This is a genomic window from Nitrospirota bacterium (genome assembly GCA_015233895.1).
Classification (GTDB): Bacteria; Nitrospirota; Thermodesulfovibrionia; order Thermodesulfovibrionales; family Magnetobacteriaceae; genus Magnetomonas.
Genome location: JADFXG010000002.1, coordinates 230685 through 331225 on the forward strand (window position 1 = coordinate 230685; position 100541 = coordinate 331225).

At 42.2% G+C, this 100541-nt stretch carries 94 protein-coding genes; 37 read left to right on the forward strand and 57 right to left on the reverse strand.

Annotation, left to right across the window (positions count from 1 at the left end; genetic code table 11):
- Window positions 1-67 precede the first annotated feature (67 nt).
- From HQK88_03230 to ilvC, 10 genes are all read left to right on the forward strand, one after another.
- Window positions 68-796, forward strand: coding sequence for a competence/damage-inducible protein A (locus HQK88_03230; GenBank protein ID MBF0615813.1), 729 nt, complete (start codon window positions 68-70; stop codon window positions 794-796).
- 14 nt (window positions 797-810) lie between these two features.
- Window positions 811-1332, forward strand: a complete 522-nt coding sequence (gene hpt, locus HQK88_03235; GenBank protein ID MBF0615814.1) for a hypoxanthine phosphoribosyltransferase — start codon at window positions 811-813, stop codon at window positions 1330-1332.
- A gap of 12 nt (window positions 1333-1344) precedes the next feature.
- Entirely contained in the window at window positions 1345-1716 is a 372-nt protein-coding gene (queD, locus tag HQK88_03240) for a 6-carboxytetrahydropterin synthase QueD (protein ID MBF0615815.1), read from the forward strand.
- A gap of 1 nt (window position 1717) precedes the next feature.
- Window positions 1718-3061: a TldD/PmbA family protein gene (locus HQK88_03245; protein MBF0615816.1), complete on the forward strand. Its 1344-nt coding sequence runs from the start codon at window positions 1718-1720 to the stop codon at window positions 3059-3061.
- Window positions 3062-3154: 93 nt separating this feature from the next.
- A complete protein-coding gene (locus HQK88_03250; protein MBF0615817.1) occupies window positions 3155-4312 on the forward strand; it encodes an acyl-CoA dehydrogenase family protein in 1158 nt (385 codons plus the stop codon).
- A gap of 7 nt (window positions 4313-4319) precedes the next feature.
- A complete protein-coding gene (locus HQK88_03255; protein ID MBF0615818.1) occupies window positions 4320-4562 on the forward strand; it encodes a hypothetical protein in 243 nt (80 codons plus the stop codon).
- A 13-nt stretch (window positions 4563-4575) separates the two neighbouring features.
- Window positions 4576-5358 carry an electron transfer flavoprotein subunit beta/FixA family protein gene (locus tag HQK88_03260; protein ID MBF0615819.1) on the forward strand — a complete coding sequence of 261 codons (783 nt, stop codon included), beginning with the start codon at window positions 4576-4578 and terminating at the stop codon, window positions 5356-5358.
- Window positions 5359-5599: 241 nt separating this feature from the next.
- Window positions 5600-6799, forward strand: a complete 1200-nt coding sequence (locus HQK88_03265) for a 4Fe-4S binding protein (GenBank protein ID MBF0615820.1) — start codon at window positions 5600-5602, stop codon at window positions 6797-6799.
- Window positions 6799-7731, forward strand: a complete 933-nt coding sequence (gene fabD / locus HQK88_03270) for an ACP S-malonyltransferase (protein MBF0615821.1) — start codon at window positions 6799-6801, stop codon at window positions 7729-7731. Before HQK88_03265 ends, fabD begins: the two co-directional genes overlap by 1 nt.
- A gap of 30 nt (window positions 7732-7761) precedes the next feature.
- On the forward strand, window positions 7762-8775 hold the full coding sequence (gene ilvC, locus HQK88_03275) for a ketol-acid reductoisomerase (protein MBF0615822.1): 1014 nt from the start codon (window positions 7762-7764) through the stop codon (window positions 8773-8775).
- Between the two features lie 306 nt (window positions 8776-9081).
- Here ilvC and HQK88_03280 read toward each other — a convergent pair whose 3' ends face one another.
- The 8 genes from HQK88_03280 to HQK88_03315 form a co-directional block, all read right to left on the reverse strand.
- Window positions 9082-10839 (reverse strand): PAS domain S-box protein, encoded by a 1758-nt coding sequence (locus HQK88_03280; GenBank protein ID MBF0615823.1) that lies wholly within the window; start codon window positions 10837-10839, stop codon window positions 9082-9084.
- Window positions 10840-10965: 126 nt separating this feature from the next.
- On the reverse strand, window positions 10966-11733 hold the full coding sequence (locus HQK88_03285; protein ID MBF0615824.1) for a transporter substrate-binding domain-containing protein: 768 nt from the start codon (window positions 11731-11733) through the stop codon (window positions 10966-10968).
- A gap of 49 nt (window positions 11734-11782) precedes the next feature.
- The gene (locus tag HQK88_03290) at window positions 11783-13222 is read right to left on the reverse strand and encodes a PAS domain S-box protein (GenBank protein ID MBF0615825.1); all 1440 of its coding nucleotides are present in this window, start codon (window positions 13220-13222) and stop codon (window positions 11783-11785) included.
- Between the two features lie 41 nt (window positions 13223-13263).
- Window positions 13264-15681, reverse strand: a complete 2418-nt coding sequence (locus HQK88_03295) for a PAS domain S-box protein (protein MBF0615826.1) — start codon at window positions 15679-15681, stop codon at window positions 13264-13266.
- Window positions 15681-17324, reverse strand: a complete 1644-nt coding sequence (locus HQK88_03300; GenBank protein ID MBF0615827.1) for a PAS domain-containing sensor histidine kinase — start codon at window positions 17322-17324, stop codon at window positions 15681-15683. Before HQK88_03300 ends, HQK88_03295 begins: the two co-directional genes overlap by 1 nt.
- 177 nt (window positions 17325-17501) lie before the next feature.
- A complete protein-coding gene (locus tag HQK88_03305; GenBank protein ID MBF0615828.1) occupies window positions 17502-18128 on the reverse strand; it encodes an MEDS domain-containing protein in 627 nt (208 codons plus the stop codon).
- A 306-nt stretch (window positions 18129-18434) separates the two neighbouring features.
- Window positions 18435-18632 (reverse strand): hypothetical protein, encoded by a 198-nt coding sequence (locus HQK88_03310; protein MBF0615829.1) that lies wholly within the window; start codon window positions 18630-18632, stop codon window positions 18435-18437.
- Window positions 18587-19384 (reverse strand): Rpn family recombination-promoting nuclease/putative transposase, encoded by a 798-nt coding sequence (locus HQK88_03315; protein ID MBF0615830.1) that lies wholly within the window; start codon window positions 19382-19384, stop codon window positions 18587-18589. The genes HQK88_03310 and HQK88_03315 overlap by 46 nt, the downstream gene beginning before the upstream one ends.
- Window positions 19385-19535: 151 nt before the next feature.
- Between HQK88_03315 and HQK88_03320 the strand changes: the two genes are divergently transcribed.
- Genes HQK88_03320 through HQK88_03345 form a run of 6 tightly spaced genes read left to right on the forward strand, consistent with a single transcriptional unit; the run spans window position 19536 to window position 25415 of the window.
- Entirely contained in the window at window positions 19536-19964 is a 429-nt protein-coding gene (locus tag HQK88_03320) for a DUF3842 family protein (GenBank protein MBF0615831.1), read from the forward strand.
- Window positions 19957-20148: a CooT family nickel-binding protein gene (locus HQK88_03325; protein ID MBF0615832.1), complete on the forward strand. Its 192-nt coding sequence runs from the start codon at window positions 19957-19959 to the stop codon at window positions 20146-20148. The genes HQK88_03320 and HQK88_03325 overlap by 8 nt, the downstream gene beginning before the upstream one ends.
- A 21-nt stretch (window positions 20149-20169) precedes the next feature.
- Window positions 20170-20940, forward strand: a complete 771-nt coding sequence (locus HQK88_03330; protein MBF0615833.1) for a TIGR00159 family protein — start codon at window positions 20170-20172, stop codon at window positions 20938-20940.
- A complete protein-coding gene (locus tag HQK88_03335) occupies window positions 20933-21583 on the forward strand; it encodes a hypothetical protein (GenBank protein ID MBF0615834.1) in 651 nt (216 codons plus the stop codon). Before HQK88_03330 ends, HQK88_03335 begins: the two co-directional genes overlap by 8 nt.
- Window positions 21580-22926: a phosphoglucosamine mutase gene (locus tag HQK88_03340; GenBank protein ID MBF0615835.1), complete on the forward strand. Its 1347-nt coding sequence runs from the start codon at window positions 21580-21582 to the stop codon at window positions 22924-22926. Before HQK88_03335 ends, HQK88_03340 begins: the two co-directional genes overlap by 4 nt.
- On the forward strand, window positions 22926-25415 hold the full coding sequence (locus tag HQK88_03345) for a DNA internalization-related competence protein ComEC/Rec2 (GenBank protein MBF0615836.1): 2490 nt from the start codon (window positions 22926-22928) through the stop codon (window positions 25413-25415). Before HQK88_03340 ends, HQK88_03345 begins: the two co-directional genes overlap by 1 nt.
- An 8-nt stretch (window positions 25416-25423) precedes the next feature.
- Here HQK88_03345 and HQK88_03350 read toward each other — a convergent pair whose 3' ends face one another.
- Complete coding sequence (locus tag HQK88_03350; GenBank protein MBF0615837.1) at window positions 25424-26893, reverse strand: glycogen synthase; 1470 nt, start codon at window positions 26891-26893, stop codon at window positions 25424-25426.
- A gap of 145 nt (window positions 26894-27038) precedes the next feature.
- Here HQK88_03350 and HQK88_03355 point away from each other — a divergent pair, with 145 nt between their 5' ends.
- The 8 genes from HQK88_03355 to HQK88_03390 all read left to right on the forward strand — a co-directional run bounded on the left by HQK88_03355 (window position 27039) and on the right by HQK88_03390 (window position 35008).
- Window positions 27039-27212 (forward strand): tetratricopeptide repeat protein, encoded by a 174-nt coding sequence (locus HQK88_03355; protein ID MBF0615838.1) that lies wholly within the window; start codon window positions 27039-27041, stop codon window positions 27210-27212.
- 470 nt (window positions 27213-27682) lie between these two features.
- Window positions 27683-28033, forward strand: coding sequence for a DUF4189 domain-containing protein (locus HQK88_03360; protein MBF0615839.1), 351 nt, complete (start codon window positions 27683-27685; stop codon window positions 28031-28033).
- A 161-nt stretch (window positions 28034-28194) separates the two neighbouring features.
- Window positions 28195-29571, forward strand: a complete 1377-nt coding sequence (locus tag HQK88_03365) for a radical SAM protein (GenBank protein ID MBF0615840.1) — start codon at window positions 28195-28197, stop codon at window positions 29569-29571.
- A 100-nt stretch (window positions 29572-29671) separates the two neighbouring features.
- Window positions 29672-30202, forward strand: a complete 531-nt coding sequence (locus HQK88_03370; GenBank protein MBF0615841.1) for a cyclic nucleotide-binding domain-containing protein — start codon at window positions 29672-29674, stop codon at window positions 30200-30202.
- Window positions 30203-30213: 11 nt separating this feature from the next.
- A complete protein-coding gene (locus HQK88_03375) occupies window positions 30214-30744 on the forward strand; it encodes a cyclic nucleotide-binding domain-containing protein (protein ID MBF0615842.1) in 531 nt (176 codons plus the stop codon).
- A 222-nt stretch (window positions 30745-30966) separates the two neighbouring features.
- Entirely contained in the window at window positions 30967-32436 is a 1470-nt protein-coding gene (locus HQK88_03380; GenBank protein ID MBF0615843.1) for a glycogen synthase, read from the forward strand.
- Between the two features lie 77 nt (window positions 32437-32513).
- Window positions 32514-33398: a DUF4912 domain-containing protein gene (locus HQK88_03385; protein ID MBF0615844.1), complete on the forward strand. Its 885-nt coding sequence runs from the start codon at window positions 32514-32516 to the stop codon at window positions 33396-33398.
- Entirely contained in the window at window positions 33398-35008 is a 1611-nt protein-coding gene (locus HQK88_03390; protein ID MBF0615845.1) for a DUF1957 domain-containing protein, read from the forward strand. Before HQK88_03385 ends, HQK88_03390 begins: the two co-directional genes overlap by 1 nt.
- A gap of 95 nt (window positions 35009-35103) precedes the next feature.
- Here the strand turns inward: HQK88_03390 and HQK88_03395 are convergent, their stop codons facing one another.
- From HQK88_03395 to mraZ, 32 genes are all read right to left on the reverse strand, one after another.
- Window positions 35104-35628: a pyridoxamine 5'-phosphate oxidase family protein gene (locus HQK88_03395; protein ID MBF0615846.1), complete on the reverse strand. Its 525-nt coding sequence runs from the start codon at window positions 35626-35628 to the stop codon at window positions 35104-35106.
- Window positions 35612-37150: a methyl-accepting chemotaxis protein gene (locus tag HQK88_03400; GenBank protein ID MBF0615847.1), complete on the reverse strand. Its 1539-nt coding sequence runs from the start codon at window positions 37148-37150 to the stop codon at window positions 35612-35614. Before HQK88_03400 ends, HQK88_03395 begins: the two co-directional genes overlap by 17 nt.
- A 55-nt stretch (window positions 37151-37205) precedes the next feature.
- The gene (locus HQK88_03405; GenBank protein ID MBF0615848.1) at window positions 37206-38894 is read right to left on the reverse strand and encodes an MCP four helix bundle domain-containing protein; all 1689 of its coding nucleotides are present in this window, start codon (window positions 38892-38894) and stop codon (window positions 37206-37208) included.
- 194 nt (window positions 38895-39088) lie between these two features.
- A complete protein-coding gene (locus HQK88_03410; GenBank protein MBF0615849.1) occupies window positions 39089-39568 on the reverse strand; it encodes a purine-binding chemotaxis protein CheW in 480 nt (159 codons plus the stop codon).
- Window positions 39569-39588: 20 nt separating this feature from the next.
- Complete coding sequence (locus tag HQK88_03415; protein MBF0615850.1) at window positions 39589-41280, reverse strand: MCP four helix bundle domain-containing protein; 1692 nt, start codon at window positions 41278-41280, stop codon at window positions 39589-39591.
- A gap of 322 nt (window positions 41281-41602) precedes the next feature.
- A complete protein-coding gene (gene recJ, locus HQK88_03420; GenBank protein MBF0615851.1) occupies window positions 41603-43318 on the reverse strand; it encodes a single-stranded-DNA-specific exonuclease RecJ in 1716 nt (571 codons plus the stop codon).
- Window positions 43319-43326: 8 nt separating this feature from the next.
- Entirely contained in the window at window positions 43327-44265 is a 939-nt protein-coding gene (gene secF, locus HQK88_03425) for a protein translocase subunit SecF (protein MBF0615852.1), read from the reverse strand.
- Window positions 44262-45884, reverse strand: a complete 1623-nt coding sequence (gene secD / locus HQK88_03430) for a protein translocase subunit SecD (GenBank protein ID MBF0615853.1) — start codon at window positions 45882-45884, stop codon at window positions 44262-44264. Before secD ends, secF begins: the two co-directional genes overlap by 4 nt.
- A gap of 24 nt (window positions 45885-45908) precedes the next feature.
- Window positions 45909-46238, reverse strand: coding sequence for a preprotein translocase subunit YajC (gene yajC, locus HQK88_03435; GenBank protein ID MBF0615854.1), 330 nt, complete (start codon window positions 46236-46238; stop codon window positions 45909-45911).
- A gap of 96 nt (window positions 46239-46334) precedes the next feature.
- Window positions 46335-48482 (reverse strand): AAA family ATPase, encoded by a 2148-nt coding sequence (locus tag HQK88_03440; protein ID MBF0615855.1) that lies wholly within the window; start codon window positions 48480-48482, stop codon window positions 46335-46337.
- 1 nt (window position 48483) lies between these two features.
- Window positions 48484-49746, reverse strand: coding sequence for an ATP-binding protein (locus tag HQK88_03445; protein MBF0615856.1), 1263 nt, complete (start codon window positions 49744-49746; stop codon window positions 48484-48486).
- A 546-nt stretch (window positions 49747-50292) separates the two neighbouring features.
- A complete protein-coding gene (locus HQK88_03450; protein MBF0615857.1) occupies window positions 50293-51228 on the reverse strand; it encodes a lysophospholipid acyltransferase family protein in 936 nt (311 codons plus the stop codon).
- Between the two features lie 16 nt (window positions 51229-51244).
- On the reverse strand, window positions 51245-52246 hold the full coding sequence (gene obgE, locus HQK88_03455) for a GTPase ObgE (GenBank protein MBF0615858.1): 1002 nt from the start codon (window positions 52244-52246) through the stop codon (window positions 51245-51247).
- A gap of 81 nt (window positions 52247-52327) precedes the next feature.
- Entirely contained in the window at window positions 52328-52597 is a 270-nt protein-coding gene (gene rpmA / locus HQK88_03460; protein MBF0615859.1) for a 50S ribosomal protein L27, read from the reverse strand.
- A gap of 5 nt (window positions 52598-52602) precedes the next feature.
- A complete protein-coding gene (rplU, locus tag HQK88_03465; GenBank protein ID MBF0615860.1) occupies window positions 52603-52917 on the reverse strand; it encodes a 50S ribosomal protein L21 in 315 nt (104 codons plus the stop codon).
- A 226-nt stretch (window positions 52918-53143) separates the two neighbouring features.
- Window positions 53144-53872, reverse strand: coding sequence for a hypothetical protein (locus HQK88_03470; protein MBF0615861.1), 729 nt, complete (start codon window positions 53870-53872; stop codon window positions 53144-53146).
- Between the two features lie 362 nt (window positions 53873-54234).
- Complete coding sequence (ftsZ, locus tag HQK88_03475; protein ID MBF0615862.1) at window positions 54235-55407, reverse strand: cell division protein FtsZ; 1173 nt, start codon at window positions 55405-55407, stop codon at window positions 54235-54237.
- A gap of 27 nt (window positions 55408-55434) precedes the next feature.
- Entirely contained in the window at window positions 55435-56661 is a 1227-nt protein-coding gene (gene ftsA, locus HQK88_03480) for a cell division protein FtsA (GenBank protein ID MBF0615863.1), read from the reverse strand.
- Window positions 56661-57413: an FtsQ-type POTRA domain-containing protein gene (locus tag HQK88_03485; GenBank protein ID MBF0615864.1), complete on the reverse strand. Its 753-nt coding sequence runs from the start codon at window positions 57411-57413 to the stop codon at window positions 56661-56663. The genes ftsA and HQK88_03485 overlap by 1 nt, the downstream gene beginning before the upstream one ends.
- Before the next feature lie 24 nt (window positions 57414-57437).
- Window positions 57438-58388, reverse strand: a complete 951-nt coding sequence (locus HQK88_03490; GenBank protein MBF0615865.1) for a D-alanine--D-alanine ligase — start codon at window positions 58386-58388, stop codon at window positions 57438-57440.
- Complete coding sequence (locus HQK88_03495; protein MBF0615866.1) at window positions 58388-59749, reverse strand: UDP-N-acetylmuramate--L-alanine ligase; 1362 nt, start codon at window positions 59747-59749, stop codon at window positions 58388-58390. Before HQK88_03495 ends, HQK88_03490 begins: the two co-directional genes overlap by 1 nt.
- A complete protein-coding gene (gene murG, locus HQK88_03500) occupies window positions 59728-60891 on the reverse strand; it encodes an undecaprenyldiphospho-muramoylpentapeptide beta-N-acetylglucosaminyltransferase (protein ID MBF0615867.1) in 1164 nt (387 codons plus the stop codon). Before murG ends, HQK88_03495 begins: the two co-directional genes overlap by 22 nt.
- Window positions 60872-62116, reverse strand: a complete 1245-nt coding sequence (ftsW, locus tag HQK88_03505) for a putative lipid II flippase FtsW (GenBank protein ID MBF0615868.1) — start codon at window positions 62114-62116, stop codon at window positions 60872-60874. Before ftsW ends, murG begins: the two co-directional genes overlap by 20 nt.
- Before the next feature lie 30 nt (window positions 62117-62146).
- Window positions 62147-63613: a UDP-N-acetylmuramoyl-L-alanine--D-glutamate ligase gene (gene murD, locus HQK88_03510; GenBank protein MBF0615869.1), complete on the reverse strand. Its 1467-nt coding sequence runs from the start codon at window positions 63611-63613 to the stop codon at window positions 62147-62149.
- 34 nt (window positions 63614-63647) lie between these two features.
- Entirely contained in the window at window positions 63648-64961 is a 1314-nt protein-coding gene (locus HQK88_03515; protein MBF0615870.1) for a serine hydrolase, read from the reverse strand.
- Window positions 64962-64965: 4 nt separating this feature from the next.
- A complete protein-coding gene (locus HQK88_03520; GenBank protein MBF0615871.1) occupies window positions 64966-66048 on the reverse strand; it encodes a phospho-N-acetylmuramoyl-pentapeptide-transferase in 1083 nt (360 codons plus the stop codon).
- Window positions 66048-67409 carry a UDP-N-acetylmuramoyl-tripeptide--D-alanyl-D-alanine ligase gene (locus HQK88_03525; GenBank protein ID MBF0615872.1) on the reverse strand — a complete coding sequence of 454 codons (1362 nt, stop codon included), beginning with the start codon at window positions 67407-67409 and terminating at the stop codon, window positions 66048-66050. The genes HQK88_03520 and HQK88_03525 overlap by 1 nt, the downstream gene beginning before the upstream one ends.
- A gap of 9 nt (window positions 67410-67418) precedes the next feature.
- Window positions 67419-68894: a UDP-N-acetylmuramoyl-L-alanyl-D-glutamate--2,6-diaminopimelate ligase gene (locus tag HQK88_03530; GenBank protein ID MBF0615873.1), complete on the reverse strand. Its 1476-nt coding sequence runs from the start codon at window positions 68892-68894 to the stop codon at window positions 67419-67421.
- A 23-nt stretch (window positions 68895-68917) separates the two neighbouring features.
- Window positions 68918-70642, reverse strand: a complete 1725-nt coding sequence (locus HQK88_03535) for a penicillin-binding protein 2 (GenBank protein ID MBF0615874.1) — start codon at window positions 70640-70642, stop codon at window positions 68918-68920.
- A 25-nt stretch (window positions 70643-70667) separates the two neighbouring features.
- Window positions 70668-70964, reverse strand: a complete 297-nt coding sequence (locus HQK88_03540; protein MBF0615875.1) for a hypothetical protein — start codon at window positions 70962-70964, stop codon at window positions 70668-70670.
- A complete protein-coding gene (rsmH, locus tag HQK88_03545; GenBank protein ID MBF0615876.1) occupies window positions 70961-71830 on the reverse strand; it encodes a 16S rRNA (cytosine(1402)-N(4))-methyltransferase RsmH in 870 nt (289 codons plus the stop codon). The genes HQK88_03540 and rsmH overlap by 4 nt, the downstream gene beginning before the upstream one ends.
- A 16-nt stretch (window positions 71831-71846) precedes the next feature.
- Window positions 71847-72305 carry a division/cell wall cluster transcriptional repressor MraZ gene (gene mraZ, locus HQK88_03550; GenBank protein MBF0615877.1) on the reverse strand — a complete coding sequence of 153 codons (459 nt, stop codon included), beginning with the start codon at window positions 72303-72305 and terminating at the stop codon, window positions 71847-71849.
- Window positions 72306-72584: 279 nt separating this feature from the next.
- On the opposite strand from mraZ, the gene HQK88_03555 reads away from it, so the two are divergent.
- Window positions 72585-74084 (forward strand): leucyl aminopeptidase, encoded by a 1500-nt coding sequence (locus HQK88_03555; GenBank protein ID MBF0615878.1) that lies wholly within the window; start codon window positions 72585-72587, stop codon window positions 74082-74084.
- The gene (locus HQK88_03560; protein ID MBF0615879.1) at window positions 74085-74459 is read left to right on the forward strand and encodes a cupin domain-containing protein; all 375 of its coding nucleotides are present in this window, start codon (window positions 74085-74087) and stop codon (window positions 74457-74459) included.
- 42 nt (window positions 74460-74501) lie between these two features.
- Here the strand turns inward: HQK88_03560 and HQK88_03565 are convergent, their stop codons facing one another.
- The gene (locus HQK88_03565; protein MBF0615880.1) at window positions 74502-75188 is read right to left on the reverse strand and encodes a hypothetical protein; all 687 of its coding nucleotides are present in this window, start codon (window positions 75186-75188) and stop codon (window positions 74502-74504) included.
- Between the two features lie 743 nt (window positions 75189-75931).
- On the opposite strand from HQK88_03565, the gene HQK88_03570 reads away from it, so the two are divergent.
- Window positions 75932-77170 carry a DUF3391 domain-containing protein gene (locus HQK88_03570; GenBank protein MBF0615881.1) on the forward strand — a complete coding sequence of 413 codons (1239 nt, stop codon included), beginning with the start codon at window positions 75932-75934 and terminating at the stop codon, window positions 77168-77170.
- A gap of 22 nt (window positions 77171-77192) precedes the next feature.
- On the opposite strand, the gene HQK88_03575 is transcribed toward HQK88_03570, so the two are convergent.
- Window positions 77193-78158 carry an MBL fold metallo-hydrolase gene (locus HQK88_03575; GenBank protein ID MBF0615882.1) on the reverse strand — a complete coding sequence of 322 codons (966 nt, stop codon included), beginning with the start codon at window positions 78156-78158 and terminating at the stop codon, window positions 77193-77195.
- A 147-nt stretch (window positions 78159-78305) separates the two neighbouring features.
- Between HQK88_03575 and HQK88_03580 the strand changes: the two genes are divergently transcribed.
- From HQK88_03580 to HQK88_03610, 7 genes are all read left to right on the forward strand, one after another.
- Window positions 78306-78686, forward strand: coding sequence for a helix-turn-helix transcriptional regulator (locus tag HQK88_03580; GenBank protein MBF0615883.1), 381 nt, complete (start codon window positions 78306-78308; stop codon window positions 78684-78686).
- 39 nt (window positions 78687-78725) lie between these two features.
- Window positions 78726-78926, forward strand: a complete 201-nt coding sequence (locus tag HQK88_03585) for a hypothetical protein (protein MBF0615884.1) — start codon at window positions 78726-78728, stop codon at window positions 78924-78926.
- A gap of 51 nt (window positions 78927-78977) precedes the next feature.
- Window positions 78978-79196 (forward strand): hypothetical protein, encoded by a 219-nt coding sequence (locus tag HQK88_03590; GenBank protein ID MBF0615885.1) that lies wholly within the window; start codon window positions 78978-78980, stop codon window positions 79194-79196.
- A gap of 136 nt (window positions 79197-79332) precedes the next feature.
- The gene (locus HQK88_03595) at window positions 79333-79572 is read left to right on the forward strand and encodes a hypothetical protein (GenBank protein MBF0615886.1); all 240 of its coding nucleotides are present in this window, start codon (window positions 79333-79335) and stop codon (window positions 79570-79572) included.
- Window positions 79573-79616: 44 nt separating this feature from the next.
- Window positions 79617-80549: a hypothetical protein gene (locus tag HQK88_03600; GenBank protein MBF0615887.1), complete on the forward strand. Its 933-nt coding sequence runs from the start codon at window positions 79617-79619 to the stop codon at window positions 80547-80549.
- Entirely contained in the window at window positions 80546-81040 is a 495-nt protein-coding gene (locus tag HQK88_03605; GenBank protein ID MBF0615888.1) for a phosphatase PAP2 family protein, read from the forward strand. The genes HQK88_03600 and HQK88_03605 overlap by 4 nt, the downstream gene beginning before the upstream one ends.
- A 121-nt stretch (window positions 81041-81161) precedes the next feature.
- Window positions 81162-82871, forward strand: a complete 1710-nt coding sequence (locus tag HQK88_03610) for a hypothetical protein (GenBank protein MBF0615889.1) — start codon at window positions 81162-81164, stop codon at window positions 82869-82871.
- 29 nt (window positions 82872-82900) lie between these two features.
- Here HQK88_03610 and HQK88_03615 read toward each other — a convergent pair whose 3' ends face one another.
- From HQK88_03615 to HQK88_03680, 14 genes are all read right to left on the reverse strand, one after another.
- Window positions 82901-84496: a HAMP domain-containing histidine kinase gene (locus HQK88_03615; GenBank protein ID MBF0615890.1), complete on the reverse strand. Its 1596-nt coding sequence runs from the start codon at window positions 84494-84496 to the stop codon at window positions 82901-82903.
- Entirely contained in the window at window positions 84493-84897 is a 405-nt protein-coding gene (locus HQK88_03620; GenBank protein MBF0615891.1) for a response regulator, read from the reverse strand. Before HQK88_03620 ends, HQK88_03615 begins: the two co-directional genes overlap by 4 nt.
- A 156-nt stretch (window positions 84898-85053) precedes the next feature.
- Complete coding sequence (bfr, locus tag HQK88_03625) at window positions 85054-85527, reverse strand: bacterioferritin (protein MBF0615892.1); 474 nt, start codon at window positions 85525-85527, stop codon at window positions 85054-85056.
- A gap of 85 nt (window positions 85528-85612) precedes the next feature.
- Window positions 85613-86464, reverse strand: coding sequence for a 2-oxoacid:ferredoxin oxidoreductase subunit beta (locus tag HQK88_03630; protein ID MBF0615893.1), 852 nt, complete (start codon window positions 86462-86464; stop codon window positions 85613-85615).
- Window positions 86442-88172, reverse strand: coding sequence for a 2-oxoacid:acceptor oxidoreductase subunit alpha (locus HQK88_03635; protein ID MBF0615894.1), 1731 nt, complete (start codon window positions 88170-88172; stop codon window positions 86442-86444). Before HQK88_03635 ends, HQK88_03630 begins: the two co-directional genes overlap by 23 nt.
- 82 nt (window positions 88173-88254) lie before the next feature.
- Entirely contained in the window at window positions 88255-88539 is a 285-nt protein-coding gene (locus HQK88_03640) for a hypothetical protein (GenBank protein MBF0615895.1), read from the reverse strand.
- A gap of 109 nt (window positions 88540-88648) precedes the next feature.
- Window positions 88649-89143, reverse strand: coding sequence for a hypothetical protein (locus HQK88_03645; GenBank protein ID MBF0615896.1), 495 nt, complete (start codon window positions 89141-89143; stop codon window positions 88649-88651).
- A gap of 196 nt (window positions 89144-89339) precedes the next feature.
- On the reverse strand, window positions 89340-89522 hold the full coding sequence (locus HQK88_03650) for a hypothetical protein (GenBank protein ID MBF0615897.1): 183 nt from the start codon (window positions 89520-89522) through the stop codon (window positions 89340-89342).
- Window positions 89519-89713 (reverse strand): hypothetical protein, encoded by a 195-nt coding sequence (locus HQK88_03655; protein ID MBF0615898.1) that lies wholly within the window; start codon window positions 89711-89713, stop codon window positions 89519-89521. Before HQK88_03655 ends, HQK88_03650 begins: the two co-directional genes overlap by 4 nt.
- Before the next feature lie 210 nt (window positions 89714-89923).
- Complete coding sequence (locus tag HQK88_03660) at window positions 89924-90565, reverse strand: response regulator transcription factor (protein ID MBF0615899.1); 642 nt, start codon at window positions 90563-90565, stop codon at window positions 89924-89926.
- Between the two features lie 14 nt (window positions 90566-90579).
- The gene (locus HQK88_03665; GenBank protein ID MBF0615900.1) at window positions 90580-93723 is read right to left on the reverse strand and encodes a PAS domain S-box protein; all 3144 of its coding nucleotides are present in this window, start codon (window positions 93721-93723) and stop codon (window positions 90580-90582) included.
- Window positions 93724-93852: 129 nt separating this feature from the next.
- Window positions 93853-93978 (reverse strand): desulfoferrodoxin FeS4 iron-binding domain-containing protein, encoded by a 126-nt coding sequence (locus tag HQK88_03670; protein MBF0615901.1) that lies wholly within the window; start codon window positions 93976-93978, stop codon window positions 93853-93855.
- A gap of 118 nt (window positions 93979-94096) precedes the next feature.
- Window positions 94097-94477, reverse strand: coding sequence for a class II SORL domain-containing protein (locus HQK88_03675; protein ID MBF0615902.1), 381 nt, complete (start codon window positions 94475-94477; stop codon window positions 94097-94099).
- 42 nt (window positions 94478-94519) lie between these two features.
- The gene (locus HQK88_03680) at window positions 94520-94900 is read right to left on the reverse strand and encodes a cupin domain-containing protein (protein MBF0615903.1); all 381 of its coding nucleotides are present in this window, start codon (window positions 94898-94900) and stop codon (window positions 94520-94522) included.
- 572 nt (window positions 94901-95472) lie between these two features.
- Here HQK88_03680 and HQK88_03685 point away from each other — a divergent pair.
- The 3 genes from HQK88_03685 to HQK88_03695 form a co-directional block, all read left to right on the forward strand.
- A complete protein-coding gene (locus HQK88_03685; protein MBF0615904.1) occupies window positions 95473-96084 on the forward strand; it encodes a TetR/AcrR family transcriptional regulator in 612 nt (203 codons plus the stop codon).
- Between the two features lie 522 nt (window positions 96085-96606).
- On the forward strand, window positions 96607-97797 hold the full coding sequence (locus HQK88_03690; protein ID MBF0615905.1) for an efflux RND transporter periplasmic adaptor subunit: 1191 nt from the start codon (window positions 96607-96609) through the stop codon (window positions 97795-97797).
- 12 nt (window positions 97798-97809) lie between these two features.
- On the forward strand, window positions 97810-100541 hold a 2732-nt coding region (locus HQK88_03695), incomplete at its 3' end, for an efflux RND transporter permease subunit (protein ID MBF0615906.1).

Consider the following 100541-nt stretch of genomic DNA (forward strand, 5'->3'; position numbering starts at 1 on the left):
TATAATTGAGTGTTCCTTTTTTAAACCATAACTATAGTGAATTATACAGGAGATGAGTGATAAGCGAATGCCTAAGACAGCCGGTATAGTGATTATAGGGGATGAGGTACTCTCCGGTAAAGTGGAGGAGTGTAATGCCTACTATATGGCAAAGGGGCTCAGGGCTAAGGGAATAATCGTAAGGCGTATCAGCGTTATCCCTGATGAGGTGCCAGTCATTGCCGGGGAGGTAAAAAAGTTTGCAGCCGACTATGACATCGTGTTTACCTCTGGCGGACTTGGGCCCACACATGACGATGTCACTATCGAGGGTATTGCTAAAGGCTTTGGCGTGCACGTGGTAACTGAACATTCCCTGCACACTTTCCTCTACAACCGGTACGGCAGCAAGCTGACCCCCGAAAGAAGCAAGATGGCTGAGGTTCCGGAGGGAGCCACCGTGATTTCACATGAGGATATACGTTTTCCTCTCATAAAGTTTAAAAACATTTATATACTACCAGGACTCCCTGAGTTTCTCAGAGACAAGTTTGACGTCATAATATCCTATTACAACGAAAATCCAATAGCGCTGAAGAAAGTATATTTCAACGAGTATGAATCGGAACTAGCGCCGTTTATTAATGAAGTCGTATCTAAAAATCCGGATGTTAAAATCGGCTCTTATCCGGTTTTAAATGAAGAGAGCTATATGGTTTATCTGACCTTAGAGTCTTTTGATTCCAGTGCCGTTGACCGCGCCGTTGACATGATCACACAGAGCAAGTACCGTGACAAGATTGTCCAAATAAAGTAACATAAGGGGGGTGAGTGCAGGTGACTAAATTGAAACCTTTTTTAACCGAAGAGCAGATCGCAATTAAAGTGAAAGAACTCGCAGCAGAGATAAATAAAGACTTCGGAACTGAACACTTTATAGCCATAGGAATACTAAAAGGCGCCTTTATGTTCTTTGCCGACTTGATTCGCCATATAAAAGCGCCTCTTTCGATTGATTTTATAATTTCATCAAGCTATGTGGATACCAGCACATCTGGTGAGGTTACAATTCACTCTGACATCAGAGCGGACATTGCAGGTAAGGACGTCCTGCTAATTGAAGATATCGTTGATACGGGGATATCGCTTAACAAAATCCGTGAAAGAATTCTGCAAAAGTCTCCCAAAACACTTAAAACGTGCGTGCTCTTAGATAAAAAAGACAGACGCATTGTTGACGTTCCGGTTGATTACACCGGATTTGTCATCCCTGATGAGTTTGTAATTGGCTACGGTGTTGATTACAACGACAGTTATAGAAATCTTCCCTACATAGGGATTTTAAAACACTAAGAAAGAGGAACTATGTTTGAACTATCCGTAGAGTCCACCTTTGCAGCGGCACATCAACTGCGCGGGTATAAGGGCAAGTGCGAGGCCCTACACGGCCACAACTGGCGCGTACAGGTTGTCGTGCAGGCCGATAAACTTAACGAAATTGATATCGCTGTTGATTTCCACGATATTAAAAAGCTCACAAAAGATGTGACCTCTCAACTTGACCATGCGTTTCTGAACGACATCTTTCCGTTTACTCAGATAAACCCATCCTCTGAAAACATAGCCAAGTGGATTTACGATACGTTAAGAAAAAAAATATCAACCGAGCACGCTCGGCTGCTCTCAGTTACCGTGTGGGAATCTGAAACCGCCGCCGCCACCTACTACGAGGATTGATGTGCCGAACTCAGAGTTTATAAACAAAATCCTTGATGCCGCAAAATCCAAAGGCGGGGTAAAGTGTGAGGTGTTTGCTGCCTCCGGAACAAGCATTGAGGCAGAGGCTAAAGAGGGTGAGGTGGAAAGTCTGGAACGCGCCCAAAGCTCAGGGTTTTCTATACGCATACTTAAAGACTTTAGACAGGGGCTTGCGTATTCCACAGACTTTGAAAAATGGCCGGAGGTGCTTGACAACGCTCTTGAAGCCGCAAAGTGGACTCAAAGAGACGAAAACATAGAGTTTTCCCCGCATCAGCACTACACTGATGTTGACATATATGATAAAAACATTGTCTCAGTTAAAGAAGATAGTGTTATAGCAATGGCTATGGATATTGAAAGAGCCGCCATTAACGAAAGTGCTAGGATAAAACGCGTAAGAAATGCCTCGGCCTCTGTTGCCGTCTCAGAGATACAAATAGCAAACACTGAGGGGCTCTCCGGCTTTTACAGTTCAACACAATGCAGCTTTTCAGTTATGGCTATGGCTGAGGAAAATGGTGACACTCAATCGGGCTGGCACTATGAAACAAACCGATACCTGCCTGAGGCTTCAATTGCCGCAAGTGTCGGAAAAACCGCTGCACTCAAAGCTCTTGAGCTCCTTGGCGCAAAAGCGTTTAAATCACTAAAAACCTCAATTGTTATGGATAACTCAGTGGCGGTGGATTTCTTAAGTCTCATCGCATCCTCCCTGTCTTCTGAAAACGTACAAAAAGGGAAATCCATGCTTTCAGGTAAACTCTCTCAGGCAATCATTTCTAAACACGTTAATATAATAGATGACGCAACAATGCCCAAAAACTCTGCAAGCCGTCCCTTTGACAGCGAGGGTGTGCCGTCTCAGCGGACTGTACTGATTAACGAGGGAACTCTTAAAGGTTACCTGTATAATCTCTATACAGCTAAAAAGGACAATGTAAGATCAACCGGAAATGCCGCAAGAGGCGGAATAAAGGGGTTTCCACTGGTGGGTTCGTCAAATCTATACATTGAGCCGGCAGGAGAAAAATATAAATATAAAAACCTTGATGAAATGTTTAAAGAAATGGGAACAGGACTTTACATAACGGACGCTATGGGAGTGCACATGGCTAACCGCATAACCGGAGATTTTTCGGTAGGAGTAAGCGGCATCCTGATAGAAAACGGAGTCCGGGCATTTCCTTTTAAGGAGGCTGTGATGAGCGGTAATTTACTTGATTTTTTTAAAAACATTGAGGCATTCACCTCTGAAATAAAATTCTATGGGCGATACGGCAGCCCCTCATTACTCATAAAGGACGTGGATATAAGCGGCTAGGAGTCAGCGACTCCAGGCAGGTGGTCAGCGACCACTGGGGAGTCGGCGACTCCATGCAATTAGAGAATGATTAAAACGATATTGGAGGGATAAATGGATTATTTCTTTACAGAAGAGCAAATTATGATAAGGGATTTGGCACGGCAAATCGCAGAGGAGAGAGTGGTTCCTGTGCGTGCGGAGTTGGATGAAAAAGAGGAATTCCCAAGAGACATTATGAAAGTAATTGCGCAGGCTGACCTTTTTGGATTATTTGTGCCGGAGCAATACGGAGGGCTTGGTAAGGGGGCGGTAGAGCTTTGCATAGCGGTAGAGGAATTAAGCCGGGCATGTCTTGGCGTTTCAACAAGTTATGCCGCTAATGCGCTCGGCACTTTTCCGATTCTCCTTTTTGGCACAGATACTCAAAAGAACACATATCTGCCTGATATTGCTGCCGGTAAAAAACTGGTGGCGTTTGGCCTTACCGAGGCCAATGCCGGAAGCGATGCCGCAGGGATTCAAACAACCGCTGTAAAAGACGGCGATGATTACATATTAAACGGCACCAAGCAGTGGATAACCAATGGCAGTGAGGCCGAGATATACACAATAATTGCCATGACAGATAAAGCCAAGGGAGCTAGAGGCGCATCCGCCTTCATCGTTGAAAAGGGAACGCCAGGATTCACTTTCGGAAAGAAAGAAAAGAAGATGGGGATAAGAGCCTCAGTCACATGTGAGCTTGTGTTTGACAATTGCAGAGTGCCTAAGGAAAACATTCTTGGCAAAGAGGGTATGGGCTTTATTGTAGCCATGAAGACACTCGATCAGTCAAGAATCGGAGTGGGAGCTCAGGGACTTGGCGTTGCTCAGGGGGCTTTTGAGGAGGCTGTAAAATTTGCGAAAACCCGTATTCAGTTTGAAAAACCCATTATAAGTTTTCAGGCAATTCAGCACATGATTGCAGATATGGCAATTGAGATAGAGGCCGCACGCGCATTGATTTATTCTGTGGCCAGATTTATAGATAGCGGAGCTAAAGACATCACAAAACCCTCAGCTATGGCCAAAACTTTTGCTACCGACATTGGGATGAAGGTTACAACTAATGCGCTTCAGGTTATGGGCGGCTCCGGTTACATGCGCGACTATCCGGTTGAAAAAATGATGCGGGACGCTAAGATTTTACAAATCTATGAGGGCACTAACCAAATTCAAAGAAATGTCATCTGCCAAAACCTGATTAAAGAGTTTTCACGGATGAAATAAATTGGTGATGATGAATTTTAATTATATCCGTTGCCAAAAGTATGATAGTGTAGATTCTGGTAAGGAGGAGATTGCCACACCCCCTGCGGGGGTTCGCAATGACGGCATGGAGCAGTGCTCCCTATCCGTCATTACGAGGAGCGTCAGCGACGTAGTAATCTCTTCCTTTTCTTTATCCGTCAGTATAAAGAGCGGAGGCGGCATGGAAATGTCAGCTTTGACAAGTAAAGCATTAACAAATAAAACATGAGAAAGGTATAAACATGAAAATAGTCGTATGTATTAAGCAGGTGCCGGATACGGCTGAGGTAAAGATTAATCCTCAAACTAATACGCTTATGAGAGACGGGGTGCCAAGTATCATAAACCCTTACGATTTACACGCAATCGAGGCTGCGGTTGCAATTAAAGAGGTGATGGATGCAACGGTTACCGTGCTTACGATGGGACCTCCTCAGGCTGAGGTTGCGCTTCGGGAATCAATTGCAATGGGAGCTGACGAGGCAGTGCTGCTTAGCGACAGAGCGTTTGCTGGCTCAGACACATGGGCTACCGCCTACACACTTTCCGGCGCCCTAAAAAAACTCGGGTTTGATTTAATCTTTTGCGGTAAACAAGCCATTGACGGCGACACCGCTCAGGTGGGGCCCGCTATGGCGGAGTTTCTCGATATTCCGCATGTAGCGTATGTAAGCAAAATTAACTCCATCTCTGATACCAGCGTTGAGGTGCGGCGGATGATGGATGATGGCTACGATGTCGTTGAGACCTCCGTCCCTGTGCTCTTTACCGTTGTAAGGGAACTTAATCAGCCGCGGTTTGCCTCGCTTAAGGGAAAGATGCGGGCTAAAAATGCCCAAATAAAAAAACTCACCCATGCCGATATTGGATTAGATGAAAAAGACCTGGGGCTTTCCGGCTCCCCCACCCAGGTAAAAAACATCTTTGCGCCTGAGATGAAAAAGGAACGCGTTGTGTTTGAAGGTAAGCCAGAGGAACAGGTCACAGAACTTCATAACGTACTGAAATCTGTTAAATGTATATAAATGGAAAAATGCTTATTCCTTTAGATCAGGAAAACTTATTAAACAATGAAAATAAAGGATAAAAGATGAGATTGCCACGGGATTTCATCCCTCGCAATGACAACAACTCCGCGCCGTCTTTGCGAGGAGCGACAGCGACCAGGGGAATCACCTGTAGGGGAGGGCAATCTCATCATTATTGCCTGAGTTAAGTGAATAAGCGTTTAATGGAAAACCAATATAAATCTAATGTGGAGTGGATATGCAAATAAAGGTAGATAGAGATCTATGCAGCAGTTGTGAAACCTGTATAGCCTCCTGTCCGTATGAGGCAATTGTGTTACAGGAGGGCAAGGCCTTTGTTAATGAGTACTGTCAGATATGCCGGATTTGTCTGAGCGTTTGTCCTGAGGGCGCAATAAAAGAAGTACCGGATGCGCAGGATAGTAAAGATACGGTTACTGACATCTCTGCGTACAAAGGGGTAATGGTGTTTGCTGAGCAGCGTGAGGGAAAAGTTTCTCAGGTAGCGTTTGAACTTCTTTCAGCTGGTCGCCGCCTTGCCGATAAATTATCGGTTGAGTTATTTGCCGTGCTTTTAGGCGCACCGGAGTCTGAGGCCAATGAACTAATAAAGTGGGGAGCCGATAAGGTGTTTTTATGCAGCAGCGACTCACTGACAAGTTTTAATGATGAGCCTTACACCAATATTGTTTCAAAAATCATAAAGGAGCATAAACCTGAAATTGTGCTTACAGGAGCTACGGCAATAGGACGGTCGTTTTTCCCGCGCGTTGCTGCCCGTCTTCATGCGGGGCTGACTGCCGACTGCACATCTTTGGAAATCGAGGATGGAGGGCGCAACCTGCTTGCCATAAGGCCGGCTTTTGGCGGAAACATCATGGCAACTATAATGTGCCCCGACACCCGCCCTCAAATGGCCACTGTGCGGCCAAAGGTAATGAAAAAGTGCGCTTGCAGCGCTAACCACACAGGGACTATTGTTAATATTGAAGTTCCCACTAACGGTAAATGCAGAACCAAAGTGCTTGAAACAACAAAGGATGCTGATTTCTGTTCCATTAACATCCAGGAGGCTGAGGTAATAGTATCAGGTGGCAGAGGGCTCGGTAACCCTAAAGGATTTGAGATGCTCAAAGAGCTTGCCGAACTGGTAAACGGTACACTGGGCGCTTCAAGGGCAGCCGTTGATGAGGGCTGGATTCCTTATAACCATCAGGTTGGCCAAACCGGTAAGACAGTCTGCCCAAAGATTTACATCGCCTGCGGCATATCTGGTGCTGTGCAGCACATGGTAGGAATGCAATCATCGGATATTATTATAGCCATAAACAAAAACGCCGAGGCACCGATATTCAGTATCGCCAATTACGGGATAGTGGGCGACCTGTATGAAATCATACCGAGGTTGATTAAGCGAATAAAAGAGGAGAGAGGTTGATGAAAAAAGCAGCCGTTGTGTTTCCAGGGCAAGGGTCTCAGGGTGTGGGGATGGGACTTGACCTCTTTGAAAAATTTGAAGAGGCAAGAGAGGTTTACAAAGAGGTCTCCACGGCTCTGAACTATGATATAGCAAAGTTATGCTTTAGCGGTCCAAAGGAGGAATTAAATAAAACCTACAGGACACAGCCAGCGCTTTTAACAACAAGCATAGCAGCCTACAGAGTGCTTCTGTCAAAGGGTATAAAACCGGAGGTACTGGCAGGACACAGCCTTGGGGAGTATTCAGCACTTGTTGCTGCAGGTGTTTTGACTCTTACTGCTGCAACCAAGCTTACTGAAATGCGTGGCAGGTTTATGCAGGATGCGGTGCCAGAGGGCCAAGGGCTTATGGCGGCTATATTGGGGCTTAACAGAGAGATTGTAGATAATATCTGTTTAGCGGTAAAGTCCGGCTACGTTGCACCGGCCAATTATAATTGCCCTGAGCAGACTGTCATAGCAGGCGAAAAGCCGGCAGTTGAGGAGGCAATGATACTTGCCAGAAGTGCCGGAGCCAAAAGAGCAGTGCCACTTGCCGTTAGTGTTCCTTCTCACTGTACGCTTATGGTCAGCGCCTCCGAAAAGTTAAGTAAATACTTTGATGGCGTTGAATTTAAAAACGCTGAAATTCCCATTGTTAATAATGCGGACGCTATGCTTCTGGTTACGGCAGACCAAATAAGGTCAGCGCTTATCAGACAACTAAACAGCCCGCTTCTTTGGGAGGACTCGGTGAGAAAGATGGTTGACACCGGTGTAGAGGTGTTTATCGAGGTTGGCCCAATAACGGTTCTGTCAGGACTAATTAAACGGATAGACTCTACTGTTACACTTTTAAATGTGCAGGATAGCGCCTCATTGGATCGAACCGTGGCTGCACTAAATAACTAATACCAAGTTTAGGAGGATTGTTTTAAGATGATCAAGATTTACTACGACAAAGACGCAAACTTAAATGCTTTGAAGGGAAAAAAGATAGTGATAATGGGCTATGGGAGCCAGGGACACGCTCACGCCAATAACCTTAAAGAAAGCGGCATGGATGTAACCATAGGAATCAGACAGGGCAGCAGCTGGAACAAGGCAAAAGAGGCCGGATTTAACGTGATGATTCCCTCGGAGGCGGCAAAAATAGCTGACGTTATAATGATTCTGCTTCCCGATGAGATACAAGGAGACACATATAAAGCAGAGATAGCGCCCAACATGAAAAAATCCGTGTATTTAGCTTTTGCACACGGATTCAATATCCACTTTGGACAGATTGTACCTCCGGAGGATGCAAACGTGTTTATGGCAGCCCCTAAGGGACCCGGGCATCTTGTGCGCAGTGAGTATCTGCGTGGAAGCGGTGTGCCTTGCTTAATCGCAATACATCAGGACCCGGCGGGTAACACAAAAGACATAGCACTTGCCTATGCTTCAGCTATCGGAGGCGGCAGGGCCGGAGTGATTGAGACCTCTTTCAGAGAGGAGACCGAGACCGACCTTTTTGGCGAACAGGTGGTTCTTTGCGGCGGCTTAACATCGTTGATTATGGCAGCATATGAAACATTAACAGAGGCCGGATATGCTCCTGAGATGGCATACTTTGAATGTCTGCATGAGGTCAAACTAATTACAGATTTAATTTATGAGGGCGGAATTGCCAATATGCGGTACTCAATAAGTAACACCGCTCAGTACGGCGATCTGACGCGCGGCCCGCGTGTTATCACTGATGAGACAAAAAAAGAAATGAAGAGAATCCTGTCAGAAATTCAGGACGGATACTTTGCTAAGGAATGGATGCTTGAGTGTAAGGCTAATAAGCCGGTCTTTAATGCGCTGACTAAAAAAGGCGAGGCGCACAGTATCGAGGAGGTAGGGCAAAAACTCCGCTCCATGATGCCGTGGTTGAAGAAGGGTAAATTGGTAGATAAGTCTAAAGCATAATAAAAATTTATACTGAGTAGAAATCTAAATAGAATATCAAAGAGGAGATTACGACGTCGCTGTCGCTCCTCGTAATGACGGATGGGCGCCCCCATACACAGCAGCCCCACGCCGTCATTGCGAACCCCTTTAAGGGGTGTGGCAATCTCCTCTTTTTACTATGACATTTAGTTTTATCTTTAAACGCAACACGGTAATAATCAGCAGTTGGCACAGATTTCCTCAGATTTGAATTTTTCTTTCATCTGCGTTTATCTGCGCCATCTGCGGAAAAAAGTCTTATTCTGTCAGATTAAGAGATTTACATCATATCTCTATCCTGAATTCACACCAACCATCTATGTTTCTGACAGAAATGGTGCCTTTCATGTTTTGCTCCACTATTACTTTTGCCATGTATAACCCCATTCCTGTTCTCAGTGCTATATCCCTGGTGGTAAAGTATGGGTCAAACACTTTGTTTATTATATCATTAGGGATTTCACCACCATTATCCGAAACAGATATAATTACCTTGCCAGTAGTACTGTCCTTATTTAACTTTACTTTGATAATCCCATCAGTATTTTTTCTTTCTTCAAATTTATCCTTGGCGTTTGTCAGAATATTTAAAATTACATGGGCAAACTCATTCGGAAATCCTTGTATTGTCAAATTCTCGTCTAATTCTTTATCAATGACAATCCCCTTATCTCTGACGTATCCTGACAGAAGCGATTCGGCTCTGTTTATCTCATCAGCTATGTTAAATTCCGTTTGTTCTTCCTCCTGGATATAGAAATTTCTAAAATTATCTATTGTCTCAGATAATTTTATTAGTTCAGACATCGAATTGTTAACATTATTAGTTATATACAGTTCATCTAAATCGCCATGCAGGTATGCATCTTTTATATCCTGAATTGAAACTCCGATTGCACATAGTGGCTGTCTCCAGTGGTGTGAGATATTCATCAGCAACTCACTCATTGAGATATATTTAGATTGCTCAAACATTAACTGATCCTTAGCACGGTTTTTTGATACCTCTTCATCAACTCTCTTTTGCAGGTTCAGGTTAATTGTCTTTATTTCATCCTCCATTTGTTTACGTTGTGTTATATCCCGAAAAACCAGTACGACTCTTTTGATCTCACCTTTTTTATTCTTAATGGGAGCAACACTATATTCAATATAGAGATCCTTTAAACGGCTTTTGAGCATTGAAATATTTCCATTTGCACCGATACTTTTTCCCTGAGCGACACATTGCTCAACAGGATTAATAACAGGAACACTCATATCCTCATTAACAACACTAAACACTTCACTTAAATCCCTGCCTGCTGCCTCCTGTAATGGCCAGCCTGTTAACTGTTCAGCAACCGGATTTAAAAGCTCAATACGGCTGTCAATGTTAGTAATAATTACTCCATCACCAATAGACATTAATGTAACCTGGATACGTTCTTTTTCCTGCTCGAGCTGTTTTTTAGATACGAGTGTACGCAACCGTAATTCATTAAAGGTAAAAACTAGTTGCTCCAGTTCATCATCCTCCGCCATAAAGTGTTTATTACGTATCAGCTTAAGAGGTTTTTGCCATTCATTAGTTTTCAGATTTGCAATGTATGCAGATATATCCTTTAAATACCTGCCCACTAACTTATGAAACAAAAAAATAATAAAAAAGGAAACTAAAAATGTTTTGACTGTCTGTGTCACCAATATAACCACGATTTTTTCTTTCAGACTTTGATAAACCCTGTCAAGAGTGGCTACCACAAGCAGTTGTCCTACATAGACCTGTTTTCCCCGATGCAAATATTCGATTTTAAAGGTATGGCTTATGATATGTTTTTCCTGAGGCCTGCCTACAGCCAGTAACACTTTACCTTCATCTGATTTAATTTCAAGGTACTGCATATCGGGAAGGTTTTTGATACCCTCCATGTTAATTTCTAAATCCTTTACACTGTTGACCCATAAGCTATATGACAGACTGGGTAAGTAACTGGTTTCAATTTGGCTTATCCTGGTTTCAATGAGAGTCACAGACTGATAGTAATCCAAAGCTAATTGCATAACTGTACCCACTAACGTAAAAATAGAACTGAACATGAGAATATAGACGGCAAAACGATAACCTATACCTTTTTTCTCTGACCTGAGAAGTGATTTTATATTCCAGTTCAACAAGGCCCATAATTCCTATAAAGCATACCTTGTAAGTACCTCAGTCTGAATTCGTTCATAAGTGCCATCTTCTTTTATCGCTTTTATAGCCTCCGCAAACTTTGGGACTAATGCTTCATGTTTTTTATTAAGGTAAGGGTACCAGTAGCCTGAAAGAAACGGGGTGCTGAGCATCCTGGCGTTTTTGACTCCTGAATCCTTCATTAACTTCATTCCAATCATTCTCTCAATAATCGCGATATCTATACGTTTTTTCCCCAGCATAGTAAAGAGTTGCTCACCTTTTTCAACTGAAACAACCGAATGGGCCATGGTGGTGTTACGCTCTAAAATCTTCCACCCGGTAACAATCCCCACGTCATAAGGTTGCAAATCCTTTGGTTCATTTACTACAACATCTGATTTATTGGTAAAAATCATCATCTGAAATTGCATTATCTTTTCAGGTACTCGTACAAGATTGGGATATTCACCTTTAGCGTTTATCGCATATATACGGCAGATGTCACCATCTTCTATGCCGCGGTCGGCGTTTTTTATTGCCCGCTCAGAGGGTAAGTACTGAATGATGATTTCTATGCCCATCCGCTTTGCTAACTCTTTGTATATAAGGTCGAGGAAACCTGTTTTATCCGGTGATGTGAGTGTTGTACGGAAGGATGAGTTAAGTATCAGCGTTTGTTTCTGTTGTGCACAAGCGGTGTCTCTGCATGGGACACAGAAAAGTACGCCAAACACAATAATGGCTGATAACAGGAACTTTATAACCGGTTGTTTTCTCATCTGTTGTGTCCCCCTGTTTAGTTCTACAATGTGTATAACAATTCACAAACTACTCTGCCGCATTCAACATTATCAAAAACTCCGCACCGCCGTCCACATTTTTTACCGTCAAGGTGCCACTCATATTTGTCTCAATAATTGTCTTGGACATGTAGAGTCCCAGCCCTGTTCCTTTTTCCTCTGATTTCGTTGAAACGTAAGGCTCATAAATCTTATCAATGACATCCACCGGTATGCCGCCTCCGTTATCTCTTATATTAACATATATTTTATTATCCGAATGTGAAAGCTCTATCTTAATGTCTCCTATGAATTTTTTCCCTGAAGACTCGGCTCTGCTTACTATCGCATCACTTGAATTGTTGATTAAATTCAATATCACTTGTTTAAACTCGTTTGGGAAACCGATAGTTGTAAAATTAGATTCCGGAGTTGTAGTTTCAATGATGATTTCTATGTTATTCTTCTTTTTATATAAAGAGCCAAACATTCCAACTATATCCTCTATCGCTTTTTTTATGTCGAAGGGGCGTTGTGTTCTTGAGGGTATTAAAAAAGTCCTGAAGTCATCTATTGTCTTTGACATAAACCCAACCTGCTGCATTACCGCTGTATTAGCTCTGCGCACATAATCTTTATCTATTTCACCAAAATCAGAGGCATCTTGCAAATCCTCAACGGTAAGAGATATTGCATTCAGCGGTTGTTTCCACTGATGGGCTATCATTCCTACAACCTCTCCCATTGATGCCTGCTTTGACTGTTGAATTAGCAACTGCTCCTGCTGCCGGCGTTTTTTTACCTCCTCATCAACCATAATAGTAAGATTTTTATTCATTCTTTCAAGAATATATGATTTCACTCTTAACTCTTTTTCTACTTGCTTAAGTTCACTTATATCCTTTGCAATATGAACGGAATATAAGAAGTTTCCATCTTTGTCAAATACAGGTGAAACGCTTACCAATAGCGAAAGAGAAGTTCTCTCATCCTCAATTTCAAGTATTTCATGTTCCCTTGATTTCAGGCATCTTTCATGCGGGCAGTTACAAAAAGGTTGATTTGTACCATGTACTAATGTATAACACCTGCGCCCTGTCACATCATCACGATTCATCCCTGTAAACTTCAGAAACGATTCATTGGCTTTCTTAATAATGAAATTACTATCATGTATTGAAACCATATCAGTGATTGAGTTAAAAATTGTATCCCATTCTTCCTCTGATTTTTTTATGATACCAGCCATACGGGTACGTTCTTTAATTTGAGCGATTAGAGGTTTAAATGTTAAAAAATATAAAAACGGATACACAAGGACAACCAAAATAGAACTATCCATTAAATTAATTAATACGAAAGAAGATATATTCCATTTATTATGAAGCCAATCCAGCAGCGTCATATCAACAAACTCAGCGATAAAAATAGCCAGCATGACGGCTGTAAACAGATAAGCCGGACTATGGCGTTTAGTAAATACCTTCATTTTTTATCCTTGTTTTTCAAATATTTTAGCGATTACAGGCTTTATATCTCTATCCTGAACTCCGCACCACCATTATAATTTCTTACCGTGATAGTGCCTTTCATACTCTTTTCCACTATTAATCTTGTAATATATAAACCAAGCCCGGTTCCCCTGAGTTTATCTTTGGTAGTAAAATATGGTTCAAAGATTCTGCCAATAATATCCTCACCCACTCCTCCGCCATTGTCAGCAATGGTTATTACTGATTTTTTGGTGACAGGTTCCTTGTATGTCTTTATCTTAACAATACGGTTAGCAATATGCTTGTGTTTAAAAACATCCCTGACGTTTGCTAATATGTTCATAACAACCTGAGCAAATTCACTTGGAACTACAGTTACCGTCAACTCTTCATCAAGTTCCTTATCTATCAAAATATCCTTCAACTCAAAATACCCACTCATAACCTCTAACGCATTGTTTATCACTTCTTTTATTTTCACTTTTTCTTTTTGTAGATTGCTCAGATAGAAATCTTTGAAACCATCAATCGTGTTAGACAATCCCATAAGTTCTGACATGATGTTTGTGATATTTTTATCCAGATACTCAGCATTCAATTCTCTAAACGAGTACGCATCTTTTAAATCCTGCACTAAAACCCCAATTGAGGCCAGAGGTTGTCTCCATTGATGTGCAATATTGACCAGCAGCTCACCTATTGCCATGTGTCTGGACTGTTCATACATGAGCTGGTCTTTTAACCTGTTTTTTTCAATTTCTTCTTTTACCCTGCTCTCAAGAGTCAGTGCAATTTGTCTTAATTCATCCTCCAAACGTATTCGTTCTGTTATATCACGTGATATTACACACAACACCTTGTGTCCTCTATAGATAAATGCTCCTACGCTCAGTTCCACGGAAAACACTTTTCCATTCTTGTTTTTATGAAATCTATGGCGTACTTTTGCACTTCCTGTGATTTCAGCAATACTCATTGTTTCTATTGTTTTGTCGGGTTCTGCTGACAGAATAATTGTGCTTTTTCCTTTCATCTCATCTTTAGTGTATCCATACAGATTGCACCAGGCATTATTTGAATCTATAAATTCCAGCGTCTCGGCATCACAAAGATATATGGCATCATTTTCATTAGTAAAAAGCAGCCGGTATTTCTCTTCACTGTCATGCAGCGCTATTTCCATTGTTTTAAGTTCTGAGATATCTGTTCCCACTCCTGTCAGGCAGTCATTACCATCAACCTCTATCCGCTTCCCGGTAAAATAATAAGGGATGTCTTGTCCATCCTTTGTATGAAAATTGACATCTATAACAGCTTCGCCACTTTTAAATACTGTTTCTATTGCTATATTTAGTCTGTCTCTGTCAGCCACTGTAAAAAAATCAAAAGGTGTCATGTTTGAAATCTCTTCATGAGAATAACCTGAAACTATCTCTAAATTTTTATTCCATAATAAAAACTTGCCGGTTCTGTCAATAAGATAAAACAACCCAGGTAATGTATTTATTATCGTCTCTGAAAACATTTTCTCTTTTAATACGGCCTCCTCTAAGGCTTTTCTTTTTGTTATATCCCGATGAATAGATATCCAAACCGTACCGCATTCCTTGTGTTCAAATGTTGATACATTAGCATTGCTCCAGAAGAGGGTCCCATCCTTTTTAACATTTAAAATCTCACCTTGCCATAAGCCGGTTTCATTCAGCTCTGACATAATTTGCTTTGCTTTATCATCGGGTGAAACATCAACAGGAGCATTTAGTATAGAAACATGTTTGTCTATAAGCTCATCTCCTTTATAGCCAAATATGCTGTTAAATTTAGGATTAGTGTAGGCAATTTTGCCATCTGAGGCCTTTATAATAATAACTCCTTCGTCTATATTAGATAGTATTTCACTTTGCAGACGCATCTTATTTTCTGACATCTCCAGAGCTCTCTTCTTTGACAATCCGGTTACACCCGTAAGGCTGGCAAGACGCAGCAGAAATTCCATTAAAACTTTTATATGTTCTTCTGTAAATATTGGGATTTTTGACAGTGCCTCAAGGTACTCTTCTTTGTCAAAACCAGACACCTCAGCTTGTTTAATAAAATAGTCTTTATCCGGGGGTTCAAGAAAGAACTGGCCTGTAAAAAGATTACCCAGGTGCATTCCATCTATAACTATGGGGACAGCGGCATCTACCAGCCCATTTCTACATTTATAGACATTGTATCGCTGCCCTGCGTTTAGTTTACTTGCAAGTACTGTATCACTTTCCCTGCACCGTGCTGCTGTTACAGGGTTAACACGATGAAACTTAGAACAGAGCGTTTGCATAGGGCTAACAGCAAGTATATCACCTTCCAAATCAAGAACGGCTATTACAGCGCCTGTCAGCCTGGTAAAGCTCTCGGTGAGTTCCTGAAGCTCTCCGATATTTAAAATATCTAATAGTTTATAGTTCATCATTAAACACTATCGCTTTTACACGCCACCAAACTTATCACAAATTCTGCACCACCGTCAACATTTCTCACAGTCAGGCTCCCACTCATATTTGTCTCAATTATAGTCTTTGACATGTAAAGTCCCAGCCCGGTACCCTCCGTTTCTTTTGTTGTGAAGTAGGGTTCAAATATTTTTTCTATTGCTTCCTCAGGAATTCCACCACCGTTATCTTTTATTGAAACAACAACTTTAGAGTTGTACTCGGGTATGTTACCGATATTGATTTCTATATTCCCCATAATACTGTCATCAGTTTTACGTTTTGAGAGTATTGCATCCCTGGAGTTAGTCAGAATATTGAGCACAACCTGTTTAAATTCATTTGGAAAGCCTTCTGTAAGGAATAACTCATCTTGTTTAGCTTTCACGGAAATATCAATATTGCTTTTACTAAATATGTGTATAAACATTGACAGCAGTTCATCTATGGCTGACTTCAAACTAAAAATAATTTTTTCTTTTGATGGAATAAAGAAATTTCTGAAATCATCTATAGTCTTTGCCATAAATTCTATTTGCTGCATCGAGGAATCAACCATTTTTTCAATATATATTTCATCAACTTCATCGTATGTATAAGCATCCTTTAAGTCCTGTATTTTTAACCCTATAGCGTTAATTGGCTGTTTCCATTGGTGGGCTATTAATCCAATCATTTCACCCATGGATGCCATTTTAGATTGTTGAATCAGCATTTGCTCTTGTGTTCTTCTTTTTTTAATTTCTGATATTACCATTGTCTCAAGATTCTTATTTAGATTTCTTAGTTCATCTTCAATGTGTTTGCGGTCGGTGATATCAATAATGGATCCTCTTAATCTGATAATCTTATAGTCAGCACTTAAAACAGGTTCACAGATAATGTTAATTATTCTTTCAGTTTTATCAGGTCGGTTAATGCGTATATCTAAGTCATAAGGTTTACCAATTTTTATTGCTTCTTTTACAGCTTCATTAAATCGCTGATAATCATCAGGATGGATATATTTTATAAGTACATTATAAAGCGGTGGAACAAGGGTTGGATCCAAACCAAATATTTTAAACGTTTCCAATGACCATTTCGATTTTTGACTGACAGGGTCATAAGTCCATGTGCCAAAGTGTGCTTTATTCTGTGCCTCTGTTACATCACGTTCAAGGCATTGCTTTGCATACTGAAGCTCTTCTATAGTCTCTTTTAGTCTTGCAGTTATATGCCTGTTTTCAAGTATTCTTGTCATAACATTACTAATATTTCCCAGAAACGGCTCATAAGCAGCATATTCCTCATGATTACTGATATTTACTAAGATATATCCGTAGGAATTATTAATTGTTCTTAAACTGAGCTGTTTAAAACCTCTGCTTTTGGCTAATGCACAATCGCTATCCTTATGTGAAGTAATTTTACATAAGGAACAGCAGGAGACAGGAAAATCTGTTTTATCGGTTATGAAAACATCACCTTCATAGCAAATATATAATGATTTTACACCTATTATTTCAGTGAGTGCTCTGTTAAGAAACTCAGCCATACCTTTAACCGTGGGTATTACGTCCAGACTACTTGAGATGACTAACATCTTACCAAGAGTACCAGCTTGTAGTGCAGAATCTTGCATAATTAACACCCCGGTTTCAATTGTTCAAATTCAAATGCTTCTGCAGCTAAAACACCCTGCCTCACCTTTACAAAAAAGAATAAGTTAAAAAAGAGAATAATTACAACCCTCCTTCAGATCAATTGGCATCGGAATAAGACCAAAAGATACCCCGCAGCTCTTTGGCGTAGAGTTTAATTAATCGAAATGTGTTGCCATAAATTCATCAGGCTGCACGTAGTATGGATTCCGGAGAATCTGACCTTGAACTATCATAAGCGGATGAACGTTTAGAACATCAAACAAAGTAGCACCGTCATATATATTGGCATCATACTGACAAATTACCCCGCTAAACGGATATTCAACAAGTAGTTTGTTTATAAGAGACTCGTACATAAACCAGTTCTCTACCCCAGGCACCCCTTCTTTAATCCACACGGGCTCACCAGTACCCCGCAAACCTGTATAACCCTCTTCGTCAGCTTTTTTATAATAGCTCCTTAACGTATTGAGCATTCTCTCCACGTCAAACCTGCCGTCAGGACAGTATCCCTTCCTTGCAGGTTCAACAAACAGTTGTCCGCTTTGCCTGTACTTCAATACATCAAGACCCAATTGTTCAAAATAACCGTCTATATCCGCATCTGTAGCTACATCTGCAAGGTAAATGAATTTTTCCTTTGCGCTCAGGCCACTCTCTACAAACTTTGACATTACCTTTCTACGTGCTTCACTACTACTATAAATAAAACAGATGTGTGTACCCATAGGAAAACTCTCCGGCGTGAAACCATAATCTACATTGTAGTTTAGCTTTTCCATCTTTCCCACCTCCGTTTTCAATAACTCGATTTTTAAACGGGATGCCTTCACTACATTGTCTTAATATATGCCTGTTAACCCGGCATATTATCTATTTTTAAGAACAATAACCCACTGGTTGATCTTTACACCTCTTTATAGAAGAATAACACAAAACCATATCGCTTGTCAAATAACTATGCAAGACAGATCAGGTTGATCAGAAACGCGCGTGTTGGCAGATACATACACAGCATTAACGTCATTGTGAAACAAACAGCAAAAACTCAGGAGCAAATACACTAAATATAAACACCATGTGGTGTCTTATACACTCCTGGCCAGAAACTCCTTCAGTTCATCTATTGAATCAGCTTTTTTGATAAGGTTTTTAAAATCCTCTAATTTATCGATAGTATTTATAGCCCTAACTATATTCATCAGTTCAAGTCCGGCAAAACTATATTTGAGTTCAAGTCCTAACTCAATACCCTCAAGTAATCCCTCCTGCTTACCCTTAAACAATCCCTTCTCAATCCCTCTCTCAATCCCTCTCTCAATCCCTCTCTCAATCCCTCTTTCCATTCCTCTTTCCATTCCTCTTTCCATCCCTTTTCCATTCCTTGTTTGTACCTGACATCACGTTCTATATCATATACCAAAGCCATTTCACTTACCTCCTTGCATACGTTTTCCTGTAAATCTCTGAGTTGCGCCAGTATCTCTAACTGTCTTATGTACTTTAAACGACTAACCTCCTCTTTTACGGTTTCCATTATTTTGCTTAACAGGGTCTTTATTACTATTGTATCATCTTCTGAGCCGAAATTACATAAAATCCCAAGTATCACCTCAGCAGGTGTATTGGAACTTATGAATTTTTCACAGTCTATGCTCCTGAAGTCTATTATGTCATATTCAAAGGCCAAATTTTCGTCTTTGATATAATTTTTCATTCTGAGTGGTTTTCTGCCGACATAAAACAGCACCTGTTTTACCGGTTTTCCATACGTCTGACTAATATAAATACGGTACCGGAGCATTCTATATGGCATGTTGCTGTCATTTGTGGCCTGGAATTCTATATGCAAAATGTATGTGCTGCCATCGTGTAAGGTAACCTCAAGTAAGAAATCGGCTTCTCTTTCGTCAGTGATTTGTAGTTTAGTTTTCAGTGGCTTTATTGATATTGCATTTATTCCCAACACCTCAGAAATTAACACATGGAGCACACCGCGCAGACTCTCTTTTAATATTTTATCGTATCGCCCTGACATTTAAATCTCACAGTAACACAATTGTGCGAAACCATTCAAGTTATTTTGGATGAACAAAAAATGCTTGTAACATTTGACAGTATGAGTTTTTTAATTTATACTTAAACATCATTAAATTAGCACGGAAATGAAAGAGACGATTGACAAACAAATGTTAAAAGTGGCAGTGGTGGACGGACAAGGAGGAGGTATTGGCTCTGTGGTAGTGAGGCGATTGCGTGAGGAGTTTGATGAGGCTATTGAGATTATAGCGCTGGGTACAAACTCTGCCGCTACGACCTCTATGCTAAGAGCTAAAGCCAACAAAGGCGCTACCGGCGAAAACGCAATTGCACTTAACGCCGGGCGTGTGGATGTGATAACAGGCCCCCTAAGCATAGTCATAGCTAACTCCATGATGGGTGAGCTTACCCCCATAATGGCACAGGCAATAGCACATTCACAGGCTAAAAAAATCCTTCTTCACTTAAACCAGGAGGGTGTGGAAATAGTGGGCATCGCACGGGAGCCACTGCCACATTTGGTTGATTGTCTGATAGAAAAGATAAAGAATCTTGTTGGAGGTCAAACCCATGTGTGAAGCTAATGTGTATGTAAGGGAAAAGGACGGCACTGAATCGCTCTATCTGGAAAACGTTGATTTGCTGCGCCCGGAGGACGGCAGGCTTTTCATGAAAAACCTCTTTGGCGAACAGAAGTTTTTTGACGGAGACATTGGAGAGATTTCGCTAATTAAACACAAAATAATACTAACAAGGCGGTAACGCACCGTTAATACAACGTTTATTATGGACATAATCAGGCGGATAAGATGGCAGGATATCGTAGATGTTCTGTTGATATGGTTGATATTTTACAGGCTCTTTTTGCTGATAAAAGGAACACGGGCCGTGCAGATGCTTATTGGCATAGGAGTGCTCCTTTTAACGTCAATGGTCTCAGGGTATTTGAAGATATACACTTTGGACTGGATAATACAGAGCTTCTGGACATACATAATAGTATCAATTGTTGTGCTGTTTCAGCCTGAAATTCGGCGCGCATTGGCACAGATGGGAAAAGCCCCTTTTTTGCCTTTTACTCCTGCAGAGGAACTTAAGTCTATAGATGAGGTTGTTAAGTCAGCGGCATCTCTGTCGGCACGAAAAATAGGCGCACTTGTGGTCATAGAACGTGAAACATCACTTAAGGACTACATTGAAATCGGCACCTACCTTGAGGCTAGGGTTAGCAGAGAGCTTCTGCTTAGTATCTTTCATCCCACATCTCCAATACACGACGGAGCAGTGGTAATTAAAGCAAATAAGATACTTGCCGCAGGGTGTTTTCTGCCTATCTCCTTCCGGCCCGACATTGATAAAATGCTTGGCACCCGCCACAGAGCAGCCCTTGCCATCACTGAGGAGACAGACGCTGTGGCTGTCATCGTGTCTGAGGAAACAGGAGATATTTCCATATCTGTAGGAGGAGATTTCATTAAAAAGATTGATATGAACCAGCTGAGAGTGGAACTTACCAATTTATTCACACAGAGCTCAGGCAGGGATAATGATTAAGCGATTTATAACGCAAAACTGGGAGATAAAACTCATTTCTCTTGTGCTTTCTGTCTTACTCTGGTCATTTGTCACATTCAGAGGACAGTCTGAGGTAATACTTGAGCTTCCTGTAGAATTTAAAAATGTCCCGGTTGGATATGAGCTTTCCAGTACAAGCACAAACACGGTAAATGTCAGCATTTCCGGACAGGAACGAATAATCAAGGCAATAAGCCCTCAGGATATGAGCGTTTATGTGGATGTGGATAAGGTTAAGCCAGGGGAGAGTATTGTATATCTTAAAAACAGCAACATAAAACTGCCACCCTCTCTTACAATTAAAAACATATCCCCCTCCTACGTAATTCTCCACATAGAGGAGCTCCTGACTAAGACCGTCTCCGTAAAACCGGTTATAAAGGGAACCCCACGGAAAGGCTATGTAATCTCTGAAATCACTGTTAACCCCGATAATGTATCCGTTACCGGAACCAAACAGTCACTTGCCAAAAGGACAAACATAGAAACCGAACCGGTAGATATAAAAGGCGCAGCCACAACCGTGGAAAAAACGGTACCAATCATACTAAGAAATTACACTGTTGCCACACAAAAAGACACAGTAAAGGTGACAGTTGTTATAACAGGAGAGAATAAATGAAATTATTTGGTACAGACGGTATAAGGGGTGCGGTAAACACGCACCCTATGACTCCGGAGACTGTCGTACGGGTTGGAATGGCAATTGGACAGATTCTTCACAGAAACAATGGCAAAAACATGATACTCATTGGAAAAGATACGCGGCTTTCCGGCTACACAATAGAGAGCGCTCTGACCTCAGGAATTTGTGCAATGGGGATGAATGTGACACTGGTCGGCCCCCTGCCCACTCCCGGCGTTGCTTACTTAACTAAATCCCTGCGTTTTGATGCAGGCATCGTTATTTCAGCCTCACATAACCCATTTGAGGACAATGGCATAAAGATTTTTGACAGGGATGGTTTTAAACTCTCAGACACTATCGAGCAGACTATCGAATCACTGGTAATTAATACCAAAAACGGCCTTACCCTCCCTCATGCCGGCAAAATTGGAAAAGCGTACAGATTAGAGGATGCAACGGCACGGTACATAGAGTACGTGAAGTCAACAATATCACGGGATGTGGACTTTGAAGGCTTAAAAGTTGTAGTTGACTCGGCAAACGGAGCAGCTTATAAGGTTACTCCCCTTTTGCTTGCCGAACTGGGTGCTGAGGTCATAAGCCTGAATGACGACCCTGACGGGAAAAACATAAATGACCACTGCGGCTCCCTGTATCTTGAAAATTTGTCTAAAGCGGTAATTAGCCACAGGGCACACGTGGGTATTGCTCATGACGGAGACGCCGACAGAACCCTTATGTGTGATGAGTTTGGAAACACAATAGACGGCGACCTTATTATGGCTATATGGGCAAAAGAACTCCAGGCACAGGGAAAGCTGCGAAATTCCACAGTGGTTTCTACCGTAATGAGCAATTTGGGACTCGAACACTATCTTAACAGGGAGGGAATAACCCTTCTGCGCACTAAAGTCGGAGACAGATATGTGGTAGAGAAAATGCTTGAGGGTAATTTTAACTTTGGCGGTGAGCAGTCAGGCCACATAATTTCCCTTGCCCACAGCACAACCGGAGACGGCCCTATAACGGCTATACAAATTCTTGACATTGCATGGAAATCGAAAAAACCACTGTCAGAGCTTGTCTCAGAAGTTACACTCTATCCTCAGGTTTTAAAAAATGTACGTGTTGCCCGAATGCAGGATTTTAGAAGTTTTCCCGAAATAGTCAGCGCCATTGCTGTGGCTGAATCAGAGCTAAACGGTACGGGGAGAATCCTTGTGAGGCCATCCGGCACAGAGCCTAAGATACGCATCATGGTTGAGGGGCAAAACAAAGCACTCGTTGATGATATTGCAGAGAGAGTCTCAGGGATGGTTGAAAGGCTTATGGCCTGATGTATCTGTTTGCTCCGTTTATAATCGGGGTATTGTTTTTTTATTCATATCTGTATTTTCCTTATTTAACTGCGTTGGCCATTGGCAGCTCTGCGCTGTTTTTTCTATTTAGCTTGAAAGAGAAAATATCTGTTTTTCTACTAATATTTTTTGTGGCAGCAGCCGGATTTTTCTATAGCGCTCTTAGATACGAACCGGAAAGCTCTGTGCCTTTCTCCAATCCGGTTGAAATCAGCGAGGCCACGGGAGTGTTCACATCAAGACCAGTGGTGATAAAAACAACATCTTCACTTTCCGGTAAGGAGACGACTTTTATCCGGCAGGATTTCACAATTAATTCCATGAAGTCATATCGTGTGTTGCCATGTAAACACATCAAACAATACATCGGACAGCAGAAAATAATGCCCCACTTTGAACCTCTGCCGGTAACGGTTTTTTTCTACGATAACCAAACCATGGTTAATGCCGGAGTTGAGGCCGTAGTGGATATTAAGATTAACTATGACAAGAGACTTTTCAATCCCGGCTCATACGCATTTCCTTACAAACCCGTTGCCACAATACAAAAAATCTATTCACTAAAAGAGTCTGACTCACTTGTCTGGACATTTCCGAAACTGAGAAAGAAACTCTCCGATGCAATAGAGAGGAAATTTAAGGGCGATGCCGCAGACCTCGTTAAAGCGCTGACTATTGGGGATACATCGTCAATCTCAGATCATGTAAATGAGATATTCAGACGCACCGGACTTACTCACCTTCTAAGTGTTTCAGGCAGCCACTTTGCAATGCTTACACTTGCAGCTTTTCTGGGTATAAGGTTTTTACTTAACCTGCTGCCCTTTAGAATGATTGTTAAAATCACCACATACCTGAGTTTAATTCAGCTGTCAGCGCTGATAGCCATTCCCTTTATAGCTTCATATTTTTTTATATCCGAGCTGACGATTCCTGCTTACAGATCATTTGTCACAATCGGAATCTATATGGCTGCCTTGCTTTTGGGCAGAAAGGGTATATGGTGGAACAGCCTCCTGTTTGCCGCATTTGTGATAGAGCTAACCGATCCGGCTTCAATATTCAATGTGTCTTTTCTTCTTTCATTTAATGCCGTGATGTTTATAGGGCTTGCAAATGACAGGGTATTGAACAACATCATACAACCTGAAGACGGTGAAAAGACTGTTAAAAAAAAGCCTGACACATCTAAGGTTGGCCTTAAAAATCACATTTACGATAAACTGAAAACGGGACTCCAATACTTGTATGTTAACCTGGTGATAACATTAGCTATAATAGCCGGAACTCTGCCTATAACAATATCATACTTTTACAACATCTCGCTCATATCGGTAGTTGCAAACTCAGTAGTTGTGCCAGTGGTCTGTGTGTTAGCAATGCCTTTGATTGCAGCATCAGTGTTTACATTTCTTTTAACCGGATATATGCCGTTTGTTTCAGTAATTTCAGAAATACTGCGCTTTTCGATAAAACTAATGGAGTTTTTTTCAGGGTTTTCGTTTGCAGCAACAGGCATAAGTGCGTTTCCACCACTATTTGTGATTGTACTCTACATTAATGTTTTGTACTTTTTTAAAAACAAAAAAAGAGCACTTCTATGTTTGATCTTAACGGTTTCCAGTATGGTGGCTTACAGTATTTATCAAAATCATAGTAACCTAAGAGTCACATTTCTTGATGTTGGTCAGAGTGATTCAATGGTGATAGAGACGCAGTCGGGAAAAATCATTGTCGTTGATACCGGGAAAACGGGACGGGAGCTTGAGAGCTTTTTACGCTATCGTGGTGCCAATACAATAGAGGCCGTGTTTCTCACCCACGGTGACAGCGACCATGTGGGCGGATTTGTACCCATTTCCAATAAGTTTGAAATCAAAGCGATATTTGACAATGGCGCTATAAATTATAGCGCATCAATTTTAAAACGCATGGGAAACAAAATTGTTCATCTGACAAAGGGCGATTCAATCAACATTGACGGTGCTGAAATAAAGGTGTTCCATCCGTTTTTGAATTATTCATCTGATAAGGGACGCCTTGTAAACAACACATCACTTGTTTTTCAACTAAAGGGACATAACCGGACATTTCTATTTACCGGAGATATTGAGCAGGAGGGTGAGTGGGCTATGGATAGCCTTGGGGATTACCTTAAAAGCGATGTGTTAAAGGTGGCGCATCACGGGAGCGCTACATCATCAGATTTTAGTTTTTTGTCACACGTGTCACCAAAAATTTCGGTCATAAGTGTTGGCAAATGCAATTCATACGGCCATCCATCCGAGGATGTGATACAAAGGCTTAACAACTCACTCATCTTAAGAACCGACACAGAGGGAGCAGTTAAGATTACCGAAAGTGACGATGGCATAAAACTGGAAACCTATGCACAAACGAAACTCAAAAAAGCATTTGATTTACAAAGCGAGATTGAAAACATAAAAAAGCTTTACAGGATGTGGTAAAGGCAATCCTACTTATTCCGTATAAACTCGTATATATCGAGATAATGTTTTCCGGGCCAGTTCCACGACCAGTCATACCCCATAGCATTTGTTATAAGTTGCCTGAAATCCCCCGGGTAGGAGTACCAAAGTCCGGTTGCCCTGTGCATGGCGTCCTCCAGCGAGCCGTAATCTGTCCCGTAAAAGACAAAGCCGTTTCTTTCATTAAACGGTCTCTCTGAGTAATTAGCATCATAGACTGTGTTGGATAACCCACCTGTGCTCCTTACTATAGGAATAGTGCCGTATTTCATAGCTATCATTTGTGTTAGGCCGCAGGGTTCAAACAGACTTGGTATCAAAAGCATGTCAGACCCGGCGTATATTAAATGCGCCAGTTCGTCGTTGTATCCGATTTCCAGATGGCAATCAGGATTATCGTTAAGTTGTTGTTTTATGTGCATAAATTCATCATTTAATGCTTTGTCTGTACTTGAGCCAAGAAGGATAAACTGCCAGCCGTTTTGTAGTGCGTAATACATAGCGTGTCTGATTAGATGCACACCCTTTTGGTGGTCAAGGCGTCCGATTGCACAGATTATGGGTTTAAGGTCTTGCCTTAAGAGCAGCCGGTGGCGCAGTGCCTCCTTATTTTTATACTTATCGTCTATGTTTGCAGGACCATACTTAAACGGGATATGCGGGTCAATCTCCGGGTTCCAAACCTCGTAGTCAACGCCGTTTAGAATGCCTCCAAATTTACTCTGATGCATGTGCAGTGTGTGCCCCAGTCCAAAGCCCTGGTCAGATGTCCGAACATCCCATGCGTATTGAGGCGAAACAGTGGTTACAAAGTTAGAGTAAACAATGCCGCCTTTCATAAGGTTAACAGCATGTGGGTTGTGGTCATCCTGCAACCGCTCATTATTGATTAGTTTGTTGCCGTCAAGTCCAACCTCACGGAGAGCATACTCACCAGCGATACCCTGATGCTTTAAATTGTGCAACGTGTAAATTACTCTTGGATGGCTCATCCCAATGTGCTGATATATTTCATATAACAGAACCGGTACAAGCGCCGTTTGCCAATCGTGGCAGTGTATGATGTCTGGGTTTTTACCGGATTTATACATAAATTCAAGAGCAGCGCGGCAAAAAAACGCAAATCGTTCGTTATCATCCCCATGGCCGTAAAATACACCGCGGCTGAAAAAGTTTTTGTCAGAATGTGAATCTATAAAAAAACACTTCCTGCCGTGCACGAAACCAAAAAACACCGTACAATGTACCCACGTATTGTAATAAGGCACCCAAAGTCCCTCATATACGACTTGAAGGTTATATATCTGATCGTACCACATGCAGTCATACTTAGGCAGGATGATTTCCACGGAATTGCCTCTGATTTCAAGCTCACGGGAAAGCCCAAACACAACATCAGCAAGCCCCCCAACCTTTGCTACCGGCGCTATCTCCGGCGTTACCATAACTACATACATGAACTACACTCCTATTTTTAAGTAAATCTCAACAACAGCCTTTATTGTAGCATATTGGCACACAAAAAATCAGCAAGTTTGTTGTTTATATCACTTTAAGAATTTCGGCGATAACCACCCTGATGTTGCATGCGACCTTAACAATATGGGATTAGCTTATTATTATCATCTTGGTAATTATGAAAAAGCAATTCCATTGTTTAAGCAGAGTTTAAGTATATATGAGGAAAAATTAGGGGTTAACCATCCTTACACAAAAGGTACAAGGGATTCTTTAAAAAGAGCAGAGGAGAAGTTAGCGGGTTCAGGCACGAGATGAGGATTTAGCGGGCGTTGGCTTTTGAACAGCCCGTGTTTGTTCAATCAGCATGATTATTTGTAGGGGCGAATAATTATTCGCCCATCTGTATCTGCGAACATCTGTGCAATCTGCGGATAAAAAATTCTTTAAAAGATATCTATCCGCAGAGACGCAGATAAACGCATATGAAAGGATTATTTACATAACAATACAAAGAGGAAACACTGTGGTGCAATCAGCATGATTGCACCAACGGGTGTTACAAGTGTGCTATGCGACTGCTGTAATCGAGGATGTAACAGATGTATAGCGGGTTTTGATATGGTTGCAAAAAGTGCCACCAATTGATTCAATCAAATTATAGAATGGTTGTATAAAATCAATTGGTGAAAAAATATCTTGACTTTTTGTTACAAATCATTTATACTAAATCGGGTTTGTTTCAAATTGGCGGCTTAGCTGCCTTAGAATAGTATCAGGGGGAAATCATGAAAAAGTTAGTGTATTTGTTGGCCTTAGTGTTAATTGTTGTCTTTAGCTATTCAGAGAAGGTCTATGCAACAGGAGCAATAGCAATTTCTGATGAAGATGAACTGTATGGTGTTTGTACTGGTGCCAGCGATAAAGACCAGGCTAAATCATGTTCTATTAAGGCGTGTGAAGATCACGGTGGCACAGATTGTAAGTTCCGCGTGTGGTTTGAAAAATGCGGTGCTGTTGCTTACAGTAATAAATACTTTGGAATCGGATGGGGCAAAGATAAAAATACAGCAGAGTCAAAAGCCCTCGATGATTGCGCTCATAATTGTGTGATAGTCGCATCAGAATGTGAAAAATAAAGGTTTCTACAGGTAGGGTAAGGGTTCCTTGAGCTCTTTCCCACCTGGAAACCGTATCTGTAGGGTGATTAAAAACTCCAACTTTTAAGAAATTTCAAAAACCACATTTTCAACGTAATTTATACTTCAAACGTGTTACAATAACAAAGGTTGCAAAATTTATGGATATAAAGAGAGTATCGTTTATAGAGGTCAGATCGCCTGAGTCATATATATTCAGGCGATTTCCCATTCCGCGTGTGGGAAGTGTGCTGCTTTCCACAATTTTAAGCAAGATGGGCTGTGAGGTTAAAGTCTTTATAGAAGACATTAGCCAGCCGGATTGGAATTTTGTTGAAAGCTCTGACGTCGTCTGTATATCCACGATTACATCCACTGTCAGCACTGCATATAAAACGGTGCTGAGATTAAAAAAACTTGGCATACCTGTGATTATGGGAGGAGCCCACCCGTCTTTTGTTCCCGATGAGTGTCTTGGCTTTGCCGATTTTGTCGTCAGAGGCGAGGGAGATATTGCACTCCCTGCCCTTATCAATTATATGAGAACAGGCACACCAGATATCAGCACAATTGCCGGAGTATCATACAAAACCCCTGACGGCACAATCAAACATAATCCCACCGGGGAGTTCATCCAGGACCTCGACGCTTTACCGGATGTTGATTTCTCCCTCATATATAAATGGAAACACTCAAACATTCACCCTGTGGCTACAATGCGCGGGTGCGCCTACAACTGCCGGTTTTGTCTGGTCTCTCCCATGTTTGGCAGAAAATACCGGTTTAGATCGGTTAAAAGTGTCACGGATGAGTTAAAGCGGATTGCCTCAGTATCAAGTTCGCCGCTGTTTTTTGTGGATGACAACTTTGCCGCTAACAGAACCCGCACAAAGCAGATTATCCGCTTTATGCTTGACGAAAAAATCACACCCCGTTGGTCTGCCATGATGAGGCCAAACGTTGTCAAAGATGAGGAGCTGCTTACACTTATGGCTCAGGCCGGAAAATTTACCGCCTGTCTTGGGTTTGAATCAATAACTCCGGAAAGTCTTATTGCTTATGAGAAAAAACAAACCCATCAGGATAACATCGCAAGCGTTAAGGCTCTCAAAGAGCATGGGATAAAAGTTCACGGGATGTTTGTCTTTGGGGCAGACACCGATACAATTGAAAGCATCAAAAGAACTGTGGATTTTGCCGCCAACTCCGGTATTGATTCGGTGCAGTTTATGATATTAACCCCTCTTCCCGGAACCGCCGTCTATGAAGACTTAAAGACCGCAGGCAGAATCCTTCACACTCAGTGGGATAAGTACGACATCCACCACACCGTGTTCAGACCGGCACAGATGACCCCCTCAGAACTTCATATGGAAACTCTCTACGCCATGAAAAGATTTTATTCGTGGAAATATGTCTTTAAACGCATCATGTCGCTTGATCTGTTTTATGGTGCTTTCGGCCTATACAGTAAAAGCATCATCCGCCATGCGGTAAAAGAGTCTGAAAAGTACGTTAAAGACTTTAAGTTAGAATAATTTAGGGTTAAATAAAATAGCTGTTGACAAACTTGTTTTTCATTTAATATAATTAGATGGCAAGAATGATTAAGAAGTTGAAAGGAAAATTGGCACAAGCATGTCCTTAGTAGATGATTTAAAAAGGCAGATTCTGCTCGATGGTATTGAAGGCGCTGAGCTGGAGAAGATTGCCGGGATGGTAGATACGTTTAAGGTGTCAAAGGGTGATCCGATATTCAGGGAAAATGAGCAAACCCGCGGTATTTACATGATAAACACAGGGGAGGTAGAAATCACAAAGAAACTTCCCATAGATTTAAAAACAAAGATGCTGATAACTATGCGTAATATGCAAAACTGCTGTCAAATCAGGAAAACCCCCTTTGGATGGAGACAGTTGTTTGCATCATTAATAGAGGGACAGTACTTTGGTGAGCTCTCCGTGATTGAGGGTAAAAAGAAACACGGGGCGGATGCCGATGCTGTGACCGATTGTGAGTTTTACTTACTTAGTCCGGACAAATTCGCAGTGATTGAGGCGACAAGTCCTGAGACTATCCTGAAAATGCTTAAAACTATAGCGAGAGTTTCCTCTAAAAACCTTAGGTATCTGGACAGGCAGCTTTTGAAATTGCTTATAGGAATTTAAAAGGAGCGAATATGAAGCCTGATATAGAGGATTTAAAAAAACAAGTGCTTTTTGAGAGCCTTGATGACAACGAACTGCAAATAGTGATGAGTATTCTTCGGGTTGTAGAGTTTTCAAAAGAAGGTTTTATTTTTCAGGAAAATGACCCCACAAAAGGCCTCTATCTTATACACTCAGGAAAAGTTGAGATAAAAAGAAAACTGCAACTTGATACTAAAAGCAAGATGCTTGTTATGCTCAGAAACATAAAAAGTGATGAAATCCGACACACAGCTCATGGCTGGGAAAATCGTTTTGCTGTCTTGGAAAAAGGGAATTTTTTCGGTGAGCTTTCTGTAATAGAGAGCAGGAGGAAGCACAGTGCAGAATGTGTAGCTTTGGAGGACACTGTCTTGTTGCTTTTACCTTCTGAGGATTTTTTAAAACTTGAAGAGACGAATGTTTATATTGTTGTTAAAATTTTGAAATCTATTGCTAAAGTGACATCCGGCAATGTTCGTCAATTGGATAGAAGAATACTGAAAGCTTTGATGGGTACCTAACTCAATATTATTGGCTCCGGCACAGTTTAATCTGAAAGTGTTGAAGTGATTTTTCCTGTTTAAGCAGACGTTGTGGGTGGTGGGTGATGGGTTGTAGGTGACTGGGGATTAGTTAGGTATGAGTGAGTCTGCATTGTTCCGAAGTTCAGCAGTGGTTTTTATAATTTGGCAAATTATTGTGAATAAATATAATCTTGTGACAGTATCTCTTGGAGGTCTATAATGTACATTATAATGATAGCCTCGGAATGCGCACCTGTATCTAAAGTAGGCGGTCTTGCCGATGTTGTTGATGGCTTAAGCTGCGAACTTCTCAGAAAGGGCCATAACGTGGAAATAATCCTGCCTTACTATGATTGCATGAACCATTCGCTTGTTGAAAATATTCAGGGTAATCCTGTAGAACTTTACGTACCATTTAAAGGCAAACAAATTAAATGTACCATCCACACGGGCATGGTACATGGCAATGTGTGTTATTTTATTAAATCTCATTCCGGGGAAAAGTATTTTGACAGGGGCAGTTTTTACGGGGCGGGGGATGATGAGGAGCGTTTCGCACTGTTTTCAGTGGCAGCAGTGGAGTTTATGCTTAAGGCTGGTAAACAGCCGGATGTCATTCACTGCCATGACTGGCAAACTGCTCTCATTACGGTACTTTTGCGTTACAGATATAAAAATTCGTTTTTGTCTAATACGAAACTTTGCTACACTATACACAACATAAAGCATCAGGGCAAGGTAACCCACAAACTGATGGATACGGCAGGGCTTAATCCGTCAGTTTTCACTGAACTTGATGCTATGGCAGATACGTTATCTCCGAGTTACATGAACTTAATGAAAGGCGGCATTGTTTACTCCGACTATATTACCACCGTTTCCCCCAAATATGCCATGGAGACAAGGACATCTGAACTTGGCGAGGGCCTTGAGAGTGTGCTGTCTGCTAATGCGTCAAAATATGAGGGAATAATTAATGGTGTTGAGTATGATGTCTGGAGCCCGGAAAAGGACCATAACATACCGGTTAATTACAGCGTTGATACGATTGACGATAAATATAAAAATAAGGAACAACTCAGAAAGAAACTGTCCCTGAGGAATGTGTTTAAGCCTATAGTGGCTGTTGTAGGCCGGCTTGACGCACAAAAGGGGGTTCATCTTATAAGACACGCTCTGCTGTACTGCCTCAACAAGGGAATGCAGTTTGTCCTTCTGGGATCGTCTCCGGATAATGAAATAGACGAGTATTTTCATCATCTCAAACACTACCTCAGGCGAAATTCCGATTGCTGTCTGAATCTTAGTTACGATGAAGAACTCTCGCACCTTATATATGCAGGCTCCGATATGATACTGATACCAAGCCTTTATGAACCCTGCGGCCTTACTCAGATGATAGCCATGAGATACGGCACAGTACCTATAGCCAGAAACACCGGCGGGTTAAGTGATACAGTGTTTGATCTTGAACTTTCCCAAAAACCGCTTATCGAACGAAACGGTTTTACTTTTGAGGACTTTACATATGAAGCCATAGAGTCGGCTCTGACGAGGGCTCAGTTTGTATGGAACGAAAAGCCCTATACTTTCAGAGAAGTCATGATAACCGGCATGAAAACAGATTATTCCTGGACGTTATCTGCTGACAGATACCTTGGCATTTACAGCAAGATGTTAGGCAGGTAAGAATTAACAGTAAGTGAACCGTGCAGTTAGTGTAGATGCACGTTTGAGTGGCAAATACACCTTAACAAGGAGAATATATGGAAGCAACTTCCGTTAACATTGCTTTAGGAGAGGCTAAAAAGCCAGAGGACGGCCACGGGATAGGTTTTTTTGTATCCGGTTCCATAAAGTATCCAATAGTTGAACAGTACGAGATTCCCTCTAAATATAATATTGATACCTTAGTGTTGTTACCTGTAAATGAGCATAGTATTTTTCTTTATTGGGAATTAACTGGCAAACTGTTGGAGGCAAATTCGATAGATCCTGATACTGTACAATTTATAATAAAGGTTTATGAGATAAAAGCTGTACAAAAGAAAAGCGATGACAGAAAACAGATATACTCTGCGGCAGTCAGCGGTCGGCTGGGTGAGTTTCATGCCACAGTGCCTGACGCTTTTAAACCGATGTCTGCGGCAATAGGGGTAGAAATCGGAGGCACGTTTAGGGAGCTGGTTGAATCAAACCATGTAAACATCCCTTCTTTTGCTGTGCTGGGGCTGAAAGATGATTTCTTTAGTACCGGAACAATAACGCTTCAGACGGAAAAACCTAAAGAGGAAGAGGAGGCGTTTAAAGGGCAGTCTGAGGCTTTCAATAAAGAAATCGAGATAGCCTCCCAACTTTTGGATATAAGAAGCAAGGATACACAAAGCATAGAGCTGCTTATGGGGCTATTGGAAAAATTTCGTAATTTCTCCAGTGAAGACAGAGCGCTACTTGACATTATAAAACGGTTTTATGAGGCACGTGCTGAAGACGTGAGGTTATTGCAGATGTTCCTTGAGTTTCTTAAAATGTTGGGACTTAAGGACGGTAACAAAAAGTCGATACTTGAGTACTTTGAGAGGCTAAAAGATTCATCCGCAGCCTCCGGCTCAAGCGGGTCATTGTCTAAGGATAAGGAGGCAGGCAAGTGATAAAAGGCTACTGGCTACCCGTATTACATTGTCATTTACCATTTGTTAAACATCCGGAATTTGATTATTTCTTAGAAGAGCACTGGCTGTTTGAGGCTATCTCAGAAACGTATATACCACTTCTGATGAGATTAAAGAAGTTTGAGGCCGAAAATGTGGACTTTCGTCTGACCGTATCTGTCTCTCCGCCTCTTGCCGAGATGTTTGCAGACGAGTATTTGACTGAACAGTTCATAAAGTATATGGACAAGCTGATTGAGCTTTCGCAAAAAGAGATGAGACGTCTCAAAACCGATGAAGGGCTGCTTCCGGTTGCAGAGTATTATAATAAGCGGTTTTTAGAAATTAAATCATTTTTTACTGATGTTTTAGACAGCAGTGTGTTAAATGGTTACAAGTATTTCTCCCAAAAAGGGCAGCTTGAGATAATTACCTGCGGGGCAACTCATGGCTACTTACCACTGTTAAGAACGTCTGTCAAGGCGGTAGAAGCTCAAATAGATATAGCTGTACAGTGTCATAGCCGCAGGTTTGGCAAAGCTCCGGATGGTATATGGCTGCCTGAGTGTGCCTACTATGAGGATTTAGATGAGATCCTTAAAAAGTATGGCATAAAGTATTTCTTTATGGAGTCTCATGGGGTAGCTAACGGAGTGCCAGCGCCAAAACACTCAGTTCATGCTGCTGTGCACACATTAAACGGGCTTGCTGCTTTTGCCAGAGACCCTGAGACGTCACGTCAGGTTTGGAGCTCTGAGGCAGGATATCCGGGAGCTCCTGAGTACCGTGATTTCTATCGTGACATTGGTTATGATTTAGACATAGACTACATTGGGCCATACATATCACCAGATGGTAACCGTGTGTTTACAGGAATAAAATATTATAAAATCACCGGGGAAACTGAAGACAAATTGCCATATGATCCGCATTCGGCTTTTCATAAGACAAAGTTCCATGCCGAGCATTTTTGTATGGCACGGTATAAGCAAGCGGATGAGCTTGCCGCAGTTATGGACAGGCCGTCACTTATCGTGTCGCCTTATGATGCTGAGCTTTTTGGCCACTGGTGGTTTGAAGGCCCTGATTTCATCTATAATGTGATGTCTCAGTTTATAAAAGATGGCGCTATAAGACCCATAACAGCTATAGATTATCTCAGTGATTATCCTAAAAATCAGACAGTATCCCCAAGACCCTCATCGTGGGGAGAAAACGGTTACTATGAGATATGGTTAAATAAAGACAACGGGTGGATATACAGGCATCTACATTACATGGCAGATACGATGGAAAAACTTGCCAATGAGTACTACAGTATGAACGATTATGAATCAGAGGAAACAATACTGAAAGCCAGGGTGTTAAATCAACTACTCAGGGAGCTTCTCCTGGCCCAAAGCAGTGACTGGGCGTTTTTGATAACTCAGGGCACAGCGATAGAGTATTCGGAAAAAAGAACAAAAGAACATATTTCAAACTTCAACGCACTGCTGAAAAGTTTCAACGAAAACAATGTTGACCTAGAGTTTATAAACTGGCTTGAGTACAAAAATTCAATATTTGAGTTTCTGGACTTTAGGGTGTATGCTGATATAACGAACTCTTAAAAAAGAGCAATCCGCAGATGACACAGATTAACACAGATGGGAAATTACAGATCTGCGAGAATCTGCGGAAAAATCCTTTTCCCAATATCCTTGACTTACAACTCTGGCGGAGTTGCGTGGTCCTTTATATACTTTTCAATGGTGTTATCCAGAGATTTTTTAAGAGCCCAGTCTCTTACACCAGCTCTTTCACCACTGTATTGCATGTAGGGCACCGACTTTCCACAGCTTGTCTCAACCGCGTATATCCGGTATATGATGAATCTTCTTATAGCAGCGGGACTGGCTTCTCTAAAATTGCCTGCAGCCTCTAAAAATCCCTCCGTGTTTCTTTCTATTAACTCTCCCTGACAAAACAGTCTTAGGATTTTGGCAGTTTCCGTAAAAGATGTAAACATCAGTGTAACCTGTCCGTTATTTCTTATATCTCTTGCCGTTCTGTCACCGCTGCCAGGGTAATCCATATATAAAAGCGTATTAGAATCTATAATTTTAAGGCTCTCATATCCCTTTGGCGAAAGATTCACCTCTTTGCCGCTTGATGAGGCAACAAAAAACACCCTCTGCTCCTTAATGAAATCTATATCCTCAGTTTTTAACGACTTATACTGTGTTCCCAATGCGTAATCTCCCACTATTTGTGCCCTCAGTGCCGGTTCTGAAAAACGATATTGCACTTTGCAATTGCTCAGCCTGAGAGGAAAGCTCCCCGGAGGTTGATGCCATCTCCTCAGCAGCCGAGGCGTTTTGTTGAATCACCTGATCAAGCTCCGTTATAGCCTTGTTTATCTGAGAGGCGCCTGTGTTCTGTTCATTACTTGCAGCACTTATTTCCTGAACCAACTCTGCCGTCTTTTGAATATCAGGGACTAATTGTTTAAGCATTTTGCCTGCTTTTTCAGATACCGTTACCGTTGTAGCTGACAGGGTGCTGATTTCACCTGCCGCTTTTTGGCTTCTTTCCGCAAGTTTTCTCACCTCTGAAGCCACAACCGCAAACCCCTTACCATGCTCTCCGGCACGGGCGGCTTCAATTGCGGCGTTAAGCGCTAAAAGATTGGTTTGTCTTGCAATTTCTTCTATAATTGAGATTTTGCTTGCAATTTCTCTCATTGCAGTGACTGCCTCATCCACAGCTTTTCCGCTTTCTTGTGCGTCCTGAGCTGCCTTGGCAGACATCCGTTCAGTTTGATTGGAGTTATCGGAGTTTTGTTTAATGTTAGAGGCCATCTCCTCCATTGATGAGGATACCTCCTCAACTGAGGCCGCCTGCGCTGTGGCACCCTCAGATAGTTGCCGTGCGCTTGAATTTAACTCTCCACTACCGTTTGTTACCTGCCCTGAGACCTGTCTGACCTCACTCACAATGCTTTTTAATTTCTCAAGCATCGTTTTCATTGCAAGCAGTATGCCGGTTTCTTTCTTGCCGGAATCCATTCTCACTGTAAGGTCACCATTAGCAATGCTTTCAGCTATGCTCATAATGTAGTTGGGATCCCCTCCCATCTGCTTTAATAATGTCAAAGTTATCAAGTGGGCTATTAATGAGATCGTAAGTACTATAATGAAACCTGCAGCAAATGTTTTTATTTTGATGTTCTTCACAGTTATACCAGATGTCGTATTGATTTCGTTACCGTGCTTTGTCTGAATGTCAATCAGCTTATTTAGGGCCTCGACGCTTCCAGCTCCGGAAATGAGGATTGTTTTTGCTCGAAACGCTGCAGCATCCTCAGTTTTTCCTGCCTCCATCAGTTCAAACCATTTAGGACGTGCCTCTTTGTACTGCCCAAAGATGTCGTTCATTGCTTGCAGGGCGGATTTAGCTTCGTCTGTTAGTTTTGTGCCGGAGTAGAGTTTTAGATTCTCATCCATAAGGTTATACCATTTTGGACTCTCCGCTATTATCTTTTTTCTGCTCTCACGGTCAGGCACGGCTAAGTACTGAGAAATGCCAAAACGAAGACGCCACATAGCGTCCTGGGCAGCGGCAAGGTATCGCGTAGCCAGCACACTGTCCTTGTGCATATCGTTAACAATTGATGACAGAGTAGAAACACTCATAAAAGCTATAAAGACCATCAATGTTGTAAAAACAACTACCATCACTGCTAATAATAACATCTTTGCCTTAACGGTCATGTCCTTCATTAGTTTCTCCTTTTTTTTAATATCAAATCCTAACAGCCATCTGGGTCTAATATTTTTCAAACTCCGAGTCATCTGAAGAACCTCTGGGGTTATCAGAAAGATCAATTGAGCTTGGTTTCGCAACCAGTTTGTGAACAGCCGCTCTTGGCTCATGAGTCAGGCGCTGTGTGACAGCCGCTGGTTTCTGAGATTGTGGTTTTCCCATGCCTGATTGAGCGCTTCTTACAGCATGTGTGCTCTCTGAGCCGGTTCTGAAAAACGATATTGTGTTTTGTAGTTGCTCAGCTTGATGTGTCAGCTCCTCAGAGGTTGATGCCATCTCCTCAGAGGCTGAGGCATTTTGCTGAATCACCTGATCAAGTTGTATTATTGCTTTGTTTATCTGTTCGGCGCCTGAGTTTTGTTCATTACTTGCCGCACTGATTTCCTGAACCAGCTCTGCCGTCTTTTGAATATCAGGTACTAATTGTTTAAGCATAGTGCCTGCTTTTTCCGAGACTGTTACCGTATTTGATGACAGGGTACTGATTTCACCGGCTGCTTTTTGGCTTCTTTCCGCAAGTTTTCTTACTTCTGAGGCCACAACCGCAAAACCCTTACCGTGCTCTCCGGCACGGGCGGCTTCAATAGCAGCGTTAAGCGCTAAGAGGTTGGTTTGTCTTGCAATTTCTTCTATAATTGAGATTTTGCTTGCAATTTCTCTCATAGCAGTAACTGCCTCATCCACGGCTTTTCCGCTTTCTTGTGCGTCTTGAGCTGCTTTAGCAGACATCCGCTCTGTTTGGTGGGAGTTATCAGCATTTTGCTTAATATTAGAAGCCATCTCCTGCATTGATGAGGATACCTCCTCAACTGCTGCCGCCTGTTCGGTAGCGCCCTCGGAAAGTTGCTGAGCGCTTGAGTTTAACTCTCCGCTGCCGGTTGTTACTTGTCCTGAGGCCTGCCTTATATCACACACGATGTTTTTTAACTTTTCAAGCAATGTTTTCATTGCTAAACAAAGCTCTCCTGTCTCGTCTTTTGATGTAACTTTAATATCCATTGTTAGATCACCTTGTGTCATCTGATTAGATATATCCACGGCTATTTTTAAAGGAATGGTAATGCTGCGGCTAATCCAAATAGTGACTATAATGCAAATAACTAAAATAATCGCTATAATCAGCAATACGTTTACAAGTGTCGAATCTAATACATTTACGATACCGTATGTTTTTTCCTTGATTTCTGTAACCTGTTCATCCCTGAAGCCTCCGGATTTTTTTTGTAGCTCGTCGGATATTTTATCAAAATCCTCCATTATTTTGTTTCCGGCATCTATTCCCTGATTAACGTAGGCAGCTGCCATCTTCTTACCCAAATCATAGTAGCGGGTAAATAAATCTTTTAATTCCTCCATTTTCTTTTGTGACTTAGTATTACCTTCAGCTCTGTACATCCCAATGACTTTATCTATATCTTCATTAAACTTTGTTGCCGACTCTTGTGCATCCTTATAACCGTCTGCATTATGTGTTGCAGATACATCTGTTAAAAATTGCTGTACCTGAGTTATGTTTAAAACCATATCGTCAGCAATAAGAGCATACGGCAGACTCTCGTCTTTGACTTGTGTGACGTTTTGTTTTATCTTATTGAATCCAATATAAACGCCTCCGGCTATGACTAATATAAGCAGCATAACTATGCCAAAAGCACCGCCTATTCTTTTTGCAATTTTTAAATTTTTAAACATTGTTGCGCTCCTTTGTAATATGGTGTTCATTATTATGTTACAATTTTTTGTAGTATAAACTCAAATTGCGCTAACGGCTGAAAAAAAAAGACGGGAATGAAAAAAAACCTCTTTTTACCATTCTGTGCTGCCTGGGGTTTTTAACCCCCAGGAATCCTATTCTTTGTTTGCGGAATTAACTAAAAGGCATTATGTTAGACTAAAGAGATGGCCTCCAGGTCTTTTGTCAAAAATATTCTGTCAATCTCTAAAATTATAATAAACACTTCATCTCTTTTGCCCATTCCTTTGATAAATTCGGTATCCAGCTTTACACCTATGCTTGGAGCTGGTTCAATACTCTCCGGTTCAAGCTCTATTACCTCTTCTACGGAGTCAACCAGAGCGCCAAGAATGATATTGTCGTTTTCAACCTTGACCTCCACTATTATGACGCACGTGTTGACAGTCTTTTCACCCTTAGTCATTCCAAACTTTATACGCATATCAACAACCGGCACCACGTTGCCCCTGATATTGATGACCCCTATGATGTAGTGCGGCATTTTGGGTACTGTTGTAACTGATGTAAATTCAAGCACCTCACGCACTTTGGAAATATCAATAGCAAACACCTCGCCATCGAGATTAAACGTTAAGTACTGTGTTGTCTCAGTAACCGATGCTACTGCCATGTTTTACCTCCATCTGCGGCTTAATATTTTTCAAACTCTGAGTCATCTGAAGAGGACCCCCTGTGCCCGTCATCGAGATCTATTGACCTTGCTTTAGGTGTTGTTTTATGTACAGCCGCTCTTGGCTCATGAGTCAGGCGCTGCGGAGCAGCCGCTAGTTTCTTAGGTTGTGGTCTGGCTGTGCTGGGTTTAGATCTTCTTGCGGTAGACATACCATCTGAGCTGGTTCTGAAAAATGATATAGCATCTTGCAGTTGCTGTGCCTGAGATGTCAGCTCCTCAGAGGTTGAGGCCATCTCCTCAGAGGCTGAGGCGTTTTGTTGAATTACCTGGTCAAGCTGTGTTATAGCCTTGTTTATCTGCTCAGCGCCTATATTTTGTTCATTACTTGCCGCACTGATTTCCTGAACCAACTCTGCCGTTCTTTGTATGTCCGGCACTAACTGTTTAAGCATAGTGCCTGCTTTTTCAGAGACCGTTACTGTTGTAGATGACAAAGTGCTGATTTCACCGGCTGCTTTTTGGCTGCGTTCAGCAAGTTTTCTAACTTCTGAGGCCACAACGGCAAAACCTTTACCGTGCTCTCCGGCACGTGCTGCCTCAATGGCAGCGTTAAGTGCAAGAAGGTTAGTCTGGCGTGCGATTTCCTCTATAATGGATATTTTACTTGCAATTTCTCTCATTGCCGTTACTGCCTCATCGACGGCCTTTCCGCTCTCCTGCGCATCCTGAGCTGCTTTTGCCGCCATACGCTCCGTCTGCTGGGAATTATCGGCGTTTTGTTTGATGTTGGACGCCATCTCCTCCATTGACGAGGATACCTCCTCAACTGAGGCCGCCTGCTCTGTGGCTCCCTGTGAAATCACCTGAGCCGTGCTGCTTAGTTCCATACTGCCAGAGGAGACGTTATCTGAAGATACATTTACCTCTCCCACTATGCTTGTTAATTTTTCAAGCATGTTTTTCATAGCTAAAAAAATGCCGGTTTCTTTTTTACCTGACTCTAACCTGATTGTAAGGTCTCCGCCAGCAATGCTTTCAGCTATGCTCATAATGTAGTTGGGCTCTCCTCCCAACTGCTTTAGTAATGTCATAGTTATCCACAGAGCTATCACCACTGCAAAGACTATTGCTATGACAGATAAAAATATGATCATTGTGCGGGCAGATTTATAAGCATCCTCGGCCAGCTTAGATTTTTTATCCATACCATCTTCCTGGTGTTTTTTTAACTTTTCAATGGCATCGAAATAGGTGTTCTGCAATGCTCTTACCTTCGTTAAAAGAAACTCTTTTGCTTCGGCCTGCTTGCCATCAGCCGCAAGTTTTAGAAATTCGTCCTGGCTAAGAACATAAGGAGTCCTTGCATCAATTATGGCCTTTAGTCCCGCCTTGCCAGTTTCGCTTTTGACAAGTGGGGTAAGTTTGTCTAAATCAGAGGTGATTTTTTTTCTTGCCTCCTGAACTCTATCCACCTCTTTCTGTATCTCTTCCTTTTTTTCCAGTAACAGCGTATTACGCATAGCACGTGCTATCAGATTTATTTGAGCAAGCCAGTCGTTGCAATACGCTACCTTCGGATATTCCACTTTGACTATCTGAGACATCTCATCGTTAAGTTCAGCAAGCCTGCTTACGCCCATAATAGCTACCACTAAGAGCAAAACTACAACGATACCAAAAGCAAGCGCTAACCGTGTGCCAGTTTTCATGTTCTGAAGCATCTTTATCCTCCATCAAGTCTTGTTTTATTTGATTTTTTCTATTTTACTTAAACGCGCAAACATCCGGGCTGTTAATGCACGTATAACCATCCTGTGTAAACACAATACAAGTGTACACTTGAGAAAAAAAAAAGTCAATAGCCGGTTAGTGGTAATTGTGAAACAGGCCATGCAGGGGGGCACGGCCTGTTCTTTGAGGAGGTGTGAAGTAAAGGAGAAATTTAATCATATCACACCATTTTGCGTTTGTCAAGTTTTTTTACAATCTATGTGATTTTTAATCATAGAAGAAAGAATTACAAACCTTTTTCTATACTACGGCACTTTTTCTGATAGCTTTTATATTTAATTGCAGGGTCCTAGAGCCGTTAAATTCATTTAAGGTTGGAGTGACAACGGCATCCACTCTGCCGGTGCCTAATACCATAGGGAGGTGATCGCCTAAGTCAAACCCGATAGCGTCAAATTGCATGCCTTTGTCGCCAAGTTTTAATTTCAGATGATTTTTCCCCACTATTTTGGGTGAATATGGGGTAAGGCCTCTGATACCAAAAAAAGGCTCCGGATTCCCATAACCATAAGGAGCAAGCATAGAGAGTTCGTTAAGAAGTTTAAAGTTAATATCCTTAATAGAGCAGTCGGCATCTATCATTATCATAGACTGTGAAGCGGAATCAGACGATGTCCGCTTTATGGCTTCATTCAGAGCAATAATAAATTGCGGTATCATATCCAGTTTTAGTTTAAGTCCAGCCGCCTGTTTGTGCCCTCCAAACTGCATTAAGTACTGAGAACATTCAGAGAGGACTTTGTGTATATCAACCTCCGGCACTCCTCGTGCTGAGCCCTTTGCTACTGTATCCTTAACAGTCAGCACAAATGCAGGCACACCAAACTTATCAACAAGCTTAGAGGCTACAATGCCAAGCACTCCCTCATGCCAATCCTCATCATAAATCACAATCGCTCTGTCAAATCCCTCAATCTCTATCTGATTAATGGCAGAGTCAAACACTCCCTCCTCAATCCGTTGACGCCTGAAGTTCAGGGCATCAAGATTTCCAGCTATCCGTTTGGCATCTGTTTCAGAATCGGTTAAAAAAAGCTCAACAACCTCGGAGGCATCAGCCATACGCCCTGCCGCATTTATCCGGGGAATCGCCGTGTAAGACAACAACTCAACGTCTATCGTTCTGTTGGCAGATGCCGCTATTTCAAAAAGTGCCTTAAGCCCGGGCCTTTTACCAGCCGCCATCACCTTTATCCCATCTTTGACTATAAGCCTGTTTTCACCGACAAGCGGCGCCACATCTGCCACTGTCCCAATCGTTGCCAAATCAAGAAGGTCTGCCACATCAACAATGTCAGAGCGGTTAAGAGCCATCGAAAGCATAAGCGCCACACCTGCTCCGGTAAGCTGTGAGTGCGGATTATCACAGGCCATAATTGCAGGGTCTATCACTGAAAAAGCAGCCGGTAGCACAGGCTGCCCTGATAATTCATCAAAAGCAGGCTTATGATGGTCTGTGATTATAACGTCTATACTGTATCTCAACGCGCTGTCAACCGCTTCAAATGAGGATATTCCGCAGTCAACCGTCACAATCAAAGAGCAGCCGCTCTCCCGCGCCAGCTCAACCGCTGCCGTATGAAAACCATAGCCGTGCACAAATCTGCTTGGGATAAAATATCTGACCGCACATCCAAGTCTCCGCAGGGTTTCAATCATAATTGCCGCAGCCGATGTACCATCAGCATCATAATCACCGTGCACAAATATGGTCTCAGAGCGCTTTACTGCAAGGTTTATTCGCTCTACAGCCCTGTCCATACCTGAAAGCATATACGGGTCTGCTAATAAGCTGACTGTGGAATCAAAAAAACTCCTCGCTTTTTCAGGAGTTTTTATATCCCGGTTTATTAAAATCTGCGACAGAATTGTTGAAACATTGAGCGACTTTGCAAGATAATCCACAAACTCGCTGTTTGTGCGAGCAAGTAGCCATTTTTTGTCCAAACGTGCCATATTCGCTTCTATTTTTTCACAAGCTGCTTATCTCCAGCCCAAAGAAGCACAACCGGACTTGCAACAAACACCGAGGAATACGTGCCCACGATTACTCCCATAGCCATTGCTAATGCAAAACTATGCAGCACCTCACCACCGAAAAAGTACAGGGCTAATGATGAGAAAAATACAGTAAGAGACGTTATAAGCGTTCTTGAGAGCACCTCGTTTATGCTTTTATTTATAACCGTTGTAACAGGCTCTTTAATCATAGCGCGAAGGTTTTCCCTTATTCTGTCAAACACCACAACTGTGTCAGTAAGGGAATAACCGGCTATTGTTAAGAGCGCCGTCAGAAGAATCAGGTTAATCTCATATCCCATAACATAAAACACGCCAAGCACTGCCAGTACATCGTGAAAAGTGGCAAAGGTGGCTCCGATGCTGAAGCTGAACTGAAAACGCCAGCCGACATAAATCAGGATTCCCACCACAGAGGCAATAACTGCCCACATAGCATCGGTGCGCAGCCGGCTGCCAACTTTTGGACCAATCTCAGAGACCGAATCCACCGTCAGTTTGTTATCTTTAAGCCCTTTGGTCAGTATCTCTATGACTTTATCCGACACTCCGGCTGATGTTGATGCAGATTTTATGTCAAGAGCTCCGGAGCCTGCTTTTTTAATTACCACCAACACTTTCTTAACTGCGGGGAATTCTTGTAAATCAGCCCCTGTAAGGCCGCCTTCATCAAGAGCTTTTCTCACATCTGATAATTTCACAGGTTTATCGAACTTTACCTGTACTGCCGTCCCTCCGGCAAAATCAATGCCTAGGTTTGCCGTCCCACGCACCACAGCTATGATTGCAAGTATGCCCAGTACGGAGAAAACCCCTGATACGGCAAAAGCAATATAGCGTTTTCCCATGAAATCTACGTTGGTTTTTTTTATAATTTCAATCATATACTTAACTTTTTAACCTCCCTTTCGGCGTTGATGTAATCAAAGACGGCCTTTGTGCCTATGAGCGACGTAAAGAGATTGATTGCTATACCAATGCTGAGAGTTACGGCAAATCCCTTGATAGGACCAGTGCCGAATTGGTATAAAACCGCAGCCGTTATCAAAGTGGTAACGTGAGAGTCAACAATGGTTAAGAATGCTTTATCGTAACCGGAGTCAACCGAGGCACGCGGCGTTTTACCCGCCTTTAACTCATCCCGCATTCGTTCAAACATCAGCACATTGGTATCCACAGCCATTCCGATAGCCAAAACAATACCGGCAATACCGGGCATAGTCAGTGTGGCATTAAGGGCAGCCATAGCACCCATGAGAAACACCATGTTTAAAACAAGTGCCAGATCTGCTATCAGCCCTGAGATTCTATAATAAAAGGCCATAAACCCAGCCACTGCAATAAAGGCGGCGATAGCGGTAAGTTTACCGGCTGCAATAGAGTCCGTACCCAGTGAGGGGCCTACGGTTATGTTTTGAAGCATGTTAACGGGAGCTGGAAGAGCGCCAGCACGAAGCACTATCGCCAAATCCTTGGCCTCATCCATCGAATAAGAACCTGAAATCTGAGCGCTGCCTCCTGATATTTTTTCCTGTATCACAGGGGCCGAATACACGTTACCGTCCAGTATTATGGCAAGGCGTTTCTTTACATATTTTCCAGTGATTTCCTCAAATATTTTAGCCCCTTCGGCGTTGAAAGTTAAAGACACATACGGGCTGTTGTATCTTGTATCAATCTGAACCCTCGCCTCAGATATGTAATTACCGGCCATTGGAGAGTCTTTCTTAAGCAGCAACGGTTTTTTAGTGATCTCTCCGGTCTCCTTGTTAGTGATTCGCTCAAACAGTATCTCATCACCCTCGGGAATCTTAGCCTTCATCTTACCCATGAGCTCATCCTCTTCAAATGGCTTAATTGTAGCAGGCAGTTCTGAGGCTGTGGGGGATTCGTCGTCAACGACTTTAAACTCTAATTGTGCGGTTTTACCGATTAGTTCAATGGCTCTTTTTGGCTCTTTGACTCCCGGCAACTGCACCACTATTTCGCTTTCACCCTGTCTTTGAATAACCGGCTCAGCCACACCAAACTGGTCAATCCGGTTTCTGATTGTTTCAAGAGCCTGTTCGCAGGCATTGTCTATAATGTATTTGGTTTCCTTTTCCGAAAGGGAATAGACCACAGAGGAACCGGAGTCCCGTGCAGACAGGGTTGGATAGGCATTTTCGATGGCTTTTCTGATTTCAGGTGTGGCAGTAGCCACGGTTATGTTTTTGCCGTCAAATTTTACATCTGCTTTAAGGTTTTTATTGTCTGAGAGCCTTTGAATTCCCTGAGAGATTCTGCTGGTAGTTTGTGCGACAGCCTTTTGTCCTTCAACTTCAAACACGAGGTAAAGGCCTCCCTGCAGATCAAGTCCTAAAATTATGCCTTTATCGGGGGACAGTTTCTTAATTACCGGCGGCAGATCCTTATAAAAAGGCATATTGGGCAGGAGTGCTGAGAGTGTAAGTAGAAGAGCCAGCCCTATCAGTAAAAACCGCCACTTTACAGATTTTTTCAATTTTTCCTCCTCAATATATACTCTTTAATCACCATCATGAGAACCACGTATGGTTGTTATAAATGATTTACCAAATTTCACCTTTACGTTTTCAGAGATTTTAAGTGTAACCGTGCTTTCATCAACAGACTCCACAACGGCGTAAATCCCGCCTGTTGTAATCACCTTATCACCTTTTTTGACGGCCGCAAGCATTTCCCTGTGTGCCTTTGCCTTGGTCTGCTGAGGCCTTATCATTAGAAAGTAAAATATTATAAAAATCACCATAAGCGGCAGGAAACTCATAAATATGTCAGGAGCTCCAGCCTGTCCACCCTGAGGCGGTTGCCCCATTGCCCACGCTATTGATAACATAACTTATCCACCTCCAAAATTTTTAGCTCATATTCTAACTCTTGTCAGTCATATAAAGCAAGAACGTAAAAATAAAAAATACGTTAGCGCTATTTTTTACGATAGCTTCTGCGGCTTTAAATCGTATGCCTTTATTCTTTTAACAACATCTTTTCCTATCTCCCGTATTTCTACCGCTGTTGTCACATCCTCACCGAGATACATTCTGAGGCCGCAAATCAGCGGTTCATACAAATTGGCATGGGGCGACTCCGTAATCATTTCAAGTGCCTCCTTTGCACATCCCACAGCAGCAAGCCCTGTTGCTAACTCTATTGTGTCATCAATTTTTTTCTCGACACGGTCATTATTTTCAATCCATTTTTTGGCTGGCACCAAAGCCTCTTTCCCTCTGTTTAATTTGCAAAGAATACATGCCAGTGTATGCTGTGATCCCGTATCGTTAGAATCAATTGTGACAGCTTCGTTTATGTATGCTAATGCCTTAACAATTAAGATACTGTTGTTTGACTTATAGAAATCCCAGGCAATTCCATTTAGTAGTTCTGCATTATCGGGCAACTCTTTAGTTGAATCTTCAGCAAATTTAACTGCATCGTCTGCTCTATTGGTTTTTAATAGTAAATTGAGCAGCACATTCTTAAATAAAATCTCTTCAGGCTTTATTTCAATAGCTTTCAGATAAGCTTTTTCAGCCACCTCATATTGTTTAAAAGCTTCCATAATTGAACCATATAAAAGCCATAAATATAGTAAATTAGGACCTTTTGTAAGTAATTCCTCAAATCCATTTCTAATGTTTTTTATATCATCATCGGTATAATTACCTTCTTTCAACTTTTTATCAGCTTCATCTATCAAACTCAGCGCGGTATCAAATGGGTGTTCAAATGAAGATGTAGTTTCAACCAATTGCTTTAAAGAAGCCGTCATGTTAGGATGTTTAAAGAAATATTTGGGTGTATTTTCAATCATCTTTTTTCTCATACCCTCTGGTAATACTTTTAAAATAGCCTCGTAGGCACTAAAATGGTCGTCACAATATTCTAAATCTTTTTGACAGGCCTCTGATGCAATATTACGGACTATTTTTAGAAGGTCCTCAGGATAATAAAAGCTGACCATAAAATCTACTACTGCTTTAATACGGCTTGAGGAATCCCCATGTTTACGCATTAGAAAATATATGTTATACATACGTTCCGCCACATAATATAGCTTAGTTTTTTCCCTTATTTTTGTAATCACAGCGCCGCGCTCGGCAAGTCTGTTAAGCAGGGCGCTTGTCTTATTTACGTCAAGCCGAGCCGCATCCGCTATTTTTCTTGCCGGTGATTCGTTCCAAAGGTCAAGCATCGCCAGATATACCTTCCGCTCAACAGGCGCAAGCGCATCCAGATGGCTCTTAAAATATTCAGTGTGGTCATCAACAAGACGGATGAGATCCGTCATAAGCTGCCGAAAAGACATTTTACCGGCAAATGAGGATATTATCGTAAGAAGCCGCGGGCTCCCTCCAGTAAGTATCTGAATCGGCCTTATCCGGTCATCTTTGGGTTCTTCTCCTGTGATGTTTAGCCATATTTCGCGGCACTCATCGTCACTGAGAGGGCGTAGCTCATGGATTTTAAAAAGCTCAAACATCGCTTTGTCATGATTTTCAATTTCATCAAAACGCCGGGTTGCTGAGGCTATCATCATAATGCGTGGCTCATTTAATAAGGTGTGCCGGAGCGCCCAACCGTCACTGTCGTTGCACTGTTCCCCAAGCAGCATGTTAAGATTTTCAACAACCAGCATTATGCGCTTACCCTCAGTATCGGCAAGATCCAAAATCTGAGCCAATGTCCGCATTTGCAGCCGTTTGTCATCCTTTTCTTTTTTTAACTCATCATACGTGCGCTGCCAATTATCGTCTTTTAGCTGAATAGCCAACCGGTGCACCGCCTCAAGCCAAAACTCGCCAATTGATGTTACCTCATAGCTTTCCTCAGAAAACACCAACGGATACCAGAGCTTTGAAAGCTCCGGGTCTTTTCGTATCTCAGCCGCAACTCTTAGCAAAAGGGTCGTCTTGCCGCTTCCCCTTTGCCCCACAACAAGAACATGCTGGTTGGAATCAGCCGTGTTTTCTCTGACTATGTTAAGCAATATTTTGAAATCAACATTCCGTGCTACAAAACTCTGAATAAGTTCCTCATCGGTAAGAAACGCTGGGTTATATTTCATATATTGTCTTGACATCTTAACCCTCTCTTTTTAGAATTGGCTGATAGAACGGATATTTTTTCTTGTACCATTCACGCATTATCTTAGAGATAAAAACATACCCGTCATTTGACAATCTAAAATATCCATCATGCAGGAATACTGCTATTATTTGTTGCAGAACGTCTTGAATACTCATTCCTTCAAAGCGGCTTGTATCGTGTTCGTGCTTTTTCTGAAATGCAGCAAGCAGCTCATTATTCAGAGTTCCGCTTATTGCCGTCTCTGCCAGCATCTCTATCGCTAACGAAAGCATATCGGGCCCAAGTACCATTTTTAACCTCTCCTCATAATGAATTAATTCTGAGTACCCCCTGGTTCCAAGCATATCCTCTTTATATACGGTATCTATATCTTGAATTTCCACATCCACGTTCTCTGTTCTCTCACAACGTTCATGGATATAAGCAAAAAACATCTGCACGTGGTGTGGAATACAACAGCCGAGGCGTTCTACAATCGCTCTTTCAGCAGAGTCTTTATAAATAACGCCATATTGGCTGGCTAGTGCACTGAGGCAGCCAATAGCCGCATTGTCATCCCATGGTTTTAGTTCAAAGCGATAAAAATTATTCAAGGTTGCACTAAGCTTAGCTTGATTCAGAATTGGCTCAAGTCCGATGCTTCCTGAAATCACGATTCTAATTGTTCCTTGATACTCAATGCTTTTTTTTCTAAGCCACGACATAAATTCATTTACATTATTCCTTCTTTCAGGAGTTACCACAAAATCCCCGCCTTTGAGCATATTACTAATCATAATAGGCACCTCATCCATCAGTAAAACTACAGGTTTATCAGCAGACTTAAGAATTTTAAACAGACGGTCTCCTTTTTGAGACCAATTACCTTGAGTTAAACCATCACGCAGCGACACTTCTTGTCCAAGCAGTTTAACACTGTTTATAACACCTGTAATTTTGCTTACGACATTTAAAAATATCTCTTCAACCTTATCCCATATATTTTTATGAGGTCTAGTAGCCATACTCATTTCAAAAATGGCATCGGCAGCATCTTTTGCACCTTGCAAATCAATAAAAAGAAGTGAATATTTATCTTTTAGACGAAGTGCCATCTCTTTCATAAGACTTGTTTTGCCAATACGTCTCTGGGCGACAATCAGCATATGTGCGCCCTCTTGCAGTTTCGTTTCAAACAACTCTGCTTCCTTCTCACGATCCCAGAAGCGATCACCGGTAACAAAATTACCACTTGCCTGTATTAGCTTCCTCTCCAAGCTCAAACCTCCCAAACGTTAATATAGCAACAATTCCGATGCCAGCGTCTTTGTTGCCATCATACACGTTGCCAATTATTTTATTGCCAACATATCTGTTTTAAGAGTATCATTTATAAAAAAACTTGTCAAGAGGTTTTTTTTAATTTTTTAATTTGAACATCTGTTTATACCGAGTTGCACTCAGAAAAAAATTTAACCACTGATGGACACAGATACACACAGATAAATTAAATAATCATAATCTGTGTTCATTCGTGTTTATCTGTGGTTTATTCGTTTTTGTTAATCTACTTTTTTGACGGCTAATTGGTATTAGTGGGCGGAGCTCGTCTCTCCTCAAGGGGAATCCCCTATAATACTTTTTAAGCGGCAGAACGCCGATTAAAAAAATCTTTCATCTGGGCAGCCACAGGGGGCAGCCCCTACACATAATGATAATCGCTGATAGTAAACCGAGGAGTCAAGGGGAAATCATTTCCCCTTGCAGGTAGGGGTTTAAGGGGAAGGACGGCGTCCTTCCCCTTACTACTTTCTCTCCCTTATCTAATTAGCCCAGACGTTTTCTTTTTTATAGGTTTTCCATCTGTTATGAATCCAGAGGTACTGTTCCGGGTACTCTCTTATGATAATTTCCATTGCTTTTGTAACTTCTCCGGTAATCCGGTGTATTTCGGCTTTTTCGCTGTTAAAGCCGCTTAGAGGAAAGATGGGGTCGCTTACAAATCCAGTAAATTCTCCATTTCCTTGCCGCACACAAGCGCACACTACTATGGGTTTTTTATACATCACCGAGAGTATCGCAGGAACTGGCGTTGCCGTTGCCTTTCTGCCAAAATAATCCACACTGATTCCCTTTGATGTGCTTTGGTCAGGGAGCATTCCAATTGATTTACCGCGCCTCAGTGTCTCCTGAAGCTTAAACATTGCGTTGGTTTTAGCTATAAATATCTGACCGGTTTCTGTGCGCCGGGAGTAGAATAATTTTTCAAGATACGGATTATCAAGAGGCCGTGCCACAACTACCAGATTAATACCCACAATGGCGCTTACGTGAGGCAAAAGTTCCCAGTTACCGATGTGAGGAGTTAAAAATATGCAACCACCATTTGAGTCATGCAGGGTTTTTGCTTTTTTAAATAGTTCCTCTATGTGGGCTGTTCTTCTGTGAGCTTTTCTAAAAGCTTCAGTGGTTTTAAAAGTGCTCTGGTTTTTTATCATTTCAAGAAAAGACATGATAAAAGAGCGGCAGCTTTCCCGTGCAATCCTTGCCACCTCTTGTTGTGTTTTTTCCGGAAAAGCACAAGATATATTATTAAGGGCAATGGTTTTTCTTTTTGGCACAAGTGAAAAGAGCATATCGCCTAAAATTCTTCCTAAAACCCTGATTCCCCAGTTTGGTAAAAGTCCGGCCAACGTAAAAAGCACAACGACAGCGTAGTATTCTAAAAGCCACTTGAGTTTAGATTTTTTTTTTGCCATTTTTAGTAAAAAACATCTACATTTTTTTTAGTCTTTCCGATATATAAGCAATAAGAGTATTTATGCCCTCGTGTGTAACGGCTGAAACCGGGAAAAAAGGAATTTCGTTACTTCGGCAAAAGTCTGCTAAGAGTTCAGTTTGTTTGCCATCGCCTTCAACATCAATCTTAGAAGCCGCTACGAGCTGTGGTTTTTGTGAAAGCTCAACGCTATAGAGGGAAAGTTCACGGTTAAGTTTTTCATAAGCCACTATCGGATCTTCTGCAACCTCCTGAGAGACGTCAATCATGTGAATCAGCAGTTTTGACCTTTGAGCGTGTCTCAGAAACTGTAACCCTAAACCAGCACCGTTATGAGCGCCCTCGATGATTCCCGGAATATCTGCCACAATGAAACTTGAGTAATCGTTGAGTTTTACGACTCCCAGATTTGGCACCAATGTTGTGAAAGGGTATGGGGCTATTTTTGCATGTGAGGCGGTTATTGAGGAAATCAACGTGGATTTACCGGCATTAGGCATACCAATGATACCAACGTCAGCGATGAGTTTTAGTTCCAGAGTTATGTTGGCCTCCTCTCCGCCCTCACCTGGCTGTGCAAATTTAGGAGCTTGAAACGTAGAGGATTTAAAATGAGCATTTCCTTTACCGCCTCTGCCGCCTTTTAAGATTACAGCCTGCATACCGTCCTCGGTTAAATCGGCCAGGGTCTCACCCGTATCAAAATTTTTAATTACCGTGCCGACAGGGACATCTATGATCACATCAGGGCTGTCGTAGCCATGTTTATCTTTTCCCATGCCATGGCCGCCGCGTTTAACGGCGTAATGTTTTTTGTATTTGTGGTCTAGGAGGGTGTTTAGATGAGTTACGGCTCTAAAAACAATATCGCCGCCTTTACCGCCGTCTCCACCGTCAGGGCCGCCACGGGGTTTAAACTTCTCTCTGCAAAAACTCACACATCCGGCTCCGCCAGCCCCAGCCTTACAGTAAATAGTTACAAGATCAACAAATTTCACGATTTACCATAGATACGAAACTGCCCGGCTTGATGTGTTATGGCTGTTAGGTAAAAAAAACCATCACAAAAGATCGGTATTTTAAGCCTGAGCTTGAAGTACCGGATAAACGCTCACTTTGGTTCTGGTTTTATCTTTTCGTTCAAACTTAACGACGCCTGTGATTTTAGCAAAAAGGGTGTCATCAGAGCCGATTCCGACATTAGAGCCGGGATGAAGTTTTGTCCCCCGCTGTCTGACAAGAATACTGCCGGCTGTGACGGCCTGTCCGCCATAGCGCTTGACTCCAAGCCGCTTTGCCTTACTATCTCTCCCGTTTCGTGTGCTTCCCACACCTTTCTTATGTGCCATTGTGATTAGCCTCCGATTATCTCATTAATTTTTATCTTTGTGAAATGCTGTCTGTGGACGTGAAGTTTCCGGGTGGCTTTTCGTGGCTGCATTTTAAATACGGCAACTTTTTTGGTTTTACCCTTTCCCAGTATCTCAGCCTTTACGGAAACACCTTCAAGATACGGTTTACCGACCAATAATTTTGTACCGTCAAAAAACGCCAGCACTTTATCTATTGTCACAGAGTCACCAACAGCGTTTTCCAGTCTGTCCACTCTCAAAGTCTCATCGGGCGACACTCTCACCTGCTTGCCCCCTGTTAACACTATCGCATACATCAGCTTATTCCTCCAAAATCTTAGTTATTCTCTACACATAAATTGTAGTTTATATAATTTAGATTAGGTTTGTCAAATGCAAAAAAAATATACAGTTTAATTATAAAAATCCCTTTTCTGTCCCGATATTTCAACATCGAAGGCATGACCCCATGCACCCCATCTTTCTATTTACATGTTAAGTCCTACCCGTTCCTTATAAATATGGCGATGTCGCCATTAGTCATCACTGGTGATCATCAATTGTTTCTTCAAAAAATTTCATATCCAAACGACTAATGGCATCTGAGCTAAATTTATCTCTATCTACTTGCTCAATGTATATTTTCTCCATGGAAACATTCTCCCTGGATGTCTTGACATTTTTCCCATCGTTGCGTTTGACTATCCTCACACCGGTAAGGTAATTCGAACTTTCGGATACAGACTTTACAGTTATATGATCCCTATAAACAAAGTCAAAACCAATAAGAAAAAACCTCCCAGTATCCGGCTCATACCGAAAACGATAGGTATAAGAAGTGAGTTCTCTAGATCCATTTTCTTGTTCAACTACAAGAACACCTTTGGTTATTCTTACATTTGCGGGAGCAAAGCCTCCATAGAATAATCCTCCACACATAGGGCATTGCAATAATTTATAGTTGACAGCGGCACGGCGCAACTTACCGTTTTTATTTCCGAGCACAATAACGAGTGCTCTCTGTCGTTCATCGTCTTCTTTGTCAGATTGTTTCTCTATTAGTTTTAAAGCATAATCTTTTATAGAATCACCGTTTAAATCACCCGCTACTTTCTCTTCGATTTTCCATCCAGGTGAAACAAAGTTGTTAACGCTACCGGCCTCAACCGGTAATTGTGATTGGCCTTTGCTAACCCCTTCCTGTTGGGCAAAGGACGGGGATGGCAGAAATAATAACAGGGTACAAAACAAAAGAGTCAACATCTGAAACATAAAAAAGCCTCCCTCTTAAAAATAACCTTATACAGAGTTGCGTTCAAAGATATAAATAAAATACTGGATTCCTGCCTTCGCAGGAATGACAGGATAAGAACCACCCCTTTGTCATCCCGCACCGCCCTTTGTCATCCCGCACTTGTTGCGGGATCCAGTCCTTTTTCTCCACCATTACATTATATTACCTTTTTGGCAGCAACTTGGTATTACTTAGCTTATTATAACACGTTTAGGTATTATTAAAGATGAGATTAAAGTAGGATTGCTGCATTAGCATTACAAATCAATATTTATAAATTGGAGGGGGGCAGGGGACGTCATGGGGGTTGTCCCCCGCCCTTTGGGAAGACCTTAAAGTTTTATAATTTATCTTCTTTCTGTTTCCTTATAAATGTTGGAATATCCATGTCATCATCGTAGTTCATTAAGTCTGTTGTTGGAATTTTATCTTCTTTTGAAAAATCAAACAAATTCTTAGACAGAATCCTGTCTGCGCTCCTTGTATAAACCCGCTCTTTTTCCACAGGGGTTTTCCACCTGTGCATCTCAGGCATTGCTGTAATCTTGTTTTCTTTCTTTTCCTCAAAACCTGTAGCTATTACAGTTACTTTTACCTCACCGTTGAGGTTAGGGTCAATTACTGCTCCAAATATAATGTCAGCCTCATCGTGTGCCGAATCGAACACCAGCTCCGATGCCCCCTGTACGGCATCCAGAGATAAATCCGTTCCTCCGGTTATGTTGATTAGAATTCCGCGTGCTCCATCTATTGAGGTCTCCTCAAGCAGCGGATTTGAAATAGCCTTTTTTGCGGCCTCTATGTGTCCCTGTTCACCTTTTCCCTTTCCTATCCCCATGACTGCCTTACCAGAGTACTGCATTATCGTCTTAACATCGGCAAAGTCTAAATTAATTAGTCCCGGCACAAGGATTAAATCGGTAATTCCCTGAACAGCATCTCTTAATACATCGTTAGCGATTTCAAATGATTTGATAAGTGAGGTACCCTTTTCAACAACCAGTTGAATCTTATCGTTTGGTATCACTATGGTGGTATCAACAAACTGGTTTAGTTCTTTAATACCGGTTGCAGCATTACCAAGGCGTTTACGTCCTTCATAAAAAAACGGTTTAGTCACAACCGCTACCGTAAGAGCTCCCAGCGATCTTGCAATTTCTGCTATCACAGGGGCCGCTCCGGTTCCCGTGCCGCCTCCCATCCCACCTGTTACAAACACCATATCGGCGCCCTCAAGAATCTCCCGTATCCTTTCGCTGTCTTCAAGAGCGGCCTCTCTGCCCACCTGAGGGTTTGACCCCGCTCCCAAACCCCTCGTTATCTTTGTACCTATCTGAAGTCTGTTTTCAGCTATTGATGAGTTCAGCACCTGTGCATCCGTGTTGATTGCTATAAACTCAACGTTACGCAAAGACGAGGCTATCATGTTGTTTATGGCATTGCCGCCTGCCCCTCCCACGCCTACCACTTTGATATTGGCTTTACCGTCGGTACTCTCCACCAATTCAAACATACTGTATCCCTCCTTTTATATTTATTCTCAATTTAGTCTGAAAAACTTTCCCATTAATCCTCGGAACCAACGTTTCATGCCTCTTGCATCCCCTGTCAGGTTATCGGCAGAAGACATCTCATAAGTGTTCTTATGTGCATAGTAAAGAAGTCCCATAAGTGTTGAAAAAACAGGATTTTGTACCTTGTCTATTACATCTTTACCCTCAGGGACTCCTATCCTTACAGGTATGTTAAGCAGAGACTGCACGTGAGCTTCAAATCCCTTCATCTGCGACACCCCTCCGGTTATAACCACTCTGAGGTGTCCTGTTTCAACTCCGGCAAGCTTTCTCATCTCATCTGAAATTATGCCAATTAACTCCTCACTCCTGTCTATGATTATTTTGGTTATAAAAGATTTGGCAACCTTTTTCTCACCGCGGCCAGATACTCCTATAAGTATGGACTCATCCTCATAGTCCTCCGGAAATGCCGGCATCCCATACGCTTTCTTTATTTTTTCCGCCTCAGCCGAGGACACTCCAAGCCCTACGGCCAGATCGTTTGTAAACTGATTGCCGGCTATGTCTAAAACAGTTGCACCATAAAACCGGTTATTTTTAAAAAAAGCCACATCACTGGTTCCCCCCCCTATATCTATCAGAAAAACTCCCAGCTCCAGCTCATCCTCTCTTAGCACTGCCATCGAGGACACTATCGGTGTGTAAACCAGCTCTGCCACACTGAGCCCCGCCATCTCGCAACACTTTAAAAGGTTGTGAATTGAGTTTGTCGCTGCTGTCACTATTTCCACATTTGCCTCAAAACACGTCCCCTTCATCCCGTGTGGATTATAAATTTCCGTTTCACCATCCACATTGTAACCCAAAGGGATTACGTGAAGAATCTCTTTGTCAAGCGGAACGTAAATTGTCTGCGCATTTTCTAAACAATCGTTTATATCGCGCACTGTGACAACTCCGTTTGATAAAACAACAGCGCCTGTGCTCCTCATTGTTTTTATGTAACTGTCCGATATGCCAACATATACATCTTTTATCTCAACACCAGAAATCTCAGTCGCCCGGCGCACTGATTCCTTTATTGCAGCAAGTGTGCTGTCTATGTCAACGATTACCCCTTTGCGCACTCCCTGCGATGCAACCGTACTTACTGCTATTATTTCCAGCGAGTCACGTCTTGCCTCTGCCACCATTGTGCTGATTTTGGTTGTTCCAATATCAAGACACGCTAAAAAAATTGTCCCTGCCACTACTTCTCTCCCTTTAATGGCTTCACAATCAATCTGTGTGAAAATCTCAGGTCTATGTATTCCACAGGAATATTTCTCTTTACTATTTCATCTTTTAACGATAAGTAGCTTGTCAGCTTCTTGTCAAAATCACCAAATCCAACATACACCGGAACCCCATTAATACGGATTGATATATCCTCCGGCCTGGTTCCGTCAATCTCCTCTACCAGTCCCTTCATTTTGGGATTTTTACTTATTGCAGACGATAGCTTTATTGCCTCAAGATATGCCTTTTTATTTGAACCTGTTATCTTTATAACAGGCAACTCATCAGGTTTTCTGCCAAGCTTCTGAAGTTTAATTCCATCTTCATCCACAAGGTAAATTACATCACTGTCAAGGGCTGCCGCTACTGGAACTTTTTCAATCACCCGTATTGCAAGTGAATGTGGAAGCTCTTTCCTCATATAGACTTTTTTCACCCACGGGGAGGCAAAAAGACGTTTTGACAGGTTATCCATATCTGCAGTCACTATGCTCTGTCCGCTAACATTTAAAAGTCTGTTTATCTCTGAGTCTTCTACATGGTTATTCCCTTCTATATAAAGATTTTTAATCATTAAAGACTCTGCTTTTGTCAGCCTGAAAAACCCTATCCCTGATAGTACTGATACCGCACAGACCACAATAAGCACAAGGATAAGTTTTGCCGGTACCTTCGCTCTTTCCTGTTTTACAGTCTGCTTTTTTAACCTTACCCTTGTTTGCATCGAGTTAGTTCATCCTTTAAGTTATCAGTTCCCTGCGTACATGTGGCTATGTTTATTAAGCGCTTCCAGGAGCATCTGTTCTATCAACTCTAAAAAAGAGTACCCGGCAGTTTTTGCTATCTTTGGCACAAGAGACGTTTCAGTCATTCCGGGAAGAGTGTTAACCTCCAGCACAAACACTGTATCAGTTTGCAGCTCATAGATAGTATCAATGCGGGCAACCCCACTGCATCCCAAAGCCTCATACGCTTTAAGTGAAGCTTCTGATAACTTCTCATACTGCACTTGTGTCAGCTCTGGCGGCAAAATGTAACGAGTGTCACCGCTTACGTACTTGGCCTCGTAGTCATATATTTCTCCTTTTGGCCTAACCTCAACCGCACCCAGCACCCTGCTGTTTAGCACAGCCATATGAATCTCTTTACCAGTAATAAATTTCTCGATAATTGACACCGCGCCATAACTAAAACAACGGTTTGATGCTTGCTTAAGTTCATCTATGCTTTTAACAAGGCTCACTCCAACACTTGAGCCCTCGGCACTTGGCTTAATAACCAGGGGGAGAGCTATAGGCATCGTGTTTATGAGCTCATCAAGCTCTTCTTGTCTGAAAATAACACATGGCGGGACTCTAAGCCCTGCAGCAATAAAAATTCTCTTAGACATCACCTTATCCATAGCTATTGCTGAGGCAAGCACACCGGAGCCAGTGTACGGATTGCCCATAACGTCAAGAAGGCCCTGAATGCCGCCGTTTTCTCCCCATCCGCCATGAAGCGCTATGAAAACCACATCAGGACTCAGGTCCCTCAGTTTCACTGCAACATCACGCATGGCGTCAACCTCATGAAAATTGTACCCAGCAGCCCTCAGTGCTTCACTCACTGCTTTTGCACTTTTTATGGAAATCTCACGCTCCGATGACTCGCCGCCCATAAGCACAGCTATTGTCTTATTTTTCAACTCTTCTTTCATTAACCCTGGCTTACAAACTCCTCTCCTATTTTCCACACATCACCGGCACCAAATGTTACCAGTGTGTCACCCTCAGTTGTCTCCTTACTGAGAGTGTCCGAAAGACCCTCACCCTTTCCCACATAGACTACATCAACCCCCCTTGCCCGCAGCTTTTCAGCCAACACCTGAGAGGTTGCACCCTCAATCGGTCTTTCACCGGCAGAATAGATATCCAGAAGATAAAGCCTGGAGGCCTCCGAAAAGCAGCCCGCAAACTCATCCATCAAATCCGCTGTCCTTGAATATCTGTGGGGTTGAAACACAACAATAAGCCTCTTCTCCACGTGGTGCTTTATTCCGTTTATTGTTGCTTTAATTTCTGTAGGATGATGCCCGTAATCGTCAAAAACCCTTACGCCTGCCTTGTGTCCTTTAAACTCCATTCGGCGCTTTATGCCGGAAAAAGTGCTTAGAGCAACACTACTAACCTCGTGAGGAATGTTTAGGAATGATGAGGCAGCAAGTGCCGCCAGTGTGTTTAGCACGTTATGTTTACCGGAGAGATTAATTGTAAATGTTCCCTTTGATACACCATCAGCTATGAGTTCAAATTCGGTTTTTTGAAAGCCATATTTTATGTTTATAGCGGAAAAGTCCGCTTTCTCTGTTAACCCATAAGTGACATACTTTCTGTTAACATTGGGCAGAATGTCTGCAATGTTGGGATCATCATAGCAGACCACACCTAATCCGTAAAAAGGCACTTTATTAAGAAAATTTATATACGCCGTCTTTAGATTATCCATATTGGAGTAGAAATCCATGTGCTCTCTGTCAATGTTAGTACATATTGCCACTGTGGGATTTAGTTTAAGAAACGAGCCATCACTTTCATCCGCTTCAGCAACAAAAAACTCCCCCTTTCCAACACGTGAATTACTGTTTGTGTCATTGAGTTTTCCGCCAAGCACAACAGTGGGGTCAGAGCCTGATTTAATCAAAATACCGGCAAGCAGCGAGGTCGTTGTTGTCTTACCGTGAGAGCCGGCAACAAGAATACCGTATTTAAGCCGCCCAATTTCAGCCAACATCTCTGCCCGCGGGATTACTGGAATTGAGCGTTTCTTTGCCTCCTCTACCTCAGGGTTGGCTCCATTGACTGCCGATGTTACAACCACAACGTGGGCACTGTCCACATTTTCGGCCTTATGCCCAATGTACACCTTTATGCCCTCACTGATAAGCACATCGGTTGTCGCTGAGGATTTTATATCAGAACCTGTAACGTCATAGTTAAGGTGCTTAAGCACACGCGCTATACCGCTCATTCCAATTCCGCCTATTCCCACAAAGTGGATTACTCTGTATCGGTTAAGCATCTCGCCTCATACTCCTGATTTATAAGTAATGTTTTATCTTTTATTAAAAGCAGTGATACGCAGACGACTTTCCTTGCTGCCTCCGGTCTGCCAAAAGACATGCTTTCACGCTTCAGACGGTTTCTCATGTTTTCATCCATGTAGAGTTTCTTTATATGCTCAGCTAAAACCCTGCCGTTTAACTCCTCGTCCTTAATCATAATGGCTGCACCGCTTACGGAAAGGCGTGAGGCGTTTACCTCCTGGTGAGATGCTGTTGCGTATGGAAACGGCACAAGGATTGCAGGCATTCCCAAAGCGGTAATCTCGGCAAGCGTTGTAGCCCCGGCTCTGCACACTATCATATCGCAAGCGGCATAGGCCTCAGGCATGTTGTAAATGAATGGAGCCACAGTGCCCATCATTCCCCAGTTCTGATACACGGAGCGTACCTGCTCATAGTCCTTGTCCCCTGTCTGATGTAAAAACTGTATCCTGTCTTTATAGGGCAGAAGATGCTCAAGGGCATCCATGGCAGCCTTGTTTAAACTTCTGGCGCCAAGTGAGCCGCCAAATATAAACACTGTGAACATGTTGTCTTTAAGAGAGAATTTAAGCGCTCCCTCTTGTTTTCCCACCTTAAGGATTTTCTCACGTACCGGGTTTCCTGTAAGAACGGTTTTACTTTTTGGGAAAAACGACAAAGAGCTTTCATAAGTTATGCAGATTTTTTGTGCTAGCTTTGACAACATACGGTTGGCAACGCCGGGAATCGAGTTCTGTTCATGTATGACAACAGGAATGGACAGAAAAAAAGCTGCCACAACCGGAATAAACGAGGCATAGCCTCCGGTTCCTATCATAAGTTCCGGATTGAGTTTTTTTAAAAAAGAGTACGCCTCAAAAAACGATACGATTGTCCAATACAGAGCTCTTATTTTTTTATATATTGAGACGCCGACAAACCCCTCGGTTCTTAAGAGCTTTACATAATACTTCTCTGCAGGCAGCACCCTTGCCTCTATCCCCTTATGTGTGCCCATAAAAACTATTTCAACATCATCGAGCCGCTTTTTTATTTCCTCAGCGATTGCAATGCCTGGGTACAAATGCCCTCCCGTGCCTCCGCCGGCTATGACGACTTTATGTTTTCCACTTGACATCAGATAACATCCTCCCTTTTTGTCTCATAATTTTTTCTCTCATGCCGGAGTAGCTTTCTACTTGAGGATTAGCCACAGGCATATACTCCTCGCTGTCACCCTTAGCAATGTTAAGCAAAATTCCAACCTCTATAAGGTTCATTATCATAGAGGTCCCGCCGTAACTTATAAATGGCAGCGGAAGCCCCTTGGTAGGCAAAAGCCCGGTCACTACCGACAGATTCAGCACAGCCTGAACCCCTATAAGTATTGTAATCCCGGTTGACAAGTAGTACAGATACGGTTCCCTTTGCCGAACGGCTATAAGTACCCCACGGATAAACAGAACAATAAACAGAGTGACTACAATAGTCGCCCCTATAAAACCAATCTCCTCGCCCACTATGGAAAATATGAAGTCTGTCTTTGCCTCAGGTAAAAAGAACAATTTCTGCGTGCTTTTTCCAATACCCAGCCCTCTAAGCCCACCGTTACCAAAAGCCACAAAGGACTGAATGAGCTGGAACCCGGTGTTTTTTTCATCAGCCCACGGGTCTAAAAACACCATAATACGCTGCAAGCGATACGGTTTCATAATCAGTTTTATGACCACCGGAATAAGTAATACCCCCAGCGATAGTATGAATTTAAGTCTGACCCGAGCAGCAAAAAGAAGTGAAAACGTTATAATGCCAAGGATAACACTTGAACCAAAGTCCGGCTGAAGGAGCAACAGTCCCTGAAGCAACCCCATGACGCCAATAGGTATTAAAAATAACTTAAAACTATCGGGATCAAAACTCTTACCGGAAAGATATCTGGCAAGAAAAACAATCAGTGCAGGCTTTGCCAGCTCAGAGGGTTGAAATGTAAAATGTGCTATCCGTATCCACCTTCTAGCGCCGTTTACGGTAAGCCCAATAAACGGCATTTTAACTGCGACAAGTAAAAGAGCAGCAAGCCCTATAAGCATAAACGCCGTCTTTTTAAGAGCTCCAAGATGAAGCTTATAAAACACCGTCATAAGCACAATGCCAAGCAGCTCAGATACCATATGCTTTTTCAGGTATCTCAGGTCTATAAGCGAGGAGGAGGCGCTGGAAACAGCTGCTGCCCCGCCTTTTGCGGGCGCAACTATAGATGTAGTGCTATAGACCATAACAGCGCCTATAAACACAAGCATCATGGTTGTTATCAAAAGCACTCTGTCAAATTGCTTTGTCTTAACTGACCGTGTTTCGTCCATTATTTTCCAATTGTTACAGTATTCATAATTTTATGAAACAAGACTGAGAACTGCTTCTTTAAACACCCGCCCTCTTTCCTCAAAATCCTTAAACATATCGAAACTTGCACAAGCCGGAGACAATAAGACCACATCTCCGCCATTGGCTAATCTCTTTGAGCACTTTGCAGCCTCATACATATCACCGGCAAAATGAACCTCAGTAACATCCCCTAACGCCTCTTTTAATTTATTTCGTGCCTCACCTATTAAAACAAGAGCCTTAACCCTTTCCTTAACAAGGGTCCTGAGGGGCAAATAATCCCCCGACTTATCCCTCCCGCCAGCTATCAGCACTATCGGCTCACTAAAACTCTCCAGCGATTTAACTACAGACCACACGTTTGTACCTTTTGAGTCATTAAAATACTTCACGCCGTCAATCTCTGTGACAAGTTCAAGCCTGTGTTCCAGTCCTTTGAATGAAATGAGAGTGTTCCAAATATCTTTGACCTTACAGCCGCTGACAAGAGCCATGAGGGCTGCTGCCATTGCATTTTCTATATTGTGGCCACCTTTAATCCCAAAGTTTGCTGTGTTAAACGTAAACGGGCTGGTGCTGTCATCAGTGCCATCCACAAGCTCCGGACAGAGGATTTCAAGTTCTGGAATGTTGAAGTAAATCACTCCGTCTTTATAAAAAGCTCCTCTTACACGTTCCTTACGGCTAAAGTACAACACGTCAGGACCATTTTTCCCCACCCGTTGTGCTAAACCACTTGTAAGAGGATCATCGGCATTTAATATAAGAAAATTCATAGCATCCTGGTTTAGAAAAATCCGTGCCTTGGCATTCACATAATCATCCATAGTTTCATGTCTGTCCAGATGGTCAGGCGTTATGTTTAATACAGCTGAAACCTTTGGTTTAAACTTATCTATTGATTCCAGCTGAAAACTTGACACCTCAGTGACTATATAATCAGGGCTTACAAATTCTCTGGGTTTTTCAAAGTTTTTGACAATTTTACTGATTTCCTCAGTGATTGCCATGCCAATGTTGCCGCCGATTATGGTTTTAAACCCGCTATTTCGTAGTATTTCGTATAGCAAAGTTGTGGTTGTGGATTTCCCGTTTGTGCCTGTTATTGCTAAATACGCAGCAGCGCCAACCTTTCTTAGTTCCTCTAAAACCAGATACGCAAGCTCAAGCTCTCCTATTATTCTTACCCCTTTGGCTTTAGCCCGCTTAAGAGACGGGATATTTAACGGTACCCCCGGACTCACTATAACAATATCAAACGATGTGAAAACATCCTCATCAAAACTGCCGCACTTCATGTCCACCTGTGGATCAAGTTTTTGAATGAAGCTCTTTAGCTCCTCACATGGTTTTGCATCAAATACTGTAACCTTTGCCCCCAGCCTTGTACAGAGATTTGCAGCCCCCACTCCACTTCTGGCCAAACCTACAACAGCCGCTGCCTTATCTCTGAAGTCCTTATACATTGTTGTCATCCTATTATACCCCCTACTCCTCTCTGTCCATCCGTCAGTAAGCAACAGGCTTGCATTTAGGGTCAGTTGAAGCTACGTCAAAGACCCTGCCTTTTCTCACCTTAGAGACTTTAGTTGTCTTTTTAGCCACTATATAGCACTTTGCTTTTGAGGCGTGTTTGTTCGCAGCTTTGTTGTTTTCACCCCTTAATGACTTTGCTTTGTTGTGTTTCAAACCGGCTTTTGCCGTAAACTTTTCTCTTTTGTGGGCAACCTTAGATTTATGAGTGCCGGTACCTTTTGCATAAAGTTTCTTCTGTGTATATTTGACTGACAATACTGTGCCTTTATTACTCCGTGCTCCGGAATAACTTCTGGCAACTTTTGCTATTTTTAATTCCTTAGTATTTTTATGGGCAGTATAGTGTCCGTGTTTGGTTTTTGACGCCTTAGAATAATTGTAGTGATGCTTGCTTTCAAATTTTTTTGATTTCGCCTCGCTTCTGTCGTTACTAAAGTGTATTTCAGGTTTAGTGTGTGACTCTGATATATTATAGCCTTTATTAAGAACAGTCTCGGCACTCCTCCACAGATTTGACCTCTGAGAGTCTCCAAGCACGGCAGCAACAAACGTGTTTTCGCCGTGTTCGGCTGCAAATGCCAGACAATGCCGTGCCGCTCTGGTGTAGCCTGTTTTTCCGCCAAGTAAGTCCTCGTCTCTCCACAGGAGTTTGTTTGTATTTGTCAGAGAGGCAGTTGAGCCGTCAATTGAAACAACGGTTTTAGTTTTTTTATTAATTATATTTTTTATAACCGGATACTGAAGAGACTCCCTCATGATAATGGCAAGGTCATAGGCAGTTATATACTGTCCCTGCCCTGGAAGGCCATGCGGATTAATATATCTGGTATTATTAGCGCCTATTCTTTTGGCCTTTCTATTCATGAGATTAACAAATGCTCCCTCAGAGCCGCTAACCGCCTCGGCTAAGGCAACCGCAGCGCCATTAACCGATTTCATAAGCATAATGTGCAGCAAATCGCCTATGTAGTATCTGTCACCCTCATGCAGTTCCACAGTGCCACTACTCAGTTCCGCAGCATTAGCAGATATAGTTGTCACATCCCCTACGTCCAGATTATCCAACACAACCATGGCGGTAACAAGCTTTGACGTGCTTGCCGGCGGCTGTTTAAGAAGCGGATTTTTAGCATACAACACCTGTTCTGTGTCTGTGTCCATGATGACTGCACTTCGTGCAGTTATATCGGTTGCACCTGAAACTGAGCACAGTAGAAAAGTTATCAATAAAGCCGCTACAAATTCAAAACTACGCAAAATGTGTAAAAAATTCCTACTCCTTTTCATTTTGTCACCTCAATTTAATAGTAGTTAAACTTAGCAATGCAAGCATAAAACCAACAATCCAAAACCTGACAACTGTTTTTGGTTCCAACCAGCCTTTTAGTTCAAAGTGGTGGTGTATGGGAGCCATCCTGAAGATTCTCTTACCGGTTAACTTAAATGATCCTACCTGCAAGATTACAGATATTGTTTCTATCACAAAAATCCCGCCAACAAGCACCAGAACAATCTCATGCTTTGTTAGTGTGGCTAAGGTGCCAAGAGCACCACCCAATCCAAGAGAGCCTACATCTCCCATAAAAACCTCAGCAGGGTACGTGTTATACCACAAAAACCCCAGCGAAGCACCAAATATAGCTCCACAGCAGACCGTAAGCTCACCAATTCCGTTTATGTAAATCACCTGCAGGTACTGTGCAAGCCCTGCATGGCCGGATATATAGACAAGTACGCCAGTTGCAAAAACCGCTATCGCAACAAGCCCTGAGGCAAGACCGTCTAAGCCGTCTGTCAGGTTTACCGCATTTGATGAGCCCACAATTACAAACACACTGAAAGGAATATAAAATATCCCAAAATCAAAAAGCCATTTCTTAAAAAAAGGTATTATCAGGTCGGTACTGTAGGGGTCTGACACGTTTAAGTACTGAATGACGGCAACGACCAACGCAATAGCTATCTGAAGGCCAAACTTGTACTTTGCCCTGAGCCCCTTTGCGTTACGCTTTGAGACCTTTAGGTAATCATCCCAGAAACCAATTGCACTGAAACATATTGTGGAAACCAGTAAAATCAAAACGTGCCTGTTTGACAAGTTGCCCCAAAGCAAAACAGAGACTACTGTTGATATTATTATCAACACCCCTCCCATCGTAGGTGTACCTGCTTTACTGAGATGGCTTTGCGGTCCGTCATTGCGGATCTGTTGCGTAAGACTGATTCGCTTAAGAAATCTGATAGTCTCTGGGGCAAGCAAAAACGTTATTGCCATTGATGTGATAATTGCCACTGCCGTTCTGAAAGTTATATAGCGAAATACATTAAACGGCGATACGTAATCGCGAAACGCATATAGCAGGTAATAAAGCATTAGTTTATAACTCCCTCCATTTTCAGTGCTCTTGAACCCTTGATAAGTACGGTATCTCCTTGTGCAACGACTGTGTTTAAAATTTCTGCTGCTGCTTTGGCATTATCAGCTTTGTAGGCGGCCCCTGAACTTTCACCTTTTTGGTACTCATCTGAGGCTAATCCCATAAGTTTGCCAACTGCAATGAAAACGTCAATTCCCTTAAGGCTCAATAACTGTCCCAGCTCCCTGTGAAACTTCTCGCTCTCAGCGCCAAGCTCAAGCATATCACCAAGCACTGCCACCGTGCGCCCACTTTTTAATCTGCAAAGCTCCTCTACGGCAGCCTTAGTTGACGCAGGGTTTGAGTTATAGAGGTCTTTTATCAAAAGCATCCCGTCTCTTCTTTCTATTTCAAGACGCAGCGGAACTCCTGAAAACTCACTTACTGCCTCTGTCATATCGTCCTTGTTTAAACCAAGTTTAAAGCCGGCTGAGAGAGCAGAAAGTGCATTGTGAACGTTAAAAACTCCCGCGATGTTTGTTATCAGAGCCTTAATGTCTCCATCAGGAAAAACCACTCTTGCTGAAAACCCTGTGCCATCTGTAAGACTCTCCACGTTCTCTGCCCGCATCGCACAGTGGCTACCAAATCCATACGTCAGTAGTTCTCTTTTTAGTGTGTTGTTTTTCCTTATTACCTCCTCCATTAGATAGTTGTCATCGCCATTAACAATCATAGTGGAGGCAAAATCCATAAGCTCAAGCTTAGTCTTTCTAAGAGTTTCCATATCTCCAAAGCCCTCAAGATGGCCTGCCCCCAGGTTTGTCACAATCCCAATGTCGGGGCGCGCAATGTTACACAAAAGCTCAATGTCTCCCGCCACACTTGCTCCCATCTCTAGCACCGCTGCGCTTTCGTCATTAAGTTTACTTAAAGACAATGGAAGCCCTATGTGATTATTAAAATTTCCCATGGTCTTAAATACGTTGTAGCCTGTTGAAAGCACCTTGTACAAAAGTTCCTTTGTCGTAGTCTTGCCGTTTGTACCTGTTATGGCTATAACGGGAATTTTTTTTGACGCTCTTACATATGCCCCAAGTGATTGAAGTGCTTTAAGAGTATCCTCCACAAAAACAACCACAGTTCCCTTTGGGGGCTTAACACCACCCCTTGAGCATAAACAGCAGCAGGCCTTACCGAGAGCTGTTTCTATGAAGTCATGGCCATCAACGTTATTGCCCTTAAGGGGCACAAAGAGCTCATGCGTTTTAAGGGTGCGTGAGTCTATTGAAGCGCCGCTTAACAGTAGTTCTTTAGTTGAGTTATCAGATAAAACCTTACCGCCTGTGGCTTTGACTATATCATCAACTGTAAACACTATGCTTTTTTAATCCTTTTCCTTTAATAATTTCTTTAATATCTTTGAAGCTGTCTCTTTATCACTAAAGGGATGCTGAACACCTTTGATTTCCTGATAAGGCTCATGTCCTTTCCCTGCAATAACAACCGCATCTCCGGCACCTGCCATATATATAGCATCACGTATAGCCTTTGCCCTGTCTGGCTCCACACTATAACCCTCTGCAGCGCCCTCCTCTATTTGTTTAATTATATCCAGCGGCTCCTCATATCTGGGATTGTCTGATGTAATGATTGCGAAATCACTAAGGGATGTTGCCACAGCGCCCATAATCGGACGCTTACCCTTGTCACGGTTACCACCGCAGCCAAAAACCGTTATAATTTTCCCCGGAACTATTTTCCTTACGTTTTCAAGCAGATTTTTCAAAGCATCATCCGTGTGCGCATAGTCAATAATTACGTTAAAATCCTGCCCCTCGTCTATAGGTTCAAATCTGCCAGTAACGATCTTTAAGTTGTATATGCCGGCAAGTATGTCATTGAAGGGGATACCCAGAGAGAGAGCTGTAGAAAATGCGGCAAGAATATTATATACATTTATGAGACCTCTCAGGTTTGAGGCAGTCTTATAATACTTACCATCTGAGGATACTGTAAATTCAAGTCCTGACATAGAGAGGTTTATATCTGTTGCCCTTACATCGGCATCAGCATTTAAACCATAAGTAATCATCCGTCCGGGGTGCTGCGTGAATAACCTCCTGCCGTACGGATCATCTGTGTTTATAATGGCCGTGCCGGTTGGTTTAACCAGCTCAGTAAAGAGTCTCATCTTGGCGTTATAATAGTCATCCATGTCTTTGTGGTAATCGAGATGGTCTCTGGTCAGATTAGTAAACACAGCTGTGTCAAACTCAACCCCGTCAACCCGCCTTTGCGAAAGAGCATGAGAGGAGACCTCCGTAACCACGTGCGTACATCCGGCTTTATACATCTCACTTAGATACATTTGAAACTCTGGGGACTCAGGAGTTGTGTGTCCTGCCGTATGGACTTTATCTTTAATCATGTAGGCAACAGTGCCGATAAGTCCGACATCTTTAGCGTTAGCCTCAAGTATGGATTTCAGGATGTAAGAAGTGGATGTCTTGCCGTTTGTACCTGTTATTCCTGTTAGATTAAGATGTGTGGAGGGGTCGCCATAGTGATTGGCTGAGATATACCCCAGTGCAAGCCTTACATCCTCAACCCTGACAAAGAGAACATCTTTGCCGCTATACGGCTCAATGTTAACATCATCTTCGTAGATAACAGAGCTGGCTCCATTTTTTACAGCATCGGCTATATAATTGTGGCCATCTGAGTGTTCACCCTTTATAGCGAAAAACATATTGCCCGGCTGTACTTTCCTTGAATCATAAGTAACGCCGTTAGCTGTCCGTGTAAGATTGCCGTCAATCTCACGCACCTTTATCCTGCCAAGCACCTCACTGATATTCATCAAATATGTCCTCTTTCCTCAGTTTAATTTAAAATACCCGCCATATTGCTACCCTTATCCACAACCAGGACATTCTTTTTAATCATGTCCTCACGCGGCACATTTAAGTAGGTAAGAGCCTTCTCAGCGATATTTTTAAACACCGGTGCAGCTACAAGACCGCCATAAATTTCACCCCTTGGTTTCCATACAACTACTACCATTGCAAAGGCTGGCTTTTCAGCCGGTACAAAACCAACAAAGGAGCCTATGAAATCTGTGGATGAGTAGCGTCCAATGCTTCTGTCATACATTTGAGCTGTACCTGTTTTGCCTGCCACACGGTTACCAACCACCTCTGCGTACTTTGCAGTACCACCCTCCTGGGTAACCATCATAAGCGCACGGGTTACTATATCCACCACGCGTTTTGACACTATCTGGGGTCCTGGCTCAGGCTTGTTAATTTCTGAAAACGTACCGTCTTCTGTTATAGAACCTTTTACCACATGCGGATGTACCTTGTACCCGCCATTAGCTATAACAGAGTAGGCGGTCACTATCTGAAGCGGAGTCACGCCAACCTCTTGTCCTATTGGCATTGCCCCTATTGAGACTCCTGACCATCTTTCAGGACTTTTAACCAGCCCTGAGACCTCACCGGGCAAATCAATGCCTGTCTTGTCTCCAAAACCAAACTTCTTAATATACTTATAAAGCCGCTGCTTGCCAAGTCTTTCAGCAAGTTTTATTGTTCCTACATTAGAGGACTTCTGGATGACTTCCATAAAAGTTAACACCCCGTGCGGATGGGCGTCTTTTATGATTTTCCCGCCAACTTCAATCCCTCCACCGCTACAATCTATTTTTTCGTCCTCGCGGGCAAGTTTCTCTTCAAGCACTCCTGAGGCTGTTACAATTTTAAATGTTGACCCGGGCTCATAGACATCTGTTACAGCGCGGTTTCTTCTGGATGCCGGGCTGGTTTTGACAGGATTATTAGGATCATATGTCGGTCTGTTAGAGATGGCTAAAATCTCTCCGGTAAACGGGTTCATCATAACTACTGTGGCAGCCACAGCCCGCCACTTTTTCATTGCCTCGTCCAGTTCCTTTTCCACTATGTACTGGAGCCCTTCATCAATTGTCAGCACTATACTGTTGCCGAAGTTCTCAGCGTCATCCTCGGAATAAAACCTGTTACCGCGGGCATCCCGCTGAACAGCGTACTTTCCACCCTCTCCGGTCAGCTCCTTATCATACTTAGCCTCAACGCCCTCAAGCCCCTTATTGTCAAGATTGACAAAGCCAATAATGTGGGAGGCAAGAGAACCAAGCGTGTAGGACCGCTTTGCCTCCGGCGTTATCCCTATGCCGCCAATTCTCAGGTTTTCCACCTTTGCTATTTCCTCAAGAGTGATTTTCCGTTTAATCCAGAAAAAGTTCTTGCTGCTCTTAAGCTGTCCGGATAACTCATTTGTGCTAACATCAATCATCTTAGCAAGCTGATACAGCTTTTCCTCGTTGCCGCCAAAGTTGGCCCTGTCCAGATATACTGAACCCCGCTCAAGGTTTGCAACAAGCCGTCTTCCTTTTCTATCAAAAATCATACCTCTTCTTACCTGAATGTCAACCTCGGCAATTCTCTGATTTGCCGACTTCTTGACAAACTTATCGTGATTTAGCACCATAAGGTCAAATAGCCGCCCCACGACAGCTAAGAAACCAAGCGCTATCAAAATAAATACAAAATATACTCTCTTACCCATAGAGAGAGTGCCTCTTAATAGAGGACTAAATCCTTTCTTTTACGTAAAAAACCTTGTTTCTGTCAGGAAAATCAAAACCCATCTTTTTTATAGCCACATTGTCTATTGAGGCTATAGAAAGAAGATTATCTCTGGCAGCAATGAGATTTCTCTGCTCTTTAACAAGCACTGCTTTCCTGTGCTGAAGCACTCCCATTCTGTACTCGAGTGATTTAATGCTGGAGCGCAGCCACACCATATAAAAAACACTAATAACTATTAAACCTATTGCCGCTGCTGACAGAAAATGTCTAAAAACCGAACCTCTAATTTCAGATATCATAGCTTGATTCCTCCTCTGAGTTTGGCTGACCTTGCAGCAGGATTTTCCTTTATTTCCTGAGCTTGTGCCATTACCGGTTTTTTTGTTAGAACAGCCATACGTCCCTCTGTTTTACTCTCTGCCAAAAACCTCTTAACTATACGGTCCTCAAGTGAGTGGTAAGAAATCACACAAAGCCGTCCACCTGGATTTAACACATCCCGTGCTCCCAAAAGCCCATTTTTTAAAGAGTTAAGCTCATCGTTTACATAGATTCTGAGAGCTTGAAATGTCCTTGTGGCAGGATGGACCTTTCCCCTTCCGCCATAAACGTCTAAGACAATTTGCGAAAGTTCACGGCAAGTCCTGATTTTTCTGATACGCCTTGTTTTAACAATCGCATCGGCGATTTTCACACAGAGTGGTTCTTCACCAAAATTTTTTAAAATCTCCTCAAGTTCTTTCTTATTCAGGGTGTTTACTACCTCTTGCGCACTTTTGCCCTGAGTTATGTCCATTCTCATGTCAAGCGGATATTCAGAGTCAAAACTAAAACCGCGCTCGTGGTTTTTTACCTGAAACATTGACATACCTAAGTCAAAGAGCACTCCGTCAACACCTGTTAAACCAAGGCCCTCAACGACATCACGAATGCGGGAAAAATTTTCCTTTACGAATTGTACAGGTTTCCCTGTGAGCCGCTCAGCTGCCTGCTTTTGAGCCTCAATGTCTTTATCAAGGGCTATTAATCTGCCGCCGGTCAGTACATTTACTATCTCCAGGGCATGACCTCCGGTTCCCACAGTCCCGTCAACGTACACCCCATTTCTTTGTACGTTTAGCATCCCCATGACCTCTGCCGCCATAACCGGCCTGTGAATAACCATTGTATTATATTCATCCTTACACGCCAAGGGCTGACAACTCGCCCTCTATCTGCTTTATTTCGTCGCTGCTTCGTTTTATTACCTTTGACAACCTTTCCTTATCCCAGACCTCTATGATATCCTCCTGCCCTACAACAACAATCTCGGCATTTAGCTCTATCTTTACGTCCTCTCTCAGTGCCGGCGGAATTAATACCCTCCCCTGCTTGTCCACTTCACACTCTACTGCCGACCCTATAACTTTTCTCTTAAAAAACTTCACAGCCTCGTTTGTCTTAGGAAGGGTCTTTACTTTTTCCATCAGTGCCTTCCACTCCTCCTCAGGAAATATCTGCAGACACTCGTCATTTAAAGTGGCCGTTATATACAGGTTATTCCCGTAATTGCTCTTTAAAACGTCGCGAAACGAGGCAGGTACTATCATTCTGCCCTTTTCGTCCAGTCTCTGGTTATGTCTGCCGAAAAATCCTGTCATCTACCATTTCCTTCCATTGTCATCCACTTTATACCACTTTATCGGTAATTGTCAAGAAAAAAATTAGTAAAAATTAAAAATTTTTTTATTTTTTTATTTATCAAGCTAAGTAATTGTTTTTGTTGAAAAACAAGTTATAGTAAATATCATTATGTCTGAGTTTTTTAACTGCAGAAAAACCTCAAAACCTATGAAATTCAATTTCCTTAACCAGCAGCAAAATGTTATATTAAAATTCTATGAGGACAACGAACTCACAAAAGAGAGAGGTGTAAACAAATGGAAATAACAATTAAGGATGCTTATGAATTGGACTACAAGTCGGATTGTCTGGTGCTGCCGTTTTTTGAGACTGCCGACATGGAGCTTTGTGCTGATATAGATGCAAAAATCGGCGGGCTTATTCAGAAGGTGATAACGTCGGGGGAGTTTAAAGCAAAAGAGGGCCAGTGTGTAGTGCTTTATGTCTCGGGGGTAAGTTTTGACAGACTGTTGTTGGTTGGGTTAGGGAAAAGAGCGGACATAACGGCTGAGAAATTAAGAAGAGCAGGCTCAAAGGCCTTTGTGCGGGCAAGGGAGTCAAAAACTGAGACTGTTACAATATCAGTGAGAGCATTAAATGAGACAGAGAAATCAATCGGCGCTTTCAGCCCGCCGTATTACTTTACTGAGGGGGCAATGCTTGGCCTTTACCGGTATCTGAAGTACAAAAAGGCTGATGATGATAAAAAAGACGAAAAAGAAATAAAAGAAGCTGTGATTTTATCTAAGGACAAAGATTTCCCCGTTCAGTGGCTTACACTTAACACAATGGCAAGCACGTTTGCACGGGATCTTGTAAATTCGCCATCAAAGGACATGACACCAACATCGCTTACCGATGTGGCGAAATCTTTGGCGGGAAAAAATCTGAAAGTTAAAGTATTAGAACAAAAAGATTCGGAAAAAGAGGGGATGTGGTCATATCTGGCTGTAGCAAAGGGTTCGGCAGAGCCTCCAAAGTTTATAGTGCTTGAATACAACGGAGCCGGAAAGGCTGTACCGCTGGCAATAGTGGGAAAGGCAATAACTTTTGACAGTGGCGGACTGTCTCTTAAACCAGCTGATTCCATGGAGGATATGAAACAGGATATGGCAGGAGGCGCTGCAACCCTTGCCATCTTTAAGGCAGTATCGTTCTTAAAACTTCCGATTAACCTTATCGGAGTGCTGCCGGCAACGGAAAACATGCCGGGAGGGCATGCAATCAGGCCAGGTGATGTTGTGACAGCAATAACCGGAAAGACAATTGAGATTTTAAACACAGATGCCGAAGGACGGCTTGCGCTTGTGGATGCCATAGGCTACGTCATAAAGCATTACAAACCGGAGGCCGTAATAGATATGGCCACACTGACCGGAGCCTGCTCTATAGCGCTTGGCAACGAGGCTGTTGCTATGATGGGTAATGACGAAAAAATAATGGCTGAAATTAGAGAAGCCTCAGATGAAACCTTTGAACGTGTGTGGCAGATGCCTCTATTTGAAGAGTTCAAAGAATATTTAAAAAGCGATGTGGCAGATATTAAAAACATAGGCGGACGCACAGGCGGGCTAATCACAGCAGCTTACTTTATAAAGGAATTTGTGGGAGAGACCCCGTGGGTGCATCTTGATATAGCCTCTACCGCTTTTTTAGCCAAACCTAAGCCGTACTTTGTTAAAGGAGCAACGGCAGTGGGCGTTAGATTGCTTTTAGAACTAATCCGAAAGAGAGTCGAAAAAGCACAGAAATCCTAAATGAAGCCTGTTGTTAAGACAGAGTTCAGGGAGGTTCCCTCCTATATCACAAAGGACGGCTCTGAGATACGAGAGCTTATGCATCCATCCGTGCATGGGAATAAAAACCAGAGCCTTGCCAGCGCTGTAATTGCACAAGGGCAGGAAACCTTGCTACATAAGCACATAAATACAGAAGAGCTCTACCACATAGTGTCCGGCACAGGGCTTATGCACATAGATGGCAGTGAGTTTGCTGTTAACCCGGGAGATACGGTTTTAATAGAGCCTGGGATTCCTCATAAGATAAAAAACACTGGGCGGGAGCCGCTACAAATCCTCTGTGCATCCTCCCCACCCTACAGTCACAGTGATACTATCATCTTGTCTAAGTAAAAAGGCGGCCTTTGTAAAACAGCCGCCTTATCATTACAATGTTTACTGAATCAACTTCAGAACAGTTTGCGGTATAGTGTTAGCCTGCGCTAAGACGGAAATACCGGATTGCTGTAAGATCATGTATTTGGTCATATTTGCCGTTTCGTTAGCAAAATCAGCATCCTGAATTCTTGACCGGGAGGCCATTGTTGACTCTATAACTGTATCTATATTATCGCTAACTGCTTGAAACTGGTTTTCTTTGGCACCCATTTTTGCCAATTCCGCTGTAACTACATTCAGTGCGCCATCTACAATAGCGATTGTGTTGGAGGCTGCTGATTTATATCCGTCAACCGATGTAGGGTCGGCAACCCTAAGCGCTGCAAGTCCTGTATAGGTGATGGGGGAGGATGCGATATCACTCCAGTTTACCGGATACGGTGTCACATTACCGGTAAGGGATCTGGTGCCGACACCGGGAACATAAGCCATAGCGCTGGCTGTGTGTATATCTTTTAGGAACATCATAGGACCATCTTTAGATCCGTCAGCACTAAATATTTTGCCACCAACTGAGTCAGTGTTTAATGAGTTTATAACAACGCTAATAGCAGGGTCAGAGGCTGCATAACTTGCAAAAATCCTTGATTTAAAAGTACCGGAGAGAAGTTTGGTATCATTAAATTTAGTTTGCTCGGAAATACGTCCTATCTCCTCTGTCAGGGAATCAATTTCGTTTTGCATGTATGAGACATCAGTGACACCGTACTGGCCGCTCATCGCCTGCACAGCAAGTTCTCTCATCCTTTGAAGGTTTGAGGTTATCTGGCCCATGGAACCCTCAGCTGTCTGTGCCATAGAAAGGCCGTCAGCAGCATTCCGCACAGCTATAGTAAGGCCGCGTATCTGAGTCTCCTGTCTTGTTACAATAGCAAGTCCGGCTGCATCGTCCTTTGCAGAGTTTATCCTCAAACCCGATGACAATCTCTGCATCGTATTAGCAAGGGGCAGCATAGTCTTTCTCAGGTTTCTCTGCGCGTCTATGGACATAATATTTGTGTTAATCGTTAGGCCTGCCATGTGTCACCTCCGTTCATTTGTGTCCTACACATCCTTGTTAGTTTTCTTTTAATGTCCTTATCGGTCATTCTACTTTAACTCCCTGTTTACCCCTTAACTCCTTAGTTACCTTTTAGCTCCGCTTATGCTTTATTTATTAAATCAACTTAATTTAATCATGACTACATATATGCAATATGCGTGCCAGACCCCATAACGCATTGATTTATAAGGATATGTTATCTTTGTTGGTTTCTGAGGCAAATTTTGAGCTTTTTGACTTGCGGTACAAATTGCCTGCAGGTAGGAAATTTTTTCACTCTTAGTACCGCTATAGTATTGACTGGGCAATAAACCCTGGCCATCAACACACCCTATAGTTGTTATTTTCCCTTTTGTGTGTTAATATTTAGTTAGGGGGTGGGGAGATGATAAAGAAGATCCCCATTGAAGAGCTTTGTGTCGGTATGTATGTTGACAGTATAGACGAGAAATGGATACAGACGCCATTTCTGCTGCACCACTTTTCAGTCACAACCCAAAAACAAATAGCACAAATCAAAGAACTCGGTATTAAGCATGTTCACGTTGATACCGGCAAATCAAGCCATCTTAATGAGGTTTCTGAGGTTGTTGCTTCTAATAATTTAGAAGATAAAAGCGATAAACTTAATATCCAACCCTTACCGTACACACAAGAAGAGCTTACAAAATATTATCACGACATTAACCTTTTCACACACATAGACAGGGACACTCTGATAAAAGGAGCTCTTATTGACTTTTCACTGTATATAAAAAAAGATATCAAGGTGCATATTTTACAAAAATATGAGGGTAAAAATATAGAAATAACAGATTCATTACTGTCAACCGAGGGAGATATTGCCATAGAGAAGGAATCTACCCATAAGTACAGAAACTACCTGAATGATCTATCCGGAACGAAATCTTTAAGTGAGCCGGATAAATTTAAACACATAAGGCAATCAATAATCCGAGAGAACTCTAAGATACTTATGCATGAGCTTTTGGATGACCCCAGATGTGGAGATAAAATCAAAGAATGCAGAGGTTCAGTTGAGGAGATTGTAGATACGATAGAAAAAAACGGTATAGTAATAAAGGATTTGTTGACAATTAATAAATATGACTACTATACATACACACATTCGGTAAATGTATGCGTACTTTCTATTGGACTTGCTCTATCACTGGGGACATTTACAAAAAGCGAAATACATTCAATTGGTATGGGAGCGCTTTTGCACGATATAGGTAAGAGTTCCATACCAGTAGAGATTTTAAATAAACCTTCAATGCTCAATGAGAAAGAATATTCCATCATGAGACAACACGTGCTGATGGCTAACAAGATATTATCCGAACAAAAAATACTGCTAAATGAAATTTACCACCCAGTGATGGAACACCATGAGAAACTAACAGGTGGCGGCTATCCTAAAGGACTAACAGATAGTCAAATTCACCCGTGGGGAAAATTGGTATCTTTGATAGATGCCTACGATGCTTTGACTACTGCCCGTCCATACAAGAGGGCTTTTTCACCCTTTGAGGCACTCTCAGTGATAAGACAACAACTAAATGATTTCGACCATACTTACTTTGTAAACCTGGTTAAAATACTTGGGTCTATAACCGATTGATGTACAGTCTAAACCATTGCAATCAATTAAAAATAAACTTGGTACCAACAGCCGGCATTATAAACGACTCAGGAAATGCCTCAGTCATCGCATGTACAGCAGTGAAACCAGTACAATGGCACGGGACAACGCAGGCCGGATTTATTTTCTTTAACTCAGCTATTGTCTCAGGGATTATCTTTTCAAACAAATAGCCGGATAAATGAAATCCCCCCATTATCGCATATATCTCATGAATTCCTGTAAGTTTAACTGCATACTTAATTATATTGATTAAACCTGAGTGAGCACAGCCGGTTAGAATCACAAGTCCTTTGCCTGAGACATTTAAGATTATGCTCATGTCATCTTTTATAAAAGGGTCGGAACACCACTCAGCCCCACGTTTTATGTAGTGAAAAGGGAAACCTTTTTCAAATTCCGTAGTTCGTGGGATTTCTCCTGAGATTAGCACCCTCCCATTATAAAGAGTCGAGGGCTCAGTAACTGTTATTGCAGTAAAATTCTCAGAATAAATGAGAGCCTTATCAATACTTGGCAAAAGTATTTCTTCTTTATTTGGCAGCAGCACTTTTCTTTCCAGTAAAGCATCCGGATGAAAATATATATTGATTTTCTGAGTCCTCAGCTTGCCGGCTATCACCTGTAACCCTCCAACGTGGTCAAAGTGTCCATGGCTTAAAATTATTGATGATACCACTGTTATATCAATATCGAAAACATCAAGGTTGTGGGCGTAGCAGTTGTGATTCAAACCGGTGTCGAATAAAAAACTCTCTTCTAATTCATCATCTATAATTGACACTATTAAAGAAAAGCCATGTTCTGCCACAGGAAGATGCTCACTACTTAATCCGCTGCCGGCTCTGTAACGCTTGGCATGAGCTGTATCAGTCATAAGAATATCTGTATAATTGTCCATTATAACAGAAATTCTTACCTCCTTGACAGCCTTTAAAAGACTGTCATGTTTAAGCGGTAACATCATCACTGACTTACTCCTATACTAACACTGACAATGATTCTTAGCAAGCAGCGAGAATACCTAAAAAATTTTTAAATTTACTCTTGACAAGACATATGTTATATGATAAGCTATGTATAGATACTACATAGATAAAAAAAGGACATAAACATGAACAGAATGCGGCATGGACAGCAACAATGCGGAAAACGGCTTGGAGGTACTCTTGAACTTATGGAGTCGTGCATTCTCCTAACGTTAAAAAAACAAGCAGGGCATGGTTATGAGATAGCAAGGTCATTAGATAAGCATGGTATGTGTAAACGTGGATTGGGACCACTTTATACGATTCTCAACAAGATGGAAGAGCGGGGGCTAATCAAATCGCAGTGGGATACAAGCACTAAACATGGCCCTGCCAGACGGATTTATGAAATAACAGAGGGTGGAGTAATTCATCTTGAGGGTTTGGTTGCTATCTTACAGGAGACGCTCAAAACGGTTTCATCTGTGATTGATGAATTTAAGTCTAACAGTGGTGAAAAAACATAATAATTATTCTTAACCATAGTAATTAAGGAGGTTGTGATAATGTCAGTACTTAAAAAGATAAAGAAGATGATCTCAAAGTGTGATGGCTCTGTTTTTGTGAAATCAGTGGGTGATGTTGCAGAGCTGGTGAGATCGCTTATTGGTACTACAAAAAAGTCGGATTCAACTAAAAATTCATCCGTAAGAAGTGTTTTTACTGGATGCGGCAAAAATGGCACGCTACAAATCAGATGCAAATAAGGCGGGCAGCAATGCCGTTTTATGAACAATTTAAAAACGGAGGGTACTAACATGCAAGGACACGGAAAAGGTATGTGTGACAGTAGCACAACAGAGCAGCGTCGTGGCCAGGGGATGGGTAAGGGTTTTTGTCATGGAAAGCGCCTTGACAGCTCAGATTTAACTGATGCTGAGTCTCTCAAAAACCGGCTGAGTATGTTAGACAAAGAGCGTGATGAGGTAGCTAACCGCCTGTCTAAACTTGAAAAGACAGATACTAATACCAAGTAGTGACGGTTGATTTTGCCGGAGAGTTTCACCGAAACAGCGAGTGTGAAGCTCCTCGGCAAGAGATGTAGAAATACATTGAAATAAGGGTAAAAGGAGCTTCCTTCTATCTTTAAAGTTTTTATTCCAACAGAATTAAATGGAACTAAACCCCTTTGTTAGGTCTGAAAAAGGCAGGGGGAAAAAGCTGGTTGAACATATTGTAAAAAATGGTGTGGAAAGCGTCTGCACAAAAGAAGATTTGCGTGACAAGGGGCCTGGCTTGATGCTTTATCATCATGGTATAGATACAAGAATTACTGAGTTAACATCAGTAAGTGAATTAGTTGCAGACTATTTCGGAAATTCCAGAGCTGTGTTTGCACAAAGGAGAAGTTAGAGTGTAATTTATGTTAACTTGTACCAAACGCAAGGAGGGTTGCCATGTATGCGAACGTACTGATAAGAGTTCTAAAGTATGTTATTCCGGCTGTGCTTTCGCTTATTGGTAAATCCTCAGTTGTGGATATGAAAGACAATCCAAAGGAAACCGTCTTTAGAGCAATTGCCAAAAGCATCGGCACAAAGAACTTAGCACTGGGAGTTACAATTGCAACGGGACTGGAAACCGGTTTAGCATTATACTCCAAACCTGGCCTCCATGCCTCTGTGGAGTCTTTAATAAAGGAGATAATTTCCGGCAGTGGGGAAAATGGAGAGTATCCGGTGAGTGTTGAAAACTATGCAGATGAGATAGAATTTCTTTTTAAAAAACATAATTTGAAACCAAATCGTTTAGCTATTGACGGTATTGTTGGATGCGGCAAGAGCACACTTTCTTTAGCTCTTGCTAGAAAACTTGGCATGAGGTGGCAATCATTAGACCACATGAATATGGATAAACCAATTGATTTTAGTGCTGAAAACACCATTTATGAACATCACAGACTTTTACGAACCCAGAATATTGATTGTTTTGATGCAATAATCTACATAGATGAACCCATAGAGATTTCAAAAGAAAGGATATTAAACCGCAAACGTGGAGGATATCTGGTAGATATACTGGATTTTGAAAAACATAAACGTGTTGGGAAAATGGCATTTAATGTGGCAGATGGGGTGGAGATTGCAATTTCAGACAGTTTCATTAAGATAAAACTCAGACCAAAGGATGGTTTTAAATCCCATGAAAATATAGTAGCCGAGCTTAAGAAAAAAGGAATTAAGGCAGAAAATATTTCTAAGGAGGAGCTGCTGTTTCTGTGTACGGAACATGAGGTATGCAAGGGGTTTTTAGCTTATGTTAATGCAGACGCTTACACAAAAGAGATATTGACAGGTGTTGCCTCAGGGTTAAGGCAATTAGCAAAATGACAATTGACAACTTGATACAAAAAGATATTGAGATAAGTGGTTATATTTATAGAGCTTTTAATCACAGATTCAGAAAAGCACTCGGGGTGTTGACGCACTTAGGCGATGGAGCGCTGTGGGGTGTTTTGTATTTTCTGTTTTTATTTGTCATCAAACCTCATGTAATAACTTTGATTCATAAAATAATATTGGGGGAATTTATAGGCTTGTTGATTATCATACTCCTTAGGTACGTTACAAGGCGAAACAGACCCGATAAAGACTACCGCTCAACGATACCATGGAACCACTATTCGTTTCCGTCACACCATACGTTCAGAGTGTTTTATATATCTTTTGTAGCCGGCACTTATTATCCCTCCATATTTTCAATTCTGCTTTTTTGCTCCTGTGTTGTGGCATTAAGCAGAATATGTCTGTTGAAGCATTTTCTGACAGATGTGCTGGGAGGTATAATTATCTCAGTAGTAATGGCAAAAGTTTTAACTTAATATATAATGCTAATCTATTAGCTGCTAATATACCCATATACTACAAAACATGATATTTTCTGATATACTAATTTCAGGGACGGGTGCATGACTTCAAAGATTATACTTTAGGAGCAGAGAGATGGATTGTTATGAGCAGACATCAGACTTTTCATTAAGTAGAAGTATTTTATTATGGCTTATAATAGTCTCAAGCCTGTACATCAGCAGTTTGTTTGGGTATTTAGTCTTTCACACGTTTGCAGAGATGTTTAGTATAGTTATAGCGTTTTGCATATTCACACTTTCTTATAACACTCGCAGATACATACAAAATAATTATTTATACTTCATAGGATTAACATACTTCTTTGTAGGATGCCTTGACACACTGCATACACTTACATATAAGGGCATGAATGTTATACCGGGAAAATTAGTAGCAACTGAAATATGGATAGCAACGAGGTACATCGAGTGTATTTCCCTGTTAATAGCTCCATTTTTCTTAAAAGAGATTAAAATCAGATTTTCCCTGATGTTTAGTCTCTACTTATTTATAACATTGCTTATTTTTGCGTCAATTTTCACGTGGAATGTCTTTCCTGTCTGTTATGTGGAAGGAGTTGGATTAACTCCCTTTAAGAAAATAAGCGAATACACCATTTGTTGTGTTTTTGCTGCTTCTTTAATTTTATTGTATAAAAATAAAAAATTTTTTGATATTGATGTTTTGAAATTATTGACCGTATCTATATCGTTTACAATCGCTGCAGAGCTTTGTTTTACACTGTATGCAGGTGTATATGACTTTATGAACATGGTTGGGCATATTTTCAAAGTCATATCCTATTATTGTATCTACAGAGCTATAATTGTGACGGGAACCAATAAGCCTTTTGATTTGCTGTTCAGAGACCTAAGTTTAAGTAATAAGTTAAATACAGAGCGTACAAGGGAACTTTCGGCTACTAATGAGAAATTAACAGAGGAAATAGCTCACCGTAAGGAGACAGAGAATAAGTTAGAGTCGCTCAATGAACAACTTAAGAATCAGATGGGCGAGGAGGTGGAAAAACGCAGGCAGAAGGAAATGTTATTAATCCAACAATCAAAACTTGCATTTATGGGTGAAATGATAGCTGCTATATCGCACCAGTGGAAACAGCCTTTGAATGCTCTCGGCCTCATGATTCAGAACCTCCATGATTCGTATAAATATGAAGAACTCAATGACGAATATTTTGAAAATACCGTAGCTGACACAATGAAACAGATTGATTTTATGTCAAAAACAGTAGATGACTTCAGGAATTTTTTTAAACCATCAAAGGGAAAGGAAACATTTGACATGATTGGAATTGCCGCAGATGTGTTTTCATTGTTTTCATCACAAATCAGACACATTAACTACAGCATCACTTGCCATACACACAACAAGACATTTCATCACTTCTCTGAGGTAATCTCATGTGATGCCACTGTAATTACAACATACAGAAATCAGTTAGCCCATGTCATATTGAACATAATAAAAAATGCAAATGACGCTCTTGAAGAGAAAAGACAAAATCTGCCTATGAATATGACACCACAGTACGGCAAGATAAATATAGACTGCTACAAACATGGCAACAGATTAATTATGGAAATAAGCGACAACGCCGGGGGAATCCCGGATGAAATAATAGACAGGATTTTTGAACCTTATTTTACCACTAAAGAAAAAAGCAGCGGCACAGGTATCGGGCTTTATATGTCAAAAATAATAATAGAAAACAGTTTGGGCGGTAAAATCAGCGTTAAAAACATTGAAGGAGGAGCGAGGTTTACTTTAGAGTTTGATGTGTGAATATGGCAGCTGCAATTAATTAATTTACATCAAAATGCTCCGTGGGCTGACTCCATGTTTCCCCCAATATCGGCTGGAATGGTTGTAATAGGAAGTTTAACGGTAAAAGTAGTTCCTCTCTTCTGTTTTGTGCTGACAGTGATTTGTCCACCGTGTTTGGCAATAATCCCCTGAGAGACGGAAAGGCCAAGCCCTGTGCCTTTACCTTTGGATTTAGTCGTAAAGAATGGGTCAAAGATGTGATGTAAAATGTGATCCGGAATGCCATTTCCAAAGTCGGCCACCTTAACGACCACAAAATTCGGTTCATCGCCCCTTTCCACGTCAATACGTATCTGTCCGCCTTTCAAGGTCACATCGAGTGCGTTTAGTATAAGGTTGAGAAACACCTGTTCGAGCTGTTGTCTGTCACCGTGAATTCTGGGCAAATTGGGAGCAATTGTTAAATCAGCGTGGACACCGTTTAATTTCAACTGATTACCAGCCAGTTTAAGTGTCTCTGTAACAACGTCTGAGATGCCAATCGGCTCCATGATGCTTTCGCTCTCGCGGGCAAAATCCAGAAGATTTCTCACTATGGTTCGAGATCTATCGGCCTCGTCTATCAAGTCTTTTATCATATCAAGGCGTTCATCCTCATCTAAGTCATGATAGTCCTCAAGAAGCATGTGTGCCGTAAGGGTTATGTTATTAATGGGATTATTCAGTTCATGCGCCACACCGGCAGTAAGCGTACCTACGGCACGTAGTTTATGAGACTGGGATATTATGTTTTGCTGCCTGTCAAACTCCTTCATCATCTGCTCAAGGGCTGAGGCAAGGTCTGAAAACTCATCCTGATACACCTTTCCAGGCATAAACTTAATTTGCTGTCCGGTTGAAAGGTGCTTTGCGTACTGCACTATCCGGCTCATCGTTCTTAACACCCTGTAGATAAGTAAATGCACGATAAAGAGCATAAACAAAAACAAAAAAAACGTCGCCAGTACAAAAACTATTTTAAATAAGAACATGTCCTTTCTCATCGTGTGGCCAGTTCTTTCAGAAAATAGTTTACCGTAGTTACTTATTTCGTCGCTCAGTTGGTGTAACTCATTACGAATTTTTACCACTTTAGCATTTGTCTGCTCAGAGGGTGGGAAAGTATTAATTTCTGTCAAATCATCAAGAAGTCTGCCGTATTTTTCTATGTTTGAAATCAGCCTTGAGTTATCAAAAAAGTTTCCAAAATCATTGTAACGTTCAAATACAACCATTTCAAAAGCCTTTATGCTCTCTTTACTTTCTTTAATATCCTCCCAGCCGGCAACAAAGTTCCTTTCATGAAACATCGCTTTATTTGAAAGCAGGATGTAGGTGTTGGCAAGATTGACGTATTTCATGTCTCTGGTAATTAAATAGACAGTAACACCTAAAGCTGCAGTTATAGCGCAAGAAAGTATAACAGAGATTACAAAAACCATGTATATGTGTGATCTTACGGTGAATCGCTGAGTTATTGAAGTACCGTCACCGGTGAGATTATTTTGAGACTCAATTTTTTCTATTTTCTTATCGAGAAGGGTTTTTAAGCGCTTAAGCGCGCAGTTATACCATTTATCTAAACAATTTTGGAAAAGCATCATTTAACCGCACATTTTAACATATCAGTTTTACCAAGTACCTCAGCCGCCTTGATAATAACGCTGCGGAGGTCGTCAGGTTTAAACGGTTTAGCAATAAAGTCAAATGCACCCTTGGATAACGCCTGCTGAGCCAACTCCATCATAGCATAGCCGGTTATCATGATAACCTTTGTCGTGGTTGATTTACTCATCACAGCCTCAAGCACATCTAACCCATCAACATCCTCCATTCTTATATCAGTAACCACTACATCAAAATTTTTTTCGGATAATCTTTTCAGCGCTTCTTTAGGATCAGTAAAGACATCGACCTCGCAGCCAAGCTTTTCCAACGCAGGCTTCAACCGTTTGCCCACAATCGGCTCGTCATCAAGCAAAAGGACTTCAAACTCTCCGCCCATAACGTACACGTTATACGAAAACACTAAGAGTTGTCAAGAGCACACGGCGATTTTATCGCTGTGAATCTATTCAGCCACAGAAAATAAGGTGTTACAGAAAAAGAGGTAAATTAGGACAAACGCATCTCTAATTTACCCCTCCCGTTTTGTAGTAGTCTATTGTTCTTTAATTTGTTCCGACAGGTATGAGCCTATACCCATTTGGTTTATTTGATCGAGTTGAGCCTCAATGAGGTCTATATGGTTTTCCTCGTCCTCCAGTATATCCTCCAGCAACTCTCTGGTACCGTGGTCAGAGAGCTCATAGCAAAGCCTTATTGCGTCACGGTACGCTAAAATAGCCCGCTCCTCGGCACTGCGGTCGTTTTCAAGCTGCTTTTCCACGTTTGCGCCTATATGTATTTTGCTTAAGTTACTAACTATTGGGATACCTTCAAGAAAAAGAATCCTTGCTATCAGTTTTTCGGCATGTTTCATTTCATCAATGGCACGTTTTTCTACGCGTTTGTGCAGTCGCTCATAATCCCAGTTGCTGCACATTTCTGAATGAACCATGTACTGGTTTATTGCTGCCAGCTCATTGGATAGTAAGGCATTCAACACCTCATTAATTTTTTCATTACCTTTCATTTTCTCCTCCTTTAGATAGATTAATTATACTATAATTACCTTGCTATTGTTTGTCAAGGACATGGGTTGTTTATACTTTCTGGGTTTAATAAAAAGTATCCAATTCTTTTAATGTACTGTTCAGAGAAAAGCCTTGTTTGACAAGCGGGCTTTCTTTCAATATCTGAATACGCTCCTCAAACGTAAGTTTGTTGTTTTTATATATAATTCCCGTGGGAATTTTGTCTGGCAGTTTTATGGCCAGTTTGAATGCCTCTGCACGGTCGTATGGATTGTAGGTTTCATCCAGATGATAAACCCTTTCTTTGTACCAGCTGTAGGTGTTTAACTTGTTAAAGGTAACGCACGGTTGAAGTATATCAACAAGAGCGAATCCTTTATGGGTTATTGCCTCTTTAATTATTGATTTGAGAAATACGCTGTCGGCAGCATATCCACGCGCTACAAAGCTGCAATCAAGGCCTATGGCTAAAGAAATCGGATTAAGCTCAGAGGCATTTGCTCCAAATGGCTGTGTCTTTGTTACCACTCCCTCTGTGGTAGTTGGGGATGCCTGCCCCTTAGTAAGACCGTATATTTGATTGTTATGCACTAATAGTGTAACGTTTATGTTTCTTCTTATTGCATGAATAAGGTGATTGCCCCCCTCACCGTAACAGTCGCCATCGCCGGATGTTACTATTACCGGCATTTCATGATTGGCCAGCCTCATTCCGGTAGCTGGCGGCAGGGCTCGCCCGTGGAGACCATTAAACGTATTACATTTCAAATAATGCGGTAATTTGGCAGCCTGTCCTATGCCTGAAACTATCGTGAACTGATGCGGTTCCATCCCTAGTTCAAAAAGGGCAGTTTTCAATGTCTCTAAAATCGGGAAATTACCGCACCCCGGACACCAGGCCGGTTCCTGTCCTTTATAATCGCTCAATGCATTCATTTATCTCTCCTGTGAGACTCTCAAGCAAAAAGGGTCTTCCGTCAAAATGGTTAATATGGTGAGTGAACTTATAACCTGTCTCAGCGCGCATAAGATACGCAAACTGGCCGGTTGCGTTGTTTTCCACACAAATTGTTATTCTGGCCTCAGTCAGTATCTTCAGGTAATCAAACTGCTCAGACAATGGAAGCGGGTAAATCTGTGAAAAATGAAGCATAGCTATGTTTTGCGTTTTGCTAAGCGACATAACGGCGTCTTTTATAATCCCATAGGTGGAGCCCCATCCGGTTACAACTATATCAGGTTTTTCACCTCCAAAGTAAAACGGAGCCTCTATCTCTTGTTGAATTAAAGGGAGCTTTTGTAAAAGCCGCTTTTGCATCATTTTTGTGCGCATTTCAGCGTCTTCTATCATATGCCCGGCCTCGTCGTGTTCGTCGCTGTCCACTACGACCAGCCGTTTTGAATCGCCTGGTACGGCAAGTGGAGACACTGCACCCTCAGAAAAGCTATAGCGTTGATATGCACTTTCCGCCTCCGCTCCATCTCTTGATCTCAATCTGTAATCATTATAAACCAGCTTGTCAGTATCTAAAGATTCATAAGTCCATTGAGCATCGGCTATGTACTGATCCGTTATTATAAAGGCTGGAATTTGATACTTTTCGGCAAGATCAAATGCCTTATTTGTCAGATAAAGCCCCTGTTCAGGATTTCCAGGGGCAAACACCACCCGTGGGAACTCACCGTGTCCTGAGTGAAGTACAAATAACAGATCTCCCTGCTCTGTACGAGTTGGTAATCCGGTTGCAGGCCCAGGGCGTTGAGCCAACGTTATAACTACAGGCAGCTCCATCATGCCGGCTAATGAGACCCCTTCAGTCATAAGGGCAAAGCCCCCGCCGGAACTTCCCGTCATTGACCTCACACCTCCGTAAGAAGCTCCCAGGGCCATGTTAATAGAACTTATCTCATCCTCTGTCTGCTCCACAACGATTGAGTACTCCTGAGCCTTAGATCCGATGTAATTCATCACGGCGGTCGAGGGCGTCATTGGATATCCACAGTAAAACTTACAGCCGCTCATGATTGAGCCAAGTCCTACCGCCTGTGAGGTATCAATCAACATATTGCCGTTTTTACCGGGCATGGATACGGCAAAACTGCATTGTGTACATTCATTTATAGCATAGGAATACCCTGCTTTAGCAGTCAGTATGTTTTTGTTTATTATGTCGTTGCCCTTTTTCTTTAGATTTGTGTGTATTATTTCCTCTAATAACGTCGTCTCCAGCCTCAGCATACCCAACACTGCGCCTATAGCCGCCGTGTTTGACATTATTTTATCCCCACCGTTTTCGACTGCTATTTTATCGAAAGGCACGTTTAGGAATTCCTGCCCTGTAAAGGTCTGCTTAACAGATTGGGCATCAAAAATTATTATACCGTTTTCCTCCAGGTCATCTTTATGCAACTCTATAGTAGTCAAATCAAGAGCTACTATTATATTAGCCTTTTTTCTGGATGAAGATACTTCTTTATCTGAAAACCGCAACTGGTAAAAATTATGCCCGCCTCTTATGCGTGACATGTAATCCTGATGTGAAAACACGTGATATCCCATACGGGAAAACAACCGTGCTAAAACCCCTCCAATTGTTTGCAGACCCTGCCCTGCCTTCCCGCCGATTAATATTGTGTAATCCATACTATCTCTCATCGTTAATTCCTCCATATGTCCTTAATATAATAAGTGCCTGAGGTGTCGCTGCAGCCTTGCCGTTTTCCCTTCATAAATGTGCCAGAAGCCAGAAGCCGCATTGCCTGCACGAGCCTTGTATTTTTACGCATGGAGCAGTCTCCTCAACCACGCTAAAGGTTCCAACAACAAGCCAACATCTTCTTTCAGCGTCTTGAGCCACAGCCGGACACTTGCATTTAATCTCCTCTGGACAACCTGTGAACCTCCAGCATTCCATACCCTCTTTTTCATTAATAAAACTTTCGCTTATATCGAAAAAATTTCTAAATGTATCTTTTACACCACCATAATTTAAGCTGATATTGCCATTCATTGCCTGAGTCCTCCTCTGCCGCGTGCATTTGGCCGCTTAATAAAATAATCATTACAAGGCATCTGTCAGCATCTTAAAAGTCTCACGGACTTTCCACCATTCAATCCCATCAGCGGGCTCCTTCACTGCTGCTGTACTCATTTGTAGCGTTTTTATCATCAATGGAATGTAAGTTTAATGAATCATCCGGGTAGGTACTGTATAGCCAGATTAATGAGTAATATGCTTTTTTCAGAGAGTTTGCAATTTCTTTATAAAAACAAACTGTTTCTTGTTTCAATTCTGTAGATTTATATTTTAGATTTTTAGCTGTTCCATTGATGTCTGATAGATCAATAATACGCCCGGCTTTTTGTAAATATCCAGAAGCTATGGTTGATACTTCCCCCTTTAAATCCATAATACTTTTTTCAGTAATCAACGTGTTGTATAGTCTCCAGACTTTTTTATTTACAGAATTTATTCGGAACGCAACATAGTCTGACATCTTCTGCGGCTTATAGACGGCTTGTGGCCCTTGTATGCGGCCATAGTTTACTGTTTCGTTTCTTAAGGTCTCGTATGAATCGTTATACATTTCTTTATTTCTCTCATCTTGTCTCATAGTAATTACCCCCCTGTTACTGAAATGATTCGTTAAGCGGCTGTCTGCCGCCTTATACCGAGTTGCATTCTATCGCCTAACTTTGTTGGCATCGTCAAAAGCTCCTCAACGTACTAAAAGTACGCCTACATCGCTTTCTCCTTGCCGCCTCGTTATGCTTCTGCCTGCAACTTGGTATTAGGAGTTGATATTCTTCTTATGTCAGCTTTGACTGCAGAGCATCGTGGGATATACCAAGCAGTGACGAGGCCACTATTTCGTTACCCTTTGACACGGATAGCGCTAATTTTATGGCCTCGTTCTCTGCCTCTCTGACTGTTAAATGTTGTACCTTTTCTATGGGAAAATGATATGTAAATATTTTAACCTTAGCTTTCATAGTCTGTCCTCCATTACAATCTCAGATGTCTTAAGCACTCCGGTTAATGTTTTGCCGAATTTAAAGAATGGACATTTTGTGAAATCATCTTTCTCTGATAAGCAGTATTCTTTTACCTGAAAGAAACTCGGATAGTATTCATACGTAACAACTTTACTGCAAATACGGTCTTTATAGAAAGGACATGACATATATAATACCTCCTCAACGGTTAGTTCAGTTCTGATTAATACCAAGTAGCCTTCAATCGCGTTACTTTGTCTTTGATACACTTTCGATAACATATCAAGATAGAGCTTGATTAATTATCACATTAATGATTTTTTGAATCAATCGGTAAACGGCAGATTTCTATATAGGACTATTTAGAATACGCATGGAAATTACCTAATACCTGGGAGCTATTCGTCCTGGCTGACGAGATTGTGTTTAACTGCATATTTTATAATATCGGCATTGTTATTCATTTTCATCTTTAAAAGTATATTGTTTCTGTGCGTATTAACAGTTTTTACGCTTAAACAGAGTTTTTCGGCAATTTCTTTAGGGGCAACCCCTGAGGCCATCATAATCATTACCTGCAACTCTCTGACAGCCAAAGCCTCATGCGGCGCTTTGTTAACATTGATGTCCACCCCGTCTGCAAGCTTTTCTGCAAGGGATTCGGTTATATACCTTCCCTTGGTAATTACCTTCTTTATTGCATTTATGAGTTCCTCAGGCAGGGTCTTCTTTGTCAGATATCCAGAGGCACCAAGTTTTAAGGCCATCAGGGCATACTGTTCCTCAGAATGCATACTGAGCATAAGAACCGGCAGTTTGGGATACTTAAACCTTATTTTCTCAAGCACCCGAAGGCCACTTTCATCAGGCAGGGTAATGTCTAATATGACGACGTCGGGGGTTATCTCTTCTAACTTATCCATGGCCTCTCTTGCGTTTTGAGCCTCCGCTATTACAGATATTTGAGGATCGTTGGACAGGACTTTTATAATTCCAGACCTTACAATAGGATGATCGTCAACCAGAAAGATTTTAATCATACCGATTTTTCCTCCTACTTCTTTAGCGGAATCACTACGGTAATCTTCGTCCCCTTACCAGAGGCCCCATTACTAATATCCAACGTCCCTCCAACCAGCAAAACACGTTCTTTCATCCCTATTATACCCAGTGATTTATAATCAAACATCATGGACTTGTTAATCCCCTTGCCGTCGTCCTCCACCTCCATGATAATCGATTCCACATCATTATATAATTTTACACTAACCTTTTCAGCTTTTGCATGGCGGATTACATTAGTTGCTGATTCCTGAAAAACACGATATAAAATCGTAGAATATTCCTTGCCAATCTCATCGAAATACCATTTGTCTTTAATATTTATGGTATTAAACTCAAAGGTGATATTTGTTCGTTGCCGAAGTTCGTTAATCTGCCACTCTATGGCAGACACCAAACCAAAGTCATCAAGTACGGTTGGCCGCAAGGACATTACAAGGCTATGCATGTTGTCAATAATATTGTCAACAATGCCAGTGATATTTTTTATCTTATCAACTATTATGTGTTTATCAGATAAACCAGTTGATTTTCCAACATCTAAAATCTCGATTTTTAATACCGTCAACGCCTGACTCAGGTCGTCGTGTAGTTCTCTTGCTATCTTCTTTCTGTCCTCCTCAATAGTGTTTTGCAGATAAATTGCGTTAAGGCGCAGCATTTCCCTTGACGATACCAACTCATCTTCAATTTTTTTACGGTCAGTTATATCTATGCCTATCAGTGTTAAGTAAGGCTCGTTATCTAAATCTATTACTGAACCTACTAAATAAAACGGGATATGTTTCCCGCTTTTGTTGCAGAGATATTTTTCGTAATCGCCTTTTCTGTTTACAAATATGTCTCTGAATTCACAATAGGCGGCCTCTTTCTGCTCGTCGGCAAAGAAGTCAAATATGCTCACATCAGGTATCTCTTCAGATGAATATTCAGTAACAGCCTCAAGGTTCTTGTTCCATAATAATAACTTGCCGATCTTGTCAAAAAGGCAAAAAATCCCCGGTAATGTGTTAACTATAGTATCGGAGAGGTTTTTTTCTCTTACTAACTGAGCTTGTACCTCATTACGCTGACGCACTTCTTCTATAAGATTATCGTTATATTCTATTAGTTTTGCGGTGCGGCGTTTTACAATATCTTCAAGCATTTCGTTTCTTTCCATTAGCTGATGTTCAAGTTCGACGCGTTTTGTTATATCACGCGAAATAGCCACGACGGTTATTACCTCACCAGCACTGTCAAATTCAGGTATGAGCTGACAACTGAAATATGTTTTACCTCTGAGTCCCTTAATTTCAATCTCGACCTCCTGCTGGTGGCGCGTATTGAAGACTTCTTGTATCTTTTCATCCAATAAGACAGGAGAGTGCTCTTGTAAGCCTACCTGGCAGTTTGTTTTACCAATAAAATCCTCCTGCTTTAAGTCCAAAAATGTGCTTACGGTCGGATTTATGTAGAGGTATCGGTTGTCTTTATCGAGGCGGGAGATAATATCATTGCTATTTTCTACGAGGGCACGGTATTTCCCTTCGCTTTCCTGAAGCGCGTTTGTTATATTTGTCATTTCCGTTATATCTCGGCCTATTACTACAAGCCCTATAAGAGTACCAGAGTTATCGAAAATTGGGGCGTTAATCGTATCTAAATAAATATTTTTATCTCCTATATGTAATTTTTTAACATTGCGGATAGTGTTGCGTGTCCTCATAACTGTTTCATCTTCATTGGTATATACTTCTGCATCGTTGGCAGGAAAAAAGTCCTCCACTGTTTTTCCAAGAACTTCTGCTCTTTTTAAACCGATTATTTCTTCAAAAACCTTGTTAACCAGTATAAATCTTTTCTGTACGTCTTTAAATAATACAATATCAGGTATATAACTAATCAGACTGTTTAGCTTATTATTTGTTTCAACTAAACTTGCTTCTGTAATCTTTCGAGCTTCTACTTCGGATTCTAACGATTCGTTAGAGGCATTAAGTTCGTCTGTACGCAGAGATACAAGCTGTTCAAGAGATTCTCTGTGTTTAGATAGCTCATCTTCTCTGACGGTAAGCATATCTGTCATCCGGTTAAATACTGTGGCTAAGACACCTGTCTCATCCTTTGACACGTTTTGTATTTTTTGAGAAAAATCACCTTTGCTTATAAGTACTGCTGTATTTGTAAGCTCCATTAACGGAGCGGTAATGCGTTTGGAAACATACATAACAGTGATAATGATAATACCCATTAAGAAAATATAACTAAAAATCAGAATATTCCTTAATTGTGCCAAAGGTTCCATCATTTCTGATTTGAAAATTTTGACGACAATTCCCCAATCTGTATCCTTTAAATAATGCGTGACTCCAAACACACTTACTCCTCTGTAGTCTTCAGCTTCTTTAAACAAATTGTCTTTTTTGAGTAATGCCTGCGTCATGAGAACTTTAGTATCATCTTTTGATACTACACGTCTGAAGGCGGCATTGCTATCAAATCGCAACGGCACTATAAACAAGGCATTTCCGTTTTTATCCCGTTTTGCTACAGCTGTTTCACCGGTTTTACCCATGTTGGAATAGTCATTTGTAATTTCATTCAGAAAGCCTCCATGCACTATAGCAGTAACAAAACCTTCTAATTTATTATCTATCGTCAGTAAACATGAAAAACGAAGGTCGGCATAATTGTCCTCTCCTTTAAATACCTCCACATAACCACAACTATTATCTCTTTTGGGCAGAATTTCATTCTCTTTATATACCATACCAACACTTGAAGCATTTGAAGATGAGACAACTTTCATGGCTGTATTGACAATACTTATTTCGTGAAACATAGGAAAAGTTTTTCTTATATCATCTATTGTTTCATTAATATGATTTAAAGCATTAATATCTCCGGTTTCATTATATAATGCAAGATGTTTTTTCAATAATGGCCTGTTCTCTATCATTCTCACACTGTCTGTAAATCTTTCTATAGACACTTTAATTCTGGAATTTTGAATTGTCCCTAATTCCATTAGATGATTTTCAATAGTAATAAATAATGAATTTTTATAATGGTTATAAATAATCAGCCCCATTAAAAAAAGAGGGATCGCTGAGATTAATAATATTGCGGCCACAAATTTACTTTTTATGCTCACTACTTATTCTCCCTTAACCTCGAAAGCACACGTCAAAAGCAGGGGCGAATAATTATTCGCCCCTACAAAGTACGATTAAGTCGCTTTCTCCTTGACGCCTGTGTTTGCTTCTGATTGCTACTTTATTGGTTATAACGACATCTCATGCATGGGCTTCCCACAGCACACCAGCTCACCGCCTCCGACATTTGTCACTACCACCTCGTTGCCGCAAACATTACATTTGTATTTTTCTCCAACTTTTTTTACTGCCATCTTACAAGTCCCCCTTTTTAAATAGTAATTAACGTCTTACCTCCATCATGGTTAGTCTCACCAGGGAGGTACATACAAACTACTTTAACAATATTCCTACCTTAAAAACCACCTGCACTCATTCCTTAACGGTGATTTCTTTTATAGATTCCCACTGGCCGTGCAAATTGCATCTCTCCACCACACGTAAGGTAGATTTTCTATGCTTTCCGCCTTTTACCAAAAAAAGTGAAAACTCTGGAAGGGTAACTACCGGCGTTAATTCCACCCTTGCATAAAAGCTCTCACCAAAATAGACGTCTATCCACTGAATAAAATGCCCATCAAGCATCACATGCGGGATTTCGCCAACTTTTATTCTGACCTCAAAGGGCTCACCTGATTTTACCTCATCAGGACACATTATAAACGGAATATGTTTCTTTTCAAGTTCAGTAATGTTCTCTGCGTCTTTGACCCTGTTTACTCCACAAAACAAACTTTTTTCTTTCTCCGACATTGCAATCATCCTCCTTTTATTTGTGTTGATTTATAAGAAATATTATACCGACGTTGTTTCTTTAGCGTAATCCATCATACCTATAAAGTCCACAACCACAACAGGTTCCTCTCCAACCACCCAGGCATCATGCCCAGCCGGCAGCAAAGATACATCGCCTGCCTTACACTCAAACTCCGTGCCGTCATCCATTAAAACCTTTAACGTCCCAGACATGTGATATTGTAAATGCGGTGATTCACAGCGCATAGTTTTCACAATGGGCTGTAAGGATGTTGACCATTCCCAGCCCGGCTCAAACGTGGCGCGTCCGATTTTTCTTTCTCCAATAGTGATTAGTTCAAGTTTACCTTTAGAAAAGCATATAATCTCATCTGGCTTATCAAAACTCTTCATAGCGGCCTTTTCAATGAAATTAATCATAACACTGTCCTCCTCCTTTTGATAAATTCAGCAATATACACTGCGATAATATTAGTGTTTCCCCAAATAATGACTTAAGTTGCTATAATTATTACATTAATAAAATTTCCAAACAATCGGTAAACGGAAGATTATTGAATAGGATAAATAAGGATAAACAGATAAATTACCTATAATTGGGGTACATTATAAGGTAAGCAGTTCATCTTTTACAAACAAATGTGTGGCCAGGATAACAAGTTGAGACCGTTGCAAAATTCCCAAAATGTGGGAAAAGTATTTCCCAATTAATACCGAGTAGCAGCCTAAAATATAATAATGATGAGATTACCACGTCGCTATCGCTCCTCGTAATGACGGATAGGTACGCCCACGCACAGCCCACGCCGTCATTGCGAACCCCCGCAGGGGGTGTGGCAATCTCATCCTTTTTCTATAACATTTTGTTATATTTTTGAACTCAACTTTGGTGTTATAATATTTTTGCAACGGTCTCAAGTTGACAAAAAAAATGCGAAGAGTTATATTAACACTGTTAATATTAAATATCATCGTTAAGGAATAATAATTATATGGGTATCAAGGAAAAGAGAGCTAACTATAAAGAAGAGTTCCGCAGGGAAATTCTCGATTCGGCCCGTGAGCTTTTCATTAAAGATGGTTGTGAAAAATTCTCAATGAGGAAATTTGCCGAAAAAATAGGCTATTCGCCGACAACCATCTATCTTTATTTTAAAAATAAGGACGAACTGCTTCTTGCCATTTGCGAAGAGGTCTCCGAACAATTCTTAAACAATATCAGGCATATAAGGGCGCGTCAGAGCAATCCCCTTGATGCTCTGCGTCAAGCCTTGCTTAATTTCATTGACTTTGGGTTTGACAATCCTAATGAATACAAGGTGTTTTTTTTCACGACGCTCAATGTCTATAGTGAGCCGGAGGAGTTTATGGGAAAAAAGTCAATGCGGCGGGATTCATATTTAGAATTCAGAAGACTAGTGGAGGATTGCATCGAGGCGGGAAAACTTCGCCGCATGGATATAGACGTATTAACGCAGGTGCTTGCAACAGCAATTCACGGTCTGCTGGCTATGACCACCTATAACAGCAGTTTCCCCTGGGCTGAACGAAAAGTCCTTGCCGCTACATTGGTTGATGGTTTATTGAGGGGCTACCGGACGTGATTTTTTTACCTGTAAAATTAACGCTTGTCAAGCACAAGGTTCATATAACGTTATCATATATTTTTTGTACCGAGTTGCAGTCAGAGTATAACAAGGCGGCAAGGAGAAAGCGACGGAGGCGTACTTTTACAGGGGATTCCCCTTTAGGGGAGACGTTGAGGAGCTTTTGACGATGCCAACGAAGTTAGGCGATAGAATGCGACTTGAGACCGTTGCAAAATTCCCAAAATGTGGGAAAAGTATTTCCCAATTAATACCGAGTAGCAGCCTAAAATATAATAATGATGAGATTACCACGTCGCTATCGCTCCTCGTAATGACGGATAGGTACGCCCACGCACAGCCCACGCCGTCATTGCGAACCCCCGCAGGGGGTGTGGCAATCTCATCCTTTTTCTATAACATTTTGTTATATTTTTGAACTCAACTTTGGTGTTATAATATTTTTGCAACGGTCTCAACTCGGTATTACAGAAACAGGAGGAAACAAACATGACGTTCGCAGAGCTGTTTATTCTATACATGAAAAGAGCCAGGATAATTACTATCATTGTACTACTTGCAGGATACATTGTTGTGGCCGGTTGCGCAAAAAAGAGTTCCACAGTTGCAACGGCACCAAACATGCCACCCGAGGTGGGAGTAGTTGTGATACAGCCACAGCGCGTGGCGCTTACCACAGAGCTTGTCGGGCGCACCTCTGCTTACCTCATTGCCGAGGTGCGGCCTCAGGTGGGCGGTATTATTCAGAAACGCCAGTTTACCGAAGGGGCGGATGTAAAAGCGGGTGAGGTGCTCTACCAGATAGACCCTGCTGCCTACCAGGCAGCCTACGGTAGCGCAAAGGCTGCACTTATAAGGGCTGAGGCCAATCTCATTCCTGCCCGCCTCAAGGCTGGCCGCTATCAGGAACTTGTAAAAATAAACGCGGTTAGCCAACAGGAGTATGACGATGCAAGCGCAGGGTTTAAGCTGGCTGAGGCTGATGTAGAGGCCGGCAAGGCAGCACTTGAGATCGCCCGGATAAACCTCGCATATACCAGGGTAACTGCTCCCATTTCCGGACGAATAGGGCGGTCATCAGTCACAAGCGGCGCTCTCGTAACCGCAAGCCAGCCTGCCGCTCTGGCCACCATTCAGGATCTCAGCTCCATTTATGTGGATGTCACTCAGTCCAGCGCCGAGCTGCTGCGCCTGAAACAAAATCTGGCCAGCGGCCTTCTGAAGAGCAATGCTGCAGCCCAGGCACGGGTTAAGTTGCTGCTGGAGGATGGCAGCGCATATCCGCAACAGGGCACACTAAAGTTTTCTGAAGTTACAGTGGACCAGAGTACCGGCTCCATTACGCTGCGAGCGGTTTTCCCAAACCCAAAGCAGACGCTGCTGCCGGGTATGTTTGTCCGGGCTATCCTGGAGGAGGGGGTAAGTGAGCAAGCTATACTGGTTCCTCAGAGGGGGGTTACACGCAACCCTGCCGGCAACGCTATGGCTATGGCTGTAGGAGCCGGGGAGAAAGTGGAACCCCGGCTTATCAAGGTCGTTCGGACAGTAGGAGACAACTGGCTCATCAGCGAAGGGCTGAAAGCAGGTGACCGTGTCATCCTCGAAGGACTGCAGAAAGCTCGCCCGGGAACTCAGGTCAAAGCAGTGCCGTTTGGCAGCAAAGCTGATGAAGCGCCCGCCGGTGCTCAGAAAACAGCAGCAAATAAATAAAGGAGAAGCTTCATGCCCAGATTTTTCATAAATCGTCCAATATTTGCATGGGTGATCGCCATCATGATCATGCTGGCAGGTCTTCTGGCAATCAGAACACTTCCCGTGTCCCAGTATCCGCCGATTGCGCCACCCCAGATTACCATTAACGCCTTGTATCCGGGCGCCTCGGCCCAGACCGTGCAAGATACGGTAACTCAGATTGTCGAACAAAAACTTAATGGAATTGACAACCTGATCTATATGTCGTCAAGCAGTGATTCCTCGGGGGCGGTAGCCATTAATCTAACTTTCAAAGCCGGCACCGACCCCAACATTGCTCAGGTACAAGTACAAAATAAACTGCAACTGGCAACGCCGCTTTTGCCTCAGGTTGTGCAAAGGCAAGGGATTTCAGTTGTCAAGTCCACCAAAAATTATCTGATGTTGGTTGGGCTTGTCTCCGAGGACGGTTCCATGGACCGCAACTCCCTAACCGATTATATGGTATCCAACATCCAGGATATCGTTAGCCGAATTCAGGGGGTGGGTGAACTACAGACGTTCGGTTTTCAAAACGCCATGCGGATCTGGCTGGACCCTGCCAGGCTTAATAACTACCGGTTGACCTCCAATGATGTGAGTACTGCACTACAGGCACAGAGTGTACAGGTTTCTGCCGGTCAATTCGGAGGCACTCCTGCTGCTCCGGGGCAGCAACTCAACGCCACCATCACTGCCCGTACCCTGCTCCAAAGCCCGGAGCAGTTTGAGGCCATCATACTGCGCACCAACCCCGACGGCTCCACTGTCAGGCTGAAGGATGTAGCAGAGTGCAAGATCGGTACAGAAAACTATGATATACAGTCTTTCTACAAAGGGAAACCTGTGGGTGCCATGGCCATCAGGCTGGCAGCCGACGCCAATGCACTGGAAACCTCCAACAGAGTCAAGGCAAAGATGGAGGAATTGTCCAAATACTTTCCTCCCGGCGTGAAGGTAGTTTACCCATATGACACTACCCCATTTGTCAGGATCTCCATCGAGGAGGTCGTAAAGACCTTGTTTGAGGCCGTCTTCCTGGTTTTTGTCATCATGTTCCTTTTCCTGCAGAATATCCGGGCAACTTTGATCCCCACCATAGCAGTCCCTGTGGTGCTGCTTGGCACATTCGGGGTTCTGTCTGCCAGCGGTTTTTCCATCAACACTCTAACCATGTTTGCCCTGGTCATAGTCATTGGCCTCCTGGTTGACGATGCAATTGTTGTCGTGGAAAACGTGGAACGTATCATGAGTGAGGAGGGGTTAACACCTAAGGAGGCGACCATCAAATCCATGGAACAGATTACCGGAGCCCTCTGGGGTATTGTCACCGTACTTTCGGCGGTTTTTGTGCCGATGGCCTTTTTTGGTGGTTCTACCGGTGTCATATACCGCCAATTTTCCATTACTATCGTCTCTGCTATGATACTTTCGGTAGTGCTTGCCATGACCCTTACTCCGGCCATGTGCGCGACCATACTTAAGCCTGTGGCAAAAGGTCATGCAGCAGGTGAAGCCGGCTGGTTTAAGGGCTTCTTCCGTTGGTTCAATCACTGGTTCGACCGCCGCAGGACACAGTACGAAACCATTGTCGGCAGCTCCTTCAGCAAACCTGTGCGGTATCTGGTTGTTTACGGCGCAATCGTTGTGTGCATGGTTTTCCTCTTCCTGCGCCTGCCTACATCGTTTCTTCCGGATGAGGATCAGGGGTTCATGTTCTGTCATATACAGTTGCCGGCAGGAGCCACGATGGAACGGACTGTCAATGTCCTTAAACAGGTTGAGCAGTATTTCACTGAGCATGAACAAAATACTGTGGATTCGGTGCTTACGGTGGCAGGCTTCAGCTTTGCCGGCCGTGGCCAGAATATGGGGCTTGCCTTTGTGAAGCTTCGGGACTGGAAGCTACGTAAAACCCCTGCTCTTAAGGCACCGGCGATTGCGGCAAGATCCAGGGGAGGGTTTGCCAAAATCAAGGACGGTCTGGCTTTTGCAATTTCACCACCTGCGGTGCTGGAACTGGGGCAGGCCAACGGCTTTGACTTCATGCTGCAAGACCGCAGCGGCCTGGGACATGAGAAACTAATGGAGGCACGTAACCAGCTTTTGGGTATGGCCATGAAAAATCCGAAATTGATTGCAGTACGTCCTAACGGCCAGGATGACTCCCCACAGTTCAAGCTGGACATTGACGATGTGAGAGCAGGAGCACTGGGGGTCTCACTGGGGAATATCAACGACGTGCTTGCAACTGCCTGGGGCAGTTCCTACGTGAGCGATTTTATAGAAAATGGGCGTGTCAAGAAGGTCTTTCTCCAGGCCGATGCGAAGTACCGGATGCTGCCTGAGGATATCAACAGCTGGTACGTCAGCAATAAAAGCGGTATCATGGTTCCGTTTTCGGCCTTTGCCACCGCCCGTTGGCAATATGGCTCGCCTCGTCTGGAACGCTATAACGGGATTCCATCCGTAGAGGTTATGGGACAGGCGGCGCAAGGGGTAAGTACGGGAGAGGCAATGGCCGAAATGGAGAAAATGGCTGCTCAACTGCCACCTGGGATCGGTTATGAGTGGACAGGCCTATCTTACGAGGAAAAGAATGCTGGTGCACAGGCGCCGCTGCTCTATGCAATATCGCTGATGGTGGTGTTTCTGAGCGTGGCGGCTTTATATGAGAGCTGGACTATACCTTTTGTCAATCTGCTAATGCTGCCGCTTGGTCT

Coding starts and splice junctions, on each gene's coding strand:
- HQK88_03230 (MBF0615813.1), top strand. CDS start 68: ATGCCTAAGACAGCCGGTATAGTGATTATAGGGGATGAGGTACTCTCC.
- queD (MBF0615815.1), top strand. CDS start 1,345: ATGTTTGAACTATCCGTAGAGTCCACCTTTGCAGCGGCACATCAACTG.
- HQK88_03250 (MBF0615817.1), top strand. CDS start 3,155: ATGGATTATTTCTTTACAGAAGAGCAAATTATGATAAGGGATTTGGCA.
- HQK88_03255 (MBF0615818.1), top strand. CDS start 4,320: ATGATGAATTTTAATTATATCCGTTGCCAAAAGTATGATAGTGTAGAT.
- HQK88_03260 (MBF0615819.1), top strand. CDS start 4,576: ATGAAAATAGTCGTATGTATTAAGCAGGTGCCGGATACGGCTGAGGTA.
- HQK88_03265 (MBF0615820.1), top strand. CDS start 5,600: ATGCAAATAAAGGTAGATAGAGATCTATGCAGCAGTTGTGAAACCTGT.
- fabD (MBF0615821.1), top strand. CDS start 6,799: ATGAAAAAAGCAGCCGTTGTGTTTCCAGGGCAAGGGTCTCAGGGTGTG.
- HQK88_03280 (MBF0615823.1), bottom strand. CDS start 10,839: ATGCAATTAGCTTTGGATTACTATCAGTCTGTGACTCTCATTGAAACC.
- HQK88_03285 (MBF0615824.1), bottom strand. CDS start 11,733: ATGAGAAAACAACCGGTTATAAAGTTCCTGTTATCAGCCATTATTGTG.
- HQK88_03290 (MBF0615825.1), bottom strand. CDS start 13,222: ATGAAGGTATTTACTAAACGCCATAGTCCGGCTTATCTGTTTACAGCC.
- HQK88_03295 (MBF0615826.1), bottom strand. CDS start 15,681: ATGATGAACTATAAACTATTAGATATTTTAAATATCGGAGAGCTTCAG.
- HQK88_03300 (MBF0615827.1), bottom strand. CDS start 17,324: ATGCAAGATTCTGCACTACAAGCTGGTACTCTTGGTAAGATGTTAGTC.
- HQK88_03305 (MBF0615828.1), bottom strand. CDS start 18,128: ATGGAAAAGCTAAACTACAATGTAGATTATGGTTTCACGCCGGAGAGT.
- HQK88_03315 (MBF0615830.1), bottom strand. CDS start 19,384: ATGTCAGGGCGATACGATAAAATATTAAAAGAGAGTCTGCGCGGTGTG.
- HQK88_03320 (MBF0615831.1), top strand. CDS start 19,536: ATGTTAAAAGTGGCAGTGGTGGACGGACAAGGAGGAGGTATTGGCTCT.
- HQK88_03325 (MBF0615832.1), top strand. CDS start 19,957: ATGTGTGAAGCTAATGTGTATGTAAGGGAAAAGGACGGCACTGAATCG.
- HQK88_03335 (MBF0615834.1), top strand. CDS start 20,933: ATGATTAAGCGATTTATAACGCAAAACTGGGAGATAAAACTCATTTCT.
- HQK88_03340 (MBF0615835.1), top strand. CDS start 21,580: ATGAAATTATTTGGTACAGACGGTATAAGGGGTGCGGTAAACACGCAC.
- HQK88_03345 (MBF0615836.1), top strand. CDS start 22,926: ATGTATCTGTTTGCTCCGTTTATAATCGGGGTATTGTTTTTTTATTCA.
- HQK88_03350 (MBF0615837.1), bottom strand. CDS start 26,893: ATGTATGTAGTTATGGTAACGCCGGAGATAGCGCCGGTAGCAAAGGTT.
- HQK88_03355 (MBF0615838.1), top strand. CDS start 27,039: ATGGGATTAGCTTATTATTATCATCTTGGTAATTATGAAAAAGCAATT.
- HQK88_03360 (MBF0615839.1), top strand. CDS start 27,683: ATGAAAAAGTTAGTGTATTTGTTGGCCTTAGTGTTAATTGTTGTCTTT.
- HQK88_03365 (MBF0615840.1), top strand. CDS start 28,195: ATGGATATAAAGAGAGTATCGTTTATAGAGGTCAGATCGCCTGAGTCA.
- HQK88_03370 (MBF0615841.1), top strand. CDS start 29,672: ATGTCCTTAGTAGATGATTTAAAAAGGCAGATTCTGCTCGATGGTATT.
- HQK88_03375 (MBF0615842.1), top strand. CDS start 30,214: ATGAAGCCTGATATAGAGGATTTAAAAAAACAAGTGCTTTTTGAGAGC.
- HQK88_03380 (MBF0615843.1), top strand. CDS start 30,967: ATGTACATTATAATGATAGCCTCGGAATGCGCACCTGTATCTAAAGTA.
- HQK88_03385 (MBF0615844.1), top strand. CDS start 32,514: ATGGAAGCAACTTCCGTTAACATTGCTTTAGGAGAGGCTAAAAAGCCA.
- HQK88_03400 (MBF0615847.1), bottom strand. CDS start 37,150: ATGACCGTTAAGGCAAAGATGTTATTATTAGCAGTGATGGTAGTTGTT.
- HQK88_03405 (MBF0615848.1), bottom strand. CDS start 38,894: ATGTTTAAAAATTTAAAAATTGCAAAAAGAATAGGCGGTGCTTTTGGC.
- HQK88_03410 (MBF0615849.1), bottom strand. CDS start 39,568: ATGGCAGTAGCATCGGTTACTGAGACAACACAGTACTTAACGTTTAAT.
- HQK88_03415 (MBF0615850.1), bottom strand. CDS start 41,280: ATGAAAACTGGCACACGGTTAGCGCTTGCTTTTGGTATCGTTGTAGTT.
- recJ (MBF0615851.1), bottom strand. CDS start 43,318: ATGGCACGTTTGGACAAAAAATGGCTACTTGCTCGCACAAACAGCGAG.
- secF (MBF0615852.1), bottom strand. CDS start 44,265: ATGATTGAAATTATAAAAAAAACCAACGTAGATTTCATGGGAAAACGC.
- yajC (MBF0615854.1), bottom strand. CDS start 46,238: ATGTTATCAATAGCGTGGGCAATGGGGCAACCGCCTCAGGGTGGACAG.
- HQK88_03440 (MBF0615855.1), bottom strand. CDS start 48,482: ATGTCAAGACAATATATGAAATATAACCCAGCGTTTCTTACCGATGAG.
- HQK88_03450 (MBF0615857.1), bottom strand. CDS start 51,228: ATGGCAAAAAAAAAATCTAAACTCAAGTGGCTTTTAGAATACTACGCT.
- rpmA (MBF0615859.1), bottom strand. CDS start 52,597: ATGGCACATAAGAAAGGTGTGGGAAGCACACGAAACGGGAGAGATAGT.
- rplU (MBF0615860.1), bottom strand. CDS start 52,917: ATGTATGCGATAGTGTTAACAGGGGGCAAGCAGGTGAGAGTGTCGCCC.
- HQK88_03470 (MBF0615861.1), bottom strand. CDS start 53,872: ATGTTTCAGATGTTGACTCTTTTGTTTTGTACCCTGTTATTATTTCTG.
- ftsZ (MBF0615862.1), bottom strand. CDS start 55,407: ATGTTTGAATTGGTGGAGAGTACCGACGGTAAAGCCAATATCAAAGTG.
- HQK88_03485 (MBF0615864.1), bottom strand. CDS start 57,413: ATGCAAACAAGGGTAAGGTTAAAAAAGCAGACTGTAAAACAGGAAAGA.
- HQK88_03490 (MBF0615865.1), bottom strand. CDS start 58,388: ATGAAAGAAGAGTTGAAAAATAAGACAATAGCTGTGCTTATGGGCGGC.
- HQK88_03495 (MBF0615866.1), bottom strand. CDS start 59,749: ATGCTTAACCGATACAGAGTAATCCACTTTGTGGGAATAGGCGGAATT.
- murG (MBF0615867.1), bottom strand. CDS start 60,891: ATGTCAAGTGGAAAACATAAAGTCGTCATAGCCGGCGGAGGCACGGGA.
- ftsW (MBF0615868.1), bottom strand. CDS start 62,116: ATGGACGAAACACGGTCAGTTAAGACAAAGCAATTTGACAGAGTGCTT.
- murD (MBF0615869.1), bottom strand. CDS start 63,613: ATGACAACAATGTATAAGGACTTCAGAGATAAGGCAGCGGCTGTTGTA.
- HQK88_03515 (MBF0615870.1), bottom strand. CDS start 64,961: ATGAAAAGGAGTAGGAATTTTTTACACATTTTGCGTAGTTTTGAATTT.
- HQK88_03520 (MBF0615871.1), bottom strand. CDS start 66,048: ATGCTTTATTACCTGCTATATGCGTTTCGCGATTACGTATCGCCGTTT.
- HQK88_03530 (MBF0615873.1), bottom strand. CDS start 68,894: ATGAATATCAGTGAGGTGCTTGGCAGGATAAAGGTGCGTGAGATTGAC.
- HQK88_03535 (MBF0615874.1), bottom strand. CDS start 70,642: ATGGGTAAGAGAGTATATTTTGTATTTATTTTGATAGCGCTTGGTTTC.
- HQK88_03540 (MBF0615875.1), bottom strand. CDS start 70,964: ATGATATCTGAAATTAGAGGTTCGGTTTTTAGACATTTTCTGTCAGCA.
- rsmH (MBF0615876.1), bottom strand. CDS start 71,830: ATGGTTATTCACAGGCCGGTTATGGCGGCAGAGGTCATGGGGATGCTA.
- mraZ (MBF0615877.1), bottom strand. CDS start 72,305: ATGACAGGATTTTTCGGCAGACATAACCAGAGACTGGACGAAAAGGGC.
- HQK88_03555 (MBF0615878.1), top strand. CDS start 72,585: ATGGAAATAACAATTAAGGATGCTTATGAATTGGACTACAAGTCGGAT.
- HQK88_03560 (MBF0615879.1), top strand. CDS start 74,085: ATGAAGCCTGTTGTTAAGACAGAGTTCAGGGAGGTTCCCTCCTATATC.
- HQK88_03565 (MBF0615880.1), bottom strand. CDS start 75,188: ATGCAAAACGAAATTGATTCCCTGACAGAGGAGATAGGACGTATTTCC.
- HQK88_03570 (MBF0615881.1), top strand. CDS start 75,932: ATGATAAAGAAGATCCCCATTGAAGAGCTTTGTGTCGGTATGTATGTT.
- HQK88_03575 (MBF0615882.1), bottom strand. CDS start 78,158: ATGATGTTACCGCTTAAACATGACAGTCTTTTAAAGGCTGTCAAGGAG.
- HQK88_03580 (MBF0615883.1), top strand. CDS start 78,306: ATGAACAGAATGCGGCATGGACAGCAACAATGCGGAAAACGGCTTGGA.
- HQK88_03585 (MBF0615884.1), top strand. CDS start 78,726: ATGTCAGTACTTAAAAAGATAAAGAAGATGATCTCAAAGTGTGATGGC.
- HQK88_03590 (MBF0615885.1), top strand. CDS start 78,978: ATGCAAGGACACGGAAAAGGTATGTGTGACAGTAGCACAACAGAGCAG.
- HQK88_03595 (MBF0615886.1), top strand. CDS start 79,333: ATGGAACTAAACCCCTTTGTTAGGTCTGAAAAAGGCAGGGGGAAAAAG.
- HQK88_03600 (MBF0615887.1), top strand. CDS start 79,617: ATGTATGCGAACGTACTGATAAGAGTTCTAAAGTATGTTATTCCGGCT.
- HQK88_03605 (MBF0615888.1), top strand. CDS start 80,546: ATGACAATTGACAACTTGATACAAAAAGATATTGAGATAAGTGGTTAT.
- HQK88_03610 (MBF0615889.1), top strand. CDS start 81,162: ATGGATTGTTATGAGCAGACATCAGACTTTTCATTAAGTAGAAGTATT.
- HQK88_03615 (MBF0615890.1), bottom strand. CDS start 84,496: ATGATGCTTTTCCAAAATTGTTTAGATAAATGGTATAACTGCGCGCTT.
- HQK88_03620 (MBF0615891.1), bottom strand. CDS start 84,897: ATGGGCGGAGAGTTTGAAGTCCTTTTGCTTGATGACGAGCCGATTGTG.
- bfr (MBF0615892.1), bottom strand. CDS start 85,527: ATGAAAGGTAATGAAAAAATTAATGAGGTGTTGAATGCCTTACTATCC.
- HQK88_03630 (MBF0615893.1), bottom strand. CDS start 86,464: ATGAATGCATTGAGCGATTATAAAGGACAGGAACCGGCCTGGTGTCCG.
- HQK88_03635 (MBF0615894.1), bottom strand. CDS start 88,172: ATGGATTACACAATATTAATCGGCGGGAAGGCAGGGCAGGGTCTGCAA.
- HQK88_03640 (MBF0615895.1), bottom strand. CDS start 88,539: ATGAATGGCAATATCAGCTTAAATTATGGTGGTGTAAAAGATACATTT.
- HQK88_03645 (MBF0615896.1), bottom strand. CDS start 89,143: ATGAGACAAGATGAGAGAAATAAAGAAATGTATAACGATTCATACGAG.
- HQK88_03650 (MBF0615897.1), bottom strand. CDS start 89,522: ATGAAAGCTAAGGTTAAAATATTTACATATCATTTTCCCATAGAAAAG.
- HQK88_03655 (MBF0615898.1), bottom strand. CDS start 89,713: ATGTCATGTCCTTTCTATAAAGACCGTATTTGCAGTAAAGTTGTTACG.
- HQK88_03660 (MBF0615899.1), bottom strand. CDS start 90,565: ATGATTAAAATCTTTCTGGTTGACGATCATCCTATTGTAAGGTCTGGA.
- HQK88_03670 (MBF0615901.1), bottom strand. CDS start 93,978: ATGGCAGTAAAAAAAGTTGGAGAAAAATACAAATGTAATGTTTGCGGC.
- HQK88_03675 (MBF0615902.1), bottom strand. CDS start 94,477: ATGTCGGAGAAAGAAAAAAGTTTGTTTTGTGGAGTAAACAGGGTCAAA.
- HQK88_03680 (MBF0615903.1), bottom strand. CDS start 94,900: ATGATTAATTTCATTGAAAAGGCCGCTATGAAGAGTTTTGATAAGCCA.
- HQK88_03685 (MBF0615904.1), top strand. CDS start 95,473: ATGGGTATCAAGGAAAAGAGAGCTAACTATAAAGAAGAGTTCCGCAGG.
- HQK88_03690 (MBF0615905.1), top strand. CDS start 96,607: ATGAAAAGAGCCAGGATAATTACTATCATTGTACTACTTGCAGGATAC.